Source organism: Prescottella sp. GW823-FHT02E09 (genome assembly GCF_058797375.1).
Window position 1 is genome coordinate 1 of the sequence record NZ_JBXAJP010000012.1, and the last position, 111,759, is coordinate 111,759.

Genomic DNA, 111,759 nt, shown 5'->3' on the forward strand with positions numbered 1-111,759 from the left:
CCGGCATCTGCTTCCCACCACGTCCCATTGCACACCTCCGTGATCGAGGTGTTGCGACGACCGGTTGAATCCGCCCTGCGACCCGCGATCGCTGTGAACCACGCAGCCGGCCACCAGATCCCCTGCCGCAGCCCGGCGGGCGACCGCAGAGCCGAGAGCGTCGACAGCGAGCCGAGCCTTCATCCTCGAGTCGATCGAACAGCCCACGATCCGATTCGAGTACACGTCGTTGATCGCACACAGGTAGAGCTTGCCCTCCCCAGTGTGATGCTCGGTTATGTCTGTGAGCCACAACAGATTGCGATCATCTGCGGTGAAGTTCCGTTCGACGAGATCGTCGTGGACCGGAGGGCCGGAACGGACATGCTTGGCGCCACGTTTCTTCCCGAACGAGCTCCACCACTTGTTGGCCGAGCAGATCCGCCACCCGGTGCGCAGCGCCATCTTCTGGCCGGCGTCGGCGGCCTCGTCGACGAGGAACCGGTACCCGAACTCCGGGTCGTCACGGTGAGCGTCGAACAGGGCGTTCGCCCGGTAGGCCTCATCGAGCTCGGCGGCCGTCACCGGTGCAGCCAGCCACCGGTAATACGGTTGGCGAGCGATCTTGAGGACCCTGCACGTCACCGCAACGGGCATTCCCTCAGCGGCCAACTCACGGACGAGCGGATACATCATTTTCCCGGCAGGTTCGCCTGTGACAGATACGCCGCAGCGCGCCGCAGGACCTCGTTCTCCTGCTCGAGCAGCCGGATCCTCTTCCGGGCTTCACGCAGCTCGGCATTCTCACTCGCAGTGGTTCCGGGCTTGACGCCGTCCTCGACGTCGGCAGCCTTCATCCAGTTCGCCAAACACGATTCGCTGATCCCGAAGTCGGCAGCGATCTGCTTCAGCTGCTGGCCGGGCCCACGGCCTCGGGCAACACGGACGACATCGTCGCGGAACTCCTTGGGATACGGCTTCGGCACAGGGCACATCCTTCCAGCAGTGCCTCCCGGCACCACAGATCAGATGTCACCTATCCGTGCAGCAGTCCCACGTTGTTGTCTGTGGACATTGGTCCACAGCGAGGCTCTTGGCGTGGCCGCCGTTCCCGAACGAGAGAAGCGGCGGCCACGTCGCGGCCTGCAGTTCTGGTCAGGGGATGCTGCGGAAGAAGGTGTGGATGTCGTCTGCGAGCAAGGCCGGTTGTTCCATGGCGGGGAAGTGGCCACCTTCGGCGTATTCGCTCCAGTGGGCGATTGCACCGGTGGAGTTCATGACGCGGCGCATGAGCGGGTGGGTGTCGAAGACCGCCCACCCGGTCGGGACGGGCGCGAACATAGCGGGTTCGACCGTGGAATGCTGCGCCTCGTAGTAGAACTGGGCGCTTGACTCGCCGCTGCGCGTGAACCAGTACAACGTGACATTCGCCAGGAGTTGGTCGCGGTCGACCGACTCGTCCGGGGTGCGATAGCCGCTGTCCCTAGCCTTGAACTTCTCAGCGATCCACGCGAGCAAGGCGACCGGAGAATCGGTGAGAGCCACCCCGATCGTGTCCGGCTTGTGGTTCTGCATCTCGAGGTACCCGCGCTCGGAGGCAGCCTCAGCCTGCATCACAGCGAGTTGGCCACTCTCCTCGCCGGAAAGGTCAGCGGGCGCAGGGAAAAGCACTCCGACCAAGCCGAGCAGCCGGCGCTCACTGCCGTAGTGCGTGCCGATCACGCGCTCCGGGTAGATAGTTGCCAGGCGCGCCATGATGCCGGTGCCGGTATCGGTACCATGCGCCGCGAACCGCTGATACCCGAGTCGGGTCATGATCTCCGCAAAGGCTTCGGCCGTCTGCGCCAGCTCCCAGCCCGTAGATGCAAGGGGGGTGGAGAAGCCGAAGCCCGGCGGCGACGGGATGACGACATGGAATTCGTCGGTCAGTAGCGGGAGGAGTCGCTGGTACTCGACGAATGAGCCCGGCCAGCCGTGGTGCAGCACCAGCGGGGTTGCGTTCGGGTTTGACGACCGCGCATGGACGATATGGAAGGCCTGACCTTCGATGGTCGTCGTGACTTGTTCGATCTCGTTGAGGCGCGCTTCCTGCGCGCGCCAGTCGAACCCATCGCGCCAGTACTCGGCGAGCTCTCTCAGGTATGCCATGGGGATACCGCGGCTGAAATCGGCGCGATCGTCTCGGCCGGGCGCCGGGTGCGGCCAGCGGACTCGCGCCAGCCGGTCTCGCAGGTCGTCGATATCGGCTTGGGGGACGTTGATGCGGAACGGTGTGAGGGCCTTGTAATCGGTCATAACACCGACCCTTCCAGGGATTGCGGCAGGATAGCTTCCGCATTTAAGGGAATGATCGATGGCATGTTGAAAACCTCGGCCCGCTTGCTCGAGTTGCTCTCGCTTCTCCAGCTCAGACGCGACTGGACGAGCTCCGAGCTTGCCGACCGCTTGGAGGTGAGCACCAGGACGGTGCGCGCCGATATCGGCAAGCTGCGCTCACTCGGCTATCTCGTAGACGCACGCCCTGGCGTCGCGGGTGGGTACCGTCTCGCACCAGGAGCTGTGATGCCTCCCCTCCTGCTCAACGACGACGAAGCCGTTGCCGTGGCGGTCGGACTCAGCGCACTCGCAACCGGAAGAGCTGGAGCTGAAGAGGAATCGCTCACCGCGCTCGCGAAGTTGGAGCAGGTGCTCCCGGCACGTTTACGTCAACGCGTCGGCGCAGTCCGGGAGGCGACGAACACAGTCCCCGGAACTGCACCGCCCCTGGACCTCACAGCACTCAGCGTCGTCGCCTCCGCGATTCGCGGTCACCAGCGGCTCCGGTTCGGATACACCAAACCCGAACGCAGCGAACAAGCACGCCATACAGAACCGCAACGTCTCATAAATTGGGGGGACCTCTGGTACTTGCTCGCGTGGGACCTGGACCGCGACGACTGGCGAATCTTCCGCCTGGACCGCATGACCGCGCGCCCACCGACCGGCGTAACATTCCGGCCCCGCGCAGACCCTGACCGCGACGTCATCGGATACGTCACCAGACGCATCGCCACAGCAGGCCACATCTACCACGCCCGAGTACTCGTCCACGCTCCCGCCGCTACCGTCGCTGCGAAGACTCCCATTCCAATCACCATCGAGAGCATTGGCAGCTCCACGTGCATCATCGAGATCGACTCGGGAGACCCGGCGCGACTCGCACTCTGGTTGGTACAGCTCGATACCGACCTCGACATCATCGAAGGAGACGAACTGTTGCTCGCATTCAACAAGCTCGCGACCAGACTCCACCGCGCCACCGGCACTCCGGTGTCACCACCCTCAATCGGTCCGGACGATTTGTGAGTCACACCGTTGCCCGCCTCACCGGCGCGGCCGCACCGCCGACGCCGGCACACTTCCAGGCTGTTCGGCGACCACGGCCCAGCAGTGGATCGAGGGAACGTCGAGGCTGCCGTACGGGTTTCCGAACGGCGCTGGGTTGACCTGGAACAGAACGATGACCGCGGCAGAGGCGATGGCTGCCGGGGCCAGAAGCGAACCGGAGCTTTCGACGCAGCGCCAGGGTGTCCTGTTTGACGATTGGCGGATTCTGGCGGTCATCGCAACAACAGACGTTCCATCTCTTCGATGGGCGTGCGGAAGCTTAGTCGTTTCCGGGGCCGGTGGTTGAGTTGGTTGGCGACCCATTCGAGGTCGGTCTTCGAGTGCCCGCTCAGATCAGCGCCTTTGGGAAAGGACTGGCGGAGGACGCCGTTCGCATTCTCGTTGGTCCCGCGTTGCCACGGCGAGTGTGGATCGCAGAAGTAGATGTCCATGCCAGCGCCTGTTCGGACGGATTTCCAGTCACGCATCTCCGACCCCTGATCCCACGTCAAGGTGCGGCGCATGAACTCGGGCAGTGTCTCGAGCTGCGTGGTCAGCGCCGGCGCGGTCTGTTCGGGTTTGTATCCGTCGGGCAGGTGAACGAGCATCACGATTCCGGTGGCGCGCTCGACCAGAGTGCCGATCGCACTCGAGTTCCTTTTGCCGATGATGAGGTCTCCCTCCCAATGTCCCAGCTCGGAACGGTCTTTCACGTGGACAGGTCGGTGGGAGATGTTGACCATGTCGGGTATCCGATTCCTCCGCTGACCGGCCTTACGGCTCGGCCGACGGAGACCACGGCCTGTACGCAACTGTCTGGTCAGCTCGTGTTTGAGCGCACCACGTGAAGGTTGACAGAGCGACTGGTAGATCGTCTCCGTGCTGACTCGCATCTGTGGATCGTCGGGGAACTCGAACCGGAGTCTGCCGGCGATCTGTTCGGGCGACAATCGCTTCGCAAGATCGGCTTCCACTCTTTCGCGCAGCGGCAGGTTGGTGGCAAGTTGGCCGGTTTCGGCCGCGAAGCGCGGTGATAGGCAGCTGCGTGCGCCGACCGCGCTCGATACCGGCCCGACGCCTCACAGTTGCGGGCGATCTCGCGGGAGATCGTCGACGGGCTCCGCCCGAGAGTTCTCGCGATATCCCGGATGCCCTGGTCTGCGGCGATGCCGATGGCAATCTCTTCACGTTCGGCGAACGTCAAGCACCGCCCCTTGAGGTTGCGGCCGCGTCGAGGTCGTACGCCACCGCTTGCGGCGAGCCACCTCGTGCCCTGCTTGGTGCAGGTTCCCGCGGCTGCGGTGGCGTCGGTGATGAACTCTCCCGCGGCCATACCTGACCAGAACGTTTGAAAGATCTCCGGAACCATCCGGTGAGAATATTGTCCATGCGCAATACCTCTGATCAGTGGTGTTGCGATCACTGCCGTCGGGGGCGATGGCTACCCCGACCGGAGTCGTGCCGACGGGGACGGTCTCGATGACGGTATTGGTGGCGGTGTCGATCACCGACACTGTCTCGGTGGCCTGGTTGGTGACGTAGGCGCGGGTGCCGTCGGGGGTGATCGCCACTCCGACCGGAGTCCCATCGACCGGGATGGTCGCGATGACGGTGTTGGTGGCGGTGTTGATCACCGACACCCATACACACCGGTCGTCACAGCCGTCTACGTTCTAGTCGACGACCCCGCTGGTCCCGGGAGGGCGCGCTGGTGCTCCCACTTACCAGGTTCGGAGACGCCCGAACCGGCTGACTTCGTGTTGACTCTCGTGATGTATTCAGGAAGCCCGTCTCATGCTCCGACGGTGCTCTCGACCGCGGAGCAGTCCCTCGCTCACCAGAGGAAGCCCGAGGGCGATCGATTTCGGCCTCCAGATTAGACAGGCGGCTGGCCCGAGCCGATCTGCCGGAATCGGCCCGAAACTCCTGGCCGAACAGGTCACCCGAATCCTCGAACCCGATTTACCTGCCACCGAGGCGCTGTCCTGTTTGACGATCCTTGGGTTCGCGCGCCCGCGCCTACGTCACCAACGCCGCCGACAACACGGTGTCGGTCATCGCGATCCAGGTAGCGCCGACCCTCACCGGGATCCACTGGTCACGGTGACGGTCGGGTCCGGGATACCGGTCACGGTGCAGGCGTAGTTGCAGGGGTGGTAGACCGTGCCGTCGGGGGTGTGTTGACCCTCGGGTAGGTCGAAGCCGAAGGATGTCGGCGTGGCGGATTTCCTCTATCCGCTCAGCCGACAGGCGATTTCTCCACCAACCGAAGGAGCAGGGCAAATGCCAGAACCCACCAGTACGGACCCGATGATGGACGCGATCGGCAAGGCCATCACCGAGGGGCGCAGCGGAAACATCGACAGTGCCTGCGGCCAGCTCCTGGACCTGTGGAAGGTGATCGGAGTCAACGGGGATCCCTTTCACCGCTGCACACTCGCGCACTACTTCGCCGAACTCTGCACCGATCCGGCGCAGGCACTGGCCTGGGATGTGCGTGCACTCGATGCCGCCGACGCCGTCACGGAGCGGCGCGTCCAGGAACATCACGCCAGCCTGCACATCGCCGGCTTCTACCCCTCGCTTCACCTCAACCTCGCCGACAGCTATCGCCGGCTGGGATCCTTCGAAGCCGCTCGTGAACACATCGACGCCGCCCGGGAGAGCTCGTCTGCGCTCGCTCGCGATTCGTATGGGGAACTCATGCGTGCGGCGATCGACACGATGACCACGGCCGTCGAGAACAAAGACACCGCGGTCCTCGCTTCGACCCCGGGCGCGACCGCGTGACACACATGAACCTTCCCCTCACAACGAAGGGGCGCTGAACCGTCTCACCGAGCGGTGCCACTGAACCTGGTCCAGCCGCCGATCTCTCGGTCGCCAACTTGCGGGCGAATCACTTACTTTGACGGGCTTCGGGACTCGCCCGAAGCCCCGTCAAAGTAGCCGGGCGTGTCCCGCCAATCTGCGCTGTATCTCGACACAAACCGACCCGGTGTTTGGCTACTCCCAGTACGGCGGCTCGCGTGTCGGATCATCGAGTGCCGCGTCGATTCGCTGGTCGGACACAATGCGGTCTATTGCGTCCACGCTGGCGCCGATCGTGGCGAAGTGCGGATCGACATCGTTGGTCACGCACCAAGCACGATCTGCCGGCCAGATGAATGCGGGATCAGGCGAGTAGCCGTACGGCCACCGCGCAGGGTCATCGCTGTTCCAGTCTGCATAGTCCGCCAGTGTGCCGCGGAACAACCAGTAGACGCGATTGGGTATCGCGAAGTTGGGTGCTGAGTTGATGGTGGTGGTGCCCCACCCCTCCCACATGCAGAAGTAGCACTCATCTGGTGTGGTTGTGTGTCGAGACAGGACCTCCAGCGCTACGCCGACCTGATCCTGCTCCGACAACCCGTTATGATCGAAATCGACGTCACTGGTCTTCTGGCCAGGAAAGCTCGGGTCGGGGATGAACCTCACCCGCGCATATTTCGGATATCCGACCGGTCCGCGCCCCGCTAGTCGATACCACGGAAGTCCTTGCTCGACGAGCCAATCGGCGGCAGATGCGTCGTCGCACAGTTCGAAACTCACCCAGCCATTGTCCACCTGGTCGGACCGCATTGCGGCGCCAGCGCGATGCCGACGACGGTGTCTTGTGTGACGATCGTCAAACAGGACGGGCCGCAGAAGTTGTCCTGACCTCACTGTTGCGACTTTCAGCGATAAGTGGCGCGGTTCTGGTGGCTGAAAGTGGCGCCGCGCTCGGCGCACACATCGTTTGAGTCGAACTCGCCGACGCCCTGACTGCTATTGACCACAGGGCACTCTGCGATGCAGAGTGGAAGGTATGGCCAGTAGCAGCGGGTTCGACCTCCCCTCCCTGAGCAGGGCCACCGATGCCGCTCGCGTCGGGCATCTACGCCGCCATGCAGCATCAACGAATCTGCTCGTCCTCGGCGGCGCAGCGTCAGTGGTCGGCTTGGGCTGGATCTACGGCGACACAGGTTCGGCCGCCCATTGGCAGGTGTTGTCGATCCCGATTTCATTTTCGGTCCTGGCGATCGTGATGTCCTATCGAGGCAACCGAATCGGCCTGCGCGGCTACAAGATCGGATACTCGGTCGCGGCCTGGGTCTCCGTCCTCGGAATCGTGTGGGTCCTTCCTCTTGCAACAGTGCTCGGTTCCCTGACGATCCTCGGTGGGGGGTCCACCGTGTTCGGGTGGCGTGAGCGATCCCCACGTGTCTGGGTGACGGGTGTGGCCGCAGTCCTGATCGGCCTGATCACGGCTGCGGAACCGATGCGCACGGCGACGGGCATGCACACGATCGACGGCGCCCTCACCATTGGCGTCGTGACCGCAGCGTTCGGGGTGATCGTCATAACGACCGGTGTCATCACGTTGGTCGCCGAGTTGGATGAGCTGGCCGAGATTGGATAGCCCGCAACGTCGGCTCCTGGACCTCGACGAAGCCGTCCACCAGAAGACCAGACTTGCAATCCTGGCGCTGCTCAGGGAATCCGACGAGGCCAGCTTCGTTTTCGTACGCGATGCCCTCGGCCTCACTGACGGGAACCTCGGCCGGCACCTGGACATCCTCGCAGCAGCGGGATGCATCGAACTACGTCGTGTCTACACCGGACGCCGGACGCGGACATGGATACGGACCACCGCCCTGGGCACACAAATGCTGCGCACAGAGCTCGACGCACTCCGAGATCTCATCGATGCACTCGATGGTCGGCGCGGCGGCACCTGACACCCCGCGGCCACCGCAGCTGCGGATGACCTTCGCACAGCAGTGGGAGACAAATACCGAGGCAACCGACCACGAGGCGGCGTACCAGGGAACGGCCGGTGTGTCCGGGCGTTACGCCGATCCGCTCCGGACTCAGATGTCACGCGCGGCCAAGCCCTGGGGAGACGGATACATTGGGCGAATGTCGATGACGTGGCCGCAGGTACGCGGACTGAGCTACAGCACGATGGGTCGATCGGTGTGTGCCGAGATGTGGTCCGGCGGCACCTATACGGGCAAGGTGTGGTTCCAGCCGCCGACCTCGTGGCGGCTCGAGAACGCCTCCGGTGAGGTCACCTACATCGAGAACGACACCGACGAGTACCGCCGTGACGACGACGGCGTCATGGTGCATGTGGTGAAGTCCCCGCATCGGTGGGTGATGATGACCGGCGACGCGCCCCATCTCCTCCTGCAGGCGCATTCGATGTGGCTTCCACGACAGCAGGGTGTTCCCACACAGTTGGGTGATCCCACCGCGCCGCGCCAGGTTGATGTCCGTGGCCGCGCCGGCTGGGAAGTGCAGTTCACTGACCAGTTCACCAACCAGCCCGGTAGCACCATCACCTACGTCCTCGACGCGGAAACCGGTGTCGCACTGTCCCGATCGATGGCCGGGACTGTGCTCGAACTGTCGAACCCCGTGATCGACGAGCCCTTCGATCCTGCCTTGTTCAGATGGGCCGGCGCGACGCGAGACGAGGAAGACCCTCGAGTCAGCGCAGCTCACCGTGAGTACGAAGCGAAGATGCAGGCGCTGTCCCGGATGCCGGCCGCGGAGGTCACCTGGACACCGGGGAAGATCCAGGCCGAACCCATCGACGGCGATCCTCGTACCGGGGCACTGGACCTGCAGGTCATGCCCAACTATCCGGGTTTCACACTGCGGCAGTGGGTGACCGAACTCGGCGAGCCGTCAGGCGAATTGAGCACCCATACCCCGCTGTTGCACCGCGCCACGGTCGGCCCGTGGACATACGAGATCCGCAGTCACACGCCGATCGACACCGGCGACTGCGAACGCATCATCGCCTCGATCATTCCCGCCGATGTGCCCTCCACCCCGCCCGACCAGATTCGCGAGGCAATCGACCGGGAGGCAGCCGAACAGGCCGACGCCGCACTGACCCGGATGCTCGGGACCGGACGCCGACTCGACGACTACCTCGGCGGCGACGGCGGCGATTCCCTGCTGGTGAGAACTGATTTCAGCGACGACGCGAAGTGGCGAGAAGCCGCTGCGGCCGCGATGGAACCCGGAGAAGGCGAGAACTCCGACTTCTCGGCGTACCTCACCTGCATCGACAATCCCGAGAACAACGGACTATCGATCCCCGACCTACTCGAGCGCATCGGGGACCATCCGCCGTACTACGTCTTCCTCGCCGACCACACCACCATCACCGACCCCGAACACCCGATCCTCGCCGTCGACACCGGCCCCGAGGACTTCGGCCACACCCGCGGCCAGACCGTCCGCGTCATCCCCTCGCAGATGTGGTCGATCGAAAACAACCTCTCCATCAGCAACATGGACTTCGACGAATTCGCCGAGTCCGCCGACCCGGACGGCGTATACCGAGGCTTCTGACCATGTGCGCGACACAGGTCGCCGTCACACGTGCCGACGCGTGACGTTGGACGCGTCGACCCACAGCCAGAGGTCGAGTTCGCTGTGACCGTTGGCCGATCGGGCGGGGACGCAGACCTGGGCGAGCCAGCGACCGTCAGCCCTGTTAACTGCACCTTCGACAAGTGCCCCGCGGGTCCGAGTTTGACGGAGGTGCGTTGGTGGACGAGCTACATGGAGCGCTTCGTGAGGGGACCCTCGACGCCGTCAACTATGGAACGTAGACGCTCGCGAAGCCCGGTGTGGTCGTGCCGGGTTCGGGTATGACGGCGACGACGACCTGCCCGGTCCCGGTCGGCAGGATTGCCGCCGGGTAGCCGTACTGACGACCGACATCCGGGCGGAGCCGGCAGCTCCGTTTTGCAGGTTCAGCCAGTGCACGTCGCCCAGGATTTGGCAGTGACCAGCCCCCGCCTCGCCGGTCACCGCACGACCGCCTTCCGTCGGGCCGGTGATCGTCACCGTCCCAGGCTGCTCGCCGACCACGGCCTCACAGCGGACCCGGGGAGCGTCGAAACTGCCGTTCGGGTTTCCGAACGGCGCTGGGTTGATCTGGAACGGAACGGTGACCGCGGCGGAGGCGACAGCCGCCGAGGCCAGAACCGAACCGGCCACGATCGCAGCGCAGGCGACCGATCGGCGAACGAAATTAAATCATGGCGACCTCCAAGAACAGTCGTGACCACGCTTGTTGTCTTCGCCGCGCCAACGCCGAGAGTGCGCCAGTGACAGGTGATGACGACCGAACCTAAGGAACTACCCACGAACCGGCCGTCGGCAGAATCGTGATGGCCGGTCTGCCCAGATAATTGGCTGGCCAGACCGAGGCGACCAGAATTCCCGACCCGGTGTTCGCGTAGCCGTGTATAGGTCGCTCGTCCAATACCCAACCCACCTCGGAGACTCCCGTTGCACCGGTCGTGAGGTTGCGCCACCGCACGGTGCAGGAGCAGCCTGCATTCCCGGTGACAAATCGAGTGAGTCCAGGAGACGTCGGATCGGTTCGTGCCGCAACCGGTCCACCATTGGGGCCCCAGTACCACGGTGGTGGGGCTGCAATGATGCCCACAACTGGATTCGGAAACTGGTAATCAGTCGGAGCTGCGTGAGCGGTGGGCGATGCGACCAGCACGATGCCCACCGACGCCGCGATCGCACCAGATGCGGCGACAAAGTGGCGACGACTGCGCATTGAGCGAGCGGCCACGGTCATAGCTGCCTCCTTCGGCTGACCCCGACAAGGTGGAGACGAAACCAAGCACCTCTGTCAGTGTGACAAAGCATCCGGGATGATCGGGCGGTTTGCTTGCAGGTCACGGGCGGGTAGGCGGCGAACACCGCCCAGCCGGCATCGCTGATGACCGGGGTGTCGTCGTGTTCGGCGATGTCGTCGTAGGGCGTCGGCGGCGAGGGTGCACCAGGGTGGGCCGAGTACATCTGGCGCGGCGTCGTCCGCGGCTCCTCATCGCGGGTGGAGGTGGGACGAGGTGCATGACGGCCCGAGACGTGCTCCGCAAAGGGGGAGCGGGCTGTCCTGGGATTGCGGGTCCAGGTCGCGCCCCGGCGGGTATCGCTTCGATGCAGTCGGCGATGCGCCATGATGACCTGTACCGACTTAGTGCAGAGAAGCGACCCGCGACCAGCAAGACAACACCCCTGGCATCTGCGCTTCGAGTTGGATGCCGCCGGATCTCTCGCCTGCTCGTCAGTGTTGGTGGACGATTGTCGCGGGATCCGAGCGGCCGCAGGTCAGTGCAGTTCTAGAAGCCGATTTCGATGCTGCCGACGACCGTTCCATCGGCGGCATATCCGGTGAGAACGGGGCGGGGGCTGCCGGCCGCTGGTCTCGAGTACGAGCCGTCCTCTGGTCTGAAGTACCAGCCCTCGACCGGTGTCGGATACCAGCCGAAGAAGCTGCCGTCGGCGAGGATCGTCGGTAGCGCCTGCCCGGTGTTCACACGCAGTTCGGCGCGCACCGCCGTTCCCGCCATTGCGTCGTAAACGAGCGTATTCGGGAACACCTCGCCGCCGGCACTCTCGCCGTATGACCCGACCATCGCGCCGGCACCGTCGCCGAATGCGCCGGCACCGTCACTGTCGTGCCTGCACCGGCTGCCCAGGTCGGTGAACTCCGACGGTCCGGGGTCCGCGGCGCTGGTGGCGCTCTCGAACACCGGGGTCACACATCGCTGGCTGCCGGCACCGCGGGCCTCGAAAACGCTGAACACGGTGCCGTCGGGTCCGGGTATGGAGGCGATCCGCTCGGCGGTGGCCGGATCCACAGGTCCCGCCCCCGGTCCCGGTTCTTTCCAGAAGTAGTAGTGGTCGGTGAACGCCTTCGGCATCATGCCGCTGGCGGCGGCCGCGCCGATGCCGGCCGCCGTGAACAATGCCGCGGTGAGAGCCACCGCACCGACCCGCCGCCTCCGCACCGTCGGAGCCCCCGACGCGGAGGCGGTCGCCATGATGCGGGCCTGTTCGGCGGCCTGTAGGTGCTGCGGCCACAGGCGGTCGGCTCTGGTGTCGGGTCGCATTGCCTCGAGGGTTTTCAACAGGTCCTTCGTCATCGGTTGCTCCTCGGTTCGGTGGTGACCCGCAGCGGGATCGGGTCGGCGGATTCGGTACTGGGGCCGGTCTGCAAACGACGCCGGGCACGAAACAGCCGCACGTGCATGGCCGGCACGGAACAGCCCACGACGTGGGCGGCCTCGGTGGCACTCAAGCCGTCCCACGCGGTCAGCAGCAGGGCTTCACGCTCCGTCGAGGTCAGGGCTGCCAGGGCCTCGAGTACTTCGGCTCGGTCGGTGACCGTGATATCGGCGCCCGGCGTCGACCCCGCGAGGTGTTCGATGAGTGCCATCTTTTCCGTCAACGCGTCGCGTCGGCGGTCACCGCGGCGGTGATTGGACAGGGTGTTGCGTGCGACCCCTAGCAGCCAGGGCAGTGCCTTTTCAGGGACCTCCGGTAGCCGTCGCCACGCGACCATGAACGTCTCGGACACCACCTCCTGCGCGGTGTGATGATCCACGTGTCGGCAGGCATACGCGGACACCCGCCCGACATGGTCGCCCCACAGCGCGGTGAAGCGCACAACATCCCCCGGTACCGGTGAACCCGGCTGTTCCTCTCCCATACCAAGTAGTGTCCGGATGCCCGCTGATCCTTACCAACGTCTTCAAACTCTGCGACCGCTGCGCCGCCAACACTCGACGACTGGCTAGAGACCGCCTGCCCTCACTCGCAGTGACAGGGTGGCGGCCCAGGTGAAGGCTGTGTTGCCGGGCAGGACTCGGGAGATGTCGATGAGGACAGGGATCGGGCGCTCGAGGTGACGCATAGCGGGAGCCTCTGGGAACGATTCGACTCAGCCTTCGAGCCCTGGGGGAAGGTTCACTGCGCAACCTTCAGCGGCGCAGCGGCATCCGCGTCCACAGCTACAGGGCCCCAGTCGACTCGTCCGCCGTGGCCCACCGCTGTCACGGCGGCCGGGCGGGGTTCAGGCGTTCAAGATGATCATTCCCGCTTCGCCGGAACCGCTCGTACCGACCCCGCAGACCCACGACGGGTTCGAATGGCTGTACGTCCTCAACGGTCGCCTGCGGCTCGTGCTCGGTGAACGTGACCTGACGTTGCCGCCAGGTGAGGCTGCCGAGTTCGACACGTCTCTACCGCACTGGCTCGGAAGTGCCGACAGCGGTGCGGTCGAGCTACTCATCCTGTTCGGCCCGCAGGGAATGCGCGCGCACGTACGCGCCGACCCCGATCGGCTCGTTCGCGGCGGGATCCAACCGTGAGCTCAACGAGATGGCCGTCTGTGCCCGTCGACAACGACTCTTCCCGCGCAGCGGAACTGCGGGGGATGCCAATAGGGCGTGTCTCCTAAATGCGCGTAGTCGGTGCGCGACGCTTTTCAGCGTGTCGCGCACCGAGTATCTGACCGATGAGCAGTGGGCGTTGATCGAACCGTTGCTTCCCTCGTCCGACGGATGTCTGGGCCGCCCGTTCCGGGACAATCGTCGGGTCGTGGAGGGCATCGTCTACCGCTATCGGGCCGGGATCGCGTGGCGGGACGTGCCGACGGATTCTGGTCCCTGGCAGACAATCTGGAAGCGTCACCGCCGCGACGCCGGCGGCGGGACCTGGGACACGGTCTTGACTGCGCTGTTCGCACACGCTGATGCGAACGGGCCGGTCGACTGGACCGTGTCGGTGGACTCGGCACGAAGATCCACCAGCTCGCCGACGGCCACGGCCGCCCTCTTGTCCTGCTGATCGGGCCAGGTCAGGCTGGCGACTCGCCAATGTTCCCGATCATGATGAACGCGTTGTCGGCGCCCCGGATCGGGTCTGGTCGACCCCGAACCCGACCGGACGCGGTACTCGGCGACAAGGCACACTCGTCGAAAGCGACTCGCTCCCACCTGCGAGCGAGCGGCATCGAAGCGATCATCGCCGAACCGGACGACCAGAAACGTCACCGACAACGGCGGGGCAGCCGCGGAGGCCGCCCGGTCGGGTTCGACACCGAGAAATACAAGGGCCGCAACGTCGTCGAACGATCCTTCGCGGCCCTCGGGCAGTGGTGCGGACTAGCCACACGCTACGACAAACTCGCACTCACCTACCGCGCGGGCGTGGTCCTCTCAGCGGTTTACATCTGGCTGAGATCCCTCACCAAACAGGAGACACGGTCTAGGTCGGAACGCCTTCGAAAACGGTGGTGACCGACGCGTCGAGCCCACGTCTGGATGTCGAAAATGCGGTTCAGGTCAACAGACTAGATCGTGAACTCGAACTGTGCTGTTGCCCGAGGAGATGTCTCGTGGCAAGAGTCTTGGGTCGCGCGGCGTCAGTCGTCGCGTCCGGCACCGCGGCCGGGTGCACTCATGTCCCCGGTCCGAGGCATACCCTCAGCGAGCCCGTAGCGCAGGTACACGACTCCCGTCGGACTGGCTACCGGCGGTTCGAGGAGGGTGACGTTGGTGGGCACCGCGCCACCGTCGAACACCTTCTACCGTGAGACAGACCTGTGGGTGTCGGCAGAACCATCGGGGCAGCACCGCCCCTCCGTCCGACGAGTTCAGGGGCCGCCGAGGAGTTCGTAGGGGGTGTAGCGGTCGCCCCATTCGAGGTAGGCGCTGGGGGTCGCTTCGTCTCGGATGGTGTCGTTCTGGAACTGGTAGACGGGGTGGCGGGGCCAGAGGTAGCCGACCCGCTCGAGAGCGTAGTACGTGCGGTGTCCGGGTGAGTGGCGTTGGTGAATCTCTTCACGAGTGAGTGGGGGCAGGTTGCTGAGTTGGTATGTCCTGCCGAGGGATTCGAGGCGTTCGGGTGGGGTGAGGATGTTGATGCTGCGGTAGACGAGCATCGTGTAGAGGATCCCGCCGGCGAGCGCTACGACGAGGATGAGGGAGCCGTATCGGATGGTGCGGCGCAGCGCTGTGGGCATGAGGGCACGGTATATCGTGCCGTTACCTGAGGGGATGTCATGTGTCAGGTCGTTGTCGGACGGCATCGGTGGTGCCCCAGGTGACCGCGAGGTGGATGGATGTCGACGGCCTCGACGATCGGTCCGCTCAGTAGGGGAGCTACATGGGCTCCCGGGAGTCGTCGGCGAGCGTATCCAGGAGCGCGTCGTAGTCCTTGTCGGTCAGGAAGCGGTCACTGACCGCCCGTCCGATCTGAATGTTGAAGCTGCCGTCGACGATCGGGGCTCCATCGTCGACCCAGGGGAACGGGTTCGGCTCGGCCGGGTAGTCGTATCTCCAGTCGATCAGTTCTTGCAGAGCGACTTCTCGTTCCAAGTTGCCGGCCGCGTAGTGCGCAGCGATCTCGTACGGGGTTCCACCGTGGAAGTCGGGCCGGAACTCTGGGGCGTCGACTCGGGCGCGGATGAGCATGCCGCGGACGACTGCCGTGCTCTTACCTGTGATTGTCGCGAGGGCAGTTTCGGTGTAGCCGTTCTCGTGCAGTCGGCGCAGACTCCGCAGATAGGCAATGTGAGCTACACACTCTCGGGCCTTGTCACGGATCAGCGCCGCGTTGACCTGTTCGTCGTCCATGTCCAAATGCACCTCCTTCGGTGGAATCTACGATCCCGCTTCTCGATCTTCGTCGAGTGCGGACACCAGGGTTGTGAGATCGATCATCTCGACGTGGGATGCGGGGCGGTGGTGAAGTCTGCGACGCCAGACTCGACCTGATCGAGGGGGAGTGATCGAGCGCACTCGGTCTGGAACGGCACTGGATGTCGGGGGAAGATGGCGGTATGCCGCGTCCCGCATTCTGGTCCCTCGCCCTCGAAGACATTCCCCGTCCGGACTTCGTCGACGTGATCGCGGCGCCACTACCGCCTGGCGTGACCGCCGATCCGCGGGTGTGGGCTGAGACGGTGTTCGCGGCTGGTTCGGCCCCGGTGTGGATCCGTCTCGCCATGGCACTGCGCCAGTTGGTGGTTCCGCTGATCGGCGTGCCCCGCGCCGGCCGAGGAGTCTTCGCGGTGTCGCGCGTGGAGGACGGGGAGGCGTTGATCTCCGTCGATGACAGGCACCTCGACTTCCGGGCCGGTGTCGCGGTCGACACCGAGGCGCGACTCGTCCGCGTGACGACGGTGGTGCGGTTGAAGGGCTGGCGCGGTCGCGTCTACTTCGCGCCCGTCAGCGTCGTTCACCCGGCCGCCGTGCAGTCGATGCTGCGCCGGGCGTGCACCAGGCTCGCGCCGCGCTAGTGCCTCACAGTTCTCATCCGTGATTTGCTGCGGCAGAACGGTTTCAGGCCCAGTCGCGAGGCCGCCGGACTGCCGTTCAGGTCCTGCTGCCGGGTGTTCGCGAGGTGCGGCCACTGGTGGCACGTAGGAAGGCGTGTGAGGATGAACGTTCACACGTGCGGGTGGAAGGGGCTCTCATGCGTTGGGTTTACGTGGTCACTCATCCGCAGGCCACTCATCATGTGGACGGTCTCGTCGGTGGTTGGTACGACTCGGAGCTGACGGCGGGTGGTCGTTCGGATGCGCTGCTCATTGCTGAGCGCCTGCGTGAGTTGATTCCGGGGGGCGTTGCTCCGTCGCTGTTCGTGTCGGATCTGGTGCGCACGGTTCAGACGGCGGGCCCGATCACCGACGTCTTCGGCATCGAGCCGATTGTCCTGCCGGGCCTGCGTGAGAAGTCGTACGGCGTCGCGGGAGGGCGACCGCAGGAATGGCTCGATGAGCGTTTCCGGACGCCGCCACGAGTCGGTGAGCGCCTGGATCACAGCGAAGGGATCGACGGGGGCGAAACCAAGCGAGAGTGGATCACTCGCGTGTACCGAGCTGTCGACCGAATCGAGGCGGACACAGCCGACCACCAGATTGTCGTCACTCACGGAGGCTCGATCAACTGGGTCATCGCGGGCTGGTTACGCCTGCCTATCGCGGCGTGCTCATACGCATCCTTCCGGGCGGGCCCCGGCAGTATCACAGTGCTGCACGAGGACGACTCCTTCCACAACCGCACGCTCCACACGCTCGGTGACCGCGGCCACCTGGCGCCGCCGATCGGGCCGTAGCCGCGCTGCGGGTCCTCGACGTTCGCGGCGCACCGGTGCACCCGTGGACCCCGTTCGACGCGCGAAACGAAGCGCTGTACACGGATCGACGGATGTCACCAGCTTCATGGATGGGCGTTGCGACAGCGATCGAGTGTAACCGGCAAGCAACTGAGGCGGTTTCGACTCTGCTTCCGACCGAGTGTTTCGGCTGTGGATCCGGGATATGCGGCGCGTCCTACGGCGAGCTCATCGCTCCTGACGGCTGGTGCAGTGGCGGCGGCAGTGGCCTGTCCGTGTCGTCGGTGCACGCCAGGCGCTCGAGCGCGTCTCGGGTGGAGCTGCCGGGTGCCGCGGTGTAGAACTCGACACGGTAGTCCGGAAGCGCTGGCTGGCTGAGCACGTGATAGGTGAGGTCGAGCCTGCCGACCTTCGGGTGATCGAGCGAGCGCTGTCCGTAGGTGCACTCGCGGACATTGCCGTTGGACCAGAACCGAGCGAAGTCGGGGCTGCGCATCGTGAGTTCGCCGATCAGCTCGGCGAGCAGGCGATCGTCGGGGTGCCTGCCACTGAGCATCCGTAGATAGGCGACGTGGGTGCGAGCGTAGTGCTCCCAGTCGGCCTCCTGTGCGCGTGTGTGTGGATCGAGGAAGAGCATGCGAGTCGTCGATGGGCGCCGCGTGGGGTCACGGGGAGCATCCGGGTCGAGATGGCCTCCCATGAGTCGGTGTCCGAGGTCGTTCCACGCGAGGATGTCATTTCGGCGCCCCAACAGCAGAGCCGGAACCTGCGGCATCGCATCCAGCAGATCCGACATGGGACGCGGTGCGTGCTCGACCTCGGGCAGTCGCTTCCCGAGCGTGGAGGCACGCGGACGGTTGAGGTCGCACAGGTGCAAGGTCTCGTCCGCGTCGAGCATGAGCACGCGGGCAAGCGCTGTCAGCACCTGCTCGGAGGCATTCGCGCTGGCGCCCTGCTCCAGTCGCGTGTAGTAGGCGACACTCACCCCCGCGAGGTGTGCCACTTCCTCGCGGCGCAGCCCTGGTACTCGTCGAGCAGCGAGTGTCGAGATGCCGTGCTGCTCCGGGGCTACACAGCCTCGTCGATTTCGCAGGAAGGCGCCGAGCCCACTCGGTTCCACCATGTGCTCGATTGTATTCGCGGGATCCGCGCCGGCACATCGATGAGGGTGACCCTGTCAGTGGTAGGCACCCGATTCGTACGACGAACACGTGTCTGGCCGACGCTGTTGTCCGAACGAAACATGGAGGGGCGGCCGCATTCAGGTTGCGTCTGCCTTCGAAAGGACCGTGCCCTGCAATGCCCATAGCCTTACTCGCGCTAGCTGTCGGTGCGTTTGCCATCGGCACCACCGAGTTCCTGACCAACGGACTGCTCTCGTCCCTCTCGGTCGAGTTCGGGATTTCGATCGCCGAAGCCGGATTCGTCACCACGTGGTATGCGACGGGACAAATGTGCGGGCCGTTACTGGCGCTGGCGCTCCTACGTCTGCCGACCAAGCGTGTGCTCGTAGTGCTCATGACGATTTTCGCGTTCGGAAACCTGCTGACAGCGCTCAGCCCAGGGTTCGAGGTCCTGCTGGCGAGCCGGTTCGCCACAGCCTGGTCGCATACGGCGTTCTTCGGCGTCGCGTCGGTCGCGGCTTCTCGCCTGGTGCCGATTCAGAAGCAGGGCAGCGCGATCGCGCTGGTGTTCACCGGCTTGACGCTGGCGATGGTGCTCGGCATGCCCCTGGGCACCCTGATCGGCCAGACCGCGGGATGGCGTGCGTCGTTCTTGGTGGTGACTGCGATCAGTGCAGTGAGTCTCGTCGGAGTCGTCGCGCTCGTGCCCGCCGACCGCCATCACGAACCCGCGAGCTATCGTGAGAGCCTGCGCCCCTTCACGAACCCGCGACTGTGGTTGGCGCTGAGCTCGACGGCAATCGGTTTCGGCGGACTGTTCGCCTCGTTCACCTACATCGAACCGCTGCTCACCGGCGTGACAGGATTCACGGCGAGCGATGTGATCTGGCTGCTCGGCATCTACGGGGTCGGTCTGGTGGTCGGAAACTGGGTCGCGGGCAAGGCGTCGGACCGCGCGCTCGTTCCGACGACCGTCTTCCTCCTGATCGCACTCGCCACCGCTCTCAGCGCTCTCGCCCTCGGAGCATCACATCCAGTGCTGGTGGTGCCGCTACTGTTCGTGCTCGGAGCGTGCGGGTTCGGGCTCTTGGCGCCTTTGCAGACATTCGTGCTGCGCTTCGCCGCGGCCGGATCACCTCTCGTCGGCACCGCCAACACCGCAGCGTTCGGTGCCGGGATCGCCGCAGGTTCGCTGCTCGGTAGCGCAGTCCTCAGTGCCTCAGGAAGTTTCACCACACTGGGCTTCGCAGCTGCCGGCATGACCCTTGCCGGACTCCTCGTCTACGTGATCGCAGTGCTCACTTCCCGTTCTTCCACCATCGGAACCGGCGCCTCGAACGTGGAGCGTGTAGCGCAACGATGAGAGCATCGGATCGCGGCGCATCGTGCGGTCCGGGCGTTGTCGCGTCCGTCAGGTAGAGCACGACCCACCCCGGAGCGATCGTTCCGTGACGAACGACTACTCGACCTGCGTCGGAGAAGTCGATCGCAGGTCGGTCGACATGGTGCAGTCGACGCGTACCGTGCCCGCCGCCGGTGTCGGCTCGGTATCGAGCGCGACAGGTCACTCCGCCATCACGCAGACGTACGCAACGAAACTCACACGACTGCCCGGACGATCAGGGTGAGCGAGACGCCGCCAGGGCGGGCGCGGCGAGTGACCGTTCCCGACGCGCCGGAAGGATCCGCGGGGGGACGTGCCCCGTACGTGACGGCGAGGATGGCGGACCTCCCTTCCTGGCGCGTGCGTGGGCGTCAGTTGTTTCGCTCGAACTGATACTTGACGTCCTTCGAGGACAACCGCGGTGGCTCTCGGCGGATCGCTTCCAGCGGCTGTTCGGTGTCGGGACCGACGGGTGTGTAGTCCCCGTAAGGCCCGGACGTGTGCCCTGCGATGAAGTCCCGGTTCTCGCGGTCGATGTCGGTGGGCCGTTCGACGGCCTGGAGTTCCAAGAGGGTCGTTCGCGAAGTTGCGGCGGGTCTGCTCGCCGGCGATCGGCGCGGTCGGGGGGCATCGAGACGAGTTGTGGGTCCCCGGCGTCCTCCCTCCGCGCACCAGAACCGAACTTGTATCCTGATACAACTTGTATCAATGTACAAATGTGTGAAGGTGAGTTGCCATGCGACCCATGACACGGGCAGAAGTGCGTGCCTCGATCGTGAACCTGGATCCGGCGCAGAGGAAGGTGCATCTACCGATGTGGTTCGACGAGGTGCGCTGGCATCGGATCGATTACCTCGGCTGGCGAGACCTGCGGGCGCCGATGCGGGTCTACCTGGTCGCCGACGTGGACGACGCGGCCTTCGGGGTCATGCTTCGGCAGAACCCGAATCAAGCCGCCCTGGGGTCCCGCGCAGTGATGTGTGACCTGTGCCGGTTCGCGCGGCGATTCAACGAGGTCTCCCTCTTCACCGCGCCACGCCCGTCCAAGGACAAGCGTCAGCGGCTGAGTACGCTGGGGCTTCACGTCTGTACCGATCTCGACTGCAGCGTGAATGTCCACAGCAAGCCGATCGTCGGACCACTCGACCCCCCGGCCGAGGAGACCATCGAGCGGCGCCGACAAGGGCTGCGGGAGCGAACAGTGACGTTCCTACGGTCGGTGTCGGATCTCGATCGAACTGCGCGATGGAGTGAATGATGGCGTATCTGGCACGTGCTGAGCGCCGACGGTCCATCGTCGAGGCGGCCGCCACGGTCGTGGCGAGGGACGGTCTCAGCGCCGTGACAGCGCGCACGGTTGCGGAGGAACTCGGCGGATCACAGGGGCAAATCCATCACCACTTCGCCTCGACCGACGAACTCGCCGCCGAGGCGTGGCGCCAGTATGCCGCGAGGGAGATCGAGGCCTACGAGGCGGAAGTCTGTGGCCTCGAACCGCTCGCGGCGCTGACGGACTTCTTTCAAGATCTGCTGGGCGAGACGGACGGTCACGCAATGGCCCGATGGGCCGAGGCGGCGGCGCACGCGCAGTTGCGCACGCCCGTCGCGGACAGCTACGTCGAGTCGCTCGCCCGGCTGACGGACGTGCTTGCGTCCGTCCTGCTTCGCGGTGACCTCGACGTGGCGCGGGCTCGGGAATCCGCAGGCCGACTTCTCATGCTCGCCGTCGGTCTCGCCGGGATCGCCCGTATCACCGACGATCCGCCCATTTCCCTACGCTCCGTCATGCTTTCGGCCATCCACGCGGAATGCGCTTGACGCTGTCGGGTGCATCCATCCTGTTGCGTCACGGGGCCGGTTGATGCACAGCGGACGAGATCGATTCGACCAGGGGTAGCGCCATGCCGATTCGCCATGTCGGCCTTGTTGGCTGAGAACACCGAGCACACGGGAAAGGTGTTGCATGAAGGATGACGGGTCGGTGCTGGACGCGTGCGTTGCAAACGACACAGCTGGTGCGGGAACGACTCGTGGGCGCGACGACTGGCAGGGGCGTGTTTTTCATTGTGTCCATTTTTCGGGCTCGTGGTAGCGCAGCACCCGCCGTGTCGGCGACGATAACGCTGGTGGTTGCCGTGTAGGTCACGGTCAGTGGGGAACCCGGCTGATTTCGGACAGTGAGATTCTTGGTCCTTCAGGCGCGGCGTTCGATTCGTGTCAGGTGGGCTCTACCTCGTTCGGGGTTCGATATCCAAGCGCCGAACCGCATCTCAAGATCTGTCATTTGTTCATCACTGTCGGCGGAACTACGCACGCCGTCAATCTGAGAGGGGATGCTCCTGTGGTCGGTCAAGCCGCCTGGGCAAGTGGCTCGTCAGCGGCGGCGCCGGGTAATGCGGGTACGCGCTCCACGACCGAATCGGCGAGTCGGACGCGAAGTTGGTCTTCGGTTCGGCCCGGGAGTTGCGCCACTTCAGCCACGATCCGTAGGTCGGGAGGAACACCAACTCGACGTCGTGGCCGGCGTACGACTCCGGGGCCGCCCGGATCCGGCCGCGCAAGCGCTCCCGCAACACCTTGAGCAGATCGTGCCGGGACCACCTCCCATCTCGGCTCGGAGACAGTCTGCAGCGCAACTCACCCGGAGCCGGGGATTACCCGGCCGACAATCCGTGACGAGCCACTAGAAACCCGCCCCGATCTCGATACTGCCGACCATCGTGCCGTCGGCGGCGTATCCGGTCAGGACCGGGCGGGAACTACCGGGTGCGGGCATCGGGAACCAGCCGAAGAAGCTGCCGTCCGCGAGGATCGTCGGTAGGCGGCGGCTCCGCTCACCAGCCACTCGACGACTGGCTGGAGACCGCCTGCCAACCGCCGCACGCGAACCCCTCGCGCAATACGACACGCCGACTCGCGGCGGGTCCTGATTCAATCACCAACTGGGGCCACCGACGGTTGACAGAGCCACCACAGGGAGAGTCACTCAGGAGCATCGCCCTACAACTGATCGAACGCGCACAGGTAGAGGTAGGACGCCCGAGGCGGGCGAACCGTGCCTATCTCCAGCCAGACCTCAGGCCAGGCCCCGGGCAGCGGAGCGCGGGCGCCGACGCCGCTCGCGGCTGAACCGTGCGATCACGGCGACGGCCGCTACCGCGGAAGCTGTGAAAACAGCACCCATAGTCCACGCCATCGCGGGATCTGCGACGGGTCCACCCGAGCGGGGAGGCATCACGACCATCTGAACGGCAGCACCGACCGGCACTGTCAATCCGGCCAGAAGGCCTACCATTCCCGAATCCCTAATGCTCGCACCCACCACACCGAGTATCGGCGCGAAGACCAGGGTGACGATCGCCCACAGCAGCAACTCGGGAACGTACAACGCCACCGGTTCCCCGCGGAGTACGGAATCGCATCCGTAGTACGCGCAGAGCGCCGCGACCAACGCAACGACACCGGCGGTTGCTGCCGTGGCCGTGTGGGTCGCCATGGCCCCCGCTGCAACAGCTAACGCCGCCCACGCCCACCCTGCGTTCAAGAGCAGTGTGGCAACTTCTGCAATCAATGCCCAAGCAGTGCCTTCGATCCGGCTTCCGACAGCGCCCACTGGCGAGGCAATCGCATTCATCGCAGAAGCTGCGGAACCGAACCCCAGGCCAAGTGCGAGTGCGCGGGCAATGCAGTTCGCGGTTCTCCCACCGCTCCTGGTTCTCACGCTGCGAGGATACGCACGACGCGGCTGGGCCGGGTCACGACCTCCTGTCGCAGAATTCGGTACACCTAAGCATATTGTTTGACAGCCCGGACTGAGGGTTGGATGGAGGCGTACACGTGCAAACAACGGCCAGGGATAACCAATCGACGATCGAAACCCTCGCCGCCCGCAGTGAACCGTCCTTGCATCCGATCACGTACCTGGTCGACCAATAGCGATCGGCCCCTTATGATTTAGCAATCAACCGCCCTCCCACCGGTGATCCTGGCGGCCGGCCGGCGAAGTCGCGGTGGCGGTATCCGTTGCGGGAGTTGATACGGTTCTCGGACCGCTGGCCGTAGCCGGCGCCGCACACCGCGTCGGCCTCCGCATTCATCAGGGCGTGGATGAGCGTGGACAACAACTCCCGCAGCAGGTCCGGTGAGTCGGTCGTTCAGGAACTGATGCAGGTCGATATCGTGGGCAGTGGTCATCGCGTGATCTTTCGTCGAGTCGACTTGGTAGGTCTCTCGAAGAACCACGCGGTGACCGTCTTTCACTCGGCTACGACACGCCGGCCATCTCATCCGGCTCCGGCTCGTACACCATCCTCATGGACGTACGGGCGCAGGATCTTCTTGTCGCCCGGCGGCAGTGCGGTCAGGAACTCGGCGAGCCATTCCATCGTCCGCTCGAGGTCGACGTCCAGGGAGGGGAGTGCGCCGGCGGAAACCAGGAGGTCGCGAAGGTAGTTGCGGTGCCTTGCATGGGTGACAGCGTCGAGGTCGGCGTGGTTGATGGGTGCGTCACCGGTGGCCATCCGTCTCAGGATCTCGAGGCCGTGGTTGCGGCGTATCCAGGTCAGCGTCGTCAAGGGTTCGTCGGTGTCGAGCGCATCCGGCGGAGCGGGGCGAGGGCCGGGTGCACCTCACCGGTTGCGTCGGAGAGTATCGCAGTGACGCGTTCGTCGAGGACGCACCGCGCGCAGCGGTGTCCGTGGGGGTGCTCCTCGCTTCCGCACTGCGAGCAAGCGAATCGTGGCGGTTGCCCTGCACACCCGGCGCGGACGTGCCACGAGTCGGTGTCGAGAAAAGCGAGGATCTTCGGTTTCTGACACGTGGGACAGGTTCGAGGTCTGGCACGCAGAGCCGCGTAGCCGGGGTGACAGATCGGGCCACCCAACAGAATCGCGGCCGCCGGCCGGGGGTGACCGCATTGACCACAGTCGGGGCTTGCGGGATGCGCAGCGGTGGCAGAGCACTCCGGACGGGGTCCGCGCCGCCGGCATCGCGAGGCGTTCACAGGATTGGCAGGTCTTGTGGTTGCGAGGATCTCGATTGGGCGTACGCCGATGCTGTCCGCAGCGATCGCAGGGCCGGGCAGCCGCGGCACCCTGCCAGGATCGGCAGACGCGGCGACCGTCGGTGAGCGTTGTGGACAAGCATCTTGGTCTGCCCGCACGCCTGGCAAGCAGGTGGCACCACCGCTGCTGATCCCGCCTGCTGCAAGGCCATGAGCCGCTGTGTGAGCTGCGGAAGCCGGGGGTCGCCCGAGGTCAGTGCGCCGGGATGGGCGTTGAGCAGGCCAGTTCGGTGGTCTGGAACAGACCCTTCAACGCCATCTGCTCGCGTAGGTGCCAGCGGGCCGACATCTTCTTGATCATTGGTCCTCTCCTTGCGATGTGTAGACGCGTTCCTACGCGCCGGCGAGCATCCGATTCTTGAAGTCGCTGCTCACCGAGGTGTAGATCGCGGTCGTGGAGGCGAACGAGTGGCGGAGGCAACGCAGGGTCAGTTCGGCGGGCAGGCCCACCTCGCGGCGCAGTTGACCGAATCTGCCATCGAGGTAGCGAATCGAAACACGGCTGCCTCGTTCGGTCACCCACAGTGCCGGATGAGCGCCGGGGTCGAAGCGGGGCCGAACCTCCTCCGCACAGTGCCTCAAACCATCTAGTGCCCAATCAAATTCAGGGACGGCGAGCACGGTGCGCCGACGAGGCGGCCCGCCCTTGACAGCTTTGCCGTACCGCACGTGCTATGACCCGTACCGCCCACGCCCTGTGTGAGGATTCGGTCGCAGATCGGCGATATCGAGTCATACGAGCTCCCGCCGGCGAAGCCCGAACGCGTAGGCGGTTTTCAGCATTTGCGCGTCCCGCACAGCGGCCAAGGCGCCCTTGCGGCCGGCGGTGACGATGCGTTCGACGCGGTCGTCGCAGTGATCGAACAGCGCCTGCCTTCGTCGTATGTCAGGGGTCGTCGCCCCGGCCTACCTTCGTACTCGCTCGGGTGCGCGACGGTGTTCCATTCGTGGCAGATCTGCGTCGGCGTCGCTCCGAATCGCTTCTCGCACTCAGTTGAATCCGGGCTGCGATTGTGGCTTCGGGCAGATGCTTCTCGGACGCGGGATCGACGAGTCTTTCCTCGACGAGGCGCTGCGGGCGGCCGTCTGGTACGACGCAATTGATGCCGTCACCCTGCTGCTGGACAGGGGCGCGAATCTCGACGAGATGTTCAGGGCGGCCAAGGGGCTCGACAAGAGTGCGCCTCGAAATGTTCCCCGACGCAACGGAGATCGCCGGGAACGTCGCCTTCATCGAGGGCAGCAGCCAGTAGCATCGAACCTCGATCGGCACGCAGGACGGAACCGGTGTATCCGTTAGTGGGTTTGAAGGAGCCATCGATCGATGGGTACTTCGATCAGCACTCGCGGACCATCTTGGGTCTCGTCGGCGGCGTCCCAGCCGTTGTACTTCTCCGCGAATAGCGCGATGAGATGTGGGAAGCACAGAATCGCCTGATGCATGAGGGCTCGCCCTTGCGCAACTTTGGGCCTGGCCCCCGATCCGTCGATGGCGAGTGATACTCGAGGATCGCGCTGGAGGTTCTTCACCTTCACATTCACGGTTGAGCTTGCGATCCAGAATGTCTCGCCGACCAACAAGAACCACGCCGGTGTCGTATGGGGTGAGCCATCTCGTCGCAGGGTTGTCAGCCACACACAAGGGGCATCCTCGATCGTCACACTGCTGACAGTAGATCCGCACCACGCAAATCATCGATGCCACGGTCTGGCGGGGTGCCAGGGGCAGAACCGAGCTGCTGCATATCGCCACCGATCGCCGCTGGAGAGGGCACCCACGTCAACCTGCACTGTGCCACGAACCGCTGGTACCGCTCGTTTGATAGAAGCGGGAGACCACCATCTGATGCTCCGATCCGACGAAGCTCTCCACAGGGAGGGGGCTCATCACGATGAACTCTCCAGGCCTGGGGGAAAGGCACTGAAAGCGCTGTTGAAGCCGGGCAACGTCGCGGGCCCTGCGCGGAGATCCACGGGGCAGACGAACTAGACCCGTTCCCGCTCCGCGGCGACAGCAACGGCCCGCTCGAAGGTGCGGACGAGCACGGCCCGACGCGCGACCTTGTAGTCGTCGTCCGGCTCGAGTTCGTCGATGTACCCGTCCCACACGCGCAGGTATCGGTCGCGCCAGTCGATCAGCGCTGTCGCCGACGGAAAGGTCGCACCGACCCGTCGCGTCTCGGCAATCTCGGTGAGGATCTCGAGCCAGGCCGGAACCATCTCCCCGCCCCACTCGTCCGGCTCCAGGCTCGAGTCGTCCTCGAACTCGGCGGTGATGTCGTCGACAATCCGGCCGGTCAACATTCCCAGCCCGTCCGCGACGGTGTCACTGTCGAAGTTTCCCGAACCCCAGACTCCCATACGCCCTCTCCCTACCGCTCGCGTCGATTGCCGGTCGAGCCTAAGGGTGCCCCAGGGAGAACCCGACAGGCATGGTCCTCGGGATGTAGGAGGCTGATCGTCGGCCGCATGAGACCGGAAGCTGGATCGCTTTCGCCGCCACGATTCTGGGGTTTCTCGAACTCGTTGTGGTGATCGTCCTTGCCATCCTGACGACGCGCTGGATCCGGTCTCCTTGACTGCGTGGCCGAGCCGGCGACACCATCGACTCGGATCATCCTGTTCGGGTGGCCGAATGCTGCCCGCCTCAGGCGGGTGGCCGTAGGGCCGCGAACTCGTCGGTCACACGCAGTCGGGTGTCGGTGAACCGGTAGAGGGCTGCCGGTCTGCCGCCGGTGCGCCCGGGTGGTGCCGTGTTGCCGGTCGCGACGATGACGCCACGTCGGGTCAGGACCCGTTGGAGATTCGTTGTGTCGACCTGGTAGCCGAGTGCGGCGCAGTAGATTTCGCGCAGCGTGGACATCGAGAACTCGTCGGGTGCGAGTGCGAACGCGATGTTTGTGTACGACAGCTTCGCGGCCAGTCGCGTCCGGGCGTGCTGGACGACCGTTCCGTGGTCGAACGACATCTCCGGCAGTGCGGAGACCGGATGCCATGCCGTGTCCGGTGGCAGCTGTGGATCGGCGGGCAGGGGGATCAGGCCCAGGTAGGTCGAGGCGATCCGGCGATCCCCGGGAACTCGGCGTGGGTCGCTGAACACCGACAGCTGTTCCAGATGGGCCACCTCTCGGACGTCGACCTTCTCGGCGAGCTGGCGTCCGGCCGACGTCTCGAGGTCCTCGTCGTCGCGCAGGGTTCCACCCGGCAACGACCATGTTCCCTTCTGTGGATCGAGCGCGCGTTGCCACAGCAGAACCATCAGTTCGTCCGAACGGCAGCCGCCACCCCCGTGATGGCCGTCACCTGCGGTGATGGTTTCCGGGGCGGGTCGAACCTGGAACACCGCGGTGAGTACTTCGTGGACGGTGCTACCATGTGGCATGTTTTCGATCCTAAGTCGAAAACCTCGATTTCGGAAATTCGGGCCAGCCCGCCCGGGTTGTAGTGACGGAGCTACGAACGAGCTTCGCGAAGAAGGAGTGGCCATGACGTCGACGTTGTGGGCGGGTGCAGGACAGATCGTGGACGGCCCCGGTGGGTACACCGGCGTCGCAGCCGGGCCCGAGTGGGCGGCCGAAGTGCGCCGCCTGGCGAAGGAACGCAACGCCACGATCCTGGCGCACAACTACCAGCTGCCCGAGATCCAGGACGTGGCCGACCACGTCGGTGACTCGCTGGCGCTTTCGCGCATCGCCGCCGAGGCGGAAGAGGGCACGATCGTGTTCTGCGGCGTGCACTTCATGGCCGAGACCGCCAAGATCCTCAGCCCCGAGAAGACGGTGCTGATCCCGGACGAGCGCGCCGGCTGCTCGCTCGCCGACTCCATCACCGCGGACCAACTCCGTGAGTGGAAGGCCGAGCACCCGGACGCGCTGGTGGTGTCGTACGTCAACACCACTGCCGAGGTGAAGGGTCTGACCGACATCTGCTGCACGTCGTCCAACGCGGTCGACGTCGTCGCGTCGATCGATCCCGACCGCGAGGTGCTGTTCCTCCCGGACCAGTTCCTCGGTGCCCACGTCAAGCGTGTGACCGGCCGCGAGAACATGCACATCTGGGCGGGCGAGTGCCACGTCCACGCCGGCATCAACGGCGACGAGCTCACCGCGAAGTCGAAGAGCCACCCGGACGCCGAACTGTTCGTGCACCCCGAGTGCGGCTGCGCCACGTCGGCGCTCTACCTCGCGGGCGAGGGCTTCGTGCCCGAGGACAAGGTCAAGATCCTCTCGACCGGCGGCATGCTCGACGCCGCCCGCGAGACCGGCGCCAAGCAGGTCCTCGTGGCGACCGAGGTCGGCATGCTGCACCAGCTGCGCAAGGCGGCGCCCGGTGTCGACTTCCAGGCCGTCAACGATCGTGCGTCGTGCCCGTACATGAAGATGATCACCGCCGCCGCGCTGCTGCGTTGCCTCGTCGAGGGCAAGGACGAGGTTCACGTCGCCCCCGACGTCGCCGAGAGAGCACGGAAGTCCGTGCAGCGCATGATCGAGATCGGGAACCCCGGCGGCGGAGAATAGTGGTCGCCGGACCCGGGGGTGACGGCGTCGTGTGGGAGGCGCGCGCAGATCTGGTCGTCGTCGGTGGTGGTGTCGCCGGGCTGACGGCCGCGCGGGTCGCGGCCGAGCGGGGACTCCGGGTTCTCGTGCTGAGCAAGGGCGGCCCGACCGACACCGCCACGCAGTATGCGCAGGGCGGGATCGCCATCGTGGGTGATCCTCGCACCGACTCGGTGGACTCCCACACCGGCGACACCTGCGTCGCCGGTGCGGGGCTGTGCGACGAGGCCGCCGTCCGCTCGATCGTCTCCGCGGGGCGGGAGGCGTTCGCCGCGCTCACCGCGCTGGGTGCGGTGTTCGACACGGGCTCCGACGGCGCCGTGTCGCGCACCCGCGAGGGCGGGCACAGCACCCGGCGCATCGTGCACGCGGGTGGCGACGCGACCGGCGCCGAGGTCCAGCGGGCACTGAATGCGGCCGGAATGCCGGTACTCTTCGGCGCCGCAGCGGCGCGCGTCACCACCGACCGTCGAGGCGTCACCGGTCTGATCGTGCTGTCGGACAGGGGGCTCGGTGTCATCCATGCCCCGGCCGTGGCTCTCGCGACCGGCGGCCTGGGGCAGCTGTACTCGTGCAGCACCAACCCGCCGGGTTCCACCGGCGACGGCATCGCGTTGGCGCTCGAGGTGGGCGCCGCCGTGGCCGATCTCGAGTTCGTCCAGTTCCACCCCACCGTCTTGTTCGCTCCGGGCGGCGTCGGCCGGCGGCCACTCATCAGTGAGGCGGTCCGTGGTGAAGGTGCGCGACTGGTGGACGCCGACGGGCGCTCGGTCACCGACGGCGTACACCCTCAGGGTGACCTGGCGCCGCGGGACGTCGTGTCCCGCGCCATCGCCCGACGGCTACGGGAGTCCGGCACCGATCACGTCTACCTCGACGCACGTCACCTGACCGGGTTCGCGACCCGGTTCCCGACGGTCACCGCATCGTGCCTCGCTGCGGGCATCGATCCGACCGAGCAGTTGATACCGGTGGCCCCGGCCGCGCACTACTCGTGCGGCGGTGTGGTCACCGACGTCCACGGACGCACCGAGGTACCGGGACTGTATGCGGCCGGAGAGGTGGCCCGCACAGGACTGCACGGCGCCAACCGGCTCGCGTCGAACAGCCTGCTCGAGGGGCTGGTCGTCGGCGAGCGGGTGGGTCTGGTGGCAGCCGAGCGTGCCGGCCTGTCCGTCGAGGCGGATGACCTGCTGCTGCCGTTCCGGCGACGCGCCCCGCGTGAGCGGGTGCAGGCTCTCATGACAGCGCACGCGTCGGTGGTGCGAGACGGCGACGGACTTTCCTCCGCGGCAGCCGAATTGGCGGACAGCGATGTCGCGGTGGCCGGAAACGGCGTAACCCTCGAAGACACCGCGCTCACGGTGGCGGCGTCGGCGCTCGTGCTGGCCGCGTCCGCGCGACGGGAGACCCGAGGATGCCACACCCGGATCGACTGCCCCGAGGCGTCCGACGAGTACCGCCGCAGCATCCCGATCCGTATCGGGCGGGACGGCGAACTCGAAGTATCCGAACTGCAATCGACAGGAGCACGATGACCACGCTGGAGCGACTCGATCCGCAGGAGACCCTGGCGTTGGTGCGTACCGCGCTCGACGAGGATCTGCGTTACGGCCCGGATATCACGTCGGTGGCGACGGTGCCGGAGGGCGCCGTCGCGACGGCGTCGGTGGTGACCAGGGCGGCCGGCACCGTGGCGGGCATCGACGTGGGCCTGACGGTGCTCGACGAGGTGATCGGAGCCGGAAACTACGAGATCCGTGATCGGGTCGCCGACGGCACCCGCGTCCAGCCCGGCGACGGGGTACTGACCGTCAGCGCCCCCACCCGTGGCCTGCTGACCGCGGAGCGGACGATGCTCAACCTCGTGTGTCACCTGTCCGGCATTGCCTCCGCCACGTCCGAGTGGGTCGATGCGGTCTCCGGGACCGAGTGCAAGATTCGCGACAGTCGCAAGACCCTGCCCGGACTGCGGGGGCTGCAGAAGTACGCGGTGCGGGTCGGCGGCGGCGTCAACCATCGGATGGGTCTGGGCGATGCCGCGCTCATCAAGGACAACCACGTCGCTGCCGCGGGTTCGGTCGTCGCCGCGTTGCGTGCAGTTCGTGCGGCGGCGCCCGACATCGAGTGCGAGGTCGAGGTCGACAACCTCACCCAGCTCGACGAAGTGCTGGCCGAGGGCGTCGACCTCGTGCTGCTGGACAACTTCCCGCTCTGGCAGACACAGATCGCAGTACAGCGCCGCGACACCCTCTCCCCGCGGACCCGGCTCGAGTCGTCGGGTGGGCTCACCCTCGACGTCGCGGCCGACTACGCCGCGACCGGCGTCGATTTCCTCGCGGTCGGTGTGCTCACGCATTCGGTGACCGTGTTGGATCTCGGTCTGGACATGTAGCGACGACTGCACGTCATTTCCTGTCGCGTTCCGCGTCCGGGTCATCGTCCGGACGCGGAACGAGGAAAGTGGTACTGCCGGTTACGGGTTGATCCCGCGGGCGGTGCGCCGATTGTCACGGCCAGGTCGAGAACCTGACGATCTGCACAATCCGCGGCTTACGCCCTCCCTCGGGCGGTAGAGTGCCGCCATGGCAACGCTGGGCCCCGATCTCGTCGGCGTGACACAGTGCCCACACTCGAGGCTTCTCGTGGATGGTGTGGTGGTGCACCGCAATTCGCGTTCCGGTGTCCATGGCGACGTTGTTTTCTCGTTCTGTCTCAGCGGCGCCGAGCCCGCGTGCGCCGATAGTTCGATCCTTGCGTCCTACCTCACAGTTGATCTTGATCGTTGCTTTTGTGGCCGATTTGTCTGGTAAGACTCATCTCGAGGGCGGTCGGGTTGGGAAATCGGAGGAATGCTGTGGCGCAGCGATATTCGGAGCGGCCGGAGTCCGATGGTGGGGGCCCGTTCCCGACGTCGGCTCAGTTGCGGAATCGCTCGAGCTTCGGCCCGCCTCGGATGTCCGTGACGGTGCAACCTCGCCCGGAACTGTGCGCAGTGCTCGATTCGGTCGTCGTGAGTAGTGTCCGCGGGATCGTCCTCGTCGTCGCGCCGGCCGGCACGGGGAAGACGATGTTGCTCGCAGACTGGATCGACCGCGGCGCCGAGGTCGCCGAGTCCGCGGTTGCGTGGATCACGCTCGACGTCCTCGACGACGACCCCGACGAGTTGGCTCGCAGGATCGGGGCCGCCGTCCAGGCGGCTTTCGCATCCGTGGGCGCCCAGATTTCAGCGGGGGATGGGTCGCACACCGAACTCCTCCGGCAGGTCCGGCGATCCGGCCGATCTACGGTCCTGGTCCTCGACGATGCGCACGTGCTCGTCGGGCAGGCGGCACTCGGTTGGTTGTCCGACCTTCTCGATGCGGCGCCCCCTAATCTGACGGTTGTCCTGTCCGCGCGGCGCTCACCGGATCTGCCTCTCACGCGATTCGCGGCCGAGGGCTCGCTGGTCTGCCTCGCGTCCGAGGATCTCGCGTTCGACCGCGGCTCCGCGGCAGCAATTTTCGCGGAGTACCGCTGCGCCGTATCCGACGCCGAGCTCGATGCCGTGCTCGACCTCACCGGCGGTTGGGCAAGTGCGGTGCGGCTCGCGGCGATCAGGCTCAGCACGGTCGGCGACGTGACGAGCGGTATTGCCGATCTCGCGCGGTACCCGCAACGGATTTCGGACTTCGTGATCGGGCAGGTTCTCCACGGGTTACCCGGCGAGCTGTTGCGTTTCGCGCAGGCAACCAGTGTCGTCGACTGGTTCACACCTGACCTCGCGGAGGAGCTCGACGAGGCCGGTGTGGACCGAATCCTGGCCGTTCGAGAGCAGTACTGTGTTCCCCTGCGGCGGGTTGTCGGCGATGGCGAGCTTCGGTATGCGTGGCACCCCCTGCTGCGGGCGCACCTGAGGTCGGAGTTGCGCGCGACGGACCCGAAACGGGCTGCACGCCTCCATGCCGTCGCGGCCCGCTGGCTGCTGGCCTCACGGCAACCGCTGGCCGCTCTCGCGCACCTGCTCGAGGCATCGGACGACTCGGCGGTCGAGGACTTCGTCTTTCTCCACGGCGCCGCGGTCGTTTTCGACGGCCACGCGGAGGAGATGTTCGCGAAGCTCGGCGTTCGGTACGGTGACCTGCCGGGGGTCCGGTACCTGCGGGCCCTTGCAGCACTCGAGCAGAACTATCCCGATGCTGCTCGCGCACACCTCCGGGGTGTCACGTCGGCCGATACCGAGGGTCGGCACCGCGACGTCGCCGACGCCTTCGCCGCGGCGCTCACGGTCGAGATTGCCGTGATCGGCGGGCAGGTCATGCCGGTGGACGAAGTCGCCAGGTTGGACGGCTGGACCGGATCGGCCGGCATCGATCTCGACTGCTACATGACCGTCCAGCGTTCGGCTGCGCGAATGTTCCTGGGCGACTTACCTTCGGGTGAGCGACTCCTCCGGGAGGCGCTCACCCTCGCAGAGCTCGGAGCTCATCCGCGTCTGGTCTTGCGTTGCCTTGCAAGGCTTTCGGTGCTGTCGGGCATGAAGGGCGACCTCGCGACGATGACTGCCCGTGCCGAGCACGCGCTGGACTACGCAGTCGATCGAGGGCTGACCGACCGTATCGATACGTTCCAATGTGCGGCCGCGGTGTGCATGGACACGATTCTTCGGTGCGAACAACTGCCGGTCGACAGTGCGGCCCACGCCGTCGTCTCGGGAAACGCACGCCGTCGGCGCCCGGACGGGACCACGGCCTCCATCTCGGGTGGCCACTCGGAGGTCGCGTTCGCGATCCTGCGTGCTCGGCAGACGCAGAATCCGTCGGCCGAGGACTCGGATGCACTGGCAACGGCCGTGGTCGGCCTGCTGGGACGAGGACCGCAACAGGGTTTGAGCAATGCCCTCGTCACTCCGGCACTGGCCGTGCTGCTGGATGCCGGCAGGGTGACCGCCGCGACGGACGTCGTCGATCTGGCAAGTCGAGTCTTCGGCGAGATCCCGGACGTCACGGTCGCGCGAGCGATGGTCCGGATCACCGAGGGGGACGTCGCGTCCGCGCGGGACCTGCTGGCCCCGGTAGTCGACTCCTCGCGTCAGCTGCATCCGGCTCTCGCCGTCCGGGTCTGGATGCTGGACGCGGTCGTCGCGCGCCGCCAACGTCGGCCGGACGACGCAGTGGTCGCGATTCGGCGCGCACTCGAGATCGCCGAGCCGTTCGGAATCGTCAGCCCGTTCGTCGACTGTGCCGGGGACACCGCCGAACTTCTGGCCTCGCTGCCGGCGGGAGGGGCCTACGGCCAGTTGTTCGTCGACAATGTGCGCTCGAAATTGGTGGATGCTCACGGAGGTCGCAATCCGGGCCTGACGCGAAGCGAGAAGGTGGTGCTCGGTGAGTTGCGCACCGGCAAGCAGTTGCGTGTGATCGCGAAGGATCTGCACGTGTCGCTCAACACGGTCCGCACGCATACCCGGAACCTGTACCGCAAGCTCGACGCGTCCAGTCGGGCGGAGGCGGTCGAGACCGCGATGCGCCGCGGGCTGATCTGAAGTCGACTGCGCCCGAGCGGGACGACGGAGGAACGCCGTCGGCGCCACCCACCTGTCCCGGGCTGGTGGGAGACGGTGACCGCTCCCACCAGCCCAGCCTCAGTGCGCGAACGCTGTCGCGGAGTGATCCGTACCCGTCCGGAGGCGCGCGATGACGTCCTTGATCGACACGGCCAGCTTCCAGGCGAGGTCGCGGCTGAAGCCCTCGCGCAACACGATCCGCAACACCGCGACGTCCTCGGCGTCGGCGGGCATGGTGTACGCCGGAACCTGGAACCCCCGGGCCCGCAGTTCGTGGGAGATGTCGAAGACCGTGAACCCGGGGTTACCGACGACTTCGAAGGACAGCACCGGGATTGCGCTGCCGTCGGTGATGATGTGCATGTTGTCGATCTTCGAGATCTCCGCCGACAGCATCAGGGCCGTGTCACGGAGGGACTCCATGATCTGCGTGTAGCCGGCGACACCCAGTCGGACCAGGTTGTAGTACTGCCCGACCACCTGGTTCCCCGGACGTGAGAAGTTCAGCGTGAAGGTCGGCATGTCGCCGCCGAGGTAGTTGACGCGGAAGACGAGTTCCTCGGGCAGGTGGTCCTTCGAGCGCCACACGACGAAACCGATTCCGGGATAGGTCATCCCGTACTTGTGCCCACTGACGTTGATCGAAACGACGCGCGGGATCCGGAAGTCCCAGTGCAGTTCCGGATGCAGGAACGGAACCACGAAGCCGCCGCTCGCTGCGTCCACGTGGATCGGGACGTCGGGTCCGCCACCGGACGCGATCTCGTCCAGCGCCGCGGCGATCTCGGCGACCGGCTCGAGCTCTCCGGTGAACGTGGTGCCGAGGATCGCGACCACGCCGATGGTGTTCTCGTCGACGGCGTCCCGGACCTGCTCAGGCGTGATCACGTAGCGGCCCTTCGCCATGGGCAGGTACTTCGGCTCCACGTCGAAGTAGCGGCAGAACTTCTCCCAGACGACCTGCACGTTGCTGCCCAGAATCAGGTTCGGCCGGGTCGAGTCCTTGCCCTCAGCCTGCCTCGCCGCCCGCCACCGCCACTTGAGTGCCAGCCCCGCGAGCATGACGGCCTCGGAGGAGCCGACCGTCGAGACGCCCGTCGCCGACGTCGGATCGGACTCGGACAGCCCCTCGGCGTTGAAGAGTGCGGCCACCATGTTCACGCAACGAGTCTCGATCTCGGCGGTTGCCGGGTACTCGTCCTTGTCGATCATGTTCTTGTCGAACGTTTCCGCCATCAACCGGTCGGCCTGTGGATCCATCCATGTGGTGACGAACGTGGCCAGGTTCAACCGCGAACTGCCGTCCAGCATCAACTCGTCGTGGATGAACCGGTACGCGGCCTCGGGTTCGGTCTCGGCTTTGGGCATCCGCAGGGCCGGGATCGGATCGGTACCGAGTCTTCCCGTGTACGCCGGTGCGAGTGTCTCAGCGGGGGCGACATAGCTGTCGGACATGTTCTCCTCCGATACTTCGTGCGAACGATCTTGGGGGACTGGTCGAGACGGTGCGCGATAGCGAGACGGTCAGGGGTCAGGCATCAGACCTCCACAGGCGGGTAGAGCCGTTCCATCGTGTAGCGGCGGTTGCGGCGGACCGAGAGCGCGCTGGCGGTGAGGCAGGCCAGCAGGATGCCGGTGAGGACGGCCACCGCGATCCACAGCCGCGAGTCGACGTGTTCGCCGACTGTGAGCTGGCGGAGACCGTTCACCGTGTACGTCATCGGGTCGAACGGGTGGATGATCTGGAACGGCGTCGCGGTCGTCTGCACCGGGTAGATGCCACCGGCCGAGACCAACTGCAGCATCAGGAACGCGAGGGTGACCACGCGGCCGACAGCGACTCCGAACACGGCGTTGAATGCCTGGATCATCGCGAGGTACGTCGCGGAGATCAGCATGAGGAACAGGATCGTGCCGCCGACGTGCTTTACGTCGAGTCCGACACCGAAGTGCACGACCGTGTACATGACGATCACCTGGAGGATGCCGACGAGGAGCGCGGGCCAGTACGACGCGAGCACCGTGCGGTACAGGCCGACTCCGCCGACGGTCGGACGAGACTGCAGTGGCGTCAGCAGCATCCAGGTGATGATGCCACCGACGAACAGTGCCAACGACAGGAAGAACGGCGCGAAACCCGTTCCGAAGGTCGGCGCGACGTTTGTGTAGTCCTGTTTCAGCGCAACGGGTGTCGACAACGTGTCGGCGGTCGCGGTGCGCTGCTCGTCCGTCCAGCTCGGCACCTGGCCGGCGCCCTTCTTCAGCGCGTCCGCGAGTTCCGTCGACCCGGACTGCAACTCGGTGGTGCCGGACGCGAGTTGATCGGCGCCGGTCGCGAGCTGGAAGCTGCCGGCGGTCAACTCACCCATGCCCTGGCTGAGTGTGGCGGCCCCGGAACTGAGCTGATCCGCACCGTCGCGCAGTTGGCGGACGTCGGACGCGATCCCGCCGTTCTGCAGCATGGTCAGGCCGGTCTGCAGGGGACTGTTCGGATCGGTCAGCTGATACTCGAGTGCCTGCGCGTCGGTGTGCAACGCCTCGAGTTCTCCGCGCAGGTCCTCGGCTGCCACCGGAGCGGCGACCGCGGACGTGAGCGGCCGGAGTGCGGCGACGGCCTGCTGCACCACCGGGTCGGCGCTCGTGTTCAGCACCTGGACGACGTCGTCGATCGCCTGCGCGGTCTGCGGTCGGGGCGCCGACTGGGGAACGCGGCCTGCGAGATCGGCGAGCGACTGCCGGAGTTGGGCGACCTGGCCTCCGACGTCCGGGAGTGCGCCACTGTCCAGCGCCCGCAGCAGTGGGTCGGCAACTCCGTCGACCGCGGTCGCGAGCTGGGATGCGCCGGCGGCCAGGGCGTCGGAGCCGTTCCTGGCCGTGACCATGTTGTCGGCGAGCGTGTGCGCACCTGACGCGAGTTGCTCGGCGCCGCTGTGTGCCCGGTCGATGCCGGACGTGAGTTGTTCGGCGCCGGCCGCTGCTTGCTCGAGGCCGGATCCGGCACTCTGCAGACCGGTGAGAACCTGGCCGACACCCTGCGCGCCGATCGTCGAGTTGATCTGATTGATCACCTGCTCCGACGCATCCTGGCCGATAACCGTCGCGAGGTAGTTGTTCGCGTCGTTGAATGTGAAGACGAGGTCGGCCTTCTGGGGGTTGTCGCCGTTGGGCGAGTCGACGGCTTCGCTGAAGTTCGCGGGGAGGGTGATCGTGTAGTAGTACTTTCCGTCGGCGAGCCCCTTCGCGGCGTCCTCCTCGGACACCTCCGCGAGATCGAGCTGACCCGATGCGATCAACGACTTCACGACCTGGTCGCCGGCATCGAGTGACCGACCGTCCGAGGTGAGGCCGGTGTCGTTGTTGACGATCGCGGCGGGGATCTTGTTCACCTCACCGAACGGATTCCAGAAGGCCCAGAGGTACATCGCACCGTAGAGCAGCGGCATGAGGATGATCGTGATGATGGCGATCCGTGGCATGGTGCCCCGGAAGTATCGCTTCGAGTCACTGCCGAGAGATATTCCTGCGAGCATCCGGCTACCTCGACTCGTTCGTCACGCCGATGTCGCCGGCGGCCAGCAGATCGTGCATGTCGACGACGGCGCGGACGCCGCAGTCGGTCGGCAACGGGTTCACGTCGGCAGTGATCACCGACTGGCTCTCGCCCAGCGCCACGAGGCGTTCCAGCATGGTGCTCCGTTCGACGTCGTCGGCGATCTTGTCGATCCTGCCGACCACCAACAGTCGCGGTCTGCGGGTGTTGGCGACTGCGATCCGCAACAGGAGCTGCTGGATCTCGGGGAGATCGTCGACGAAGGCCCTCAGCCCGGGCAGCGGTACCGGCCCGAAGACCTCGCCGCACATCGCCTCGACTTCGGTCAAGCCGACTCGCGGAACCAGCTTGTACCAGGGGGACTGCCATCTCAGCTGCTCGGTCACCAGGTCGCGGACGGTGACGGACGGCCGCACCTCGTCGAGTTCGTTCAGACAGGCGATCGCCGAATTGGCGAACACCGCATGCGGTTTGTCCTTGAAACCGAGAACCGTCAGCGACCCGCCCGACAACCGCATCCGCCCGCAGAGGGCCATCAGTAGCGCGGTGCGCGCGGCTCCGGCCGGCGCCGCGAGCACGGTCACGCCGCCGATGTCGATATCCAGATCGAGCGGGCCGAACACGTGGCCCCAGGGGCCGTGGAGTTCGATCGCTCTGGCAGACAGCAAATTCCCTGAAATCACCTCGCGCGGGGTGGGATACCCCTCGATCTGTGTCTCGACCACCGTGCACTCCGTATTCTCGCGTGGTTCGACGAACATCCGCGTGTCCCGGTACTGCCTGTCCAGCCTGAGAGTGATCCGACGTCGGGGGTGGTGACGCTGCCCGAGATCGGCGGTCACAGTGAGTTCTTGACGACCTCACCGTTCTTGACGATGGCCGAGAGGCTCTTGCCCGGATCGGCAAGCAGACTCAGGTCCTCGATGGGATTGCCGTCGACGAGCAGCAGGTCCGCCCACGCACCGGCGGCGATCACGCCGAACGGCGCCTCCCGGTAGGGGTCGCGCTCGCCGGCGAGCCGGAACAGTTCGGCGTTGGTGGACGTCAGCATCCGTAGCGCATCGATGTTGCTGTAGTGGTCTCCCAGCCTCGCCGCCATCTCGCTCTGACGAGCGGCGATCTGCGGCTCGAGGAGCAGGTCGGTACCGAACGCGACCTTCACCCCGTGCTTCCGTGCCCAGCCGTACACCTTGTCCACGCCGGTACAGATCTGGCGGTCCTTCTCGGCTCGAGTGGGATCCGGGTAGTGATGATCTCCCAGCGCGAACGGCTGCATCGACAGCCAGACATCCCTCTCGGGCATGAGTGCGATGGTGTCCTCGTCGGCGAGGTGCCCGTGCTCGATCGACTTGACACCGGCATCGATCGCCCGGCGGATACCGGTGACGTTGTAGACGTGGGTCGCGACGTAGGTGCCGTAATCGGTCGCCGCGTCGACGGCGGCTCGCAGTTCGGCGTCGACGAACTGCACGGTGTACAGCGGGTCGTACATCGAGGCGGCACCACCGCCGACCATCAGTTTGATCTGCGAGGCACCCTTCTTCAGTTGTTCTCGTACCGCGGCGAGGACCTGGTCCACGCCGTCGGCCACGCGCATGAAGCCGATCTCCTCGGCGCGGCTCTGGCGGCCGCCGAGCCCGGTGGGGGCCTCGTAGACGAATCCGAAGTCGCCGTGCCCGCTGGTCTGCGAGATTGCGGCCTGCGACGGGTAGATACGCGGGCCCTGGAACAGTCCCCGATCGATGACGGACTTGATGCTGCCGGTGTCACCGGCCATGTCGCGCACCGTGGTGAAACCGCGCAGCAGCATGTTCTTGGCCTCTGCGAGGCCATTGAGCGCGATGTGACTCTCGGTCCCCATCACCATGTCCACGTACGTGTTGGCGTTGCCGACGAGATGTACGTGCGCATCGCTCATTCCGGGCATCAGCACACGTCCGCCACCGTCGATGACGACGGTCTCCCGGCCCGGCTCGTCGCCCACAGGCCCCGTGGACACGCCGACGACCTTGTCTCCGTCAATCAGCACATCGCCGGCAGTCAGCTGATCGGATACGCCGTCGAACACCCGGACGTTGCGAAACAGTAGCCGCTTCTTTTCTTCCGGAACGGTTGTCATACTTCGGCAAGCTAACACCGGGCGTCTACGACACGGTCGAACCAGGACGGATCTAATCCCTGATCTCACCCTTTCCGTAACCCGTAGTACGACCTGCCCCACACATCGATCGGCTGTCGAACATGCTGGTGGGTGGGATATTTGAGCAAGAATGTCCGCTCGTCGAACCGCCGGATAACGAACTGATCGCGAAATCCTTTTTCGGACAATTGGTTCGAGGGTGAGTCGTCAGTTCGCATCGACGGGAACGCGTGACGGGCTACTGGACTTTCCGAGGAACATCACGGATGCCGCGAGGAAAAAGAGCGCGCCGACGAAGGTTCCGGAGTTCGCGAGAGCGGCATCCTCGACGCTGCCCGACTGGGTGATGAACGATCCGGCCGCCGACAGGCCGAAGGCGAGCGAGCCGAGGGCGTTCAGCCACCCGCTCTGCCAGTCACGCGAGCGCGGCTCCCAGAAGCGTCCGGCGCGCACCAGCATCAGGATCGCGAGGAAACTGCTGATCAGAAACCCGATCGAGCCCTCCGCGTTGGGCGTCCATACGTAGTGCTTCTCGCTCGCGATGGTGTGTGCATGCAGTGCCGCCCCGGTGCTGATGTTGAACAGGACGGTGCCGAGGAACTGGGTTGCGGCAGCCAGCCACTCCGCCCGGATCGCCGGTCTTCCCGCAACCGTCGTGGTAGCCGCACCGCTGAGAACGAGTTGGAGGAAGGCTGCGTAAGTGAAGAACCACGAGCCGACGAAGAACGCGGTGTTGGCGCCGACCGTTCCGAGCTGTGATGCCAACACCGGCGCGGATCCGAGTGCGAACAGCAGCGACCCGATCGTGAATCCCCAGGATTGCATGCGCAGAGTCGGGTGAATCAGCATGTGCCGCAGTATAGGTCGCGATCGATTCTGCAAGCGTCGAATCGGAAACTCGGTGCGGGACATCGAATAGCCGTACGCCCATGAGGTTTTCGGCGGGGCGGGGCTACTCGCTCTGTGGGCGGCTCGTCGCGGCGGTGGTTCGGACCAGCAGCGCGAGATGGTCGGCCGCGAGCCGGAGCGGCTCGTCGTCGCCGGAGACGCGACTCAACAGTTCGGCCCCCTCCAGCGTGGACAGGATCGTGCAGGCGAGTGCGGTCGAGTGCGCGGCGGAAAGTCCGCTTCCTGCGAGTTTCGCCGAGATCAGCTCGCGCCACTGGTGCAGTGCGGTGTCGGACGCCTGCTGGATCAGTGGCGAGCGGCCGATGATCTCGAGTGCGGTGGCCGCCACCGGACAGCCGTCGGTCCAGTCCGACTCGCGCAGCGTCTCGGCGAGAAGTAGTGCGCACTCCGAGACCGCTGCCGCGGGATCGTTGTTGCTGGACAATCCCTTTCGTAGCAGGTCGGAGAAGTCCTCGGCTCCGTGACGCAGCGCTTCGGCGGCCAGTTCCTCCTTGCCGGCGGGGAAGAAGTGATAGAGCGAACCGTAGGTTGCGCCGGCCTCCGTCGTGATTCGTTTGATGCTCGTCGCTTCGTAACCCTGGCGTTGGAGGAGTGCGGCGGTGGTCGTGACCAGCCGGGTGCGGGTGTCGGCGGGGCTCGGCTGTCCGGCGGTGGTGGGGTCTGATTCCTGCACGGTGCAATCCTACTAGATGGATCGATCGTTCTAGGGGCGTGCTACTGTCCTCTAGAACGATCGATCTAGTGGAGGTTCCGTGAACACAGTTCCCTTGTCCGCCAACCGGCCCGCGCTCGACGACCACCCGGGCTTCACGCGGATGTTCGCTCCGGGCCGACTGACGCTGGGCCTGTTCCTCCCGTTGTGGCAGTACCGGGGAGACATGCGTGCGATGGCGGGCCAGGGCGAGATCATCGAACGCGCCGACACGTCCGCCCTCGCGGCTCTCTGGGTGCGGGACGTACCGATGTTCGATCCGAACTTCGGGGACGCGGGTCAGGTGTTCGACCCGTGGACGTATCTGGCGTGGCTGTCCGCACGGACGAGCAGGCTCACTCTGGCGGCGGGCAGCGCGGTCTTCACGCTGCGTCACCCGATCGATCTCGCGAAGCAGGCCGCCTCGATCGACCACCTCAGCGGCGGACGACTGGTCCTCGGCGCCGCGTCGGGCGATCGTGCAGCCGAGTTCCCCGCATACGGAATCGACCGGGAGACGCGGGGTGCGCGCTACCGGGACGCCGTGCATTGGTTCCGCGAACTCACCGAATCGCAGCGGCCGAGCCTGGATTCGGGGATGGGACGGCTCGAGGGTCTGGAGCTGCTCCCCAAGCCGGTGGGCTCCCGGGTTCCGCTCCTGGTCACCGGTTCGGCTCAGCAGACGCCGGACTGGATAGCCGAGCATGGCGACGGCTGGCTGATCTACCCCGGCGACACATCGACGGCGCAGGGGGTGAGGGACCTCGGCGACAGGGTGCGTACGTGGCGGGGACGGATCCTCGGTGCGGGGTTCAAGCCGGTCGCGACCAACGAGTGGATCGATCTCACGGAGGACCCGCACACCCGACCGGTCGCGCTGCACAACGGGCTGGTGCTGCGCACCGGAACCGAGGGACTCCTGGAACTGCTGGGCCGCTGGCGTGATGCCGGCATCAACCACGGGGCACTGGGGGTGCAGCACGGTGCTCGGCCCGCCGACGAGGTGGTGGCCCAGCTCGTCGAGGAGGTGGCCCCGCACTTTCCGGCCCTCGCGGGCCCGCAGCCCCACGCACCGACGTGGTGACGACGGCGCGCGGGTGCGGACCCGCGAAAATCTGTTGCGCCGCGACACCGGTCGTGCGGTAGCTTCGCCGACATGTGTGGCATCGCAATGACGAAGTTCCGCCGCTCCTAGCGGCGGACGACCGATCGAACGGCTCCGCCGCTTCCGGATGTGATCTCGCCGAGCGGCCGGTTCGTGCTGCCCGGCTTCCTTCGAAGCTGTGGAGATTCCTCGATGCCCAGATACACCGACGGCCGCCACGAGTTGGGCCTGAACTACCTGTCGGATACGCGCGTCATCCGATCCTTCGTCGACCTCGTCGCCCAGACCTCCGGTCCCGTCGTGGAGATCGGAGCCGGGACCGGTGCACTCACGGTCCCGCTCCAGGGTCTGCGTCGCCCACTCACCGCGATCGAGATCGACGAACGCAACACGCGTGTGCTGACGGCACGGGTCGATCGCACCACCCGGATCGTGTGCGCCGACTTCCTCACCTACCGGCTGCCGAGGACGGCGCACGTACTGGTCGGGAACCTACCGTTCCATCTCACCACCGCGATCCTGCGACGAATCCTGCATGCACCGAACTGGACTCGGGCCGTGGTGCTGGTGCAGTGGGAGGTGGCCCGGCGTCGAGCCGGGGTCGGCGGTGCCACGATGATGACGGCCCAGTGGTGGCCATGGTTCGAGTTCGACCTCGTCCGCAGGGTGCCGGCGGCCGCCTTCGAGCCACGCCCAGGCGTCGACGGCGGGCTGCTGACGATCACTCGGCGAGTGCGGCCGTTGGTCGACATGGCGCGCCGCCGGCGCTATCAAGCCTTCGTTCATCGCGTCTTCACCGGGAAGGGGAAGGGGCTCCGGCGGGTGATCGGGGCCGTGCACCCGGCCGCGCGTGGCGCTCGGCTGGACGCGTGGATGGCCCGCCACCGGATCACCGACCGGGACCTGCCTCGGAACCTCGCCGCGGAGCACTGGGTGGAGTTGTTCGATATCGTCGACGGCGCCGCGCGGGCCGATCCCGGACTCCTCGGGTAGGCATGGGGGACTACGCCTCACACCGCGGTCGCCAGCACCGCGGCGGCGGCGAAGAACAGCCCGGCGAAGATGCGGCCGGTGATCTGCTGCTGCCGCGGCGAGCGCAGCAACCGCAGCGCGCGGGCGGCGAGGCCGGTATAGCCGGTCATCACGACGGTGTCGACGGCGACCATCGTCGCCGCGATCAGGGCGTACTGCGGCAGCAGCGGGGCGGACGGATTCAGAAACTGGGGCAGCACCGCGAGGATGAAGACGATGGCCTTCGGGTTGCTGATGTTGATCAGGAAGGCCCGCAGGACCAGCGACGCCGCGGTCGAGCGGGTCGTCGTGTCGGTGTCGGTGTCGGTGTGGGCGTCGGTGTCGGTGTCGATGTCGATGGGCGTCGGCGCGGCCTGCCACTGCTGGACCCCGAGATACGCCAGGTACGCCACCCCGAGCCACTTGACGATCGTGAACGCCGTCGTCGACCCGGCCAGCAACGCGCCCAGGCCGGCGGCGACGACGGCGATCTGCAACAGTAGCGCCAGTTGCAGTCCCAGGATGTTCCAGTAGCCGCGCCGGAATCCGTGCCGCAGCCCCGTGGACATCGACGCGATCGCGCCGGCTCCCGGTGACAGGCTGATCGCCCAGCTGGCGCCGAAAAATGCCAACCACATCTGCCACGACACGGGGGAGAAGCTTAGGCTCGCCCGCGCCGCGGCGCGTCGCTGGGTGCTGCTACGAGCCGCCCGAGCCGCTGCCCGACGAGCTGCCGGCCAGACAACTGCCCGGCGGGTCGACCAGCGAGCAGAACGCCTTCGGCATCACCGGCGTGTAGCCGACGGGGACACCGCCGGCAGCGACGATGCCGCGGTAGGTGTCGACGGCGTCGGTGGGGCGCCGGGTGAGCGTCGGATCGATGAGTGCGTCGACGGTGTACAGCCCGAAACGTGGACGGTACGAACCCCACTCGTAGTTGTCGGTGATGGACCAGTAGTTGTAACCGATCACGTCGGCACCGTCGCTTCGGGCCTGCTCGATCCAGTAGATGTGGTCACGCAGATGGTCGGACCGGGTGTAACCGTCCGGGCGGGCCTGCCCGTCGTCGGTCGGCATTCCGTTCTCCACGACGTACAGCGGCATGTCCGGCAGCTTCCGGTGGTAAGCCATGAGCGCGTGGTAGATCCCGTCCGGCTGCGGCACCACGTCGTAGAACCGGTCGGTGGCCGCGGCGATCGCTGAGACGTTGTCGAGCGAGACCCCGTAGTAGTAGTCGATGCCGAGGAAGTCGAGCTTGTCGGTGACCCGGTCGACGAACAGGGTGTCGAGCATGCCGAAGACGGCCGGAATGAACGCGAGGTTGCTGCCGACCCTCGCGGTCGGGTCGAGCTGATGGATGCGGTCGTAGATCGTGCGGTGCGCGCGGGTCATGCCGTCGAACATCTTGTGAACGTCGAGGAGCGAGATTCCACCGAACGTCAACTCGCGCTGCGCGTACGTGGTGGGTTCGTTGAAGGTAATCCAGATCGCGCCGACGTCCCGGTAGCGGTCCACCACCTTTTCTGCGTTGACGAGCCAGTCGTCGGCAGTGCGCGGGTCGGCCCAGCCGCCCCGGTCGGCGATCCAGCCCGGATACACCCAGTGGTCGAGGGTGATCATCGGCGTCATCCCGTGGTCGCGGATCTGCCGGATCACGTCGTCGTAGTACGCGAACTCGGTCTCGTCCCACCGACCCGGCTGTGGTTGCACCCTGGCCCATTCGACTCCGAAGCGGAACACGTCGACACCGAGCGCCGCCGCGTTGTCGATGTCCTCGGCGTAGCGGTGTCGGAAGTCGACCGCATCGCCGATCTTGTCGTGCGTCTTACCCGAGGCCGAGTACCGCGACCAGTTGCTGTCGGGCGACGACCCCTCCGACTGGAACCCGGAGGTGGCCACGCCCCACAGGAAGTCGTCGCCGATCGGGTCCGCCTGAACCGTCGGGGCGGCGAGGAGTGTGAGGGCGAGGGCGACGATCGCGGTGCGCAACGTTGCTTTCATAGGGTCCTTCTCAGAAGACGGCGTCGACGTCGTGCGCGACGATGATGTCCATGCTGTGCTCGGCCAGGGCCGCGATCGTCATCGACGGGTTGCATGCACCGGTGGAACCGGGGATGCGGGCGCCGTCGAGGACGTAGAGCCCCCGCTGCCCGTGCACCCGTCCGGCGTCGTCGCACACGGAGCCGAACGGGGCGCCGCCGAGGGGATGGAAGGTGTTGGTGTCGAAGGCGTTCACGTCGATCGCCGACACCCCGAATCCGGCGCCGACGATCTGCTCGATCCGCGCGCGGATCGCGTCCGTCAGACCCCGGTCGAACGCTTGATTCCACGTCAGTACCGCGTCGTCGCGGCCGGGGTCGTAGTTCCAGACGCCGAGGCCGTCCACGACGCCGTACCCGATCACCGACGTGGTGTGCAGATCCAACGGGAACGGCACCGGCCCGAGGACGATCGTCAGCGCGCCGGCCGGGTTGTCCCAGTCCTTGACGCCGACGCACGCGGGCCCGCCCTGCCATGCGCCGGGACTGTCCGTCGCACGGGTGACCATGAAGATGCGGTCGCCGTTGTTGCCCCATCCGGTGCCGACACCGTCCGGCAGATCGGGAACCAGACTCTTCGCCTTCGCCTTCACGAGCAGGCGTGTGGTACCCGGCGAGCCGGCTCCGAGGAGCAGGGCGTCGGAGGTGATCCGTTTGCGCTCGAGCACCGCGCCGTCGCGTCCGATGCGGTCGCAGTGCACGAACCAGGAGCCGTCCCGGCCGCGTTCGATGTCGGCGACCCGATGAAGCGGCGCCACCTCCACCCGGCCGGTGGCCTCCGCGGCGGCGAGATACGTGACGTCGACGGAGAACTTGCCCCCGTTGTTCACGCCGTAGATGACGTCGCCGGTCGTGTACGACGGGCGCATCTCGCCGCGCAGCTCGCGCCGCGCGAACTCCCAGTCGATCGGCATCGGGACCCGGAACGTGTGCAGGCCCTGTGCGTCCGCCATCTCCACGAACCGGCGCGACGAGCTGTACTGCGGACTGTTCAGCAGGTCGTCGGGGATCGTCGCGATCCGCAGCATGCGCGCCACCCGTGGGTAGTACTCCGAATCCATCTGCGCGAAATCGATACTCGACGACACGGACCGGGCGAAGTTCGCGCCGTTCGGTTGCATCGTCATGCCGTGGTACACCAGCGACCCACCGCCGACGCCGGCCCCGCACAGGATGTCCATCCCGTTCCCGGGAATGCGTTCCATCAGCCCGGTGAACGGCGGAAACACCGCCGGCGGCGCACCCGTCATCACCGGGTGCGGCTGCAGCCACGCCGAGCGCTGGTCGGGGGAGAGCATGCGGGGAAACGTCTCGGCGTTCGGCCCGGTCGGCCACCGGATGCCGCGCTCGAGGACGAGGGTGTCCACGCCGGCCTGCCCGAGATGCATCGCCGCGATCGCCCCACCGAAGCCGCTCCCGATCACGACTGCGCGGCGGCGTTCCTCGGTGACCGGTGTGCGTCGCGCCGGGGCCGCCGCGGCCGACGGGGCAGCGGCCGTCACGGCTGCCACGCCCAGGGTCGCGCCTGCCGCGCCGCCGAGGAACGTGCGCCTGCTCACTCGCGGGGTGGGGCTCGGGTCGGGGATCACGGCAGCTCCCTGCGTTGCGGTGTCGGATGCTGGGTCGACGAGCTCTCGCAGGTGGGGACTCTAGGGTGGACACGTGTCCAGTGGGGTGTCTTTCGGACAAAACGCAGCTCAGGGGTGTCGCTCACCGCGGGCATGGGGCTGTTCGGCGCGCGTGTGGGGCCGGAACGTAAGCAACTTGCACCCATCGCGGATAATCGGTGTGTACCCCTGTTCTCCAGAGAGGACCTCTCATGCTTGCCCGCACCGACCTTCGCGGTCGTACCCCTTCCACCGCTGAGCTTCGAGGCGCCCTGCCCCGCGGCGGAGTGGACGTGGACGCGGTGCTGCATCAGGTCCGGCCCGTCGTCGAGGACATCCGCGACCGCGGTGCCGAGGCCGCGCTCGAGTACGGCGAGAAGTTCGACGGCGTCCGCCCCGCGACGGTCCGCGTCCCGCAGGCCGAACTGGACCGTGCGCTCGCCGAACTCGACGCCGACGTCCGCGCCGCCCTCGAGGTCGCGATCGAGCGGACCCGCAAGGTTCACGCCGATCAGCGCCGTACCGACACGGTCACCGAGGTCGTCCCCGGCGGCACCGTCACCGAGCGCTGGGTCCCGGTCGAGCGCGTCGGTCTGTACGTGCCCGGTGGCAATGCCGTGTACCCGTCGTCCGTCGTGATGAACGTCGTCCCGGCGCAGGCCGCGGGCGTCGAGTCGCTCGTCGTCGCGTCGCCGCCGCAGGCCGCGTTCGGGGGCCTGCCGCACCCGACCATCCTCGCCGCGGCCGCGATGCTCGGCGTCGACGAAGTGTGGGCGGTCGGCGGCGCCCAGGCCGTCGCGCTGCTCACCTACGGTGGCGCCGACACCGACGGTGACGAGCTCGCCCCCGTCGACCTCATCACCGGGCCGGGCAACATCTACGTCACCGCCGCCAAGCGGCTGTGCCGCGGACTGGTCGGCATCGACGCCGAGGCGGGCCCGACGGAGATCGCGATCCTCGCCGACCACACCGCCGACCCCGTGCACGTGGCCGCCGACATGATCAGCCAGGCCGAGCACGACGTCATGGCCGCGAGCGTGCTGGTGACCACCAGCACCGACCTGGCCGACGCCGTCGACGCCGCGCTGGCCGCGCAGCTCGAGGTCACCAAGCATCGCGAGCGCGTCGAGACCGCGCTGCGCGGCAGCCAGTCCGGGACCGTCCTCGTCGACGACATCGCGGCCGGCTTGAAGGTGGTCAACGCGTACGCCGCCGAGCACCTCGAGATCCAGACCGAGGACGCCTCCGCTGTCGCCGCCCGGGTTCGGTCGGCCGGAGCGATCTTCGTGGGTCCGTGGGCGCCGGTGAGTCTCGGCGACTACTGCGCCGGCTCCAACCACGTGCTGCCCACCGCGGGCTGCGCGCGGCACTCGTCGGGTCTGAGCGTCCAGACGTTCCTGCGCGGCATCCACGTGGTCGACTATTCCGAGGCGGCGCTGAAAGATGTTGCCGGTCACGTCATCACGCTCGCCAACGCCGAGGACCTCCCGGCCCACGGCGAGGCCGTGCGTCTGCGGTTCGAGGCACTGAAGTGAGCGCCGGGGTGATCCCCGGATCGGCCGTCGGCATCGACGATCTGCCCATCCGGGACAGTCTGCGTGGTCAGTCTCCGTACGGCGCACCGCAGTTGACGGTGCCGGTGCAGCTCAACACCAACGAGAACCCGCACCCGCCGTCGAAGGCACTCGTCGACGACGTCGCCGAGGCGGTGCGCGCCGCGGCTGCGGACCTGCACCGCTACCCGGACCGGGATGCGGTCGCGTTGCGCACCGACCTGGCCGAGTACATGACCCGCCAGACCGGTGTCGCGCTCGACGTGTCGAATCTGTGGGCCGCCAACGGCTCCAACGAGGTGCTGCAGCAGTTGCTGCAGGCGTTCGGTGGGCCCGGCCGCAGCGCGGTCGGTTTCGTGCCGTCGTACTCGATGCACCCGCTCCTCGTCACCGGCACGCAGACCGAGTGGATCCCCGCGCCACGGCGCGAGGACTTCTCTCTCGACGCCGAGACCGCGGTGCGGGTGATCGAGGATCGCCGTCCCGACGTCGTCTTCGTCACCAGCCCCAACAACCCGACCGGACACAGCATCGGGCTCGAGGACCTGAAGCAGATCCTCGCGGCCGCCCCCGGCATCGTGATCGTGGACGAGGCGTACGCCGAGTTCTCGTCGGTGCCGAGCGCCGTCAGCCTGATCGACGATTTCCCCGCCAAGCTGGTTGTGAGCCGGACGATGAGCAAGGCGTTCGCGTTCGCGGGCGGCCGCCTCGGCTACCTTGTCGCGGCACCGGCGTTCATCGACGCGATGCTGCTGGTCCGCTTGCCGTACCACCTGTCGGTCGTCACGCAGGCGGCCGCCCGCGCCGCGCTGCGGCACGCCGACGAGACACTCGGCAGCGTCGCCGAGCTCGCGTCCGAGCGCGACCGGGTGAGCGCGGAGCTCTCGGCGATGGGCTACACCGTCGTCCCGAGCGACGCGAACTTCATCCTGTTCGGGCTGTTCGAGGACGCCGCCCGGACGTGGCAGCACTACCTCGACGAGGGCGTGCTGATCCGCGATGTCGGCATCCCCGGGCACCTGCGTGCCACCATCGGCCTCGTCGCCGAGAACGACGAACTGCTGCGCGTCAGCAGGAAACTGGCCTCCACCGAATTGAAGGGATCCCGATGAGCGATCGGATCGCACGCGTCGAGCGGACCACCAGGGAGTCGAGCATCGTCGTCGAGCTCAACCTCGACGGCACGGGGAACGTCGCCGTTTCTACAGGAATCCCGTTCTTCGACCACATGCTCACTGCTCTCGGCGCGCACGCCAGCTTCGACCTGACCGTCCAGGCGAAGGGCGACGTCGAGATCGACGCCCACCACACCGTCGAGGACACCTCGATCGTGCTCGGTCAGGCGCTCGGTCAGGCGCTCGGTGACAAGCGAGGCATCCGGCGCTTCGGCGATGCCTTCATTCCGATGGACGAGACCCTCGCACACGCCTCGGTCGACGTCTCCGGGCGACCGTACTGCGTGCACACCGGCGAGCCGGAACACATGCTGCACAGCGTGATCGGTGGCTACCCGGGCGTACCGTACTCGACGGTGATCAACCGGCACGTGTTCGAGTCGATCGCACTCAACGCGCGGATCGCGCTGCACGTGCGCGTGCTGTACGGCCGCGACCAGCACCACATCACCGAGGCCGAGTTCAAGGCCGTGGCCCGCGCGCTGCGTGAGGCCGTCGAGCCGGATCCCCGGGTGTCCGGTGTCCCGTCGACCAAGGGCGCGCTGTAGTGGACACCGTGTTCATCTACATCCTGTTCCTCGCGGCGGGCTTCGCCATCGGTGGCGCGTACGCGATGTGGAAGGTCAACAAGTTGGCGTCGGGTGTGCTGGTTGCCCTTGCGGTACTGGCGGCGGCGTCGGGGATCCTGCGGCTGATCTGATGCGTGAACTCCTGCGAACTCGCGGGATCCTCGTAGCTCTCCTCATGGGTGCCACCACCTTCGGTGGTTGGACGCTGCTGTTGCCGGTGGTGCCGTTGGCGATCGCCGACGGGGGTGGTTCGAGCACTGCGGCCGGAGCGTCGACGGCGGTGTTCATGGCGACCACCGTCGTGACGCAGCTGCGCGTGCCGGCCCTGCTGCGGAGCAGGGGATACCGTGCCGTGCTGGCCGTGGGCTGTGTGCTGCTGGGACTGCCGTCCCTGGGATTCCTGCTCAGCACCGCGACCGCACCGGCACTGGCGATCTCGGCGGTCCGGGGCATCGGATTCGGGATGGTGACGGTCGCCGCGATCGGGTTGCTGGCCGAGTTGGCGCCGCCCAACCTGCTGGGCCGGGTGACCGGTGCCAACGGGGTGGCGGTCGCGGCGTCCCAGATGCTGGTGCTGCCGCTGGGACTCGGCCTCTATCAGGAGGGGCACCACGCCGTGGTGTACCTGCTGGGCACGGTCATCCCGTTGCTGTCCCTGGTGGCGATCTCACGGTTGCCGGTCGTCCCGAATCCCGGGATGCCTGCCGGCCGCAAGGGGCTGCCGGTGCAGGTGCTGCTGGTGCCGTGCCTGGCGATGCTGGTGGTCGCGGCCACCTACGGCGGGGTGTCCTCGCTGCTTCCGATCGCCACCGAGAATCGCGCTGCGGTAGCGGGTTTCGCGCTGTCGGCGTCTGCTGGCGCGATGCTGCTCGGCCGCTACGGCGCAGGTGTGATCGCGGACCGGATCGGTGCGGGCCGGACCATCGTGCCGGCGCTGCTGACCGCCGTGGTGGGCACGGTGCTGCTGGCGTTCGCGGTCGCCGGCCAGGTGGGCGACATCGGCCTCGTAGGCGGTGCCATGATCTTCGGGCTGGGCTTCGGCGCGGTGCAGAACGAGTCGTTGCTGGTGCTGCTCGCGTCGGCGGGTCGGGAGCGGGTCGGGGCGGCCAGCGCGGCCTGGAACATCGCCTACGACGGCGGCACCGGTGTGGGCGCACTGACGCTCGGGGCGGTGGCGACAGCTGCGGGTTATCCACCGGTGTTCGTGGTCGCCGCGGTGGCGGTCGCCGCCGTCGTCCCCGTGGCTACGATCGCTGCGTTGCGGGACCGATAGAGTTCACGCATGACCGCACGCAAGGTTGCCCTCCTCGATTACGGCTCCGGAAATCTGCATTCGGCCCAGCGCGCCCTCGCGCGGACCGGCGCGGAGATCCAGGTGACGTCGGACCCCAAGATCGCGCTCGCAGCCGACGGTCTGGTGGTGCCGGGTGTCGGCGCCTTCGCGGCGTGCATGGAGGGCCTGCTCGGGGTCCGTGGCGACCGGATCATCGGTCAGCGGCTTGCGGGCGGACGTCCGGTGCTGGGCATCTGTGTCGGCATGCAGATCCTGTTCGAGCGGGGCGTCGAGTTCGGTGTCGAGGCCGAGGGCTGCGGCGAATGGCCCGGCACCGTCGAACGCCTCGAGGCCGACGTCTTGCCGCACATGGGCTGGAACACCGTCGAGGCCCCCGAGGACAGCACGCTGTTCGCCGGCATGGATGCGGACACCCGCTTCTACTTCGTCCACTCGTACGGCGTGCGGACGTGGGAACTGCCGCCGTCGGACATCATCGCCCCGCCCAAGCTGACATGGGCCGAGCATGGGGACCGGTTCCTCGCCGCCGTCGAGAACGGTGCGCTGTCGGCCACCCAGTTCCACCCCGAGAAGTCCGGTGACGCCGGCGCACAACTGCTGGAGAACTGGGTCCGCGCCCTGTGACCCGTTCCCCGGGAGAGGACTCGGGCGCGCGGCTGTCCATTGCTCGGCTCGCGCTTTCGGTCATGGGCGCGGCGACGACCGTGCTGGTCGCCGTCGTGGTGGTGATCGTGGTGCTGCGCCCGGGGCCGGTCGCGGGGCTGGTGATCGCGCTGGTCGGGGTCGCTACCGCGGTCGCGGCGATGGGTGTGGTTTCCACGCGAATGGTCCGTCGATCGTTCGGGCCGGAGGACGATGGCCGCGGCCGTCGATCGTGATGTCGCGACGGTGTCGACCGTGCGTTCGGTCGCAGCGGAGCCAGGCACTAGAGTGGGCGCAGTGAGCCTGGTCCTTTTGCCTGCTGTAGATGTCGCCAACGGTGAAGCTGTTCGCCTCGTTCAGGGAGAGGCGGGGAGCGAGACCAGTTATGGTGCGCCCCGCGACGCCGCCCTGGCGTGGCAGAACGACGGTGCCGAGTGGGTGCACCTGGTCGATCTCGACGCCGCGTTCGGTCGCGGCTCCAACCGTGAGCTGCTCGCCGCGGTCGTCGGCGAACTCGACGTCAAGGTCGAGCTGTCCGGCGGAATCCGCGACGACGACACCCTCGAGGCGGCACTCGCGACCGGCTGCGCGCGCGTCAACCTGGGCACCGCCGCGGTGGAGAACCCGGACTGGTGTGCCCGCGCCATCGCCAAGCACGGCGAGCGCATCGCGGTCGGACTCGACGTCAAGCTGATCGACGGCGACTACCGCCTGCGCGGCCGCGGCTGGGTCTCCGACGGCGGCGACCTGTGGGAGGTCCTCGAGCGCCTCAACCGCGACGGTTGCTCGCGTTACGTCGTCACCGACGTGAGCAAGGACGGCACTCTCACCGGCCCGAACCTCGAGCTGCTCAGCGCCGTGTGCGCGGCCACCGATGCACCGGTCGTCGCCTCCGGTGGCGTCTCGACCATTGCCGACCTCGAGGCCATCGCCGGTCTCGTGGGTGAGGGCGTCGAGGGTTCGATCGTCGGGAAGGCGCTCTACGCAGGACGATTCACTCTGCCCGAGGCCCTCGCCGCGGTTTCACGCTAGGAACTTCCGACGCAATGAGCCTGTCCCGGGATCCACTCGAGCTACTCGCCATCGCGAGCGATGTCCTCGACGGTGCCCGGGACCGGTTCGTTGTGGGACTGGGGGCGCCGAGCGCGGTGAGTAAGGGCCCCAAGGACTTTGCGACCGCCGTCGATCTCGAGCTCGAGAAGTCGGTGTCCGCCGAGCTCGAGCGTCGCACCGGGATCGAGGTGCACGGTGAGGAGTTCGGTGGGCCGGAGCTCGCCGAGGGCGACGTCTGGATCCTCGATCCGATCGACGGTACTTTCAACTACTCGGCCGGCCTGCCGACGGCGGGCATGCTGCTCGCACTGCTGCACGACGGTGTTCCCGTGCTGGGGCTGACGTGGCTGCCGCTGACCGGCGAACGGTTCGCTGCCGCCGCAGGCGGTCCGGTCACCCGCAACGGGCTTGCGCTGCCGCGGCTCGAGCGCAGTGCGCTGTCGGACGCGATGATCGGCTTCGGTGCGTTCAACGTCGACAGCCGCGGCCGGATTCCGGGGACGTACCGGTTCGAACTGCTCGGTCAGCTCAGTCGGGCGTCGTCGAGGCTCCGCATGCAGGGCTCGACGGGCGCCGATCTCGCGTACACGGCCGCCGGAATTCTCGGCGGTGCGGTCGTGTTCGGTCACCACGTGTGGGACAACGCGGCCGGGGTCGCGCTGGTGCGTGCGGCCGGTGGCGTCGTGACGGATCTGCGTGGCGACGACTGGCACGTCGGATCGCGGTCGCTGCTCGCCGCCGCGCCCGGCGTGCACGGCGAACTGCTCGACATTCTCCACTCTCTGGGTGACCCGGAGAAGCGGCCTGAAGGAGGTCCACAACAATGACTTTGGCTGTTCGAGTGATTCCCTGCCTCGACGTCGACGCGGGTCGTGTCGTCAAGGGCGTGAACTTCGAGAACCTGCGTGACGCAGGCGATCCCGTCGAACTGGCGGCCACCTACGACGCGCAGGGGGCCGACGAGTTGACCTTCCTCGACGTCACCGCGTCCAGCGGCGACCGCGGCACGATGCTCGACGTCGTGACCCGTACTGCCGAGCAGGTGTTCATCCCGCTGACCGTCGGCGGCGGCGTCCGTACCGTCGAGGACGTCGACCGGTTGCTCCGCGCCGGCGCCGACAAGGTCAGCGTCAACACCGCGGCGATCGCCCGTCCGGAGGTGCTGCGGGAGATGTCGGAGCGGTTCGGTTCGCAGTGCATCGTGCTGTCGGTCGACGCCCGCACCGTCCCGGAGGGACAGGCGCCGACGCCGTCGGGCTGGGAGGTCACCACACACGGTGGCAAGCGCGGCACCGGTATCGACGCCGTCGAGTGGGCCATCCGCGGCGCCGAGCTGGGTGTGGGGGAGATCCTGCTCAACTCGATGGACGCCGACGGCACGAAGGCCGGCTTCGACCTGACGATGATCCGTGCCGTCCGCGCCGCCGTCCACGTGCCGGTGATCGCGAGCGGAGGCGCGGGGGCCGTCGAGCACTTCGCGCCTGCCGTCGAGGCCGGTGCCGACGCGGTCCTCGCGGCCAGCGTCTTCCACTTCGGGGACATGACGATCGGGGACGTCAAGGCATCCATGCGGGCCGAGGGCCTCGTCGTCCGCTAGGCCTCGAGCCGAACCGAGTACCGCACGGCGGGGCGGCCCGCGCCGCTGGCCACGGTGCCGACCGGTTGTGCCAGCCCGGCTCGTTCGAGCTGCTTCAACGTCCGTCGCGCGGAGCGCGGCTCGATCCCGAGTGCCGTCGCCACATCGGCGGCGGTGACCTCGTTGTCGGGGTGCGCCGCGACCGCGGCTTCGAGCTTCACCAGCGTGGCACGGGAGAGACCTGCACGTCGGGCGGCGACGTGCAGGCTCAGCGGCTCCTCGGTCCGGCGGTCCCCTGCCGCGGTCTCGGTGATCACGAAGTCCCGCCCGGAGCCGACCGAGACGATCGCGGCGAAAGGTCCTGCGGTACGGCAGCGTTCGACGGCTCTTCGGGCAAGGGCCTCGGCGTCTGCAGCCGAACGGCCCACGCCGAGTCCGATCCGGACCCAGTTGTGACGTTCGGCGAGCTGCTCGAGCAGCGGCATGACGGTCCAGTCGCACGTGTGCTGCGCCAGCACACCGCGGGTGCTCACCAGTATGTAACTGCCGTTTCCGGTGGGAAACACGCTGCCTGCCAAGGCTCGGGCGTCGTCGGCCAGGCGGTCGTCGGGTTCGGGGAGCTCGATCATGCCGAGCACCACCTGCGCGTCGGACGAGATACGCCCTGCCAGTTCCATCGTCACGGTCTCGAGCGCGGTGCGCACCGAGGCGATGGCGGGTGCCAACCGGATTGCGTAGACGTCGTCTCGGATCAACTCGTACACCGAGCGGACGCACGTGATCGCCACCGAGCCGGGACGTGTCCGCGCGTGTTCGCGATGGAACGCCGCGAGCCGCTCTGCGTCGATCCCGTTGCGGTACTCCAGAGTTGCGACGTCGTCGGTGGCGATGCCGACGTGGGTGAGGCTTTCGACCACGAGCGGCCGCGCCAGGGTGTCGATCGAGATGTGGGCGGGGTCGTGGCCGGCGGACATCAGTTCCACCAAGGCGCCGTACAGGGTCGCTCCCGTGTAGTCGATGTAGGTCGCGGGCTTGGTGATCGCTCCGCAGGCCTGAGCCAGCGTGTACGGGATGACCCCGGTGAACAGCAGAGCGTCGACCTCGGGGTGTTCGGCGATCACCTCGACGGCCTGTGCCTCGTGGCGGTAGGTCAGGGGTACGACCACATGGTCGGCGAACTCCACGGTGGCCACCCGTCGGACCAACGACACCAGATCGGACGGCCCGACGACCCCGATCCGATACGCGTGCTCAGCATTCGACGACATTGACGGCAAGCCCCCCCAGTGATGTTTCCTTGTACTTGGACTGCATGTCCGCTCCAGTTTCGCGCATGGTCTTGATGACAGTGTCCAGGCTGACGCGATGTGTTCCGTCACCGGCCAGGGCGATTCGCGCGGCATTGATCGACTTGACGGCCCCCACAGCGTTCCGCTCGATACAGGGGATCTGAACGAACCCGCCGACCGGATCACAGGTGAGACCCAGGTTGTGCTCCATCGCGATCTCGGCGGCGTTCTCCACCTGGGCGGGTGTGCCACCGAGCAACTCGCACAGTGCGCCGGCCGCCATCGAGCACGCCGAACCGACTTCACCCTGGCAGCCGACCTCGGCACCGGAGATGGACGCATTGTCCTTGTAGAGCGCGCCGATCGCGGCCGCCGTGAGCAGGAAGCGTCGGATTCCCTCGGCGTCCGCCCCGGGAACGAAGCGATCGTAGTAGTGCAGGACGGCGGGGATGATGCCCGCGGCTCCGTTCGTCGGGGCGGTGACCACACGCCCTCCAGCCGCGTTCTCCTCGTTCACGGCCATCGCGAAGGCGTTCACCCAGTCCAGACGGTGCAGCGGATCGTGTCCGGCGTCGGCTTCGAGCCGGCGTCTCAAGTCCGGGGCGCGGCGGCGGACGCCCAACGACCCGGGCAGCCGGCCGTCGGTCCTGAGCCCGGCCTCGACGCTCTCCTGCATGGCGGACCAGATGCGGTCGAGGCCGGCGTCGATGTCGGACCCGGGCCGAAGGGCGTGTTCGTTGGCCCGGACGAGAGCACTGACGGGCAGCCGTGTTTCGGCGGCGCGAGTGAACAGTTCGTCACCGGAGCCGAAGGGGTGGGGTACCTCCGGCTCGGGGTCGTTCGGACACCGTGCTCCGGCCTCGGTGACGAATCCGCCGCCGATCGAGTAGTAGATCCGTTCGTGCCGTGACCCGTCTGCGAACTCGGCGGTCAGCATCATCGCATTGGGGTGCCCCGGCAGCCGGGTACCTCCGTCGAGGACGAGGTCGGCGGTCACGAAAGGGATGCGGTGCCGTCCGGCCAGGGTGATCGAGCCGCTGTCCGCGACGGCTGCCTGCCACCGCGCCGGCAGGTGCGGGTCGACCGTCTCCGGGTCGGCGCCGCGGAGTCCGGCGAGCACTGCCCGGTCCGAGCCGTGTCCGTGGCCGGTGGCACCGAGGGAGCCGCAGAGCAGGACGCGTATCCGCCGTACCCGTTCGAGGTCGCCGGCCGTCTCGAGTTCGGCCACGAACCTCCGTGCGGCCCGCATCGGGCCCACGGTGTGCGAGCTCGACGGGCCGATCCCGATCGAGAACAGGTCGAACACGCTGACGGTCACGGTTCCTAGGTTCCTTCCGGTTGTGCTTGACACCACACGTGACCATTATTACGGTCCTGACCGAAATAAGTCCATCTGGAGAAGGGCCGGTTGATGTTCGTCGATGAGAAGGATCTCGAGCAGGAGCTGAGTAGGCCGAGCACGGGGCTGGTGGAAGATGCCGCCTCGTGGGAGGGCGACGTAATTGTGCTGGGTGCAGGCGGAAAGATCGGGTCGGGCGTAGCGACGATGGCTCGTCGCGCACTGGACGAGGCGGGCCGTGACGACGTGCGGGTGCTGGCTGTGTCGCGCTGGACGGACGTCGAAGCACGCGCACGCCTCGACGCCACCGGCGTAGAAACGGTCATAGCCGATTTGTCGGATCCGGCGACCGTGGACGAGCTGCCGGACGCAGCCAACGTGGTGTTCCTGGTGGGGGCGAAGTTCGGTACATCCACCAACTCCGACGAGGCCTGGATGACCAACACCGTGCTCCCGGCGTACGTTGCGCGGCGCTACGCCCGGTCACGGATCACCGCGTTGTCGACCGGCAACGTCTACCCGATGACGTCGCCGATGAGCGGTGGCCCGGTCGAGACGGACGAGACCGGACCGGTCGGGGAGTACGCCATCACGTGTCGTGGTCGCGAGCAGGTCTTCACCCACGGTGCCCGGACGCGCGGCACCCGGGTCGCGCTGGTCCGACTCAACTATGCGTGCGAACCCCGGTACGGCGTCGTCGCCGACATCGCACGCCGGGTGCACTCAGGGGAACCCGTCGACCTGTCCATCGGCGTGGTGAACGTGGTGTGGCAGCGCTACACCAACGAGGTCGTCCTGCGTGCGCTCGGACACGCGGACACCGCGCCGTTCCTCCTCAACCTCACCGGACCGGAGACGGCCTCGGTACGGACCATCGCCATGCAACTCGGTGAGAAGCTCGGTGTCGAGCCGGTCTTCGTCGGCGCCGAAGGGGAGACCAGTCTGCTCAACAACGCCTCCAAGTGTCACACCCTGTTCGGATACCCCGACCGCACCCTGGGCCACCTGATCGACATGCAGGTCGCCTGGATCATCGCCGGCGGGACCCTGTGGAACAAGCCCACCAAGTTCGAGCGGCGGGACGGAAAGTTCTGATGACACAGTCACTGTCGGACGTGAAGTCCGCATTCCTGCACGCGGGTACCGTCATTCCCGCCCATCCCCTCGCGCTCGACTCCGCGCGGACCCTCGACGAGCGGCGGCAGCGAGCACTGACGCGGTACTACATCGACGCCGGCGTCGGAGGCGTCGCCGTCGGCGTGCACACCACTCAGTTCGAGATCCGCCGGCCGGAGATCGGTCTGTTGCGGCCGGTGCTCGAGCTCGCCGCCGAGGAAATGGACGCCCGGGTCGGCGACCGCCCGTTCCTGCGGATCGCGGGGGTCGCCGGTCCCACCCGTCAGGCCGTCGCCGAGGCGGAGTTGGCCCGCGACCTCGGCTACGACGCCGTACTCGTATCGCCCGGCGGTCTCGCCGACGAAGACGTGGAGTATCTGCTCGACCGTTCCGCCGCCGTCGGCGAGGTGCTGCCCGTCATCGGGTTCTATCTGCAGGAGGCAGTCGGCGGACGCTACCTGCCACAGGAGTATTGGCGCCGGTTCGCGGACCAGCAGTCCACCGTCGCGGTCAAGGCGGCACCCTTCGATCGCTACCGGACACTCGAACTGGTGCAGGGGATCGTCGACTCGGACCGCGGCGCGGATGTGGCTCTGTACACCGGCAACGACGACAACATCGTCGCGGACCTACTCACACCGTTCGACCTGCAGGGACCGGCCGGACCGGTGACCCGCCGTTTCGTCGGCGGCCTGCTCGGGCACTGGGCCGTGTGGACCCGGTCCGCGGTGGACCTGCACGAGCTCGTCCAGAAGGCATGGGCGGGTGACGAACCCGCGCGGGTCCGGGCGATGTCGATGGCCGCCGCCGTAACCGACGCGAACGCCGCGGTGTTCGACGTGCGCAACAACTTCGCCGGCGTCATCGCGGGCGTGCACGAGGTGCTTCGCCGCCAGGGCCTCCTCGAGGGGATCTGGTGTCTCGACCCGGCCGAGGGCCTGTCGATCGGCCAGGCCGATCAACTGACCAGAATGGTCGACGCGTACGAGTGGCTGCGCGCCGAGGACGGCTTCATCGCCGCAGGACTCGAAGGATGGTTGTCATGAGCTCAGCTACGGTCGACACGTCCGCCGCTCCACCCGACGAGCAGAAGGCCGCGCGCGCCAAGAAGGCAGTGTTCGGTGCCTGGCTGGGGTTCTACGTCGATCTGTTCGACATCTACCTGCCGGTCATCGTCCTCGCGCCGGCCTCGGTGTACTTCCAGGCCACCGGCGCGTCGGCGGGCACGATCGCGCTGATCAACGGGTCCGTGTTCGCCGCGACCCTGATCGGCAGGCCCCTGGGCGCCATGCTGTTCGGGCACTTGGCCGACAAGTTCGGCCGTCGCAGGATCACGGTGGTCTCGGTGACCGGATTCGGCGTGACCACCATGGCCATCGGATTGCTGCCCGGCTATCAGCAGATCGGCATTCTGGCCGTCATCCTGCTGATCGCGCTGCGCTTCATCGACGGCGTGTTCCTCGGCGGCGAGTACACCTCCGCCACCCCCACCGCGCTCGAACAGAGCGCGAAGGAACGCCGCGGCCTCAACGGCGCGATCATCTCGACCGGTTTCCCCCTCGCGTACTGCTCGATCGCGCTCATCACGCTCGGCCTGCTGCAGATCATGCCGGCCCAGGGCATCGACTCCGCCTACGTCCAATGGGGTTGGCGTATCCCGTTCTTCGTCGGCGCGGTGCTGTCGGTGGGTTTCGCGATCTGGTACTCGCGCAACGTCGAGGACAGCGAGGAGTGGCAGCAGTCGGAGAAGGTCAAGACGCCGCTCCTCGAGCTCTTCAAGGGACGGTCGGGCCGCGACTTTCTTCAGGTGTTCGTGCTCACCACCGGCCTGTGGTTCACCAGCTACATGCTGACCACGGTGTTGCCGGGCCTGATGAAGAGTGAGGCCAAGCTGAGCCCCAACTCGACGACCCTCGCCCTGGTGATCGCGAACGCGATCGTGGTGGCCGTCTACATGGGCAGTGGTCTGCTCTCGCAGAAGGTCGGCCGGCGGCCGATGCTGATCGCAGGTGGGTTGCTGTGCATGTTCGTCGCGCCGATCCCGTACTCCCTCATCGCGTCGGGCAACGTGCAGACGTTCGGCTCCGTACTGGTCCTACTGATTTCGGTGACCGTGCTGATCAGTGTCCCGTGGGGATGCCTGACGACGTACTTGACCGAGCGCTTCACCCTGGGCGTCCGCGCGTCGGGCTACGGACTGGGGTACTCGCTGGGCATGGTCATTCCCGCGTTCTACGCGTACATCCAGAGTGGGCTGTCGACGTTCATGCCCCTGCCGTACACCGCCGTCGTCCTGCTGTGCTTCGGTGGGTTGCTCACCGTGGTGGGTGCGGTGCTCAGCCCGGAGACCCGCGACGTCGACATGAACTGACCCGACACCGCCGAAGGAGATTGCATGCGGATCGGTTTCGCCGGAGTGGCCCACTCGCACCCGTTCAGCGACGCGCTGAGCGCGCGATCGTTCGGGGTGGAAGAACTGGCCGTCTGGGATCCCGACGACCACTCCCGGCGCCGCGACTTCGTCCGGGAGTGGTCCGCAGTCGAGCGGAACTCGCTGGCCGATCTTCTTGCGTGGGGCCCGGACCTGGTGATCGTCACGCCGAGGCCCCATCGGATCGCGAGCGTGGTGTCGGCGGTGCTGGACCACGGTGTCGCCTGCTTCCTCAACAAGGTTCCGGCAGCGAGCGCGGCCGGCCTCGCCGCGCTCGATGCGGCGGTCGGTGCGCGGTCCGAACGATTCCTCACGTCCTCGGTGCTGAGATTCGCCCCCGACGTCCGCGCGCTGGCCGCCGAACTCGCCGGGCAGGATCCGATCGCGGTGCATGTGTCGGTCCGGCACGGCATCGACGCCTTCACCACACCGGCACGGCGATGGCAAGACGACCCGAACGACGGTGGCGGAACGGCAATCTCGATGGGGCTGCACGCCTGGGAGATGTTCGACGCACTCCTCGACCGGCCGGTCGCCCCGCTCGGCGGAGTGACCGGCCGGATACCGGGCACCAGCACGATCTCGGAGAACACCGCGGTGTTCCACGCGATCGCCGACGGGGGGATCCCTGTAAGCGTGGAGGTGGTCGGCGCGGGCAGTAGTGAGGGCTACGGCGTCACGGTGCACTCCGAGTCCGGTGTGCACCGGATGGCGCTGGACGGTTCGGACCACCACCGCAGCCTCGGGTACCTCGATTGCATGCAGGCCGTGCTGTCGATGGCGGCCGGCGGCCCCAGCCCGGTGGCCTGGGCGCGGAGCCGGGCGGTGGTCGAGACCACGCTCGCGGCGGCTCAGCTTGCGCGCGTGGGTAACTGAGTCCGTGTGAGTCGGTGCAGTGCGGCCAGCACACGTTCGCGGTCGTCCTCCGGGAGCGGGGGCGCGTACGGGTCGGACAGCAGGTGCTCGGGCAACAGGCCTTGTTCCCCGGCTACCCACATCATCCGCTGGACGTACCCGTCGAAAGGCACACGGAACGTTGCGGCCGCGAACTCGTCCAGCCTGCGGGTGGCGTCGAGGAAGGCGGGCAGATCGGCTCCGGCGAAGGTGTCGAGCACCGCGCGGGTCAACGCGACTGCCGCGGCGGCGATGCCGACCAGGGCTGCCTCGGCGCCCCAGGTCAGCGAGGCGCCGAACATCCGGTCCTCGCCCGTGATCGCAAGCTTGCCGCGCTCGCGGACCAGTGAGATCCGGTCCTGGCAGGCCACGGCATCGGACAGTCGTGCCAGTTTGACCGCTGCCACCGCCGGATGATCGACGACGGCAGCGAACATCGCGTCCGAATACGGCGCGGTGTACAGATCGAAGGCGATCAGCGGCAGCCCGCCGGACTCCCAGAGCCGGTCCAGGTGGCGCAGCGCTGAGGCGGAGTCGCCGGCCACCGGGAAGACCAGGGCGGCGTCGGCCCCGGACTGTGCAGCCCGTCGGGCCTCGTCGGCATTGTCGACGCCGACGATCACCGACGCGCCGGCCCGGCGAGCGATCCGGACCAGCTCGGCCCGCACCGCCGCGGGTAGGTGGGGGCCGCGGCCGGTGTGCGCGGCGATCGCGAGGCCGTCGGCGCCGGCCGCGACGAGTCCGCGGAAATAGTCCTCCGTGAACTCGGGTCGCGCGGTGCCCGTCACGTCGAACGGCGTCGCCGGCGCTGCGTACAGCCGGCCGCGAGCGTCGCGTGCCCAGTCCTGTGCCGCCGCAAACCACTCCATGCCGCCAACCCTATCCGTCACGAACCATCCATCCCGAAGCCGAGGAGACCCGATGACACTCTCGACCCCCGACCTGATCCTGTTGCGACGGGACCTGCATCGCAACCCGGAGGTCGGCCTGGACCTGCCCTGGACGCAGGCCAGAATTCTGCGCGCGCTCGACGGTCTCGACCTCGAAGTCTCCACGGGTGCCTCGACCACGTCGGTGACCGCCGTACTGCGCGGTGGCGCGGCGCGGGGGAGTGACCGACCCACCGTTCTCATCAGGTCGGACATGGATGCACTGCCGGTCGTCGAGAACACCGGGCTCGAGTACGCGGCCACCAACGGCGCGATGCACGCCTGCGGCCACGACCTGCACATGGCGATCCTCGTCGGTGCGGTGCACCGACTCGCGGCCCGGCGCGCCGAACTCGCCGGTGACGTCGTGTTCGTGTTCCAGCCCGGTGAGGAGAACTGGGGCGGGGCGCTGGCGATGCTGGCAGAGGGCGTACTCGACGCGGCGGGCCGACGGGCCGACGTGGCGCTGGGTCTCCACGTGTTCTCCTACGAGCTGCCGGCCGGGGTGTTCGGGATGCGCCGCGGGCCCATGATGTCGGCGTCGAACACGTTCACCGTGAGCTTCGAGGGCAGCGGTGGACACGGGTCCGCACCGCAGACCGCACGTGATCCGATCGTCGCGGCCGCAGACTTCGTCTCCTCCCTCCAGACGGCGGTGACACGATCGTTCGGCATGTTCGATCCGGTCGTCGCGACCGTCGGCCAGATCGCGGGCGGGCACAGCGGCAACGTCATCCCGGATACCGCACACGTCAGCGGTACGGCACGGGCGTTCACCGCGGAGAGCTCCGCGCGACTGCGCGGTCTGGTGGCAAGGGTGGCGGAAGGCGTTGCGGCCGTCCATGGCGTCGCGGCGTCCGTGGAACTGGAGGAAGTGGCGATTCCGACCGTCAGCGCGGATGCCGAGGCGGACTTTGCGATCTCCACTGCGAGAGAGGTTTCAGGGCCGGCGTCGGTGCGTGTGATGGAGCAACCGTTCACCGCGTCCGAGGATTTTTCCTGGTTTCTCGATCGAGTGCCCGGCGCGTTCGTCCTCCTCGGCGCCTGCACACCGGACCGTGATCCAGTGTCGGCCCCGTCGAATCACTCACCGTTCGCGACGTTCGACGATTCCGTGATCGAGATCGGCGTTCGGTTCGAGACAGAGTGGGCGCTGCGGCGTCTGCGAACTCTCGCCGGCTTTGGGCGCGGACCTGCGGTCCCGGTATAACGGTCACATGAGTCTTGACCCCGCCATCGCCGCCCGCCTCAAGCGCAACGAGGCCGGTCTGTTCAGCGCCGTGGCGCAGGAGAAGTCCACCGGCGACGTACTGATGGTCGCGTGGATGGACGACGAGGCCCTCGCGCGCACCCTCGAGACCCGCAAGGGCACCTACTATTCGCGTTCGCGCCAGCAGTACTGGGTCAAGGGTGAGACGTCCGGCCACACGCAGTACGTGCACGAGGTGCGCCTCGACTGCGACGGCGACAGCGTCCTGCTGATCGTCGACCAGGAGGGCGCCGCGTGCCACACCGGCACCCACACCTGCTTCGACACGGACGTCCTCCTCGCCGCCGAGTTCTGACCTCTCGAACCCCTGAACGGGAGCTCATGGCACGCGTTCCTCCCGGAACCGTGCCGTGAACTCCCGGTCGGTGCTCTCCGGGGTGGGTGGTGGGCGCGGCGCGCGGTCCAGCGGCGAGAATGGCCCGGTCCCTCGCGAGCACTGGGGCATCGGTCGACCCGCTCTGGCTCAGCGTATGCCGGTGACTTCCTGAGCGATTGCCGCCAGACGGGTCTGGGCTGCGGACACGACACCCTGCCGGTTCTTGTTTGCCTCCTCGTATGCCACGATCGTCCGGATGTCGGACGGCTCGCTCAGTTCCTTCACCGCGGCCACTGCGGTGGCGACGTTCATCTCGTCGTAGTCGGCGATCGGAAGCTCCTCCGGTTCGAGTGCGCCGGACGTCGTGCGGACACCGTGCAGGGCGTCTGCAACGGTGTCGGCACCCTCGTCGCGAGTGACCTGTTCGGCACGTTCGAGGGCCGCGTCGCGGCTCGCCGTGATCGTCTTGGTCGCCACGTCGCCGGCGTGCGCGCCGCGGCTGAGCAGTCGGCTGATCCGGGGACCGGTGGACCGCGCCGCGTCCATCGCCCTGTCGATGCCCTTCGTCGACCAGGAGACCGGGGTGTTCATCCAGCGCACTGCGGCGCCGGTGGCGGCCTGGGCCGGCGTTCTGCGCAGGGCGGCGGGGCCGCCGAGTGCCTCCTCCGCGAGCACGGTCGTCAGCCACGCCACGGTGGCCGTGTGTGCAGTGATCAGCTGGTCGGCCAACTGCACGATTCCACGTCGGTGCTCGGCCGTCGCCAGCGCCTTCAGATACCGGGAACGGTCGAGGAGCTGGTGTTCGAGGGCAAGGTCGCCCAACAACGCCTCGTCGAACGGCTGCGCCTGCTCGGCCAGGGTCTTGACCGCCGCGGCAGCTCGCCCGAGTAGTGGTCCCACCAGTGCGGGGAGCCCGCCCAGTTCACGTATGGAGCGCTCGATGGCCTCGGCCCGCCCACGCGCGTTGTCCGCGTTGCGGGCGAGTTCGGTGGACACGGCTTCGGTGCGCGCCTGTGCCCGGCGGGTATCGGCCACCTGGATCTCGGTGTTCGTCAGTTCGAGAAGCGTGCGTAGCTGCGTGACGAGGGTCGATGTGTCGGCCATAGTGGGCTCCGTTTCGGCGGGGGATGGTGTCGTCTTCCTGGTGTGGGTACCCACATCCCACCGCGCCAATCACGCGGTGCGATCAGTCCGCGACGGTCTTCGTACCGTGCAGCAGGTCCACGCCCGGAACACGGGGCGGATGCATCCGGTCCCTTCGCGAACAGCCGCACCGGGCGGCAGTCAGTCGCCCTTCTCCGTCGGTGTCCGATCGATGAAGGCCCGGGGCTGGGCCGTTTCCCGGGGCTGTCCGGCGTTCAGTTCCGGACGGTTTCGCGGACCACCGTCGGTATCCGCACCGCGAGAAGCGCGCCCGCGCCGGTGGATCCGGTTCCGGCGCTGCAGGAGGGGCGCTGCAGGAGGAACGAACGGAGACACTGTGAAGATCGGGTACAAGCTGTTCGCGGAGGCGTACTCGCCGGGCGAACTGGTTCGTCGGCCGAGCCCTCGGCCGGTGAGCGCCTGAACATGGTCCGAAGGCGTCGGGCGGACAACATGATCCGAGGCCGATCGCCGACCGGCTGGTCTGCTCAGCTGGCCCTGCCGGCTAGGGCATGTCTGAGAATTGCTGGCAGTGCGTTGATCCGCTGATCAGGCGGTTCCCCCGACAGCGGTTCGTGCTGCCTGCTGGGTGATGCGGTGGCAGACCAGCATGTGGTGGGCGCCCCTTTGAAAGCGGTACTCGACTTCGACGACTTCACCCGCGATGCCACGGTCCCGAAGATCGGTGAGCAGTACGTCCAGGTGCGGGTAGCGAATCGAGGATCTGGAATCCACCAGAGGGAAGATCCGCAACTCGCTGCGAGAGACGCGCATCAGTTCGGTGATCGCTTCGAGGTGGAAGGTCGGATCGAGACGATCGGAATAGCTGAACAGCAGGTGGGAGCTGAGTACAAGATCGAAGCTGGCATCTGGGAACGGCAAGGCAGGTAACCGCCCGGCCACGTAGCGGTGCGGGTTCCGAGTGATGTCTGCGGCGAACTCCTCGACCGCGTGTTGGCGGAGGCGAAGATGCTCGTCGGGGTCCGCGAAGAATGTCCAGTCGTAGTGATCCAAGTGGGCACGGATGTAGCGGTTCCCCCGGCTGGTTTCGGCTGCTACAATGCCGGCCAACTGCTCGGCCGTCCTGTCGAAATAGGCCATGTCACATGCCGTCACGTCACCGCCAAGGCGGTTCACAGCACTGGTGAAGCCTGCTGCACCGCCAGGGCAGTCCAGGATCTTCCGAGACAAGTCGTGCTCGGTGAGATTGAACATGGCCTTGTACTCGTCGAGTGAACGGGAACTGATCAGCACCTCGCCGATCCCAACCGTGGGGGACTGGTCGCCGTCGCGGGTCATCTGGGTGGTTTCCTCTCGAATTGAGGCCACCCCATCGCGCCAGCCGGTATCACCGCGGGAAGCGAGAGCAATCGGCCACCGGAGAGGCGGCCGAAGACACAGTCAATCAGGCCGCTACGGAGCGCGGCCACCAGAGCTGTGTGCGGGTAATCACCACCCCATTAAACACGGCCGAGAAGCTGAACTGTGACTTAACCAGGTTCATCGGAACCTGGTGCCCGCGTCAGCGCTCGATCTGTGTGGTGGGTCGGTGCCGTACCGCGAAGTTCACCGACCGGGCTATGAAGCACATCTCGTTCGCCTTCACATGCAGCGACTCGATCGTGGCCAACAGGTCGGTGCCAAGGGCGCCGCGGGGGTTCCGGTCGCACACCGTGACGTCGGGGTTGAGCGTGACCTCGGTGAACTGCCCTGCTCCGCTGGGTTCCTCGGCCATCGTCCCGGTGGGACGGTCGGTGTACCCGGTGACCATGATCCCGGCGGACGCGGCCAGGCTGAGGAACCAGAGCATGTGGCACTGAGCCAGCGAGGCGACCAGCAGCTCCTCAGGGTTCCACCGCGCGGGGTCACCCCGGAAGGCGGGATCCGAGCTGCCGGGAAGGTCGGGCTTCGCCGGGGCCGAGACTCGGTGCTCGCGGCCATAGGCGCGGTGATCGGCCGTGCCGACACCCCGGTTCCCGGTCCAGGCGACAGTGAGGGCGTAGTGGTGTTCGCGCACGCGCCGATCCTCTCAGACCAGTGCGAACCACCGGCCACTGTCCGGGAAGGATCGGTCTGATCACGCCCTTCCTTGCCTGGATCTGATCGTGTCGCGGTTCTCGCCAGCCTTCTCGGTGAGTTCGAAGACGAAGCCGTCGTCGTGCCGCGGTTTCAGTGCAGCTACGGATACAACATCCGGCTCGGCGCGAACTCGTTTGTCAGCGCCAACGCGTTCTTCATGGACGACACGACGATCACCATCGGTGCGAACGCCAGAATTGGCCCGGGTGCGCAGCTGATGACGGCACTGCACCCTGTCGACGATCATCGCCGGCGCCGTGAGGGGTGGGAGCGAGCCGCACCGATCGTCATCGGAGAGAACACCTGGCTCGGGGCCTCGGTGACCGTCGGTGCCGGCGTCTCCATCGGCCACAACACCGTCATCGGCGCCGGGAGTGTGGTGCTACACGACATACCTGATCACGTCGTCGCCGCAGGTTCACCGGCAGTGGTGATCCGGAAGACCCCCATAGAAGCAGGATCTCGAGTCACCCAGTCCGCCAATCGATCCCAAATCCTGATACCTCGATCTGAGGGAACGTAAGGACTCGCCGGAGAACACCATTCGCGCCCCTTGTCGGCCCTGTGTCACGTGAGGATTGCCCCCAGACGCAGCAGCACGAGACGAAATGTTGCGTGTGATGCTGTTCCGATGTCGAGACTTCGGGTGTTGTCGGATGAGCAGTGGGCGTTGATCGCGGACCTGCTTCCTGTGCGGACTGGTCGGCGTGGACGGCCGTTCTCCGACGCTCGGTCGATGGTCGAGGGCATTGTGTACCGCTACCGCTGCGGAATCGCATGGCGGGACGTGCCGGACGTGTTCGGCCCGTGGCAGACGATCTGGACCTGGCACCGCCGCCTCGCCGGCGACGGCACCTGGGACCGGATCCTCGAACGCCTCCTCGCCAACGCCGACGCAGCCGGAATCGTCGACTGGGCAGTGTCGGTCGACTCGACCATCGTCCGCGCACACCAGCACGCCACGAACACCACCCGCCACACGGGGGGATGGGTCGAATTACACGAATCCTTCGATCGAGCCGCCTGACCACGCGATCGGTCGGTCCCGTGGCGGCCTGTCGACGAAGATCCATCACCTCGTCGACGGCCACGGACTGCCACTGGTGGTGCTCGTCTCGCCTGGCCAATCTGGCGACAGCCCCGCGTTCCCGCACCTGCTCGGACACTTGCGCGTTCCCAGGATCGGAGGTGGACGGCCACGGACCCGACCCGATCGGCTCCGTGGGGACAAGGCCTACTCCGCCCGAGCCAACCGGGAGTTGCTACGCCGACGCGGGATCGGTGCGGTCATCGCAGAACCGTCCGACCAAGCCGGGCACCGCCGTCGACGCGGATCACGCGGCGGCCGGCCACCGGCATTCGACCTTGTCGACTACCGCGGGCGCAACGTCGTCGAACGCCGGTTCTGCCACCTCAAACAATGGTGCGGACTGGCCACCCGCTACGACAAACTCGCGATCGTCTACGGCGCGGCCGCCGTCCTCAACGCGGTTGTCGCATGGAGCCGCAGATTGTCAGACATGCCCTAGTTCGGATCGCCCCGCTACTTGTCCTGCTCGGCCCGCTGGCGTGCCTCGTTTGCTGCTGCCTTGCCACGTGCCTTCTCCGCTGCGGCTTCCTTCTCCGCCACTTCGCGCTGCGACTCGGCCTTGTCTTGCTGGGCCTTGCCCTCGCGTACGAGGTCATCCTGACCGGTCACGGCTCCGGCGGCCTCCTTGACCTTGCCCTTCACGCCCTCCACGGTGCCCTTGACGGCCTCCGCGGGACCCGACTTGTCCTTGTCCGACATGGCATGTCCCTTCTGTATATCGCGATCGGGTGGCATGGATACCCGAGCGAATCCTCGGGCAAACATTTGTTCTGTGGCAGTTCGGATTGGGTGCCCGAAGTCAGTGACCGACTTGATCGGTGAGGGAAGCGTTGTCGAATCGCTTCACCCGCCGGTGTTCGGCGAGCACGAGGAACGTGCCGACTACCAAGCTGCCGCCGCAGACGATCCCGGAAATCCATGCCCAACCGGCAAAGCCGTAGCCGGCTGCAACAAGTGTCAGGCCGAGGGTGACGATCGCGATGCCGATGAGGGCGTATCCGGGCCAGTTTCGGGAATCTTCGATGGCCTCGCCGGGGTGTTCCCGGGTGGTATGTGCAAGATCGCGAGGATCGTTGGTGTTCATTCGAGCCTCCCCGGTGTCGAGTTCGATACTGTCGCCGCGCCGGAACGTGCCGGTGCGGCCGTTGCCTGTGTTGCCGATTGTCGTCCAGCGGGCTCGACCTTGCACGGTATCGAGGCCGAGGAGTGCGGACACCGGAGCAGGACTCGGGGTCGACGAAACTGCGGAGACGCGGCGTTCGATGCGAGCAGGCAGTCGCGAGTCCGAGGCCCGAGAGCATCCGATCCACGATTCGGCCATGGTCCAGATCCGGTAGGCCGAGGACGTTTGCGGTGACTACGTGCCGGGTAGGTCTCGATCAGCGAAGGATGCAGATCAGGAGGTAGTGGTGAAAGCAGTGACGTGGCAAGGTAAGCGGAACGTCAGTGTCGATTCGGTCCCCGACCCGGTGCTCGAGGACCCCCATGACGCGATCGTGGAGCTGACGACCACCAACATATGTGGGTCCGACCTCCACCTGTACGAGTTGCTCTCGCCCTTCATGAATCCCGGTGACATCCTGGGCCACGAACCAATGGGAATCGTGCGTGAGGTCGGGAGTGAGGTGGGCGAGCTCTCGGTCGGTGACCGGATGGTGATTCCGTTCCAGATCTCGTGCGGACACTGCCCGATGTGTCATCGTGGACTGCAAACTCAATGCGAGACAACGCAAGTCCGGACAGAGGGGACCGGTGCAGCCCTGTTCGGCTATTCCAAGCTCTACGGCAGCATTCCTGGAGCGCAGGCCCAGTACCTCAGAGTGCCGCAGGCGCAGTACACGCACATCAAGGTCCCGGAAGGCCCTCCCGACGACCGATTCGTCTACCTGTCCGACGTCCTGCCGACAGCCTGGCAGGCCGTCGATGACGCAGACGTTCATGACGGCGATTCGCTCGCTGTGCTCGGGCTCGGTCCGATCGGCGACATGGCTGCCCGCGTCGCGGCGCATCGTGGTGTGCGGGTCATCGGTGTCGATCTGGTCCCCGAGCGGTTGGAGCGCTTGCGGGACCGGGGCGTCGAGGTCCTCGATCTACGTGAACACCAGGATGTCGGCGTGGCGATCAGGGACATGACGGGCGGTCGCGGGACGGATGCTGTGATCGATGCCGTGGGGATGGAAGCGCACGGATCTCCGGGGGCGAAGATTTTGCAGCAGGCGACCTCACTGATTCCGGACGCCGTGGCAGGGCCGCTGTTCTCCCGTGCAGGTATCGATCGCCTCGCGGCCCTCGAAGCTGCCATCGACATCGTGCGACGGGGCGGAACCGTCTCGATCATCGGTGTTTACGGGGGAGCGCTCGACCCGCTGCCGTTGTTCAAGATGTTCGACAAGCAGATCCAGTTCCGGATGGGCCAGGCAAACGTGAAGCGGTGGGTCGACGACATCCTGCCGCTTCTCGCCGACGGAGACCCGCTCGGCGTCGAATCGTTCGCCACACATCGCTTGCCGTTGGCCGACGCGCCACAAGCCTACGAGATGTTCCAGAAGAAGCAGGACGGCACGGTCAAGGTGCTACTCGAGCCCTGACTGCAGGGCCCGGGTGTTGTGTCATTCGCAGTCGACGCACGTCGCCAAGAGTTCGAGTGCGTAGCGAGCGGTCTGCTCCACGATTTCCGTGGGATCGCCCGCGAAGATCATCTCCTCGGATGTCACCTCGCCGCGGTCGAAGAGCCCGAACCAGACGGTTCCGGGGGCCCGGCCGTCCTGGGGAGCGGGTCCGGCTGCGCCTGTCACCGCGACCACGGTGTCGGCCCCGAGAAGCTTCGCGGTCGTGGTTGCCATGCTTCGCGCGCTGCGTTCGGACACGACGGGCCCCCGGGGTACTTCCAACAGGTCGTGCTTCACGTCGCTCGCGTACGCGACGATACTGCCGCAATACCAGTCCGAGGACTTCGGTGCGGCGCCGAGGAGACACGAGATGTGGCCACCGGTCAGCGATTCTGCGGCGGCGATACGGCGTCTCGCCCTCCTCGCCAGCTCGGATATCTGCTCTGCCAACAACGACTCGCGGTCGCCGCCCTCCGGGATCGCCATCTTTCGGTTGCACCCCTTCGAGTCGGGTGCGGCCGTTCACCGAAAGATCCCGGCCGCGTACTGGATCGAGGCGGGATCATCTGCTCTGCATGGGCGCTCGGCTCATCGCTGTGCAGCGTCGTTCAGCACACTCGCACGACGCGGTTCCTCTGCGGATCGGGCCGCATCGACGGTCGTCCGGCATTCGAGGAGTGTGCGTGTCCCAGCGGCGGCAAGCGCGTGTTCCACGCCTCGCGTCGTGACGATCATCGCGAAATCGATGCAGCGGCAGTCGGCGAGGTCTTTCGCTTCGGCGAGAGCGGAGGTGCCATCGACACTGAGGAAGTCCACAAACGAGAGGTCGAGGACGATGCGATCGCCGGTTGCCAAACCGGTCCGGACGGCTTCGTCGAACAGCGCCCGATACGCGCGGCGGAAGCTGTCCACCGTACTCATATCCAGATCTCCTGCAATGGCCACGGCCAGCGTAGTGATTTCGGTTGCACGTGAAGACCCGATGTCGTGGTCGGTGCAGGTCGCTGTCCGGGAAGTTCTTCTTGCAGAGACTCGAAACTCAGGCATGTCATGCCTCCAGGCGGCGCGAACCAGTTCTACGGCGTCGGGTCCGAGCGGTGGAGGAGCGACGCCTACTGCGCAACGGCGATGTTCGCCGTCTCATTTATGGCGAGACAGGCTGCTTGCTCAACCTCTCTTGTTTGTAACACCCACTCGTCTCTGTGTACAGGCCGCCGATGCTCGATCCAGGTTCACTGCGAAGTAACTACTCCGACCGACCGCCGCCACATCGCGCCACGGACCAGACGGGTCAGGTGGGCGAGCGCTACCACTCCGCCTGAGCGCGGAGCTTCGCCAGGGTGCCCGAGAGGATGCGAGAGACGTGCATCTGTGACACGCCGATCCGTGTGGCGATCTGGGACTGGGTCTGATTGCCGAAGAAGCGGAGCAACAGAACGGTTCGTTCTCGAGAGGTCAGTCCCTCGAGGATGACGCGTACGGCTTCTCGGTCCTCGACTCCGGCCAGTGCCGCATCGTGTTCGCCCAACAGATCCCCCAGTGTCGATCCAGGATCGGCATCTCCCACTGCCGCATCCACGGAGAGGGCTTGATATCCGCTTGCGGCCTGCAAGCCTCGCCGCACGTCTTCCTCACTGACGCCCAACTCGACAGCAATCTCGTGGGCGGTCGGCGATCGGCCGAGCTGCTGGCACAAGGTCGACGTCGCCTTGGTGATGTCCAGGTGCAGTTCCTTCAGGCGCCGCGGTACCCGGACTGCCCAGCCTGCGTCGCGGAAGTGGCGACGGATCTCGCCCATGATCGTGGGCACCGCGAAGGCCAGGAAATCGCTTCCGCGGTCCACGTCGAACCGGTCCACAGCATTGACCAGGCCGATCCTCGCGACCTGCACGAGATCGTCGAGCGGCTGGCCCCGTCGATCGAAGCGGCGCGCAATGTGCTCGGCCAATGGCAGGCACCGAGTGATGATCGATCGCCGCAGCTCTGCACGCGCTGGATCGTCGGCGTCCAACGACACGAGGGCCGTGAACATCGGCTTCACATCGCAGTACTCGTCGGCTCGATCGACGATGCGGCTTGTCACCTGGTGTCCTCACACAGCATCGCGAATGAGATGGTGACGGTGGAGGGCCCGCCGTCACTGCTGCCGTGATGGCGGTGGAGGTCCAGATCGTCGGTCAGGGTACGCAGGACGTGCCAACCGAATCGGCGCTCGTACGGTCCGTCGACGTCCGACCCGCTGGTGGTGACACAGCCCGAGAAGCGGAACGCATGGCGCGAGACGCGGAACCTGCACACGATGTCGCTTCCGCGAAGTGCGATTCGAAAGAGGGTGCTGCAGGCCTCGTCGACCGCCAGTCGCAGGTCCGCGATCTGGTCCAGCGTCATATCGCACTGCTCGGCCAAAGACGCGGACAGGCTTCGAATCGGGGCCAGCTGGGATGGATCGGCCGGGGTGCGGAGTTCGATCACGGGTCCGGAATCCTCGGGCCGTCTTGTGGACGCGCACGTTTCGCTCATGACTCCTCGCTCCGAAGTCGGCCTGTCGGACTGGTTCGAGCGGTTGCGATGATTCAGAGGTTCCCGCCGCCGGTCATTTCCAAACTCGTTATCCGGGATTCTCGAAAGGGCTTTTACGTCGCGAACTCGTCGGCGTGGCCGCGCGTGGGCACTTTCCAGTTCGTTCGGGCGTCATTCATCGGCCAGGAGAGGCCCGAGAGGCCCGAGGTCGATGTTGAGATCCTCCGGTTCGAGTCCGAAATGCTCGCGCAGCTCCTCCATCTTCTCCTCGAGGAGCATCAGGGTGGTACCGATGCGCTCGATCTGTTCGTCCGAGAGGTCGCCGGCATCGACGCGGCGTAGCGCCTGCCGTTCCATGAGCTGGCGCAACAGCTCGACGAGCGTCAGCACCAACGCGACCAGGCCGCGTTCGACCGACTCCGGGTCCGCGTCGATCCGCTGTCGTACGGATGGGGGTTGTCGGCGCGAGGCCCGGTCCTCGCTCGCGTGCCGTTCGTCTGCCGTGTTGCTCACCGGGGGCTCTCGTGCGTTCCGTCGGCGAATGGTGTGAGCGCACCGACTGACGACACCAGTGCGCGGAGGGAGATGTGGACCATGTCGACGTCGGCGATGGAGAGGGTGATCTCGCCCGCGACCACGACGCCACCTCCGAGGACACGATCGAGCAGATCGACCAGTGCAATTCGGCGGTCGGGGTACGCGCTCATCGAGGGCCCACTTCGACAGAGGTGAACGAGTATGGGGGCCACGGTCCGGTGAGGACGGTTTCCACGTCTTTCGAGCGCGTATCGATCTGTTCGACCGCAGTGAGGAAGTCGGGGGTGTGCGCGTCGTCGACCAGAAAGGAGGCATTGAGGATCTCCATCGACCGGCGAGGGGAGAGGTCGGGCGGCGACGGTCGCTGCCGGACAGCCGCGACTGCGAGCCGGCCAAGCTCGGAGAAGATCTCGTCGGCCCGGATGGTTGCGGCAGTTTCGGCGTCTTCGCGCGCGGCAACCTGTGCACGGCGTTTCATGAGATACGCCGTCCCGGATGTACTGGCGGTCTTTCCGGAGGTCTCACGCCGGTCGGATCGGGAAAGATCCATGTAGGATCTGACTCCCCATTCGAATCGGTCGGTGACCTGTTCCAGCGCCTCGGCGAGCCGTTCGGTGTTCCGACGCAACATCGCCCCCACCCGGTCGTCGTCGTAGTACACCGTGGCGAGTCGCAGTGGCACGGTGGCACCACCGGCGCAGACTGCGGCGACGACGGCATCGTGACGGCGCGCCGTTTCCGAAAGCCAGTCGAGGTCCTCGAGGTTGCGGCGCAGCGCCTCTTCGCCGAACATGTCCAGCTGGACCGAGCCGACGACGGCGGCGAATCCGGAGTCGACGACGGTGCGCAGTTCCTCTCCCGCCACACCCCGAATCCCCGGTATCCCAACGGGAAACGAGCCGGCGGTGGTCACCGCGTAAACCCATACACCTTCGTCAGGAGTCATACCCGCGCTCCTCTTCGGGGCTCGGTTCGATCGGCTCCATCGCCGTGGAGGGGTCGATCGTCAAGTCTGCTGCCGTGCGCTCACCGGATTCCAACGCCTCGATGCGGGTGCGCAGGCGTCTGTTTTCCAGTTCGAGATCGCGGTTGTGTCCGGAGAGCCACGGATCGTGCTCCCACCAGTCGATTCCGACCTCCCTGGCGGTCTCGAGCGACGCAATCACCAATCGGAGCTTGATCGTGAGCAGTTCGATGTCGAGCAGGTTGACGCGGATGTCGCCCGCGATGACGATTCCCTTGTCCAGTACTCGCTCGAGAATGTCACCGAGATTCGCCGGCTCGTGTCCGGCGCCGCCGAGACCCTGGCTGTAGTGCTGGGGATGACTGGATCCGCCTCCTGTTCCGGTCACTGGTCCGCACCCTTCATGGACTGCCCTCGTGCGTATTGACGGATTCTGCGGTACGACAACAAGATTCCGTCCAGATCCAGCACGACCACATAAATGGCCAGGACGTCGGAGGAGGACGGAATGCGGCGGTCCTCGACGACTTCTACTTCGACGGACCACCCCTCGTCACTCGGTGCGACAGAGACAGCTCCGATCGGGGTCCGACCGGTGAGTTCAGCGATCTGCCGGGCAGCCTCGGCCGCAGCCTCAGGTGCGGTCAGGTCCGCGTGGTCTCCGGAATCTCCCGGTCCGGTCATTACGTCACTCCTCTCTGTCGACCAGGTCGTCGTGGCGCGTGACCCGACCGAGAATCGTCTCCTCGGCGCGAGCGGCCTCGTCGGCCGACATCTGCCCGGTTCGCCGAGCTTCCTCCACTGCTTCGAGGTCGCGGCGGGTCGCAGCCGGGCTCGACGTCTCCTCCTCCACCTGCCGGCGCACCACCTCGCCGATCCACACGACGCCGCGCACGGGCGCGAGTGGCAAGCCGACGATGGCGGAGAAGATGCCCATGGCTCAGGGCCCCGTCGCTCGCGTCGTCACGAAGTCGTACGCGGCGAGTGGTCCGATGACCGTGACGTCTACTCGCCCCTTCCAGTCGTCGGACAGGAGAGTGACGGCCTTGTGCAGGTCGTCCCCGCTGTCGGCCGGAAGGAGGACCGCCACCGAACCGGCATCCAGGTCATGGGTGGCCTCGCGGACGATCACCGCCGTCGCCACCTGGTCGAGGGCTTCGACGAGTCGTCCGGTGTCGTGCTCGCGTTTGCCCGCCAAGCCTCGGCTGATCAGTTCGCCCAGGGCCAGTCGTTCGTCGCGGGTCGCTTCCTCGGGGCGGTCACGAATGGCCTCACGCAGGCGGCCCGCCTCGACATCGCCGGACAGGATCTCCCGCAGGATGTCCTCTTCGACGTATCTGGCCTTGACGACGTACTCGACCGACCCGTCCAGCTGCTCGAGAGCTTCGTGGAACTCGTCCCGATACGGCTCGAGCAGCTCGGATACCACCGCGTCCGTATCGGTCAGTACGGCACCGAACTGCAGTGGGAGCACCGGTGCAACGGTGGCAGTGGCGTCGAGTACGGTTGCGTGCGCGCGGAGATCGTCCGGTGTTCCCAATGCTGCATCCGAATCGATCTCACTGACGAGTGCCGCCACATCGTCGTACGTCACGATGCTCAATGGCCGGGGTGGATCTCCGATTCCGGTTGCGTCCGAGTTCACTTCCACGTCGGCGGGCACCAGACCGTAGACGTACACCACGGGAGTACGTGCGTCGGGTTCTCTCTCCGTCATTGCTCCTTGCCTCCACCGGAACGCCCACGAGGCTGTTCTTCGCGCTCTTCCTCAGGTCCGCCGAGCAAATCGAGCACCTTCTCGCCAGCAGCCTCGATGGCTCCCTTGGTCTTCGTCTTCGCCCCACCTTCGGTGATGTCCTGCACCATGTCCGGCAGGCCTTTCGGCTCGGTATCGGAGATCTCCAAGCGGTTGACCGCCTCGGCGAACCGCAGGTAGGTGTCGACGCTGGCGACGACGACACGGGCGTCGACCGTGAGGAGCTCGATGCCCACCAGCGACACCCGGACGTAGGCATCGATGACGAGTCCCTTGTCGAGAATCGTCTCGACGACATCGGCGAGGCTTCGGGAGTCGGGTCCGCCCCCTCCACCGCCGCCCTGAACCATGGTCATCATCGCTTCGACACCTTTTCCCGGCGGCGCTTTGCCGGCGGCGTGGGTTCCGAGTCTGCGTCGTCGGCGTCGCCTTCGTCACCGAGTTCGTCGTCTGCTGCTGAGCTCTCCTCGTCCCCTGAGTCGTCGTCCGCCGCATCCTCGGAAGCCTCATCTGCATCGTCCTCCTCGCCGTCTGTGCTGCCCTCCTCGTAGTCGCCCTCCGGCGTTACCTCACCGTCGTGGATCTCGCCGTGCCAGCCCTCGACCTCTTCAGGATGCAGGAGTGTCTGCGTCATGACGTGACGTCGGAAGTTCTTGAGTTCGAGGCGTATTCGTCGCCCTTGTGCGCGCCAGATGTTGCCGGTCTTCTCGAAGAAGCCCTGGGGGTGGTACTCGATGAGAACGAGAACCCGGGTCAGATCCGGGGTGAGTTCGTGGAACGTGATCGCTCCGTCGAGATACCCCTTGTCGCCCTTCGAACGCCACACGATGCGTTCGTCCGGAACCTGCTCGAGGATCGTGGACTCCCATGAGCGATGAGACCAGAAGACTTGCGCCTTCCATCTCATCTTCTCGTCGGAGATCTGCTCCACCTGCTCGAGCTTCTTCATGAACCGGGGGAAATCGGCGAACTGTGTCCATTGGTCGTACACCAGATCGACCGGTACGCCGATGTCGATCTGTTCGACAATGTTGGTGATCTTGTCCTTCTTGCCCTTCCCTTTGCCCTTGCCGCCCGTCAGCTTCTCCTTGAGATCGTGACCCTTCTCTTTGATCTTGTCCGTCACACTCGACATACCGGCCTTGACGGCGACCTTTGCGGGTGACTCGCCCTCGGCCAAGCCGGTCATGGCGGAGGCGAGGCCGCCGCTACCTCCGCCGGAGGCGAACTCGTCCAAGTGGCCGACCGTCGATGTGACTCTGTCGGTCAGCGACTTGACCCCCTTCTCGGTGACAGCACCGACAAGGTGCTGCACGGAGGACTTGAGTTGGTCCGCGCCGCCTCCCGGCGATCGATCTTCCTTGGTTTCAGTCATCGTCCTCACCTCCCCGTCCTTCGCACGGGCGCCTCAGTGGATGCGGTCGACCGTGAACGTGTCCGGGCCTTGGGCTCCGAATCCTTGCGGGTCCGCGGTGAGCCACGTCGTGGAGGGGATGTCCGCGACGCCGTCGACGAGGAGCGGCGCCGCGACGTCTCGTCGGGCTCTTCCTCGTCGGGCCGTTCGTCATCCTCGGGTTCGTCCGCAGCGCCGTCAACGTGCTTGGTGTCGGTCTGCTTTCGACGCTGACGTGTCGTGCGTGTCCGTTCGCCGGCAGTTTCGGTTTCGGGTGACTTCGCCCGCCTATCGTTCGATTCCTCGTCCGTGTCCGCTCCGTCCAGAACGTCTTCGCCGACCTTTCCTACTTCGTCGCCGACCCTGTCGACTCCCTCGCCAATGCCCTCGATGTGACTCGTGAGAGCGTCGATCCGGTTGCTCGCAGCCGCCACCGCCGCCCGTTTCGCTGCCTCGGTCAGCTCGCCGCGCACACTCTCGGTGAGCTGGCCGACCTCCGCCGAGTCACCGAGTCGTTTGATGCCTTCCCGGACCAGTTCGCGAGAGTTGCTCGGGAGACGACCGGTCGCACCAGCTCCGGCGAGCATCAGCGCGACCTTCATCTTGCGGGTTCGGCCCAGGAAGTAGCCCACCGCGACGGCGAGGGCGACTCGCATGCCACCTTTCATGACCGGTTCCTTCGTCGTGGGAGAGGCGCCCGGTACCCCGCCGGCCCGGATCGACGCCGCTCCACGCGACGGGTAGCCCCTCTCGGGCGACCTCAAACACGAAATGGTCGACAAGACGGACGTACGAATCCGATGTCACCGAATGCGACGAGTGATCGCGGGCCGGCTCGGGTACTGGACATCTGCCCAAGCCGGGCGGGCGTCGAGGGTAGGTCGAGGGCAGAAGGATGTCGGCCTCGAGGACCGCGCGCCGAAGCGTGGGCCACTCGTCTCCCTCGCCCATGTCCTTCTCGACGCCAGGGGCGATTTCGTGGTCGGCCACTCGGATCGTCCGCGCGGTGCCGGTGAGCGTTTCAGTGTGCATCCGGGTGCCAGTGCAGTCCGTTCGCTCATGCCGACGGGATATCAGGGATCTGCGTTCTCACACGTGTCGAGGAAACCGTGGGTGGGGGTTCGGTGGCTCCGAGATCTACTTCTCGTCCGGGCTCGTGGTCTCCGGAGGATGGTCCTCACCGCGGCGTGTACCCGATTGATGAGCCGGTCCGACGCCTTCGTCGGCCGACGACGGTCTCTCGTGCTCGACTGCGCTCTTCTGTGCCTGCCCGCCGCCGTCGGGATTGCCGGCGCGTGCCCGCATGTGTTCCGGGGATTTCGCCTTCTTCTGGCGGTCGTCGTAGGGCGGTACCGCAGCGTCCTGCGAGGAGGACCCGTGCCCACCGGCGTCGCTGGGTCGTTGCCAGCCCGGCTCGCCGGTCGAGATGGTCGATTCGTCCTCGAACGCGCCCTCGCTGCGGTGCTCGCCCGCGCTGGGTTCGTCGGCTCCGGTGTCGCGGGAGCCTCGTTCCCCGCGCTCGGACTGAGGTTCCTCTTCGGCACGCCTGTCCGGTTCCTGCGTCATGGCTGCCTCCTCGGATCAGTGAGATGGTCCTGGACTACCCCGTCCTGGGAGGAGCTACACCCGCGCCGGTACGGACCTCTCGTTGGTTAGCGACGTCGATTTCGGGTATCTCACCGGGTAGACGATTTCGAACCGGAACGAGGGGTGCGATATGTCCAGCGACAAGCGGTCGGTCTCGAACCGAAAGCGTTCAGCCACTGAGATGGTGGCGCTGGCCTTCGGCGTGGTCTTCCTGCTGGTAGGAATACTGGGGTTCATTCCCGGGATCACGACCGACTACGACACCATGACGTGGGCAGGGCATCAGTCGGATGCGAAGCTCCTCGGACTTTTCGAGGTGTCGGTTCTGCACAACCTCGTCCATCTGGCTTTCGGTGTGGTCGGCATCTTGATGGCGCGCCGCCTCGATCTCGCCCGGATCTACCTGATCGGCGGGGGAGTGGTCTACTTCGCGGTCTGGATCTACGGTGTGTCGATCAGTCATGACGACCCGGCGAACTTCATCCCGGTCAACGACGCGGACAACTGGCTCCATCTCGGTCTCGCCGTGACGATGATCCTGATCGGAGGATTCCTGCCGCCGCTCGAGACCCGAAATGCCCAGCCCGAGTCCCTGCGCGTCGACTGACGGACAACGCCGGGACGGCAGGTCCGGCGGTCACATCGTGCGTCGTGCAGCCGCTCAGGCCTCAACACCAACAGCGCCGAACCCCGACGGCACCCGGCCGCATCTGCTTCGGTGTGCCCGGCGTTTGACACAATCTCCGGCATGCCGTTGATTCAGATCAGCCAGACGCCGGGACTCACCGCCGAGCAGAAGCGCGAGACCATCGCCGCCGTCACCAAGGCGTACGCCGAGGCGACCGGCAAGAACGCCTCCTCGGTGTGGGTCACCATCACCGAGGTGCCGCGCGAGCACTGGGGCGTCGGCGGCGAACCGCTGGGCTGATCGCGCGCCCGGGACCCGTCAGGCGCCGACGCCTCGCTGCGTCGGGAGCGATGCGCAACCGCGGATCGCGGCGACCCTGCGGTTCATTGCGTGTCGGATCACCCGCTGGTACAGCAGTTTCCGGAGCCCGGTGAGGTTGGTCCCGTGCTCTCGGTAGAACGCGTCCGGATCGTCGTACGTGCCGAGGTCGCGGTTCACGCCGGTCTTCTGGATCGCGGTGTCGGTGCCGGTCCAGGCCACCGGCGGGTCACCGATGTCCTCGGTGCCTGCGCCGTACCCGAGGAACGCGCCGTCCGACGCGACGGTGTTGCGTAGTCCTGCCAGGTAGTCGGCATCGAGGATGACTCCTTCCAGGTCGACCCATCGGTCGTCGAACCGGACCTCTGCCCAACTGTGGAGGATGTCCCGAGGGGCCAGGCGGAAGGGGATCCCGTCGACGACGCCCTTCTGCAGAAGCTTGTCGATGGTCGCCCCATGGAAGCGGCAGGGCACGTCGACGGCCCGCAGCAGGGCCATCAGGAGTGTGGTCTTGGTGTTGCACTGGCCGTATCCGTCCGCCAGCACCCGCGACGCGGACAGTGTGTCGGATGCGTTGTAGCCGAAGCCGATCCCGTCCCTGACGAAGTCGTAGACCGCGCCGATGCGGATCCCGTAGGGCAAATCGAGCCATCCGTGCTGTGCGATCAGTGCCTGAATCGAGCGGTGGTCGTAGTCGAGGATCGGGGTGGGCTGCAGGTGAACGTCCATGAACCGAACGTATGTGGGGCGGGCGCCGCAGGGCTTGAACGTTGCGGCTGATCTTCGCGGTGGGTCCCCGGTCGGTTCAGGGCGTGCCCCCGGGCCATACGTCGCGGTCGAACGTCATACCCAGAAGGGCTGAAGGGCTCAGTCCGAAATTGCTCTTGAACACGCGACTGAGGTGCGCGGAGTCGCTGAAGCCCGCCGCGACCGCGGCCTGAGTCAGGTTGTCGCCGAACGCCACTCGCTCTGCCACGGTCCGCAGCCGGACCCACAGGCCGTAGCGCCGAAACGGAATGCCCACCTCTGCGGTGAACAGGTGGGTCAGGCGGGAGGGGGACAGGTGGGCCTCGGCAGCCGCACGTGCGAGCGTCGGATGTGCACCGGAGTTCTCCTCCAGGTACCGAAGCGCCGCGCGGACCGGTTCGGACAGGTGGGTGGGCCGACGTGGCACCGACGGGGTGACTGCCCGAACGACGCGGTCGATCGCGGTCACGGCGTTCGCGTCGTCGGCATGTTCGGTGACGATGCGCGTGAGTGCGTCCGCGAACTCCCGGCCGCGGCTTCGTTCTCCCACGACGCCGAGGCCCCGGCCACGCGGACCGAAGGGCTCCACCAACATCAGGAGCAGGCTGCGGGAGTTGCAGCGCAGTCGGTGCGGTAGCCCGCTCGGAACCACCGCAACCGCAGAATGCACGGTGTCGTCCTCGACCTCGAGAACGAACGGCTCGTCCAGTGAGACCATCACCTGCACTGCGTGATGCGCGTGGAGATCCGCGTTGCCGCCCGTGCCGCGGAAGAGGACCGCGCCGGGGGTCAGGGTGAGCGTCCCGTGCCAGGGGAAGCGCTCGGGGAATGCCGGTTCCACTGCCATGGCGGCCGCCTCGCCGATCCGGCTAGGCCTTGCCCGTGCCCGCCGCGATTCCCCTGTCCAGCTGGTCGACGAGGGCCTGGCCCAGCGACGACAGCTGGGCCACCTGAGCGGAATCGAGTCCCTCGAACACCAGTGCCTGCACGGTCTCGACGTGTCCGGGTGCGGCCTCGACGACCTTGTCGTACCCGTTGTCGGTCAGGACCGCGAACGCCCCGCGCGTGCCGGCGACCGTCTCGCGGCGCGCCCAACCCCGCTTCTCCAGTCGCGTCACGACGTGCGACAGCCGAGAGAGAGACGCGTTGGCCTGTTGCGCCAGCTCCGACAGTCGAAGTCGCCGGTCCGTCGCCTCGGACAGCACGGCGAGGACGAAGTACTCGAAATGTGTCAGGTCGGAGTCTCGCTGCAGCTGGGTGTCCAGCGCTGCGGGCAGCCGCGTGACGATGGAGACGAGGGCTCGCCAGGCCTCCTGTTGGTCTGCCGTGAGCCACTTGGTGCCGGTGCTGTCCTGCGCGCCCATCGGGTCGTTCTCCGATCGCTGAAAGTCGGTGTTCGGGTACCAGCGTGTCAAACATCGGCCAGGTGCCGGTGATCGGGGAATAGCGGGGGGTCGCGCGCGTTGAGTCACATGTTAACTTGAAGCTTCAACAAAGGAGTTCCTGTGACCGACATGCCCGCGATCTTCCTCAGCCACGGCGCACCCCCGCTGGTCGACAGCGAGCGGTGGGTCCGCGAGCTCACGCAGTGGTCGTCCGACCTGCCGCGCCCCACGGCGATCCTCGTCGTCTCGGCGCACTGGGAATCGGCGCCGCTCACCATCGGCGCCATCGAGACCGGCACGCCGCTCGTGTACGACTTCGGCGGATTCCCGCGCAGGTTCTACGAGGTGACCTACGCCTCGCCCGGTGCGCCGGAACTGGCCCGCCGGGTCGCCGCGCTCATGCCCGACGACGAACCGGTCTACCATCAGCCGGATCGCGGCCTCGATCACGGCGCGTACGTGCCGCTGACGGTGATGTATCCGGACGCGGACGTGCCGGTCCTGCAGATCTCGATGCCGACCCTCGACCCGCAACGACTGCTCGAACTCGGGCGGCGCCTGCGCCCGCTGCGCGAGCAGGGTGTGCTCATCATCGGTTCCGGCTTCACCACGCACGGGCTGCCGTTCCTGCGCGATCCGTCGCCGGACGCGACGGCACCGGGTTGGTCGGCCGAGTTCGACGCGTGGGCGGGGGAGCGACTGGCCGCCGGCGACGTCGACGCCCTGCTCGACTTCCGCGCGCAGGCGCCGGGCATGCCGTACGCGCACCCGACGATCGAGCACTTCGCGCCGCTGTTCGTCACACTCGGCGCCTCGAACGACCCGGAGCAGACCCCGCGGCAGGTGATCGACGGATTCTGGATGGGCCTGGCGAAGCGGTCGATCCAGGTGGCCTGACGTTGCCTCAGGCGCGGCTGCGGACCAGTTCGAGTGCCCGGTCGGCGTGCAGGTTCGGCCGTACCTCGCTCGCGATCACCTCGAGGACGGTGCGGTCGGTGTCGATGACGAACGTGGTCCGCTTGACGGGCGTGATCTTGCCGAGCAGTCCGCGCTTGACGCCGTACTGCTCGGCGACGGTGCCGTCGACGTCGGCGAGCAGTGGGTAGTCGAACGACTGCGCGCGGGCGAAACTCGCCTGCTTGTCGACGGAGTCACGGCTGATGCCGGCCACGACGGCGCCGGCTGCGGCGAAGTCGGCGGTCAGGTCCCGGAAATGGCAGGCCTCGGCGGTGCACACCGGGGTCGACGCGGCCGGGTAGAAGAACAGCACGACCGGCCCGCCGGCGAGCAGCGACGTGAGCGTCCGGCGCGTGCCGTCCTGGTCGGGCAGGTCGAAATCGGGTGCGAGCTCACCGGGCTTCATGGGCGCTGACGCTACCCGCGTGCGCGGGCTCGATCGGCATTGCTGGGATGATGGGTGCATGCGCGGCGAGTCCACCACCATCCCAGCAGCTCCCTCGGCAGTTCCAGGCGAGGGGCCCCGGCACGATTCGACCACCACCCGTGAGCAGTTCCGGGCTCTCGCGGCGGAGCATCGTGTAGTGCCCGTCATTCGAAAGGTGTTGGCGGATGCCGAGACTCCGCTGTCGGCCTACACCAAGCTGGCGGGCAACCGTCCGGGCACCTTTCTGCTCGAGTCCGCGGAGAACGGCCGCTCGTGGTCGCGCTGGTCGTTCATCGGCGCGGGCAGTCCCGCCGCGCTGACCGTGCAGGACGGCGAGGCCGCGTGGTTCGGCAACGTGCCGGTGGGGGCGCCGTCCGGCGGCGATCCCCTGGAAGCGCTGGGGCGCACGCTCGAGTTGCTGCGCTCCGAGCGGTTGCCGGATCTGCCGCCGCTCACCGGCGGCATGGTGGGATTCCTCGGTTACGACGCCGTCCGGCGCCTCGAACGACTGCCCAGTCATGCCGTCGACGACCTGCAGATCCCCGAGATGGTGATGCTGCTCGCCACCGATCTGGCCGCGGTCGACCACCACGAGGGCGCGATCACCCTCATCGCCAATGCCGTCAACTGGGACGGTTCCGACGAGCGCGTCGACGCCGCGTACGACGATGCCGTCGCGCGCCTGGACCGGATGACCGCCGCGCTCGCCGCGCCGGCCCCCTCGACGGTCTCGACGTTCGCCCGCCCGCAGCCCGACTACCGCCGCCAGCGCACCACCGAGAGCTTCGGCATGGACGTCCGCCGGCTGATCGGTGAGATCGAGGCCGGCGAGGCGTTCCAGGTGGTGCTCTCGCAGCGCTTCGAGATGGACTGCGCTGCAGAGCCGATCGACGTCTACCGGATGCTGCGGGCCTCGAACCCGAGCCCGTACATGTATCTCGTGCAGGTGCCCGGCGCGGACGGCGAGACGGCGTTCTCGATCGTCGGCTCCAGCCCCGAGGCGCTCGTCACGGTCAAGGAAGGCATCGCGACCACCCACCCGATCGCGGGCACCCGGTGGCGCGGCGCCACCGAGGAGGACGACATCCTGCTCGAGAAGGATCTCCTCGCGGACGAGAAAGAGAACTCCGAGCACCTGATGCTCGTGGACCTGGGCCGCAACGACCTGGGCCGGGTGTGTGAGCCAGGCACCGTGAAGGTGCACGACTACCGCCACATCGAGCGCTACAGCCACGTGATGCACCTGGTGTCGACCGTGACCGGGCGCCTGTCGGAGGGCAAGCACGCCCTCGACGCGGTCACCGCGTGTTTCCCGGCCGGCACGCTGTCGGGTGCGCCGAAGGTCCGCGCGATGGAACTGATCGACGAACTCGAGCCGACTCGCCGCGGAATCTACGGAGGCATCGTCGGCTACCTCGATTTCACGGGCGATGCGGACACCGCGATCGCGATCCGCACCGCGTTGATCAAGGACGGCACCGCGTACGTCCAGGCGGGCGCCGGCGTGGTGGCGGACTCGGACCCCGTGTACGAGGACACCGAGGCGAGGAACAAGGCGATGGCGGTCCTGAGTGCTATCGCTGCGGCACAGACGTTGCGGTCCTTCGGGGACCATTCGGAGGTGAACATCGGTGAGTGAGAACAAGACCGGAAGCAGCGCATCCGGCCGGCGCGCGACGGGGGTGGCGGCGCTGCTGCTCGCAGTCGCCGCGGTGTGCCTGTGGGGCGCGTCGCGGATGACGTGGGTGACGGTGACGTCGTCCGACGGGCTGGGCGAGGATCGGGTGACGACCCTCGACGGCGGCACCTGGGCGGCGGCGACCACACCACTGGCACTCGCGCTGGTCGCGGCGATCGCGGCCGCATTCGCGGTGCGCGGCTGGCTCGTGCGAGTCCTGGGCCTGCTGGTCGCGATCGTCGCGGTCGTCGCCGCGATTCCCGCGATCGGGTTGCTGGCCGGCGGCGCGTCCGACGACAAGGCCGCCGATATCGCCGGATTCGAGCGGGTCGCCACGCAGGTGACCGCGACCGAGGTCTCCGTCCTACCGGCGGTGCTGGTGCTGTTGGGCTCGGTCGCGGCGCTCGCCGCGGCGTTCATGCTCATCCGGAAACCGGCTGCGACGGGCGGACTCTCGTCGAAGTACGACAGTCCGGCCGCCCGCCGCGACGCTGCCACCAAGCGTTCGGACGTCGACAAGAAGGACGAGCCGCCGACCCAGCGCATGCTGTGGGATGCCCTCGACGCCGGTGAAGACCCCACCGTCCGCGACGACGACGCGGCATCCGGTACCGGCGAGTCAACCCCTCCGGCGACGGATGTGAGCAAGGACACCGGCCAGTCGGGTACCCGCCGGGAGACCGAATAACCCCTACCTCTAGGCTGAGTCAAGATCCGATGAGGTACCTCACACATCGGTTGACATGCCGGAAAGGACTCGAGCCACGATGACCGTTCTCGACTCGATTCTCGACGGGGTGCGCGCCGATGTCGCCGCCCGCGAGGCCGTTCTCGACCTGGCCGCCGTCAAGGCCGCCGCTGCCGCAGCGCCGCCCGCACTGGACGCCGCCGCGGCACTGCGTGCTCCGGGCATCGGCGTCATCGCGGAGGTGAAGCGCGCGAGCCCGTCGAAGGGTGCACTCGCCGACATCCCGGATCCCGCCGTCCTCGCGTCCGCGTACGAGGCCGGTGGTGCGCGGATGATCAGCGTGCTCACCGAGGAGCGCCGCTTCCACGGTTCGCTCGCAGACCTCGACTCGGTGCGCCGGGCGGTGAACATCCCGATCCTGCGCAAGGACTTCATCGTCGGGCCGTACCAGATCCACGAGGCGCGCGCGCACGGCGCGGACGTCATCCTGCTGATCGTCGCGGCCCTCGAGCAGCACGTGCTCGCGTCGCTGCTCGACCGCACCGAGTCGCTCGGAATGACCGCGCTGGTCGAGGTCCACACCGAGGCCGAGGCCGACCGCGCCCTCGAGGCCGGCGCCAGCGTCATCGGCGTGAACGCGCGCAATCTCAAGACCCTCGAGGTCGACATGGACACGTTCGGGCGGATCGCCCCGGGGCTGCCGTCGAGCGTCGTCAAGATCGCCGAGTCCGGTGTTCGTGGCACCGCGGACCTGCTGGCCTACGCGGGTGCCGGAGCGGATGCGGTCCTCGTCGGCGAGGGTCTGGTGACCAGCGGCGACCCGCGGACCGCTGTTTCGGATCTGGTGACGGCGGGTGCGCATCCGTCGTGCCCCAAGCCGGCTCGCTGAGTCGTCGGCCACCGGCGGACCCGACCACTCGTTCTCGTCGGGGTTGGGGCAGACTGGGGACGTGAGTTCACGCAATGAGGCCCTCGTCTCCAAGGGCGGGAATCTGCCCCCCGCCAGCGCCGGTCTGACCGAGCGCTCCACCCATGAGCCCGATCCCGGCGGCCACTGGGGCGTGTACGGCGGGCGTCACGTCCCCGAGGCGCTCATGGCGGTGATCGAGGAGGTCACCGCCGAGTACGACAAGGCCCGCGGGGACGACTCGTTCCTGGACGAGCTGGATCGGCTGCAGCGCGACTACACCGGACGCCCGTCGCCGGTCTTCGAGGCCACCCGCATGCGCGAGGCCGCCGGTGGTGCCCGCATCGTGCTCAAGCGGGAAGATCTCAACCACACCGGATCCCACAAGATCAACAATGTGCTCGGGCAGGTGCTGCTCGCCAAGCGCATGGGTAAGACCCGTGTCATCGCCGAGACCGGCGCCGGTCAGCACGGTGTCGCCACCGCGACGGCGTGCGCGCTGCTCGGTCTCGAGTGCATCGTCTACATGGGGGCGGTCGACACGCGTCGTCAGGCGCTCAACGTGGCCCGCATGCGCCTGCTGGGCGCCGAGGTCGTGTCCGTCGAGACCGGTTCGGCGACGTTGAAGGACGCGATCAACGAGGCGCTGCGGGACTGGGTCACCAACGCCGATCGGACCTACTACTGCTTCGGTACCGCGGCCGGACCGCACCCGTTCCCCATGATCGTGCGCGACTTCCAGCGCATCGTGGGGATCGAGGCCCGCGCCCAGGTGCAGGCGCTGACGGGCCGTCTGCCGGACGCCGTCGTGGCGTGTGTCGGTGGCGGCTCCAACGCGATCGGCATCTTCCACGCGTTCATCGACGATCCGACGGTCAAGCTGGTGGGTTACGAGGCGGCCGGTGACGGCGTCGAGACCGGTCGGCATGCCGCCACCTTCGCGGGCGGCACCCCGGGCGCGTTCCAGGGCGCGTACTCGTACCTGCTGCAGGACGAGGACGGTCAGACCATCGAGTCGCACTCGATCTCGGCCGGTCTCGACTACCCGGGTGTGGGACCCGAGCACGCCTACCTGAAAGACACCGGACGGGCGTCCTACGAGCCCGTCACCGACGCCGAGGCGATGGACGCGCTGTTGCTGCTGTCGCGGCGCGAGGGCATCATCCCGGCGATCGAGTCGGCGCACGCGGTCGCGGGCGCGCTGAAGCTGGGTCGTGAACTGGGCGACGGCGCGATCATCGTCGTCAGCCTGTCCGGCCGTGGCGACAAGGACATGGACACCGCCGCGCAGTGGTTCGGTCTGTTCGACAACGACACCGATACCGCCGGCGGCGCCGCTGATGCCACCGCCGATTCGAGCAAGGAAGGTACGGCCAAGTGACCCAACGAGACTCACGCCTGGCACCCACGTTCGCGAAGTGCCGTGAGGAGGAGCGCGCCGCACTCGTCGGTTACCTGCCGGCCGGCTACCCGGACGTCGCCACGTCGATCGACGTCTTCAAGACGATGGTGGACGCCGGTTGCGACATCATCGAGGTCGGCATCGCGTACTCCGATCCGGTGATGGACGGACCGACCATCCAGACGGCCGCCGAGACCGCGCTGCGCAACGGCGTGCGGGTGCGCGACGTGTTCACCGTCGTCGAGCAGATCGCGTCGGTGGGTGGCAACGCGGTCGTCATGACGTACTGGAACCCGGTGCTGCAGTACGGCGTGGACAGGTTCTCCCGCGATCTCGCGAGCGCGGGTGGCCTCGGCCTGATCACCCCGAACCTGATCCCCGAGGAGGCCGGTGAATGGATGGAGGCCTCCGAGGCGCACCACCTGGATCGGATCTTCCTCGTCGCGCCGTCCTCCACCGAGGAGCGGTTGGCGATGACCCTCGAGGCGAGCAGCGGGTTCATCTACGCGGCGTCGACGATGGGTGTGACCGGTGCGCGTGACGCGGTGTCGTCGATGGCGCCGGAGCTCACCGCCCGGATCCGTGCCCACTCGGACATCCCGGTCGGTGTCGGACTCGGCGTCCGGTCGGGTGCGCAGGCCGCCGAGATCGCGGCGTACGCGGACGCTGTCATCGTCGGATCCGCGATCGTCTCCGCGGTGGAGCAGGGCCTGGGCGCGGTCCGCGCACTCACCACGGAACTCGCGGAGGGCGTGCGCTCGGCTACCGTGGCCCCGTGACTCCGATAGCGACTTCGACGCAACTCCTCGCGTACATCCCCAGCCCACCGCAGGGGGTGTGGCATCTCGGTCCGCTGGCCCTGCGTGCGTACGCGCTCTGCATCATCGCCGGCATCGTCGTGGCGATCGTGTGGGGCGATCGGCGCTGGGTGGCGCGCGGCGGCGAGAAGGGCACGGTCCTCGACATCGCCGTCTGGGCGGTGCCGTTCGGTCTGATCGGTGGCCGGCTGTATCACGTCCTCACGGACTGGCCGACGTACTTCGGTGACGGCGGGAACCCTGTCGACGCGCTGAAGATCTGGCAGGGCGGCCTCGGTATCTGGGGTGCGGTGGCGCTCGGTGCCGTCGGCGCCTGGATCGGCTGCCGACGCCGGGGGATCCCGCTGCCGGCGTTGGGCGACGCGATCGCGCCGGGCATCATCCTGGCGCAGGCCATCGGTCGTCTCGGTAACTGGTTCAACCAGGAGCTCTACGGCCGCGAGACGACGGTCCCGTGGGGGCTCGAGATCTACGAGCGCACGGACGCCGCGGGCCGGGTCGACACACTCGACGGTGTATCCAACGGTGTCGTGCTGCAGGTGGTTCACCCCACGTTCCTCTACGAACTGGTGTGGAATCTGCTGATCGTCGTGCTGCTCGTCGTGGTGGACCGCAGGTTCAAGATCGGTCACGGCCGACTGTTCGCGCTCTACGTGGCGGGATACTGTGCGGGCCGCTTCTGGATCGAGCTGATGCGGTCGGATCACGCGTCCGAGATCCTGGGCATCCGGGTGAACTCGTTCACGTCGGCGATCGTCTTCGTCGGTGCCGTCGCCTACTTCGTGCTCGCGAAGAAGGGTCGGGAGAATCCGGAGGATCTGCAGCCGCGCGGCCACGGTAGCGACGGAACGGTCGGCGTCGCGGCGCCCGCAGTCGGCGACGACTCCGTCCCGGGTCCCGTCGACGCCGACAGTGATCGCGGTGACCGCACCGACAGCGGAAGGGAGAAGAAATGACCGAACCCACCGAGCGTGACGACCAGTCCGTCGAACCCGGCGGGTCGCCCGAGTTCGGCGCGGCCTTCGACTACGACGCGACGGCCGACGCATCCATGACGGAGTCGACGTCGGGCACCTCGGCCGTGCCGCCGTCCGGCAGCGGAGCGGCCGGACCGGGCTGGGACACGTTTTCCGGGGTCGGCAACGGTCCGGGCTGGGGCGCCGGGCCGAGCTACCCACCCCCGCCGGGCGATCCCGCGCCGTCCGAGGCCGACCGCACCTGACGTACTCGACCGCCGCCGCCCGCGCCGATATCGGCGCGGGCGGCGTGCGTTTTCGGCATCGCTTCGGGTGGCCATGGCGCGGTAAACTGGCCCGGCCGGGTGTGGAACTCGGCAACCTTCACGGGTCGACAGCAATGCCGGTGGACCCCGATCAACGCAGTCAGCGCCCGTAGTCGGCGACTCCTATGAGGGAGTCGCCCCGAGAAGTGCGTGATGCGCGAACAGGTGGTCGCGGTCGAAGACTTCCGCGGCCGGTGTGGAGGTGTTCGGTGCTGTTCTCTCGGCAACCCGATTCCGGTGGCCTCTATGTTCCCGACCGTGAATCGGACTCGTGCGGGGTTGCGATGGTCGCCGACGTCCGAGGTCGCCGATCGCACGCGATCGTCGCGGACGCGCTGCTCGCCCTCGAGAACCTCGAGCATCGTGGGGCCGCGGGCGCCGAGGTCAACAGCGGTGACGGCGCGGGAATCCTCATCCAGCTGCCGGTCGACTTCCTCCGCGAGCTGGTCGATTTCGACTTGCCGTCGTCGTCGGCGGACGGTGCCGCGTCGTTCGCGGCCGGCATCTGCTTCCTGCCCGCGGATCCCGGTCGGCGTGCGGAGGCGCGCCGCCGGGTGGCGACCATCGCGGACCGCGAGGACGTCGAGATCCTCGGTTGGCACGAGCTCCGCGTGGACCCGATCGGTGCCGACATCGGTGCGACGGCCCGGTCCTGCATGCCGCACATGACGTTCCTGTTCGTGTCCGCACCGCCGATCGACGGCGTCCGACCGGCCGGGATCGAGTTGGATCGTCGGGTGTACGGGCTGCGCAAGCGCGCGGAGTCGGTGACACCGGAGATCGAGCAGGCCGGCACGGGTGTGTACTTTCCGTCGCTGTCGAGTCGGACGATGACGTTCAAGGGAATGTTGACGACCGCCCAGTTGGCGTTGTACTTCTCCGATTTGCGGGACCGCCGGATCACGAGCGCGATCGCCGTCGTACACAGCCGATTCTCGACCAACACGTTCCCGTCCTGGCCGTTGGCGCACCCGTTCCGGTACGTCGCGCACAACGGGGAGATCAACACCGTGCGTGGGAACCGGAACCGGATGCGCTCGCGGGAGGCGATGCTCCACAGTGACGTCATTCCGGGCGCTCTCGAACGGCTCTATCCGATCTGCACGCCCGACGCCTCGGACTCCGCGTCGTTCGACGAGGTCCTCGAGTTGCTGCACCTGGGTGGCCGGTCGCTGCCGCACGCGGTGTCGATGATGATCCCGGAGGCGTGGGAGAACCACACGGCGCTGGGTGACGATCTCCGCGCGTTCTACCAGTTCCACGCGTCGTTGATGGAGCCGTGGGACGGCCCGGCCTGCATGACGTTCACCGACGGCACAGTCGTGGGCGCGGTCCTCGACCGCAACGGGCTCCGGCCGGGCCGGTGGTGGCACACCAGCGACGGGCGCATCGTGCTCGCGAGCGAGAGCGGTGTTCTGCCCATACCCCAATCGGATGTGATCGCCAAGGGTCGCCTCGAGCCGGGAGAGATGTTCCTGGTCGACACCGCGGCCGGGCGGATCGTGCCCGACGACGAGATCAAGGCGGAGCTCGCGTCCCGGCAGCCGTACCGGGAGTGGCTCCATGCCGGACTGCTCGAGTTGCGTGCGCTCCCGAGCCGGGGCCGCATCCCGCACGACCACGAGTCGGTGGTACGACGGCAGCAGGCGTTCGGGTACACCGAGGAGGAGGAACGCGTCCTGCTCGCGCCGATGGCGGCGTCCGGCGGCGAACCTCTCGGGTCGATGGGCACCGACACCCCGGTGGCGGTGCTCTCGCAGCGTCCACGGCTGCTGTACGACTACTTCGTCGAGTTGTTCGCGCAGGTCACCAACCCGCCGCTGGACGCGATCCGGGAGGAGATCGTCACGTCACTGCGCCGGGTGATGGGCCCGGAACAGAATCTCCTCCAACCGACGGCGGCGTCGTGTCGTCAGCTCGTGCTGTCGTGGCCGGTCCTCGACAACGACGAACTCGGCAAGATCATCGACATCAACGCCGACGGCGACTGCCCGGGGTTCGCAGCGACCGTCCTGCGCGCGCTCTACAGCGCCGACAGCGGCGGCGCGGGCATGGCCGAGGCGATCGAGGACCTGCGGGCGGCGGCCAGCGCCGCGATTGCGAACGGCTCTCGGACACTGGTGATCTCCGATCGTGACTCCGATCACCTGCGGGCGCCGATCCCGTCGCTGCTCGCGGTGTCGGCGGTTCACCACCACCTGGTGCGCACCAAAGAGCGTACGAAGGTGGCGCTGGTGGTCGAGACGGGTGACGCCCGCGAGGTGCACCACATGGCGTTGCTCATCGGATTCGGGGCGGCGGCGGTCAACCCGTATCTCGCGATGGAGACGATCGAGGATCTCGTCGCCGAGGGCGAGTTGACCGGTGTGGAATCCTCGGTGGCGGTGCGTAACTACCTCACAGCCCTCGGCAAGGGCGTGCTGAAGGTGATGTCGAAGATGGGAATCTCCACCGTCGGGTCGTACACTGCTGCACAGGTTTTCGAGGCAATCGGTCTATCGCGCGACGTGGTCGACGAGTACTTCACCGGCACGGTCAGCCGGCTCGGCGGGGTGGGTCTGGACGTACTGGCACGGGAGGTGGAGCTGCGCCATCGGCTGGCGTACCCGGAGAGCCCGTCGGCGCAGGTCCATCGCCGCCTCGATGTGGGCGGCATCTACCAGTACCGCCGCGACGGTGAACTGCACCTGTTCACACCGGAGACCGTGTTCCTGCTCCAGCACGCGACCCGGACCGGACGGGCCGACGTGTTCGAGCGATACAGCGCGGAGGTGGACCGGCTCTCGGCGGAGGGAGGCACCCTGCGCGGGCTGTTCGAGTTCCGTCGAGGACTGCGCCCGCCCGTCCCACTCGACGAGGTGGAACCGGCCGAGTCTATCTTCACCCGGTTCAACACCGGCGCCATGAGTTACGGCTCGATCTCGGCGGAGGCGCACGAGACCATCGCCGTCGCGATGAACCGGATCGGCGGGCGGTCGAACTCCGGCGAGGGCGGTGAGGACGCCGACCGGCTGCACGATCCGCAGCGGCGCAGCGCCGTCAAGCAAGTCGCGAGCGGGCGATTCGGCGTGACCAGCGACTATCTCGTGAACGCGACCGACGTGCAGATCAAGATGGCGCAGGGCGCCAAGCCGGGGGAGGGCGGTCAGTTGCCCGCCTACAAGGTGTATCCGTGGATCGCGCGGACGCGGCACTCGACGCCCGGCGTGGGCCTGATCTCGCCCCCGCCGCACCACGACATCTACTCGATCGAGGATCTCGCCCAGCTGATCCACGATCTCAAGAACGCGAACGAGCAGGCCCGGATACACGTCAAGCTGGTCAGCTCGGTCGGTGTCGGCACGGTCGCCGCCGGCGTGAGCAAGGCGCACGCCGACGTCGTGCTGATCTCCGGTCACGACGGCGGCACCGGGGCGTCGCCGTTGACGTCGCTCGAGCACGCCGGGCTGCCGTGGGAGATCGGGCTCGCCGACGCGCAGCAGACGTTGGTGCTCAACGGATTGCGCGACCGGATCACGATGCAGTGCGACGGTGGTCTGCGCACCGCGCGGGACGTGGTCGTGGCGATGCTGCTCGGCGCGGAGGAGTACGGATTCTCCACGGCGCCGTTGATCGCGGCGGGCTGCATCATGATGCGGGTGTGCCACCTCGACACCTGCCCGGTGGGTGTGGCGACGCAGAATCCCGAGTTGCGCAAGAGGTTCACCGGCAGACCGGAGTTCGTCGCGGACTTCTTCCGGTTCGTGGCCGAGGGTGTGCGCCGGCATCTCGCCGACCTCGGCTTCCGTAGCGTGGACGAGGCGGTGGGGCATCCGGAGGTTCTCGAGACCGCCTCCGGGGTGGCGCACTGGAAGAGCCGGGGCCTGGACCTGAGCCCGATCTTCGCCACGACCGAGCCGCAGTCCGGTGTGGGCGTTCCGCAGCGGCGGTGCGTGCGGGCGCAGGACCACGGACTCGATCTGGCGCTGGACCGCACGCTCATCCAACTGGCCGAGGGGGCACTCGAGGACGCGCTGCCGGTGCGGCTGGAACTGCCGGTGCGCAACGTCAACCGGACCGTCGGGACGCTGCTGGGGTCGGAGGTGACCCGCCGCTACGGTGCCGCAGGTCTGCCGGACGACACCGTCCGGGTGCAGTTGGAGGGATCCGCCGGTCAATCGTTGGGTGCGTTCCTGCCGCCGGGAATCACGATCGACCTCGTCGGCGACGCCAACGACTACGTCGGCAAGGGGCTCTCCGGCGGCCGGATCGTGGTCCGGCCGGCGGACGACGTGCTGTTCCTGCCGGAGACGCAGGTGATCGCGGGCAACACGCTGCTCTACGGCGCGACGGCCGGTGACGCGTACTTCCGTGGCCGGGTGGGCGAGCGCTTCTGTGTGCGCAACTCGGGGGCCGTCGCCGTCGCCGAGGGCGTCGGCGATCACGCGTGCGAGTACATGACCGGGGGCCGGGTCGTGGTGCTCGGGCCGATCGGCCGGAACCTCGCCGCGGGCATGTCGGGCGGGATCGCCTTCCTCCTGGACGCCGACCTGTCGAAGATCAACACGGCGATGGTGACGTTGCAGCCACCGAACGGTGACGATCTGCAGTGGCTGCGCGTGGTGGTGGAACAGCACCTGCGATGGACGGGGTCCGCGGTGGCGGCGTCGGTGCTCGCCGACTGGCCGCGACGGTCGGCACTGTTCACGAAGGTGATGCCCGTCGACTACCAGCGGGTGCTCGAGGCGACCCGGATGGCACGGGCCGAGGGGTTGGACGTCGACACCGCGATCATGGAGGCGGCACGTGGCTGATCCGCAAGGTTTCCTACACGTCACCAAGCAGGAGGCGCGCAAGCGCCCCGTGGAGGAACGTGTCCACGACTGGCGTGAAGTGTACGAGCCGCAGTCGGCCGAGGACCGTGCGCGGGAGGTCTCCGAGCAGGCCACACGGTGCATGGACTGCGGCATTCCGTTCTGTCACTCCGGCAGTGCCGGGTGCCCGCTGGGGAACCTGATTCCCGAATGGAACGACCTGGTGCGCCGCGGTCGCTGGGGCGCGGCCGCGGAACGGTTGCACGCGACCAACAACTTCCCCGAGTTCACCGGACGGGTGTGTCCGGCGCCCTGCGAGGCCGCCTGCGTCCTCTCGCTCGCCGACACCCACACCACCGGCAGCGTCACGATCAAGAGGATCGAGCAGGCGATCGCCGACGCCGCCTGGGAGAAGGGTGCGGTGGGGCCAGTCCTGCCGGCGGTCGGGAGCGGCAGGCACATTGCCGTCGTAGGCTCGGGTCCCGCAGGACTCGCTGCGGCGCAACAACTTACCCGTGTAGGGCACGAAGTGACCGTGTACGAACGAGACGACCGACTCGGAGGCCTGCTGCGGTACGGGATTCCCGAGTTCAAGCTCGAGAAGTCGGTGGTGGACCAGCGGCTCACTCAGATGCGAGTGGAGGGAACACATTTCGTCACCGAGGTCGAGGTGGGCATCGATCTGTCGGTGTCCGCACTGCGGGAACGGTACGAGGCGGTCGTGCTCGCGACGGGCGCCCTGCAGGCGCGCGACAACCGCGACGTCGTCGGCCGCGACCTGGACGGCGTGCACCTGGCGATGGAGTACCTCGTCGCCTCCAATCACGAGTGCGAGGGCGACGGTCCGACGTCGATCAACGCGCGCGGCAGGCATGTCGTGATCATCGGTGGCGGCGACACCGGGGCCGACTGCCTCGGGACCGCACACCGACAGGGTGCGCTGTCCGTCACCCAGCTCGACTATCATCCGGCACTGCCGGCCGAACGGGACGAATCCTCCACTCCGTGGCCGGCCTGGCCGATGGTGCTGCGCACATCCCCGGCGCACGCGGAGGGTGGGGTACGCCGTTACGAGGTCGCGGTCCAGCGTTTCCTCGGCGATGCCGACGGGCACGTGCGGTCGATGATCCTCGCCGAGGTGCGTCTGGGCCGGGACGATTCGGGCAGAAGGATGATCGTTCCGGTCGGTGAGGAGATCGAACTGCCCTGCGACCTAGCTCTTTTCGCGATCGGCTTCGAGGGGGCCGAACATGGTCCGCTGCTCGACGATCTCGATCTCGTAACCAACCGGCGAGGTTCGCTCTCGTGCGGATCCGATTGGCAGACCGCGACTCCCGGCGTCTTCGTGTGCGGCGACGCGCACCGCGGGGCGTCCCTGGTGGTGTGGGCCATCGCGGAAGGGCGGTCCGCTGCGCGGGGCGTCGACGCCTACCTGACCGGCAGTTCGGAACTGCCCGCCCCCGTCCATCCGACGGCGCTGCCGCTCACCGTCGTCTGACGCTCACCCGGTCGTCACCGTGCGTTCTCCTGCCAAATAGAGTTCGTTCCTCACATTGACTAGGCTTTCCTCGTGACCCGACGTACGAAGATTGTCTGCACACTTGGCCCTGCGACTGCCTCTGGCGACCGCGTACGTGAGCTCGTCGAGAGCGGGATGGACGTAGCGCGACTGAACTTCAGTCACGGTGATCATTCCGATCACGAGGACAACTATCGGCGGGTGCGTGCGGCGTCCGAGGCGACGGGGCGTGCGGTCGGCATCCTGGCCGACCTGCAGGGCCCGAAGATTCGTCTGGGCCGGTTCGTCGAGGGGAAGACGTACTGGGAGACCGGGGAGCAGATCCGGATCACGGTCGAGGACTGCGAGGGCACCCACGACCGCGTCTCGACCACGTACAAGCAGCTCGCGCAGGACGCGCAGCCCGGGGACCGGTTACTCGTCGACGACGGCAAGGTCGGCCTGGTGGTCGAGGCCGTCGAGGGCGACGACGTGGTGTGCCGGGTCACCGAGGGCGGTCCGGTGTCCAACAACAAGGGTGTGTCGCTGCCCGGGATGAACGTGTCGGTGCCGGCGATGTCCGAGAAGGACATCGAGGACCTCGAGTTTGCGTTGTCCCTGGGTGTCGATTTCATCGCGTTGTCGTTCGTGCGTTCGCCGGCGGATGTCGAGTTGGTGCACGCGGTGATGGATCGTGTCGGCCGTCGTGTCCCGGTGATCGCGAAGCTCGAGAAGCCCGAGGCCATCGAGAACCTCGAGGCGGTCGTGCTGGCGTTCGATGCGGTGATGGTGGCGCGCGGCGACCTGGGTGTGGAGTTGCCGCTCGAGCAGGTGCCGTTGGTGCAGAAGCGGGCGATCCAGATCGCGCGGGAGAACGCGAAGCCGGTGATCGTGGCGACGCAGATGCTCGAATCGATGATCGAGAACTCGCGGCCCACCCGTGCCGAGGCGTCGGATGTGGCGAACGCGGTGCTCGACGGCGCGGACGCGGTGATGCTCTCGGGTGAGACGTCGGTGGGTAAGTACGTGATGGAGACGGTGCAGACGATGGCCCGGATCCTCCAGGCCGTCGAGACCGATCCGGCGCGGGTGCCGCCGCTGACGCACGTGCCGCGGACCAAGCGTGGTGTCATCTCCTACGGTGCCCGTGATATCGGTGAGCGTCTGGATGCGAAGGCGCTGGTGGCGTTCACGCAGTCGGGGGACACGGTCCGCCGGTTGGCGCGGTTGCATTCGCCGCTTCCGTTGCTGGCGTTCACGCCGCTCGAGGCGGTGCGCCGCCAGTTGGCGTTGTCGTGGGGTACCGAGACGTTCCTGGTGGAGGCCGTGGCCTCGACCGATCAGATGTTCACGCAGGTCGACCACGCGCTGCTCTCGCTCGGTCGCTACAACAAGGGTGACCTCGTGGTCATCGTCGCCGGTTCCCCGCCCGGCACAGTAGGCTCGACCAACCTGATCCACGTGCACCGGATCGGGGAGGAAGACCACTAGAAGGGGGCAACTCGGGTGACCGACGCGGGGGCAGGATTACGTCCGACGAGATCCGCCGATCTGGACACGCTGTTGGCGTTGCTGGATCTCGAGCAGATCGGAGAGGACTCCTACCTCGGTCGGCATCCCGAGCAGGTCGGCAGCCGCACGTTCGGCGGCCAGCTGGTGTCGCAGGCGTTGGTCGCGGCAGGGCGGACGGTCGACGGAGACCGCCCGATCCACGCGATCAACGCCCACTTCATCCGCGGCGGTGACGTCAAGGCGCCGATCGAGTACCGCGTCGACCGTCATCGCGACGGGAGAGCCTTCGCGAACCGTCAGGTGACCGCATACCAGGACGGCAACGTGCTGTTCTCGATGTTCGCCGCGTTCCAGGACGGGGGCACGGGCCTCGAACACAGCGTCGACATCCCCGACGTCGCCGGTCCGGAGGCTCTGCCCTCGATCGGGGACCACCTCGTCGGATACGAGGACCGGCTGCAGATGTTCGTCGACGCGCTCAAGCCGATGGAGATGCGATACGCCAACGACCCGACGTGGGTGCTCAAGGGCACCGGCGAACGGCTCAACCACAACCGGGTGTGGATCCGCGCCGACGGGGAGTTGCCGGACGATCCGTGGGTGCACACCGCGGCGCTGGCGTACTCGTCGGACACCACCGTGTTGGACTCGATCCTCACCACCCACGGGCTGTCGTGGGGTCTGGACCGTATCGTCGCCGCGACGGTCAATCATTCGATCTGGTTCCATCGTCCGTTCCGGTTCGACCAGTGGGCGCTGTACGCGACCGAATCGCCGGTAGCGGCCGGATCCCGGGGCCTGGCGACCGGCCGCTTCTTCGCGCAGGACGGTCAGTTGATCGCAACTGTGGTGCAGGAAGGCGTCATTCGGCACTTTCCGGCCCGGCGCTGAGCCCGGTTCGGCCATGATCCTCCTCGGCAATCGCGGGGGCGGATAGAATTCTGGTTCTCGATTCACGGCACGCCATCCCTGATGGGGGAGCCTCATGCGAAACGAATCGATCGACTGGAACAACGAAGTCGTGGCCAGTCTGCTGTGGACGTCGAGGGCGTTCGCGATCGCACTGGTCTGTTTCGTGGTGATCGGTGCCCTGCTCGCGCGGCACACCAGATGGGGTCGGCAGTTCTGGCGAATCACCGGACGCTACTTCTCGACGCGGGACAGCTGGCGACCGTGGTCGCTGATCGTGGTGTTGCTGTTCCTGACGATCCTGGGCGTCCGGCTGATGGTGCTGCTCTCGTATCAGAGCAACGAGATGTACACGTCGCTGCAGTTGATCGCGCAGGGCCTCGAGGCCGGCGACCCGGCCATGCTCGACGACGCGAAATCGATGTTCTGGCGCTCGATCGTGGTGTTCACCGTGCTCGCGACGGTGCACGTGGTGCGGTCGCTGCTGGCCCAGTACATGGCACAGGCGCTCGAGATTCTGTGGCGCGCGTGGCTCACCGATCGGGTCACCACCGATTGGCTGGGCGGTCGCGCGTACTACCGCGGACGGTTCATCGACCGGTCCATCGACAACCCGGACCAGCGGATCGAAGCCGACATCACCGAGGTGGCCACCACGTCGCAGACCCTGTCGATGGGCATGGTGAGTTCGGCGGTGACGGTGGTGTCGTTCACCGGGATCCTGTGGAACCTCTCCGGCCCGATGGAGATCCTCGGGGTCGAGATTCCGCGGGCGATGGTCGTGCTCGTCTACGTCTACATCCTGACCGCCACCGTGATCGCCTTCTGGATCGGCAGGCCGCTGATCGCCCTGAGTTTCCTGAAGGAACGGTTGACCGCGAACTTCCGCTACGCCCTCGTCCGTCTGCGTGACAGCGCCGAGAACGTCGCCTTCTACCGCGGGGAGGGTGTCGAGAAACGGGGCCTGCTCGGCCGGTTCGCCGGGGTGATCGCCAACGCGTGGCAGATCGTATTCCGGACCCTCAAGTTCAACGGGTTCAACCTCGGTGTCAGCCAGGTCTCCGTCGTGTTCCCGATCGTCATCCAGGCCCCACGGTTCATTGCCGGGACCGTCACCCTCGGCGACATCACCCAGAGTGCACAGGCGTTCGGTCAGGTGTCGGACGCCCTGTCGTTCTTCCGCCAGTCGTATGACGTGTTCGCCGGGTATCGGGCCAGCCTGATCCGGCTCAACGGATTGCTCGACGCCGACGAGAAGTCCCGGCAGCTGCCGGCACTGCGCACCGAGGGCCACGACGGCTCGGTGGAGTTGGACGGGGTGTCGGTCCGCACACCCGACGGACGACTGCTGATCGACGGTCTGGACGTGCACCTCGAGCCGGGCGAGGCGTTGCTCGTGAAGGGCCCGTCGGGCAGCGGCAAGACGACGTTGCTGCGTGCCCTCGCGGAGATGTGGCCGTTCGTCGACGGCCGGGTGCGCCGCCCGGTCGGCCAGGGTGCGCTGTTCCTGTCCCAGTTGCCCTACCTTCCGCTCGGCGATCTGCGCAGCGCTGTCGCGTATCCGGCGACCCCGGACGACCTGACCGAGGAACGGATCGTCGAGGCCCTGAGGTCCGTCCAGCTCGGCAACCTCGTCGGCCGTCTGGACGAGGAGGCGGACTGGGCGAAGATCCTGTCGCCGGGCGAGCAACAGCGCATTGCCTTCGCCCGCATCGTGTTGATTCGCCCGCAGGTCGCTTTCCTCGACGAGGCGACATCGGCGGTCGACGAGGGGCTCGAATTCGCGCTGTACCACCTGATCCGGGAGCACGTACCGGACTGCATGCTCGTGAGTGTCAGCCACCGGAGCACCGTCGACCAGCACCACACCCGGCAGCTCGAGCTGCTCGGCGACGGACCCTGGCGACTGTCGGCGGTGACGGTGAACTGACCGCCGCGGCCGCCGACGGCCGCGGGTGATACGGTCCGTTCGTGCTTATCGAGGTCGACAGACTCTAGCCGCCGAGCCCGGCGGCCAACTTCGTGTGCGCTGCGCATCCACGCGCACGAGTCGGCCATTCTTCGTGCCTCGGACCGCCCGGTGGCGGTTCCCCGGCCCGTGGCTCGGATTCTCGATCGCCCGCTCCGGCCGGTCGGTGTGCCCCGTGCACCCAGAGCCGCCGGGTCTGCCGCGGCGATCACCATCGGAGACAGTCAGCCACGCGGCGATCCGTGCGCGGTCGTGGCCGTCCCCGTCCCGGTCTGTGGAGCAGTGCAGATCCGGCGGGCGGCCATGCCGATCGGATTGCCTTGCATGCAAGGAGTCAGAACATGTCAACGTCCATGAAACCCGCGATCACCTTGCGAGACCTCACCTTCGAGTGGCCGGACGGATCGGTCGCGCTCTCCGCACTGTCCGGGACCTTCGGCTCCGGCCGGACCGGACTGGTCGGCGACAACGGGGCCGGGAAGTCGACGCTGCTGAAGGTGATCGCCGGCGTGCTCACACCCACGTCCGGACACGTCACCACGTCGGGCGACGTCGGTTATCTTCCACAGACCCTCACGCTCGGTCGGCAGACGACGATCGCCGCACTCCTCGGAATCGCCGACAAGCTTGCCGCGATCCGTGCGATCGAGGCCGGAGAGATCGACGACACCCACTTCGATGCCGTCGGCGACGATTGGGACGTCGAGGCACGCGCCGCGAAGGCGCTCGGCGAGATCGGCTTCTCCGCAGTCGACCTCGATCGGCGTGTCGGACAGATCTCCGGTGGTGAAGCCATGCTCGTTGCGATCACCGGGCTACGTCTTCGCCGGACATCGATCACCATGCTCGACGAGCCCACCAACAACCTCGACATCTCGACCCGCGCGAAATTCGCCGAGCTGATCGACACCTGGCCCGGGGCGCTCCTCGTCGTGAGTCACGACGTGGATCTTCTGGAGCGTATGGACGACACTGCCGAGCTCCATGGGGGACGGGTCACCGTCTTCGGCGGGCCCTACAGCGCCTGGCGCGAGCATCTCGATCGTGAGCAGGCCGCGGCGGTTCAAGCAGCCCGATCGGCGGAGCAGGCACTCGAGGTCGAGAAGCGGCAACGGGTGGAGGCCGAGACGAAGCTCGCGCGCCGCGAGCGGACCGCCCGGACCACCCAACAGAGCGGGGGCATCCCGAAGATCCTGGCGGGAAACCGCGCGAGCAAGGCGCAGGCATCGGCCGGCGCCATGCGCACCGGACTGGACGCGAAGGTGCAGGCAGCCCGAGCGGCAGTCGACGTGGCCGCCGCTCGTGTCCGGGAGGAGGAACACATCCACCTCGAGTTGCCGGACCCGGATGTGCCGCGCAGTCGCCGGATCACCGAACTTCGCGGGACGAATCGCACTGTCCTGGTGCAGGGTCCGGAACGGGTCGCGATCACCGGGCCCAACGGTGTCGGCAAGACGACCCTGCTCGAGGGGCTGGTGCACGGTAGGCCCGCAGGACCGGGTGACGTGGGCGGGACCTTGTTCACGGACCGCGTCGGGTACCTCCCTCAGCGTCTCGACGGGCTCGACGACGACGCCAGTGCCCTCGACAACATCCAGGCGGCGGCGCCCGGGATGCCTCCGGGAGCCATCCGTAACCAGCTGGCCCGCTTGCTTGTTCGAGGTGACAGCGTCGACCGTCCGGTGTCCACCCTCTCCGGCGGAGAGCGCTTCCGGGTCTCGTTGGCGAAGCTCCTCCTGTCCGATCCGCCGGCGCAACTGCTCGTCCTCGACGAACCGACCAACAACCTCGACATCCGCAGCGTCGATCAGCTCGTCGACGCGCTGCGCGATTATCGAGGTGCCGTTCTCGTCGTCAGTCACGACACGGCGTTTCTCCGGCGTCTGAAACTCGACAGAGTCCTCCAACTGGACCGTGGTGGGGCGTTCCACGACCTGGCGATCGAGGATCGGGAAGGGAACCGACCCGAGTGAGCGCAGGACGGGGCTCCTTCACGCTGGCGGCGTGAAGGAGCCCCGTCCTCGGTGGAAGCGCTCAGGCTCACAGGTACTGGCCGCACGACGGCCACGCGCCACTGCCCTGGCTCGCCAGTACGCTCTCGGCGACCCGGATCTGCTCCTCGCGCGAATTGTGGTGTGGCATACCGGAGCCACCGTTGGCGTTCCAGGTCCCGGCGCTGAACTGCAGGCCGCCGTAGTAGCCGTTGCCGGTGTTCGCGTTCCAGTTGCCGCCGCTCTCGCATTGTGCGACGGCGTCCCAGTCGCCGGAGGCGGCGTTGGCGGTGCCGGCGCCCATCGCCAGTGGTGCGGCGATCAGTGCCGTGGCGGCGGCAACGGTGCCGAGTGTGCGCTTGACGGTGATGTCAGCCATGAATGATGTCCTCTCCGTGGTGGATGGCGAGGGTCCCGGGAGCCCGTCGGTGGGCGCCGGAAGCGATTCCCTCGCTTCTGCCCTGGAAGGTCTTCGAAGTCCGGTCCCGCGGGGGCAGCGATTCGAGTAGCGGGACGGCGGTGGCTCGTTCGTGTCGAGCCGTTGACGACGCTAGGACGGATCGGTGTCGGCGTCACCCGTCGATTTTTCGGTACGACCGTCCATGACGGCGTTCGGGGTTCGTCGGAATCGGGAGGTCGGCGGGCGGAACGGGTCCGTTTCCCAGTTTGGACTACAGTCCAAACAGTGATCAGGGTCACCGCCTGAACCGTGACGTGCATCACTGCCGAGGCGGTACCAAGCGCACACACGACCAGAAACTGTGCGCCCGTTGTGAATTGCGCAACGGTGCCGATCCGGCACAAACAGCCGGATCACATCGGCTGAAATGCGGCTGCGATGGCTTCGGTGGACAACGGCACCACTCCGATCGAGCGGGCGTCGGCGAGGCGATCCGGTGTGATCTGGGACGTCGCATCGGAGGCGAGAACGGTCCGGTAGTCGTGAGCGCTCGCGTCGAACAGTGTGGCCCGCGGGCAGTTCGGAAGATTGCAGCCGGCGACGACGACGGTATCGACACCGAGTTGGGACAGGTGCTCGTTCAATCGGGTCCGGTGGAAGGCGCTCCAGCGTGGCTTCCACATCACCGACTCGGACGGGCCGACCGACTGGAACACGCCCTCGACGAGGAGTTTCGGATCGAGTGGCGAGGCGTCGGCGGGAAGGAGTCCGGGGACCACTTGCGAGCCGGCGGTGCCGGGCCGGGCGACGGGAGCGTCGTCACGCGTGATGGCCGTCCGGCGCACGAGGTCGACGTCGTTGCCGTCGTAGATCCTGACGACGTGCACGATCGGTCGCGCGGCCCGGCGGTACACGTCGACGAGGTGGGCGAGTGCGGGGAGCACTGCTGTGGTCCCCGGAACCGGGAGCGGACCGTCGTCCATGAAGTCGTTCTGCATGTCGATCACCACGAGTGCTGACGAATCGAGGTGTGGGCGAACGTGTTCGTCGAGGGCCGCCGTCGTATCCGTCATACCGTCGAACATAGCGAAGCGCCCCTCTCCCGGAGTGAACTACTCCCTGGAAGTTGGACTGGCCAAGTGAGATCGTAACGGGGCTATGCGGCAAGGGCCTGAGCCCGGTATTCAACCGGGCTCAGGCCCTTCAGCGTTGAGTGGCTTCGTTCGGTGTTGAACCATGCGATGTAGTCATCGATCGCGACGGTGAGAGTGTCGACAGTGAGGAACGTGGTGTTGCAGTAGAGCTCGTCCTTCAAATGCCCGAAGAAGCTCTCCATGACCGCGTTGTCGAGGCAGTTGCCCTTGCGCGACATCGACTGGATCGCACGCCCCTTCAGTAGTCGCCGCCAGGAAACATGCTGATACTGGAATCCTTGATCGGAGTGGACGATCGGCTTCTGCCCTCGGTGCCTGGTCTTCAACGCCCGGCGCAGCGACGTGTTCGTCAACGCGAGATTCGGGGAAGTTCCGTGCGCGTGACCGATGATCTGCCGATCGAACAGATCCATCACCGTCGAGAGGTAGACCTTCTGCTCGCCGACACGAAACTCCGTCACGTCGGTGACCCACTTCTGGCTCGTCCCCGTGGTCGTGAAGTCGCGCCTCAACAAGTTCGGGGCGATCTTGCCGGCCTCGCCCTTGAACGAGACATAGCGTTTGCGACGGATCGCGCAACGGAGCCCGAGTGTATTCATCAGCTTCAGGACGGTCTTCTTCGACAGAACCCAGTCCTCGCGGCGCAGCCGCTGGTGGATGCGGCGATGCCCGTAGCGGCCGCCGTGCCGGTCGAAGATCTGCCGGATCGCGGTCTTGAGCTCCGCGTGCTTGTCCGGCTCGGACAGCCTGGCTTGGTGGTAGAAGAACGTCGACCGCGCAAGACCGGCGATCTTCAGCAACGTGGTGAGGGAATGGACGGCCTCGAGGGCAACGACGGCGTTCACCTTGTCCGTCGTTTCTCCTCCATCAAGGCCCGCGATTTTCCCAGGTACGCGTTCTCCGCCCGGAGATACTCGACCTCACGGCGAAGACGGTCCAGCTCCGTCTCCTCGCCCGTGACCGTGCTCTTGGCTGGTCGCCCCTTCGGCTTCGGCCGCAACGCATCTTCGCCGTGAGCGCGATACTCCCGAACCCACCTACGCAGCAGGACAGGCGAAGACAACCCGCCTTCCTCCGCCAGCTCCGCGAGTGTCTCGCCCGCGAGGAACCGCTGCACAAGGTCCAGTTTCAGTTCGAACGGATACACAGCAGGCGTTGCCCTCTTCGACACCAGCACTCCTCTGCCTCGGACCCGCCACCGCTGGTGCAACCTACGAATCGGATCGCGGGGTACCTCCAACGACGTCGCTACGGCCCTCGAAGCCGCACCTTTCTCGAACAACGCTACTGCTGCGATGCGCTGCTCTTGCGTCAGCGAACTTCGTCTATCCAAAACACTGACCCCCGGGAGTCGGAACTGATTTCTCAGTCCAACTCCCGGGGGTCAGTTCAGAGGGGGGGAGAGGGGCGCTCGATCGCCGAGGGTTCGTCAGACGGAGACGATCACCGACGAGCCGTGGCCGAACAGGCCCTGGTTCGCGGTGATGCCCACGCGCGCGCCCTCGACTTGGCGACCCGCGGCCTGGCCGCGGAGCTGCCAGGTGAGCTCGCAGACCTGCGCGAGTGCCTGTGCCGGAACGGCTTCGCCGAAGCAGGCGAGGCCGCCGGACGGGTTGACGGGGATGCGGCCACCGATCGAGGTGTCACCGGCGCGCAGCAGGTGTTCGGCCTCACCGCGCTTGCACAGCCCGAGGTCCTCGATCCAGTCGAGTTCGACGGAGGTCGCGAGGTCGTAGACCTCCGCGACGTCGACGTCCTCGGGGGAGATGCCGGCCTCTTCGTAGGCGGCGTCGCCGATCGACTCCTTGAAGGTGCGCTCCGGTGCGGGGACCGCGGATGCCGACTCGGTGGAGAAGTTCGGCATGTCCATGATCGTCTGCGGGAACGTCGGCGTGACCGTCGAGATCGCCTTGATGCGAACCGGATCCACGATGCCCTTCTTGCGGGCGTACTCCATCGACGTCAGGATGATCGCCGCACCGCCGTCGGAGGTGGCGCAGATGTCGAGCAGGTGGAGCGGATCCGCGACCATCGGCGAGGCGAGAACGTCGGCCGCCGCAACTTCCTTGCGGTAGCGCGCGTACGGGTTGTTCAGGCCGTGCTTGGCGTTCTTGACCTTGACCGCAGCGAAGTCTTCGGGCGTCGCGCCGTACAGGTCGATGCGGCGACGTGCGTTGAGCGCGAAGTACGCCGGATTCGTCATGCCCATCAGGCGGAAACGCAGCCAGTCCGGGTCGTCCCAGCGCTCGCCGGCGACCGGGGCCAGGAAGCCCTTCGGAGTGGTGTCGGCGCCGACCACGAGGGCGACGTCGGACAGGCCGGCCAGGATCCGGGCGCGGGCGGTGTCGAGGGCCTGGGCGCCCGTCGCGCACGCAGCGTACGACGTGGCGACGCGAGCGCCGTTCCAGCCGAGGGCCTGTGCGAACGTGGCGCCGGCGACGTAGCCGCCGTAGCCGTTGCGGACCGTCTCGCCTCCGACGATCAGGTCGACGTCCTGCCAGTCCACGCCGGAGTCGGCGAGGGCGGCACGAGCGGCGGCGACACCGTACTTGACGAACGAGTGGCCCCACTTGCCCCACGCGTGCATGCCGACACCGAGGACGGCCACATCGTTGTTGCTCATGCCTGTGCTCCGTTCTCTGCCGCCGCGACCGGCTTCCAACGCCAGATGCTGCGGTCGCCCGTGTCGTCCGTGTAGAGAGTCTCGACGACCAGCTCGACCGGATTGCCCACCTTGAGGTCTGCGACGCCGAACCCGTCGGCCACCTGGCCGAGCACGACGAGGCCCTCGGGCAGTTCGACGGCCGCGAGTGCGAACGGCACGTAGGGATCGGTGGCAGCGATGTACGGGGCCGGCGGCTTGTACTGTGCGTCGGTGTACGACCACACCGTGCCGAAACGAGACAGCTCGACGTCGTCGAACTCTTCGCCGGAGCACGCCGGGTTCTTGCAGAAGGTGGTCTCCCGCGGGAACGAAATCGTGCCGCAGGACCGGCACTTGGTGCCGATCAGGGCCGGCTCCGGCCCGGTGGTGAACCAGCCCTCTACGGCCGGTGTGGCGGTGTCGCTCATGCAAACCTCATCTGCTTGTCGAGCCTGATCGGCCGGTCTGGTCGGCGACCGGCATCGGAACGGGTTGCAGTATTGCATGAGTTAACTGATTCGCGATGTGCGATCCCATCCACCGGACGGCCGTCCGGATCGGTCGAGCGCGCGACGGTCTGATTCCGTCGTCGGTGTCCGTCCAGCGAGACTCGGCGAGCGGGAAATCGCAGCTCGAATCCGAACAAACGACCAAAAGCGACACGTGTGTTCGGGGGAGTCGCGTGAAGCTGCTCGGCAGGCGGCTGGCCTGGGCCGACACGGACGCGAACTCGAAGTGTCGAAGTCCGTCACTGTCGGGCGACCGACCGTTATCGTGATTCCGACTCGTCGGAGGTGCGCTGTGCCCAGAGTGACTGTCAGGCCTGAGGATCGGGTGATCAGACTGCGAGATGGTCGGTCGATGGGATTCGCCGACTACGGTCCCGCAGATGGCTTCGTCGTGGTCAATGCCCACGGTGGACTGTCGTGCCGACTCGACATCCGGGCGGCCGCGCCCGTTGCCGAGGCGGCCGGGATCCGGCTCATCTCACCGGATCGGCCCGGGATCGGCCTGTCGGACCCCAGTCCGGGGCGCACCGTCCTCGACTGGGCCTCGGACGTGGAGGAGTTGGCCGACCGCCTCGGCATCGAACGCATGGGCGTACTCGGATGGTCGATGGGCGGCCAGTATGCCGCGGCACTCGGCTACGCCTTGGCGTCGCGGATCAACCGGGTGGCGATTGTCGCGGGTGCACTGCCGCTGACCGAGGACGGCACCTTCGCACGCCTGACGCCCATGGATCGATGGTGTACCCGGATGTCCCAGCGATGTCCGTGGTTGGCCGCCGCCTGGTTCCGCTCGCTGTCGGTGATGGCCCGGTCCATGCCGAAACAGTTCGCGCGGATCTCCGCCCGGACCCTCGCCCCCGCCGACGCCGAGGTCGTGCACGGCGAACTGCAGGCGTTCGCCGCGATGGCCGGTGAGGGCCTGCGCATCCCGGCCGGTGTGGTCGAGGACTACCGGGCGTGGGCGCGTCCGTGGGGATTTGCGCCGGAGGAACTCGAAGTGCCCGTCGACGTGTGGTGGGGAGACGCGGACAGGCTCATCCCCAAGGAGTGGCCGACGGAATTGGCCACCCGAATTCCCAAGTCCACCTTGAACATCGGAACCGGCGGCCACTTCATGGCGCACCTCCACTACCGTGCCATCCTCGACTCGTTGGCAGAGTCGGCGTGACCGGGTCGACTTCGGGTACTCGATCGGACCTGCCGGTCACGGCCGTTCGGCGCGCGTGGCGATGTCGTCGAGGTCCTGCGTCATCACCTTCGCCGTGACCCGCATGCCGAGCCGGCCGAACAGCAGCGTCATCAGCCGGGTGAACGACGACGGATTGTCCGGCCGGGCGCCGAACGTCATAGTCAGGTCGGTTCGGCCTTCGCGCTCTTCGAGTTCGAAGGTGGTCCGGTAGGCGGTGCCTGACGAGCGTGCCTCGACGACAGTGCGTCGCGGCGGGTCGACCTCGGAGACCCACATCTCCTCGGTGGCCTCCTTGCCCATCATGCGCCGCGTCTCGCGCCAGCGTGTGCCCACGTCGTAGTCGGTTCCCGCGACCCGTTCGATGCGTGACACACCGGTCAATGTGTCGGCGGCGTGATCGATATCGGTCAGAACCTTCCACACCACTTCAGGTGTCGCGTCGATCTCGCGGCTCAGTCGGATCTCATTCGGCGGCACAGGAAACCTCCAGGATCAGTGCTGGTCGGTTCCCAGTTTACGAGGCCGCGGGGGAGCAGATCAGCGGCGATACGCGGCCGCTCGGTTGACCCACCGCCTCGTGCGCGGATCCCCGAGGAGCACTCCGGGGACGACGGGCAAGGTGGCCGCGGCGATGACGGCAGTGGTGTAGTCGCCCGCCACTGCGTCGCCGACGATGACGATCGCACCGAAAGCGAGGTAGGCCAGCGCAGCGAACAGGGCGGGCTCGCGGTCCGGGGTTCGCAGTAGCCGCACGAGGACGATCACCGCCGCCACGGCGCAGAGTTCGA

General features: G+C 67.0%; 115 protein-coding genes and 6 pseudogenes (1 of these 121 only partly in view). 55 read left to right on the top strand and 66 right to left on the bottom strand.

The features are described 5' to 3' along the window. From AC1RIF_RS23840 to AC1RIF_RS23850, 3 genes are all read right to left on the bottom strand, one after another. A partial coding sequence (locus AC1RIF_RS23840) for a DDE-type integrase/transposase/recombinase (RefSeq protein WP_492603861.1) occupies window positions 1–675 on the bottom strand: 675 nt, incomplete at its 3' end. Next, window positions 672–965, bottom strand: a complete 294-nt coding sequence (locus AC1RIF_RS23845; RefSeq protein WP_492603862.1) for a transposase — start codon at window positions 963–965, stop codon at window positions 672–674. The genes AC1RIF_RS23845 and AC1RIF_RS23840, both read right to left, overlap by 4 nt. Window positions 966–1,134: 169 nt before the next feature. After that, the gene (locus AC1RIF_RS23850) at window positions 1,135–2,274 is read right to left on the bottom strand and encodes an epoxide hydrolase family protein (protein WP_492603863.1); all 1,140 of its coding nucleotides are present in this window, start codon (window positions 2,272–2,274) and stop codon (window positions 1,135–1,137) included. A 63-nt stretch (window positions 2,275–2,337) separates the two neighbouring features. Here AC1RIF_RS23850 and AC1RIF_RS23855 point away from each other — a divergent pair, with 63 nt between their 5' ends. Beyond that, window positions 2,338–3,324, top strand: coding sequence for a helix-turn-helix transcriptional regulator (locus AC1RIF_RS23855; RefSeq protein WP_492604009.1), 987 nt, complete (start codon window positions 2,338–2,340; stop codon window positions 3,322–3,324). 18 nt (window positions 3,325–3,342) lie between these two features. Here the strand turns inward: AC1RIF_RS23855 and AC1RIF_RS23860 are convergent, their stop codons facing one another. The 3 genes and pseudogenes from AC1RIF_RS23860 to AC1RIF_RS23870 form a co-directional block, all read right to left on the bottom strand. Continuing rightward, window positions 3,343–3,582 carry a hypothetical protein gene (locus AC1RIF_RS23860; protein ID WP_492603864.1) on the bottom strand — a complete coding sequence of 80 codons (240 nt, stop codon included), beginning with the start codon at window positions 3,580–3,582 and terminating at the stop codon, window positions 3,343–3,345. Next, window positions 3,579–4,714, bottom strand: a pseudogene (locus AC1RIF_RS23865) (IS30 family transposase). The gene AC1RIF_RS23860 and the pseudogene AC1RIF_RS23865 overlap by 4 nt, the downstream one beginning before the upstream one ends. A 124-nt stretch (window positions 4,715–4,838) precedes the next feature. Next, window positions 4,839–4,985, bottom strand: a pseudogene (locus AC1RIF_RS23870) (YncE family protein); the annotation flags it as partial. Between the two features lie 643 nt (window positions 4,986–5,628). Here AC1RIF_RS23870 and AC1RIF_RS23875 point away from each other — a divergent pair. Beyond that, window positions 5,629–6,135: a hypothetical protein gene (locus tag AC1RIF_RS23875; RefSeq protein ID WP_492604010.1), complete on the top strand. Its 507-nt coding sequence runs from the start codon at window positions 5,629–5,631 to the stop codon at window positions 6,133–6,135. 216 nt (window positions 6,136–6,351) lie between these two features. On the opposite strand, the gene AC1RIF_RS23880 is transcribed toward AC1RIF_RS23875, so the two are convergent. After that, on the bottom strand, window positions 6,352–6,936 hold the full coding sequence (locus tag AC1RIF_RS23880; RefSeq protein ID WP_492603865.1) for a hypothetical protein: 585 nt from the start codon (window positions 6,934–6,936) through the stop codon (window positions 6,352–6,354). A gap of 256 nt (window positions 6,937–7,192) precedes the next feature. On the opposite strand from AC1RIF_RS23880, the gene AC1RIF_RS23885 reads away from it, so the two are divergent. From AC1RIF_RS23885 to AC1RIF_RS23895, 3 genes are all read left to right on the top strand, one after another. Beyond that, window positions 7,193–7,786, top strand: a complete 594-nt coding sequence (locus AC1RIF_RS23885; RefSeq protein WP_492603866.1) for a hypothetical protein — start codon at window positions 7,193–7,195, stop codon at window positions 7,784–7,786. Further along, window positions 7,779–8,105 carry a transcriptional regulator gene (locus AC1RIF_RS23890; RefSeq protein ID WP_492603867.1) on the top strand — a complete coding sequence of 109 codons (327 nt, stop codon included), beginning with the start codon at window positions 7,779–7,781 and terminating at the stop codon, window positions 8,103–8,105. Before AC1RIF_RS23885 ends, AC1RIF_RS23890 begins: the two co-directional genes overlap by 8 nt. 181 nt (window positions 8,106–8,286) lie before the next feature. Beyond that, entirely contained in the window at window positions 8,287–9,735 is a 1,449-nt protein-coding gene (locus AC1RIF_RS23895; RefSeq protein WP_492603868.1) for a DUF6924 domain-containing protein, read from the top strand. 1,799 nt (window positions 9,736–11,534) lie between these two features. On the opposite strand, the gene AC1RIF_RS23900 is transcribed toward AC1RIF_RS23895, so the two are convergent. After that, window positions 11,535–12,341: a hypothetical protein gene (locus tag AC1RIF_RS23900; protein WP_492603869.1), complete on the bottom strand. Its 807-nt coding sequence runs from the start codon at window positions 12,339–12,341 to the stop codon at window positions 11,535–11,537. Next, complete coding sequence (locus AC1RIF_RS23905; RefSeq protein WP_492603870.1) at window positions 12,338–12,907, bottom strand: RNA polymerase sigma factor; 570 nt, start codon at window positions 12,905–12,907, stop codon at window positions 12,338–12,340. The genes AC1RIF_RS23900 and AC1RIF_RS23905 overlap by 4 nt, the downstream gene beginning before the upstream one ends. 289 nt (window positions 12,908–13,196) lie before the next feature. Between AC1RIF_RS23905 and AC1RIF_RS23910 the strand changes: the two are divergent. From AC1RIF_RS23910 to AC1RIF_RS23920, 3 genes and pseudogenes are all read left to right on the top strand, one after another. Then, a pseudogene (locus tag AC1RIF_RS23910) lies at window positions 13,197–13,568 on the top strand (cupin domain-containing protein); the annotation flags it as partial. 121 nt (window positions 13,569–13,689) lie between these two features. Further along, window positions 13,690–14,046: a transposase gene (locus tag AC1RIF_RS23915; RefSeq protein WP_492603871.1), complete on the top strand. Its 357-nt coding sequence runs from the start codon at window positions 13,690–13,692 to the stop codon at window positions 14,044–14,046. Beyond that, window positions 14,046–14,498 carry a transposase gene (locus AC1RIF_RS23920; RefSeq protein WP_492604011.1) on the top strand — a complete coding sequence of 151 codons (453 nt, stop codon included), beginning with the start codon at window positions 14,046–14,048 and terminating at the stop codon, window positions 14,496–14,498. Before AC1RIF_RS23915 ends, AC1RIF_RS23920 begins: the two co-directional genes overlap by 1 nt. Window positions 14,499–14,623: 125 nt before the next feature. Here AC1RIF_RS23920 and AC1RIF_RS23925 read toward each other — a convergent pair. From AC1RIF_RS23925 to AC1RIF_RS23935, 3 genes and pseudogenes are all read right to left on the bottom strand, one after another. Then, window positions 14,624–14,785 (bottom strand): annotated as a pseudogene (locus AC1RIF_RS23925) (dihydrofolate reductase family protein); the annotation flags it as partial. A 69-nt stretch (window positions 14,786–14,854) separates the two neighbouring features. Further along, window positions 14,855–15,223, bottom strand: coding sequence for a hypothetical protein (locus AC1RIF_RS23930; RefSeq protein ID WP_492603872.1), 369 nt, complete (start codon window positions 15,221–15,223; stop codon window positions 14,855–14,857). Window positions 15,224–15,362: 139 nt separating this feature from the next. Beyond that, window positions 15,363–15,836: a hypothetical protein gene (locus AC1RIF_RS23935; RefSeq protein WP_492603873.1), complete on the bottom strand. Its 474-nt coding sequence runs from the start codon at window positions 15,834–15,836 to the stop codon at window positions 15,363–15,365. Between the two features lie 206 nt (window positions 15,837–16,042). Here AC1RIF_RS23935 and AC1RIF_RS23940 point away from each other — a divergent pair, with 206 nt between their 5' ends. Both AC1RIF_RS23940 and AC1RIF_RS23945 read left to right on the top strand, forming a co-directional pair. Continuing rightward, window positions 16,043–16,501 carry a DUF2867 domain-containing protein gene (locus AC1RIF_RS23940; RefSeq protein WP_492603874.1) on the top strand — a complete coding sequence of 153 codons (459 nt, stop codon included), beginning with the start codon at window positions 16,043–16,045 and terminating at the stop codon, window positions 16,499–16,501. A 176-nt stretch (window positions 16,502–16,677) separates the two neighbouring features. Further along, window positions 16,678–17,319 carry a histidine phosphatase family protein gene (locus tag AC1RIF_RS23945; RefSeq protein ID WP_492603875.1) on the top strand — a complete coding sequence of 214 codons (642 nt, stop codon included), beginning with the start codon at window positions 16,678–16,680 and terminating at the stop codon, window positions 17,317–17,319. A gap of 217 nt (window positions 17,320–17,536) precedes the next feature. Here AC1RIF_RS23945 and AC1RIF_RS23950 read toward each other — a convergent pair whose 3' ends face one another. Further along, the gene (locus AC1RIF_RS23950) at window positions 17,537–18,442 is read right to left on the bottom strand and encodes a helix-turn-helix domain-containing protein (RefSeq protein ID WP_492603876.1); all 906 of its coding nucleotides are present in this window, start codon (window positions 18,440–18,442) and stop codon (window positions 17,537–17,539) included. Between the two features lie 176 nt (window positions 18,443–18,618). On the opposite strand from AC1RIF_RS23950, the gene AC1RIF_RS23955 reads away from it, so the two are divergent. From AC1RIF_RS23955 to AC1RIF_RS23965, 3 genes are all read left to right on the top strand, one after another. After that, a complete protein-coding gene (locus tag AC1RIF_RS23955; RefSeq protein ID WP_492603877.1) occupies window positions 18,619–19,806 on the top strand; it encodes an MFS transporter in 1,188 nt (395 codons plus the stop codon). A 766-nt stretch (window positions 19,807–20,572) separates the two neighbouring features. After that, complete coding sequence (locus AC1RIF_RS23960) at window positions 20,573–21,085, top strand: FBP domain-containing protein (RefSeq protein WP_492603878.1); 513 nt, start codon at window positions 20,573–20,575, stop codon at window positions 21,083–21,085. Further along, window positions 21,085–21,645: a TetR/AcrR family transcriptional regulator gene (locus AC1RIF_RS23965; protein ID WP_492603879.1), complete on the top strand. Its 561-nt coding sequence runs from the start codon at window positions 21,085–21,087 to the stop codon at window positions 21,643–21,645. Before AC1RIF_RS23960 ends, AC1RIF_RS23965 begins: the two co-directional genes overlap by 1 nt. Window positions 21,646–22,510: 865 nt before the next feature. Here AC1RIF_RS23965 and AC1RIF_RS23970 read toward each other — a convergent pair. The 8 genes and pseudogenes from AC1RIF_RS23970 to AC1RIF_RS24005 form a co-directional block, all read right to left on the bottom strand. Next, window positions 22,511–22,672 (bottom strand): hypothetical protein, encoded by a 162-nt coding sequence (locus tag AC1RIF_RS23970; RefSeq protein WP_492603880.1) that lies wholly within the window; start codon window positions 22,670–22,672, stop codon window positions 22,511–22,513. A gap of 231 nt (window positions 22,673–22,903) precedes the next feature. Next, entirely contained in the window at window positions 22,904–23,323 is a 420-nt protein-coding gene (locus AC1RIF_RS23975) for a hypothetical protein (RefSeq protein WP_492603881.1), read from the bottom strand. Between the two features lie 496 nt (window positions 23,324–23,819). Further along, window positions 23,820–24,021, bottom strand: a pseudogene (locus AC1RIF_RS23980) (transposase); the annotation flags it as partial. Window positions 24,022–24,110: 89 nt separating this feature from the next. Further along, a complete protein-coding gene (locus tag AC1RIF_RS23985; RefSeq protein WP_492603882.1) occupies window positions 24,111–24,401 on the bottom strand; it encodes a hypothetical protein in 291 nt (96 codons plus the stop codon). Between the two features lie 821 nt (window positions 24,402–25,222). Next, window positions 25,223–25,408, bottom strand: a complete 186-nt coding sequence (locus AC1RIF_RS23990; protein WP_492603883.1) for a hypothetical protein — start codon at window positions 25,406–25,408, stop codon at window positions 25,223–25,225. A 777-nt stretch (window positions 25,409–26,185) separates the two neighbouring features. Further along, entirely contained in the window at window positions 26,186–26,551 is a 366-nt protein-coding gene (locus AC1RIF_RS23995; RefSeq protein ID WP_492603884.1) for a nitroreductase/quinone reductase family protein, read from the bottom strand. A gap of 324 nt (window positions 26,552–26,875) precedes the next feature. Then, window positions 26,876–27,250, bottom strand: coding sequence for a DUF4259 domain-containing protein (locus AC1RIF_RS24000; protein ID WP_492603885.1), 375 nt, complete (start codon window positions 27,248–27,250; stop codon window positions 26,876–26,878). A gap of 286 nt (window positions 27,251–27,536) precedes the next feature. Next, a complete protein-coding gene (locus tag AC1RIF_RS24005; protein ID WP_492603886.1) occupies window positions 27,537–28,271 on the bottom strand; it encodes an NUDIX hydrolase in 735 nt (244 codons plus the stop codon). Window positions 28,272–28,374: 103 nt separating this feature from the next. On the opposite strand from AC1RIF_RS24005, the gene nadA reads away from it, so the two are divergent. From nadA to AC1RIF_RS24025, 4 genes are all read left to right on the top strand, one after another. Further along, window positions 28,375–29,406, top strand: a complete 1,032-nt coding sequence (gene nadA, locus AC1RIF_RS24010; protein ID WP_492603887.1) for a quinolinate synthase NadA — start codon at window positions 28,375–28,377, stop codon at window positions 29,404–29,406. Further along, a complete protein-coding gene (locus AC1RIF_RS24015; protein WP_492603888.1) occupies window positions 29,406–30,983 on the top strand; it encodes an L-aspartate oxidase in 1,578 nt (525 codons plus the stop codon). The genes nadA and AC1RIF_RS24015 overlap by 1 nt, the downstream gene beginning before the upstream one ends. After that, entirely contained in the window at window positions 30,980–31,840 is an 861-nt protein-coding gene (gene nadC / locus AC1RIF_RS24020; RefSeq protein ID WP_492603889.1) for a carboxylating nicotinate-nucleotide diphosphorylase, read from the top strand. The genes AC1RIF_RS24015 and nadC overlap by 4 nt, the downstream gene beginning before the upstream one ends. Window positions 31,841–32,458: 618 nt before the next feature. After that, complete coding sequence (locus tag AC1RIF_RS24025; protein WP_492603890.1) at window positions 32,459–34,969, top strand: helix-turn-helix transcriptional regulator; 2,511 nt, start codon at window positions 32,459–32,461, stop codon at window positions 34,967–34,969. A 99-nt stretch (window positions 34,970–35,068) separates the two neighbouring features. On the opposite strand, the gene gad is transcribed toward AC1RIF_RS24025, so the two are convergent. From gad to AC1RIF_RS24055, 6 genes are all read right to left on the bottom strand, one after another. Next, window positions 35,069–36,445, bottom strand: a complete 1,377-nt coding sequence (gene gad / locus AC1RIF_RS24030; RefSeq protein WP_492603891.1) for a glutamate decarboxylase — start codon at window positions 36,443–36,445, stop codon at window positions 35,069–35,071. Between the two features lie 83 nt (window positions 36,446–36,528). Beyond that, window positions 36,529–38,520 carry a YhgE/Pip family protein gene (locus AC1RIF_RS24035; RefSeq protein WP_492603892.1) on the bottom strand — a complete coding sequence of 664 codons (1,992 nt, stop codon included), beginning with the start codon at window positions 38,518–38,520 and terminating at the stop codon, window positions 36,529–36,531. Window positions 38,521–38,524: 4 nt separating this feature from the next. Beyond that, window positions 38,525–39,265: a hypothetical protein gene (locus AC1RIF_RS24040; protein WP_492603893.1), complete on the bottom strand. Its 741-nt coding sequence runs from the start codon at window positions 39,263–39,265 to the stop codon at window positions 38,525–38,527. Window positions 39,266–39,378: 113 nt separating this feature from the next. After that, window positions 39,379–40,659, bottom strand: a complete 1,281-nt coding sequence (locus AC1RIF_RS24045; protein ID WP_492603894.1) for a metal-dependent hydrolase family protein — start codon at window positions 40,657–40,659, stop codon at window positions 39,379–39,381. Between the two features lie 228 nt (window positions 40,660–40,887). After that, complete coding sequence (locus AC1RIF_RS24050) at window positions 40,888–41,529, bottom strand: hypothetical protein (RefSeq protein WP_492603895.1); 642 nt, start codon at window positions 41,527–41,529, stop codon at window positions 40,888–40,890. A 103-nt stretch (window positions 41,530–41,632) separates the two neighbouring features. Beyond that, entirely contained in the window at window positions 41,633–42,262 is a 630-nt protein-coding gene (locus AC1RIF_RS24055) for a TetR/AcrR family transcriptional regulator (RefSeq protein WP_492603896.1), read from the bottom strand. 79 nt (window positions 42,263–42,341) lie between these two features. On the opposite strand from AC1RIF_RS24055, the gene AC1RIF_RS24060 reads away from it, so the two are divergent. Together AC1RIF_RS24060 and erm are read left to right on the top strand one after the other, a co-directional pair. Then, a complete protein-coding gene (locus AC1RIF_RS24060) occupies window positions 42,342–43,364 on the top strand; it encodes a TIGR03571 family LLM class oxidoreductase (protein ID WP_492603897.1) in 1,023 nt (340 codons plus the stop codon). Window positions 43,365–43,577: 213 nt separating this feature from the next. Next, entirely contained in the window at window positions 43,578–44,378 is an 801-nt protein-coding gene (erm, locus tag AC1RIF_RS24065) for a 23S ribosomal RNA methyltransferase Erm (protein WP_492603898.1), read from the top strand. 17 nt (window positions 44,379–44,395) lie between these two features. On the opposite strand, the gene AC1RIF_RS24070 is transcribed toward erm, so the two are convergent. The 3 genes from AC1RIF_RS24070 to AC1RIF_RS24080 are packed head-to-tail and all read right to left on the bottom strand — an operon-like array spanning window position 44,396 to window position 48,024. After that, on the bottom strand, window positions 44,396–45,046 hold the full coding sequence (locus AC1RIF_RS24070) for a LysE family transporter (RefSeq protein WP_492603899.1): 651 nt from the start codon (window positions 45,044–45,046) through the stop codon (window positions 44,396–44,398). Window positions 45,047–45,095: 49 nt separating this feature from the next. Further along, a complete protein-coding gene (locus tag AC1RIF_RS24075) occupies window positions 45,096–46,397 on the bottom strand; it encodes a glycoside hydrolase family 1 protein (protein WP_492603900.1) in 1,302 nt (433 codons plus the stop codon). Window positions 46,398–46,407: 10 nt separating this feature from the next. Next, window positions 46,408–48,024 carry a GMC oxidoreductase gene (locus tag AC1RIF_RS24080; protein WP_492603901.1) on the bottom strand — a complete coding sequence of 539 codons (1,617 nt, stop codon included), beginning with the start codon at window positions 48,022–48,024 and terminating at the stop codon, window positions 46,408–46,410. Window positions 48,025–48,254: 230 nt separating this feature from the next. On the opposite strand from AC1RIF_RS24080, the gene hisD reads away from it, so the two are divergent. The 10 genes from hisD to hisF all read left to right on the top strand — a co-directional run bounded on the left by hisD (window position 48,255) and on the right by hisF (window position 55,925). Next, window positions 48,255–49,577 (top strand): histidinol dehydrogenase, encoded by a 1,323-nt coding sequence (gene hisD / locus AC1RIF_RS24085; protein ID WP_492603902.1) that lies wholly within the window; start codon window positions 48,255–48,257, stop codon window positions 49,575–49,577. After that, complete coding sequence (locus AC1RIF_RS24090) at window positions 49,574–50,707, top strand: histidinol-phosphate transaminase (RefSeq protein WP_492603903.1); 1,134 nt, start codon at window positions 49,574–49,576, stop codon at window positions 50,705–50,707. Before hisD ends, AC1RIF_RS24090 begins: the two co-directional genes overlap by 4 nt. After that, window positions 50,704–51,318, top strand: coding sequence for an imidazoleglycerol-phosphate dehydratase HisB (gene hisB, locus AC1RIF_RS24095; protein WP_492603904.1), 615 nt, complete (start codon window positions 50,704–50,706; stop codon window positions 51,316–51,318). Before AC1RIF_RS24090 ends, hisB begins: the two co-directional genes overlap by 4 nt. Next, on the top strand, window positions 51,318–51,470 hold the full coding sequence (locus tag AC1RIF_RS24100; RefSeq protein ID WP_492603905.1) for a CG2302 family histidine operon protein: 153 nt from the start codon (window positions 51,318–51,320) through the stop codon (window positions 51,468–51,470). The genes hisB and AC1RIF_RS24100 overlap by 1 nt, the downstream gene beginning before the upstream one ends. Next, complete coding sequence (locus AC1RIF_RS24105; RefSeq protein WP_492603906.1) at window positions 51,470–52,612, top strand: MFS transporter; 1,143 nt, start codon at window positions 51,470–51,472, stop codon at window positions 52,610–52,612. The genes AC1RIF_RS24100 and AC1RIF_RS24105 overlap by 1 nt, the downstream gene beginning before the upstream one ends. A gap of 9 nt (window positions 52,613–52,621) precedes the next feature. Then, complete coding sequence (gene hisH / locus AC1RIF_RS24110; RefSeq protein WP_492603907.1) at window positions 52,622–53,257, top strand: imidazole glycerol phosphate synthase subunit HisH; 636 nt, start codon at window positions 52,622–52,624, stop codon at window positions 53,255–53,257. Further along, on the top strand, window positions 53,254–53,511 hold the full coding sequence (locus AC1RIF_RS24115; protein WP_492603908.1) for a hypothetical protein: 258 nt from the start codon (window positions 53,254–53,256) through the stop codon (window positions 53,509–53,511). Before hisH ends, AC1RIF_RS24115 begins: the two co-directional genes overlap by 4 nt. A gap of 61 nt (window positions 53,512–53,572) precedes the next feature. Then, entirely contained in the window at window positions 53,573–54,307 is a 735-nt protein-coding gene (gene priA, locus AC1RIF_RS24120) for a bifunctional 1-(5-phosphoribosyl)-5-((5-phosphoribosylamino)methylideneamino)imidazole-4-carboxamide isomerase/phosphoribosylanthranilate isomerase PriA (protein ID WP_492603909.1), read from the top strand. 14 nt (window positions 54,308–54,321) lie between these two features. Further along, window positions 54,322–55,155 (top strand): inositol monophosphatase family protein, encoded by an 834-nt coding sequence (locus AC1RIF_RS24125; protein ID WP_492603910.1) that lies wholly within the window; start codon window positions 54,322–54,324, stop codon window positions 55,153–55,155. After that, the gene (gene hisF / locus AC1RIF_RS24130) at window positions 55,152–55,925 is read left to right on the top strand and encodes an imidazole glycerol phosphate synthase subunit HisF (RefSeq protein WP_492603911.1); all 774 of its coding nucleotides are present in this window, start codon (window positions 55,152–55,154) and stop codon (window positions 55,923–55,925) included. The genes AC1RIF_RS24125 and hisF overlap by 4 nt, the downstream gene beginning before the upstream one ends. On the opposite strand, the gene AC1RIF_RS24135 is transcribed toward hisF, so the two are convergent. Beyond that, window positions 55,922–57,172, bottom strand: coding sequence for a helix-turn-helix domain-containing protein (locus AC1RIF_RS24135; RefSeq protein ID WP_492603912.1), 1,251 nt, complete (start codon window positions 57,170–57,172; stop codon window positions 55,922–55,924). The two genes, hisF and AC1RIF_RS24135, sit on opposite strands and share 4 nt — an antisense overlap. Beyond that, window positions 57,156–58,511 (bottom strand): L-serine ammonia-lyase, encoded by a 1,356-nt coding sequence (locus tag AC1RIF_RS24140; protein WP_492603913.1) that lies wholly within the window; start codon window positions 58,509–58,511, stop codon window positions 57,156–57,158. The genes AC1RIF_RS24135 and AC1RIF_RS24140 overlap by 17 nt, the downstream gene beginning before the upstream one ends. A 93-nt stretch (window positions 58,512–58,604) precedes the next feature. Between AC1RIF_RS24140 and AC1RIF_RS24145 the strand changes: the two genes are divergently transcribed. From AC1RIF_RS24145 to AC1RIF_RS24160, 4 genes are read left to right on the top strand one after another with little or no spacing between them, the layout of a single operon-like run. Beyond that, window positions 58,605–59,627, top strand: coding sequence for an NAD-dependent epimerase/dehydratase family protein (locus AC1RIF_RS24145; protein WP_492603914.1), 1,023 nt, complete (start codon window positions 58,605–58,607; stop codon window positions 59,625–59,627). Continuing rightward, complete coding sequence (locus tag AC1RIF_RS24150) at window positions 59,627–60,694, top strand: dihydrodipicolinate synthase family protein (RefSeq protein WP_492603915.1); 1,068 nt, start codon at window positions 59,627–59,629, stop codon at window positions 60,692–60,694. Before AC1RIF_RS24145 ends, AC1RIF_RS24150 begins: the two co-directional genes overlap by 1 nt. Further along, on the top strand, window positions 60,691–62,019 hold the full coding sequence (locus tag AC1RIF_RS24155) for an MFS transporter (RefSeq protein ID WP_492603916.1): 1,329 nt from the start codon (window positions 60,691–60,693) through the stop codon (window positions 62,017–62,019). Before AC1RIF_RS24150 ends, AC1RIF_RS24155 begins: the two co-directional genes overlap by 4 nt. A 24-nt stretch (window positions 62,020–62,043) precedes the next feature. Then, window positions 62,044–62,955, top strand: a complete 912-nt coding sequence (locus AC1RIF_RS24160) for a hypothetical protein (RefSeq protein WP_492603917.1) — start codon at window positions 62,044–62,046, stop codon at window positions 62,953–62,955. On the opposite strand, the gene AC1RIF_RS24165 is transcribed toward AC1RIF_RS24160, so the two are convergent. Then, window positions 62,931–63,863, bottom strand: a complete 933-nt coding sequence (locus tag AC1RIF_RS24165; RefSeq protein WP_492603918.1) for a dihydrodipicolinate synthase family protein — start codon at window positions 63,861–63,863, stop codon at window positions 62,931–62,933. The two genes, AC1RIF_RS24160 and AC1RIF_RS24165, sit on opposite strands and share 25 nt — an antisense overlap. 31 nt (window positions 63,864–63,894) lie before the next feature. Here AC1RIF_RS24165 and AC1RIF_RS24170 point away from each other — a divergent pair, with 31 nt between their 5' ends. Then, window positions 63,895–65,112: a M20 metallopeptidase family protein gene (locus tag AC1RIF_RS24170; protein WP_492603919.1), complete on the top strand. Its 1,218-nt coding sequence runs from the start codon at window positions 63,895–63,897 to the stop codon at window positions 65,110–65,112. A 7-nt stretch (window positions 65,113–65,119) separates the two neighbouring features. Beyond that, complete coding sequence (hisI, locus tag AC1RIF_RS24175; RefSeq protein WP_492603920.1) at window positions 65,120–65,467, top strand: phosphoribosyl-AMP cyclohydrolase; 348 nt, start codon at window positions 65,120–65,122, stop codon at window positions 65,465–65,467. Between the two features lie 168 nt (window positions 65,468–65,635). Here hisI and AC1RIF_RS24180 read toward each other — a convergent pair whose 3' ends face one another. The 4 genes from AC1RIF_RS24180 to AC1RIF_RS24195 all read right to left on the bottom strand — a co-directional run bounded on the left by AC1RIF_RS24180 (window position 65,636) and on the right by AC1RIF_RS24195 (window position 68,957). Beyond that, the gene (locus AC1RIF_RS24180) at window positions 65,636–66,592 is read right to left on the bottom strand and encodes a ferritin-like domain-containing protein (RefSeq protein ID WP_492603921.1); all 957 of its coding nucleotides are present in this window, start codon (window positions 66,590–66,592) and stop codon (window positions 65,636–65,638) included. A 588-nt stretch (window positions 66,593–67,180) separates the two neighbouring features. Further along, on the bottom strand, window positions 67,181–67,930 hold the full coding sequence (locus AC1RIF_RS24185) for a methyltransferase domain-containing protein (RefSeq protein WP_492603922.1): 750 nt from the start codon (window positions 67,928–67,930) through the stop codon (window positions 67,181–67,183). A gap of 223 nt (window positions 67,931–68,153) precedes the next feature. Next, window positions 68,154–68,648 carry an OsmC family protein gene (locus AC1RIF_RS24190; RefSeq protein ID WP_492603923.1) on the bottom strand — a complete coding sequence of 165 codons (495 nt, stop codon included), beginning with the start codon at window positions 68,646–68,648 and terminating at the stop codon, window positions 68,154–68,156. Window positions 68,649–68,708: 60 nt separating this feature from the next. Beyond that, complete coding sequence (locus AC1RIF_RS24195; RefSeq protein ID WP_492604023.1) at window positions 68,709–68,957, bottom strand: hypothetical protein; 249 nt, start codon at window positions 68,955–68,957, stop codon at window positions 68,709–68,711. On the opposite strand from AC1RIF_RS24195, the gene AC1RIF_RS24200 reads away from it, so the two are divergent. Together AC1RIF_RS24200 and AC1RIF_RS24205 are read left to right on the top strand one after the other, a co-directional pair. Next, window positions 68,928–69,233: a DapH/DapD/GlmU-related protein gene (locus AC1RIF_RS24200; RefSeq protein WP_492604012.1), complete on the top strand. Its 306-nt coding sequence runs from the start codon at window positions 68,928–68,930 to the stop codon at window positions 69,231–69,233. The genes AC1RIF_RS24195 and AC1RIF_RS24200 overlap by 30 nt on opposite strands. Before the next feature lie 108 nt (window positions 69,234–69,341). Beyond that, window positions 69,342–70,239, top strand: a pseudogene (locus tag AC1RIF_RS24205) (IS5 family transposase). 14 nt (window positions 70,240–70,253) lie between these two features. Here the strand turns inward: AC1RIF_RS24205 and mbp1 are convergent. After that, window positions 70,254–70,499 carry a microaggregate-binding protein 1 gene (gene mbp1, locus AC1RIF_RS24210; protein WP_492603924.1) on the bottom strand — a complete coding sequence of 82 codons (246 nt, stop codon included), beginning with the start codon at window positions 70,497–70,499 and terminating at the stop codon, window positions 70,254–70,256. 100 nt (window positions 70,500–70,599) lie between these two features. Beyond that, window positions 70,600–70,884, bottom strand: coding sequence for a hypothetical protein (locus AC1RIF_RS24215; RefSeq protein ID WP_492604013.1), 285 nt, complete (start codon window positions 70,882–70,884; stop codon window positions 70,600–70,602). Between the two features lie 325 nt (window positions 70,885–71,209). On the opposite strand from AC1RIF_RS24215, the gene AC1RIF_RS24220 reads away from it, so the two are divergent. Continuing rightward, window positions 71,210–72,388 carry a zinc-dependent alcohol dehydrogenase gene (locus AC1RIF_RS24220; RefSeq protein ID WP_492603925.1) on the top strand — a complete coding sequence of 393 codons (1,179 nt, stop codon included), beginning with the start codon at window positions 71,210–71,212 and terminating at the stop codon, window positions 72,386–72,388. A gap of 21 nt (window positions 72,389–72,409) precedes the next feature. On the opposite strand, the gene AC1RIF_RS24225 is transcribed toward AC1RIF_RS24220, so the two are convergent. From AC1RIF_RS24225 to AC1RIF_RS24295, 15 genes are all read right to left on the bottom strand, one after another. After that, window positions 72,410–72,895: a CinA family protein gene (locus AC1RIF_RS24225; RefSeq protein WP_492603926.1), complete on the bottom strand. Its 486-nt coding sequence runs from the start codon at window positions 72,893–72,895 to the stop codon at window positions 72,410–72,412. 102 nt (window positions 72,896–72,997) lie between these two features. Next, window positions 72,998–73,456 carry an STAS domain-containing protein gene (locus AC1RIF_RS24230; RefSeq protein ID WP_492603927.1) on the bottom strand — a complete coding sequence of 153 codons (459 nt, stop codon included), beginning with the start codon at window positions 73,454–73,456 and terminating at the stop codon, window positions 72,998–73,000. A 259-nt stretch (window positions 73,457–73,715) separates the two neighbouring features. Further along, complete coding sequence (locus AC1RIF_RS24235; RefSeq protein WP_492603928.1) at window positions 73,716–74,492, bottom strand: SigB/SigF/SigG family RNA polymerase sigma factor; 777 nt, start codon at window positions 74,490–74,492, stop codon at window positions 73,716–73,718. Continuing rightward, entirely contained in the window at window positions 74,489–74,881 is a 393-nt protein-coding gene (locus AC1RIF_RS24240; RefSeq protein WP_492603929.1) for an ATP-binding protein, read from the bottom strand. Before AC1RIF_RS24240 ends, AC1RIF_RS24235 begins: the two co-directional genes overlap by 4 nt. Window positions 74,882–75,100: 219 nt before the next feature. Beyond that, window positions 75,101–75,364 (bottom strand): gas vesicle protein K, encoded by a 264-nt coding sequence (locus tag AC1RIF_RS24245; RefSeq protein WP_492604014.1) that lies wholly within the window; start codon window positions 75,362–75,364, stop codon window positions 75,101–75,103. Window positions 75,365–75,438: 74 nt separating this feature from the next. Then, a complete protein-coding gene (gvpJ, locus tag AC1RIF_RS24250) occupies window positions 75,439–75,636 on the bottom strand; it encodes a gas vesicle protein GvpJ (protein ID WP_492603930.1) in 198 nt (65 codons plus the stop codon). Further along, on the bottom strand, window positions 75,633–76,412 hold the full coding sequence (locus AC1RIF_RS24255; RefSeq protein WP_492603931.1) for a GvpL/GvpF family gas vesicle protein: 780 nt from the start codon (window positions 76,410–76,412) through the stop codon (window positions 75,633–75,635). Before AC1RIF_RS24255 ends, gvpJ (AC1RIF_RS24250) begins: the two co-directional genes overlap by 4 nt. After that, window positions 76,402–76,818, bottom strand: coding sequence for a gas vesicle protein (locus AC1RIF_RS24260; RefSeq protein WP_492603932.1), 417 nt, complete (start codon window positions 76,816–76,818; stop codon window positions 76,402–76,404). Before AC1RIF_RS24260 ends, AC1RIF_RS24255 begins: the two co-directional genes overlap by 11 nt. After that, entirely contained in the window at window positions 76,815–77,114 is a 300-nt protein-coding gene (gvpO, locus tag AC1RIF_RS24265) for a gas vesicle protein GvpO (protein ID WP_492603933.1), read from the bottom strand. The genes AC1RIF_RS24260 and gvpO overlap by 4 nt, the downstream gene beginning before the upstream one ends. 4 nt (window positions 77,115–77,118) lie before the next feature. Continuing rightward, on the bottom strand, window positions 77,119–77,367 hold the full coding sequence (locus tag AC1RIF_RS24270; RefSeq protein WP_492603934.1) for a gas vesicle protein GvpG: 249 nt from the start codon (window positions 77,365–77,367) through the stop codon (window positions 77,119–77,121). 3 nt (window positions 77,368–77,370) lie between these two features. Then, a complete protein-coding gene (locus AC1RIF_RS24275) occupies window positions 77,371–78,147 on the bottom strand; it encodes a GvpL/GvpF family gas vesicle protein (protein WP_492603935.1) in 777 nt (258 codons plus the stop codon). Continuing rightward, window positions 78,144–78,542, bottom strand: a complete 399-nt coding sequence (gene gvpJ / locus AC1RIF_RS24280; protein ID WP_492604015.1) for a gas vesicle protein GvpJ — start codon at window positions 78,540–78,542, stop codon at window positions 78,144–78,146. The genes AC1RIF_RS24275 and gvpJ (AC1RIF_RS24280) overlap by 4 nt, the downstream gene beginning before the upstream one ends. Then, window positions 78,542–79,561, bottom strand: a complete 1,020-nt coding sequence (locus tag AC1RIF_RS24285) for an SRPBCC family protein (RefSeq protein WP_492603936.1) — start codon at window positions 79,559–79,561, stop codon at window positions 78,542–78,544. Before AC1RIF_RS24285 ends, gvpJ (AC1RIF_RS24280) begins: the two co-directional genes overlap by 1 nt. A gap of 5 nt (window positions 79,562–79,566) precedes the next feature. Then, a complete protein-coding gene (locus tag AC1RIF_RS24290) occupies window positions 79,567–80,247 on the bottom strand; it encodes a hypothetical protein (protein WP_492603937.1) in 681 nt (226 codons plus the stop codon). Between the two features lie 469 nt (window positions 80,248–80,716). Continuing rightward, window positions 80,717–81,145, bottom strand: a complete 429-nt coding sequence (locus tag AC1RIF_RS24295) for a hypothetical protein (RefSeq protein WP_492603938.1) — start codon at window positions 81,143–81,145, stop codon at window positions 80,717–80,719. A gap of 151 nt (window positions 81,146–81,296) precedes the next feature. On the opposite strand from AC1RIF_RS24295, the gene AC1RIF_RS24300 reads away from it, so the two are divergent. Then, on the top strand, window positions 81,297–81,773 hold the full coding sequence (locus AC1RIF_RS24300) for a DUF4383 domain-containing protein (RefSeq protein ID WP_492603939.1): 477 nt from the start codon (window positions 81,297–81,299) through the stop codon (window positions 81,771–81,773). Window positions 81,774–81,914: 141 nt separating this feature from the next. Continuing rightward, the gene (locus tag AC1RIF_RS24305) at window positions 81,915–82,094 is read left to right on the top strand and encodes a tautomerase family protein (RefSeq protein WP_420163036.1); all 180 of its coding nucleotides are present in this window, start codon (window positions 81,915–81,917) and stop codon (window positions 82,092–82,094) included. An 18-nt stretch (window positions 82,095–82,112) separates the two neighbouring features. Here the strand turns inward: AC1RIF_RS24305 and AC1RIF_RS24310 are convergent, their stop codons facing one another. The 3 genes from AC1RIF_RS24310 to AC1RIF_RS24320 all read right to left on the bottom strand — a co-directional run bounded on the left by AC1RIF_RS24310 (window position 82,113) and on the right by AC1RIF_RS24320 (window position 84,223). Continuing rightward, on the bottom strand, window positions 82,113–82,841 hold the full coding sequence (locus AC1RIF_RS24310) for a transglutaminase-like domain-containing protein (RefSeq protein ID WP_492603940.1): 729 nt from the start codon (window positions 82,839–82,841) through the stop codon (window positions 82,113–82,115). Window positions 82,842–82,917: 76 nt separating this feature from the next. Continuing rightward, entirely contained in the window at window positions 82,918–83,706 is a 789-nt protein-coding gene (locus AC1RIF_RS24315; protein WP_492603941.1) for a helix-turn-helix transcriptional regulator, read from the bottom strand. 22 nt (window positions 83,707–83,728) lie between these two features. Then, a complete protein-coding gene (locus AC1RIF_RS24320; protein WP_492603942.1) occupies window positions 83,729–84,223 on the bottom strand; it encodes a MarR family winged helix-turn-helix transcriptional regulator in 495 nt (164 codons plus the stop codon). 150 nt (window positions 84,224–84,373) lie between these two features. On the opposite strand from AC1RIF_RS24320, the gene AC1RIF_RS24325 reads away from it, so the two are divergent. Next, window positions 84,374–85,141 (top strand): dioxygenase family protein, encoded by a 768-nt coding sequence (locus tag AC1RIF_RS24325; RefSeq protein WP_492604016.1) that lies wholly within the window; start codon window positions 84,374–84,376, stop codon window positions 85,139–85,141. Between the two features lie 7 nt (window positions 85,142–85,148). On the opposite strand, the gene AC1RIF_RS24330 is transcribed toward AC1RIF_RS24325, so the two are convergent. Further along, entirely contained in the window at window positions 85,149–85,607 is a 459-nt protein-coding gene (locus AC1RIF_RS24330) for a peroxiredoxin (protein WP_492603943.1), read from the bottom strand. A gap of 58 nt (window positions 85,608–85,665) precedes the next feature. Between AC1RIF_RS24330 and AC1RIF_RS24335 the strand changes: the two genes are divergently transcribed. The 13 genes from AC1RIF_RS24335 (at window position 85,666) to AC1RIF_RS24395 (ending at window position 105,057) form a co-directional block, all read left to right on the top strand. Then, window positions 85,666–87,267, top strand: coding sequence for an anthranilate synthase component I (locus tag AC1RIF_RS24335; protein ID WP_492603944.1), 1,602 nt, complete (start codon window positions 85,666–85,668; stop codon window positions 87,265–87,267). After that, window positions 87,260–87,994: a TIGR02234 family membrane protein gene (locus AC1RIF_RS24340; RefSeq protein WP_492603945.1), complete on the top strand. Its 735-nt coding sequence runs from the start codon at window positions 87,260–87,262 to the stop codon at window positions 87,992–87,994. Before AC1RIF_RS24335 ends, AC1RIF_RS24340 begins: the two co-directional genes overlap by 8 nt. Before the next feature lie 79 nt (window positions 87,995–88,073). After that, on the top strand, window positions 88,074–88,883 hold the full coding sequence (gene trpC / locus AC1RIF_RS24345; protein WP_492603946.1) for an indole-3-glycerol phosphate synthase TrpC: 810 nt from the start codon (window positions 88,074–88,076) through the stop codon (window positions 88,881–88,883). Window positions 88,884–88,944: 61 nt separating this feature from the next. Continuing rightward, complete coding sequence (trpB, locus tag AC1RIF_RS24350; RefSeq protein ID WP_492603947.1) at window positions 88,945–90,282, top strand: tryptophan synthase subunit beta; 1,338 nt, start codon at window positions 88,945–88,947, stop codon at window positions 90,280–90,282. After that, a complete protein-coding gene (trpA, locus tag AC1RIF_RS24355) occupies window positions 90,279–91,082 on the top strand; it encodes a tryptophan synthase subunit alpha (protein ID WP_492603948.1) in 804 nt (267 codons plus the stop codon). The genes trpB and trpA overlap by 4 nt, the downstream gene beginning before the upstream one ends. A gap of 5 nt (window positions 91,083–91,087) precedes the next feature. Further along, on the top strand, window positions 91,088–92,077 hold the full coding sequence (gene lgt / locus AC1RIF_RS24360; protein ID WP_492604017.1) for a prolipoprotein diacylglyceryl transferase: 990 nt from the start codon (window positions 91,088–91,090) through the stop codon (window positions 92,075–92,077). After that, window positions 92,074–92,343, top strand: a complete 270-nt coding sequence (locus AC1RIF_RS24365; RefSeq protein ID WP_492603949.1) for a hypothetical protein — start codon at window positions 92,074–92,076, stop codon at window positions 92,341–92,343. The genes lgt and AC1RIF_RS24365 overlap by 4 nt, the downstream gene beginning before the upstream one ends. 269 nt (window positions 92,344–92,612) lie before the next feature. Next, on the top strand, window positions 92,613–97,196 hold the full coding sequence (gene gltB, locus AC1RIF_RS24370; protein ID WP_492603950.1) for a glutamate synthase large subunit: 4,584 nt from the start codon (window positions 92,613–92,615) through the stop codon (window positions 97,194–97,196). After that, entirely contained in the window at window positions 97,189–98,694 is a 1,506-nt protein-coding gene (locus tag AC1RIF_RS24375; protein ID WP_492603951.1) for a glutamate synthase subunit beta, read from the top strand. Before gltB ends, AC1RIF_RS24375 begins: the two co-directional genes overlap by 8 nt. A 72-nt stretch (window positions 98,695–98,766) precedes the next feature. Further along, window positions 98,767–100,185, top strand: coding sequence for a pyruvate kinase (gene pyk, locus AC1RIF_RS24380; RefSeq protein ID WP_492603952.1), 1,419 nt, complete (start codon window positions 98,767–98,769; stop codon window positions 100,183–100,185). 15 nt (window positions 100,186–100,200) lie between these two features. Continuing rightward, the gene (locus tag AC1RIF_RS24385; protein ID WP_492603953.1) at window positions 100,201–101,097 is read left to right on the top strand and encodes an acyl-CoA thioesterase II; all 897 of its coding nucleotides are present in this window, start codon (window positions 100,201–100,203) and stop codon (window positions 101,095–101,097) included. A 94-nt stretch (window positions 101,098–101,191) separates the two neighbouring features. Then, window positions 101,192–103,045 carry an ABC transporter ATP-binding protein/permease gene (locus AC1RIF_RS24390; RefSeq protein WP_492603954.1) on the top strand — a complete coding sequence of 618 codons (1,854 nt, stop codon included), beginning with the start codon at window positions 101,192–101,194 and terminating at the stop codon, window positions 103,043–103,045. A 380-nt stretch (window positions 103,046–103,425) separates the two neighbouring features. Next, a complete protein-coding gene (locus AC1RIF_RS24395) occupies window positions 103,426–105,057 on the top strand; it encodes an ABC-F family ATP-binding cassette domain-containing protein (RefSeq protein WP_492603955.1) in 1,632 nt (543 codons plus the stop codon). A 67-nt stretch (window positions 105,058–105,124) separates the two neighbouring features. On the opposite strand, the gene AC1RIF_RS24400 is transcribed toward AC1RIF_RS24395, so the two are convergent. From AC1RIF_RS24400 to AC1RIF_RS24425, 6 genes are all read right to left on the bottom strand, one after another. After that, complete coding sequence (locus AC1RIF_RS24400) at window positions 105,125–105,454, bottom strand: transglycosylase family protein (RefSeq protein ID WP_492603956.1); 330 nt, start codon at window positions 105,452–105,454, stop codon at window positions 105,125–105,127. A 434-nt stretch (window positions 105,455–105,888) separates the two neighbouring features. Then, complete coding sequence (locus AC1RIF_RS24405; RefSeq protein WP_492603957.1) at window positions 105,889–106,548, bottom strand: cysteine hydrolase family protein; 660 nt, start codon at window positions 106,546–106,548, stop codon at window positions 105,889–105,891. Between the two features lie 83 nt (window positions 106,549–106,631). Beyond that, a complete protein-coding gene (locus AC1RIF_RS24410; protein ID WP_492603958.1) occupies window positions 106,632–107,474 on the bottom strand; it encodes an IS3 family transposase in 843 nt (280 codons plus the stop codon). After that, window positions 107,471–107,800: a helix-turn-helix domain-containing protein gene (locus tag AC1RIF_RS24415; RefSeq protein WP_492603959.1), complete on the bottom strand. Its 330-nt coding sequence runs from the start codon at window positions 107,798–107,800 to the stop codon at window positions 107,471–107,473. The genes AC1RIF_RS24410 and AC1RIF_RS24415 overlap by 4 nt, the downstream gene beginning before the upstream one ends. Window positions 107,801–108,058: 258 nt before the next feature. Further along, the gene (locus AC1RIF_RS24420; protein ID WP_492603960.1) at window positions 108,059–109,252 is read right to left on the bottom strand and encodes a lipid-transfer protein; all 1,194 of its coding nucleotides are present in this window, start codon (window positions 109,250–109,252) and stop codon (window positions 108,059–108,061) included. Then, a complete protein-coding gene (locus AC1RIF_RS24425; protein WP_492603961.1) occupies window positions 109,249–109,701 on the bottom strand; it encodes a Zn-ribbon domain-containing OB-fold protein in 453 nt (150 codons plus the stop codon). The genes AC1RIF_RS24420 and AC1RIF_RS24425 overlap by 4 nt, the downstream gene beginning before the upstream one ends. 433 nt (window positions 109,702–110,134) lie before the next feature. Between AC1RIF_RS24425 and AC1RIF_RS24430 the strand changes: the two genes are divergently transcribed. Beyond that, on the top strand, window positions 110,135–110,950 hold the full coding sequence (locus tag AC1RIF_RS24430) for an alpha/beta fold hydrolase (protein WP_492603962.1): 816 nt from the start codon (window positions 110,135–110,137) through the stop codon (window positions 110,948–110,950). Between the two features lie 36 nt (window positions 110,951–110,986). Here the strand turns inward: AC1RIF_RS24430 and AC1RIF_RS24435 are convergent, their stop codons facing one another. Together AC1RIF_RS24435 and AC1RIF_RS24440 are read right to left on the bottom strand one after the other, a co-directional pair. Next, window positions 110,987–111,448, bottom strand: a complete 462-nt coding sequence (locus AC1RIF_RS24435) for an SRPBCC family protein (RefSeq protein WP_492603963.1) — start codon at window positions 111,446–111,448, stop codon at window positions 110,987–110,989. Between the two features lie 60 nt (window positions 111,449–111,508). After that, on the bottom strand, window positions 111,509–111,759 hold the 3' portion of the coding sequence (locus AC1RIF_RS24440; protein WP_492603964.1) for a hypothetical protein. It continues 109 nt past the right edge of the window; 251 of the gene's 360 nt are visible here — the last part of the coding sequence; its start codon lies off the right edge, out of view; it ends in the stop codon at window positions 111,509–111,511.

Bases quoted from the DNA above. Each gene is read 5' to 3' on its own strand.
- AC1RIF_RS23850 (WP_492603863.1), bottom strand. From the start codon at position 2,274: ATGACCGATTACAAGGCCCTCACACCGTTCCGCATCAACGTCCCCCAA.
- AC1RIF_RS23855 (WP_492604009.1), top strand. From the start codon at position 2,338: ATGTTGAAAACCTCGGCCCGCTTGCTCGAGTTGCTCTCGCTTCTCCAG.
- AC1RIF_RS23860 (WP_492603864.1), bottom strand. From the start codon at position 3,582: ATGACCGCCAGAATCCGCCAATCGTCAAACAGGACACCCTGGCGCTGC.
- AC1RIF_RS23875 (WP_492604010.1), top strand. From the start codon at position 5,629: ATGCCAGAACCCACCAGTACGGACCCGATGATGGACGCGATCGGCAAG.
- AC1RIF_RS23885 (WP_492603866.1), top strand. From the start codon at position 7,193: ATGGCCAGTAGCAGCGGGTTCGACCTCCCCTCCCTGAGCAGGGCCACC.
- AC1RIF_RS23895 (WP_492603868.1), top strand. From the start codon at position 8,287: ATGTCGATGACGTGGCCGCAGGTACGCGGACTGAGCTACAGCACGATG.
- AC1RIF_RS23900 (WP_492603869.1), bottom strand. From the start codon at position 12,341: ATGACGAAGGACCTGTTGAAAACCCTCGAGGCAATGCGACCCGACACC.
- AC1RIF_RS23905 (WP_492603870.1), bottom strand. From the start codon at position 12,907: ATGGGAGAGGAACAGCCGGGTTCACCGGTACCGGGGGATGTTGTGCGC.
- AC1RIF_RS23930 (WP_492603872.1), bottom strand. From the start codon at position 15,223: ATGCCCACAGCGCTGCGCCGCACCATCCGATACGGCTCCCTCATCCTC.
- AC1RIF_RS23935 (WP_492603873.1), bottom strand. From the start codon at position 15,836: ATGGACGACGAACAGGTCAACGCGGCGCTGATCCGTGACAAGGCCCGA.
- AC1RIF_RS23940 (WP_492603874.1), top strand. From the start codon at position 16,043: ATGCCGCGTCCCGCATTCTGGTCCCTCGCCCTCGAAGACATTCCCCGT.
- AC1RIF_RS23945 (WP_492603875.1), top strand. From the start codon at position 16,678: ATGCGTTGGGTTTACGTGGTCACTCATCCGCAGGCCACTCATCATGTG.
- AC1RIF_RS23950 (WP_492603876.1), bottom strand. From the start codon at position 18,442: ATGGTGGAACCGAGTGGGCTCGGCGCCTTCCTGCGAAATCGACGAGGC.
- AC1RIF_RS23955 (WP_492603877.1), top strand. From the start codon at position 18,619: ATGCCCATAGCCTTACTCGCGCTAGCTGTCGGTGCGTTTGCCATCGGC.
- AC1RIF_RS23960 (WP_492603878.1), top strand. From the start codon at position 20,573: ATGACACGGGCAGAAGTGCGTGCCTCGATCGTGAACCTGGATCCGGCG.
- AC1RIF_RS23965 (WP_492603879.1), top strand. From the start codon at position 21,085: ATGGCGTATCTGGCACGTGCTGAGCGCCGACGGTCCATCGTCGAGGCG.
- AC1RIF_RS23975 (WP_492603881.1), bottom strand. From the start codon at position 23,323: ATGGCGACCCACACGGCCACGGCAGCAACCGCCGGTGTCGTTGCGTTG.
- AC1RIF_RS24000 (WP_492603885.1), bottom strand. From the start codon at position 27,250: ATGGGAGTCTGGGGTTCGGGAAACTTCGACAGTGACACCGTCGCGGAC.
- AC1RIF_RS24005 (WP_492603886.1), bottom strand. From the start codon at position 28,271: ATGCCACATGGTAGCACCGTCCACGAAGTACTCACCGCGGTGTTCCAG.
- nadA (WP_492603887.1), top strand. From the start codon at position 28,375: ATGACGTCGACGTTGTGGGCGGGTGCAGGACAGATCGTGGACGGCCCC.
- nadC (WP_492603889.1), top strand. From the start codon at position 30,980: ATGACCACGCTGGAGCGACTCGATCCGCAGGAGACCCTGGCGTTGGTG.
- gad (WP_492603891.1), bottom strand. From the start codon at position 36,445: ATGTCCGACAGCTATGTCGCCCCCGCTGAGACACTCGCACCGGCGTAC.
- AC1RIF_RS24035 (WP_492603892.1), bottom strand. From the start codon at position 38,520: ATGCTCGCAGGAATATCTCTCGGCAGTGACTCGAAGCGATACTTCCGG.
- AC1RIF_RS24045 (WP_492603894.1), bottom strand. From the start codon at position 40,659: ATGACAACCGTTCCGGAAGAAAAGAAGCGGCTACTGTTTCGCAACGTC.
- AC1RIF_RS24050 (WP_492603895.1), bottom strand. From the start codon at position 41,529: ATGCTGATTCACCCGACTCTGCGCATGCAATCCTGGGGATTCACGATC.
- erm (WP_492603898.1), top strand. From the start codon at position 43,578: ATGCCCAGATACACCGACGGCCGCCACGAGTTGGGCCTGAACTACCTG.
- AC1RIF_RS24075 (WP_492603900.1), bottom strand. From the start codon at position 46,397: ATGAAAGCAACGTTGCGCACCGCGATCGTCGCCCTCGCCCTCACACTC.
- hisD (WP_492603902.1), top strand. From the start codon at position 48,255: ATGCTTGCCCGCACCGACCTTCGCGGTCGTACCCCTTCCACCGCTGAG.
- hisB (WP_492603904.1), top strand. From the start codon at position 50,704: ATGAGCGATCGGATCGCACGCGTCGAGCGGACCACCAGGGAGTCGAGC.
- AC1RIF_RS24105 (WP_492603906.1), top strand. From the start codon at position 51,470: ATGCGTGAACTCCTGCGAACTCGCGGGATCCTCGTAGCTCTCCTCATG.
- hisH (WP_492603907.1), top strand. From the start codon at position 52,622: ATGACCGCACGCAAGGTTGCCCTCCTCGATTACGGCTCCGGAAATCTG.
- AC1RIF_RS24125 (WP_492603910.1), top strand. From the start codon at position 54,322: ATGAGCCTGTCCCGGGATCCACTCGAGCTACTCGCCATCGCGAGCGAT.
- hisF (WP_492603911.1), top strand. From the start codon at position 55,152: ATGACTTTGGCTGTTCGAGTGATTCCCTGCCTCGACGTCGACGCGGGT.
- AC1RIF_RS24135 (WP_492603912.1), bottom strand. From the start codon at position 57,172: ATGTCGTCGAATGCTGAGCACGCGTATCGGATCGGGGTCGTCGGGCCG.
- AC1RIF_RS24145 (WP_492603914.1), top strand. From the start codon at position 58,605: ATGTTCGTCGATGAGAAGGATCTCGAGCAGGAGCTGAGTAGGCCGAGC.
- AC1RIF_RS24150 (WP_492603915.1), top strand. From the start codon at position 59,627: ATGACACAGTCACTGTCGGACGTGAAGTCCGCATTCCTGCACGCGGGT.
- AC1RIF_RS24155 (WP_492603916.1), top strand. From the start codon at position 60,691: ATGAGCTCAGCTACGGTCGACACGTCCGCCGCTCCACCCGACGAGCAG.
- AC1RIF_RS24160 (WP_492603917.1), top strand. From the start codon at position 62,044: ATGCGGATCGGTTTCGCCGGAGTGGCCCACTCGCACCCGTTCAGCGAC.
- AC1RIF_RS24170 (WP_492603919.1), top strand. From the start codon at position 63,895: ATGACACTCTCGACCCCCGACCTGATCCTGTTGCGACGGGACCTGCAT.
- hisI (WP_492603920.1), top strand. From the start codon at position 65,120: ATGAGTCTTGACCCCGCCATCGCCGCCCGCCTCAAGCGCAACGAGGCC.
- AC1RIF_RS24180 (WP_492603921.1), bottom strand. From the start codon at position 66,592: ATGGCCGACACATCGACCCTCGTCACGCAGCTACGCACGCTTCTCGAA.
- AC1RIF_RS24185 (WP_492603922.1), bottom strand. From the start codon at position 67,930: ATGACCCGCGACGGCGACCAGTCCCCCACGGTTGGGATCGGCGAGGTG.
- AC1RIF_RS24200 (WP_492604012.1), top strand. From the start codon at position 68,928: ATGACGGCACTGCACCCTGTCGACGATCATCGCCGGCGCCGTGAGGGG.
- AC1RIF_RS24195 (WP_492604023.1), bottom strand. From the start codon at position 68,957: ATGATCGTCGACAGGGTGCAGTGCCGTCATCAGCTGCGCACCCGGGCC.
- mbp1 (WP_492603924.1), bottom strand. From the start codon at position 70,499: ATGTCGGACAAGGACAAGTCGGGTCCCGCGGAGGCCGTCAAGGGCACC.
- AC1RIF_RS24215 (WP_492604013.1), bottom strand. From the start codon at position 70,884: ATGAACACCAACGATCCTCGCGATCTTGCACATACCACCCGGGAACAC.
- AC1RIF_RS24225 (WP_492603926.1), bottom strand. From the start codon at position 72,895: ATGGCGATCCCGGAGGGCGGCGACCGCGAGTCGTTGTTGGCAGAGCAG.
- AC1RIF_RS24230 (WP_492603927.1), bottom strand. From the start codon at position 73,456: ATGCCTGAGTTTCGAGTCTCTGCAAGAAGAACTTCCCGGACAGCGACC.
- gvpJ (WP_492603930.1), bottom strand. From the start codon at position 75,636: ATGAGCGCGTACCCCGACCGCCGAATTGCACTGGTCGATCTGCTCGAT.
- AC1RIF_RS24255 (WP_492603931.1), bottom strand. From the start codon at position 76,412: ATGACTCCTGACGAAGGTGTATGGGTTTACGCGGTGACCACCGCCGGC.
- gvpO (WP_492603933.1), bottom strand. From the start codon at position 77,114: ATGACCGGACCGGGAGATTCCGGAGACCACGCGGACCTGACCGCACCT.
- AC1RIF_RS24270 (WP_492603934.1), bottom strand. From the start codon at position 77,367: ATGGGCATCTTCTCCGCCATCGTCGGCTTGCCACTCGCGCCCGTGCGC.
- AC1RIF_RS24275 (WP_492603935.1), bottom strand. From the start codon at position 78,147: ATGACGGAGAGAGAACCCGACGCACGTACTCCCGTGGTGTACGTCTAC.
- gvpJ (WP_492604015.1), bottom strand. From the start codon at position 78,542: ATGACCATGGTTCAGGGCGGCGGTGGAGGGGGCGGACCCGACTCCCGA.
- AC1RIF_RS24285 (WP_492603936.1), bottom strand. From the start codon at position 79,561: ATGACTGAAACCAAGGAAGATCGATCGCCGGGAGGCGGCGCGGACCAA.
- AC1RIF_RS24290 (WP_492603937.1), bottom strand. From the start codon at position 80,247: ATGAAAGGTGGCATGCGAGTCGCCCTCGCCGTCGCGGTGGGCTACTTC.
- AC1RIF_RS24295 (WP_492603938.1), bottom strand. From the start codon at position 81,145: ATGACGCAGGAACCGGACAGGCGTGCCGAAGAGGAACCTCAGTCCGAG.
- AC1RIF_RS24300 (WP_492603939.1), top strand. From the start codon at position 81,297: ATGTCCAGCGACAAGCGGTCGGTCTCGAACCGAAAGCGTTCAGCCACT.
- AC1RIF_RS24305 (WP_420163036.1), top strand. From the start codon at position 81,915: ATGCCGTTGATTCAGATCAGCCAGACGCCGGGACTCACCGCCGAGCAG.
- AC1RIF_RS24310 (WP_492603940.1), bottom strand. From the start codon at position 82,841: ATGGACGTTCACCTGCAGCCCACCCCGATCCTCGACTACGACCACCGC.
- AC1RIF_RS24315 (WP_492603941.1), bottom strand. From the start codon at position 83,706: ATGGCAGTGGAACCGGCATTCCCCGAGCGCTTCCCCTGGCACGGGACG.
- AC1RIF_RS24320 (WP_492603942.1), bottom strand. From the start codon at position 84,223: ATGGGCGCGCAGGACAGCACCGGCACCAAGTGGCTCACGGCAGACCAA.
- AC1RIF_RS24325 (WP_492604016.1), top strand. From the start codon at position 84,374: ATGCCCGCGATCTTCCTCAGCCACGGCGCACCCCCGCTGGTCGACAGC.
- AC1RIF_RS24330 (WP_492603943.1), bottom strand. From the start codon at position 85,607: ATGAAGCCCGGTGAGCTCGCACCCGATTTCGACCTGCCCGACCAGGAC.
- AC1RIF_RS24335 (WP_492603944.1), top strand. From the start codon at position 85,666: ATGCGCGGCGAGTCCACCACCATCCCAGCAGCTCCCTCGGCAGTTCCA.
- trpC (WP_492603946.1), top strand. From the start codon at position 88,074: ATGACCGTTCTCGACTCGATTCTCGACGGGGTGCGCGCCGATGTCGCC.
- AC1RIF_RS24365 (WP_492603949.1), top strand. From the start codon at position 92,074: ATGACCGAACCCACCGAGCGTGACGACCAGTCCGTCGAACCCGGCGGG.
- AC1RIF_RS24390 (WP_492603954.1), top strand. From the start codon at position 101,192: ATGCGAAACGAATCGATCGACTGGAACAACGAAGTCGTGGCCAGTCTG.
- AC1RIF_RS24395 (WP_492603955.1), top strand. From the start codon at position 103,426: ATGTCAACGTCCATGAAACCCGCGATCACCTTGCGAGACCTCACCTTC.
- AC1RIF_RS24400 (WP_492603956.1), bottom strand. From the start codon at position 105,454: ATGGCTGACATCACCGTCAAGCGCACACTCGGCACCGTTGCCGCCGCC.
- AC1RIF_RS24405 (WP_492603957.1), bottom strand. From the start codon at position 106,548: ATGACGGATACGACGGCGGCCCTCGACGAACACGTTCGCCCACACCTC.
- AC1RIF_RS24420 (WP_492603960.1), bottom strand. From the start codon at position 109,252: ATGAGCAACAACGATGTGGCCGTCCTCGGTGTCGGCATGCACGCGTGG.
- AC1RIF_RS24425 (WP_492603961.1), bottom strand. From the start codon at position 109,701: ATGAGCGACACCGCCACACCGGCCGTAGAGGGCTGGTTCACCACCGGG.
- AC1RIF_RS24430 (WP_492603962.1), top strand. From the start codon at position 110,135: ATGGGATTCGCCGACTACGGTCCCGCAGATGGCTTCGTCGTGGTCAAT.